The organism is Photobacterium sp. GB-210 (assembly GCF_003026075.1).
GTDB lineage: Bacteria > Pseudomonadota > Gammaproteobacteria > Enterobacterales > Vibrionaceae > Photobacterium.
In genome coordinates this window covers 288357-403699 of the sequence record NZ_PYNU01000001.1, presented here as the reverse complement: position 1 = coordinate 403699, position 115343 = coordinate 288357, and the positions used below count along the sequence as shown (strand labels likewise).

The 115343-nt window shown below is 40.7% G+C and carries 106 protein-coding genes, 2 tRNA genes, 2 pseudogenes, 1 riboswitch and 1 other annotated feature (2 of these 112 cut by a window edge); of the genes and pseudogenes, 49 read left to right on the top strand and 61 right to left on the bottom strand.

Going from position 1 to position 115343, the window contains the following annotated elements; all coding sequences use genetic code 11:
• The 3 genes in view from C9J38_RS02020 to C9J38_RS02010 are tightly spaced (at most 10 nt apart) and all read left to right on the top strand, a layout consistent with a single transcriptional unit that may run on beyond the window.
• Positions 1 to 756 carry the 3' portion of a TolC family outer membrane protein gene (locus C9J38_RS02020; RefSeq protein ID WP_107205642.1) on the top strand. Its footprint begins 555 nt before the window's first position, so only the last 756 of its 1311 coding nucleotides appear in the window; its start codon lies beyond the left edge, outside the window; the stop codon is at positions 754 to 756.
• 2 nt (positions 757 to 758) lie between these two features.
• Complete coding sequence (locus C9J38_RS02015) at positions 759 to 1367, top strand: OmpA family protein (RefSeq protein WP_107205641.1); 609 nt, start codon at positions 759 to 761, stop codon at positions 1365 to 1367.
• A gap of 10 nt (positions 1368 to 1377) precedes the next feature.
• A complete protein-coding gene (locus tag C9J38_RS02010; RefSeq protein ID WP_107205640.1) occupies positions 1378 to 2304 on the top strand; it encodes a PstS family phosphate ABC transporter substrate-binding protein in 927 nt (308 codons plus the stop codon).
• Positions 2305 to 2415: 111 nt separating this feature from the next.
• On the opposite strand, the gene C9J38_RS02005 is transcribed toward C9J38_RS02010, so the two are convergent.
• A complete protein-coding gene (locus C9J38_RS02005) occupies positions 2416 to 2859 on the bottom strand; it encodes an L-alanine exporter AlaE (RefSeq protein WP_107205639.1) in 444 nt (147 codons plus the stop codon).
• A gap of 331 nt (positions 2860 to 3190) precedes the next feature.
• Positions 3191 to 3456, bottom strand: a pseudogene (locus C9J38_RS02000) (oxalate/formate antiport family MFS transporter); the annotation flags it as partial.
• Between the two features lie 493 nt (positions 3457 to 3949).
• Here C9J38_RS02000 and C9J38_RS01990 point away from each other — a divergent pair.
• From C9J38_RS01990 to C9J38_RS01980, 3 genes are read left to right on the top strand one after another with little or no spacing between them, the layout of a single operon-like run.
• Entirely contained in the window at positions 3950 to 5599 is a 1650-nt protein-coding gene (locus C9J38_RS01990) for an ABC transporter permease (RefSeq protein WP_107205638.1), read from the top strand.
• 18 nt (positions 5600 to 5617) lie between these two features.
• Positions 5618 to 6268, top strand: coding sequence for an ATP-binding cassette domain-containing protein (locus C9J38_RS01985; RefSeq protein WP_107205637.1), 651 nt, complete (start codon positions 5618 to 5620; stop codon positions 6266 to 6268).
• Positions 6258 to 6863, top strand: coding sequence for a CDP-alcohol phosphatidyltransferase family protein (locus C9J38_RS01980; protein WP_107205636.1), 606 nt, complete (start codon positions 6258 to 6260; stop codon positions 6861 to 6863). Before C9J38_RS01985 ends, C9J38_RS01980 begins: the two co-directional genes overlap by 11 nt.
• Here the strand turns inward: C9J38_RS01980 and C9J38_RS01975 are convergent.
• The 4 genes from C9J38_RS01975 to C9J38_RS01960 form a co-directional block, all read right to left on the bottom strand.
• Complete coding sequence (locus C9J38_RS01975) at positions 6855 to 7919, bottom strand: MalM family protein (RefSeq protein WP_107205635.1); 1065 nt, start codon at positions 7917 to 7919, stop codon at positions 6855 to 6857. The two genes, C9J38_RS01980 and C9J38_RS01975, sit on opposite strands and share 9 nt — an antisense overlap.
• A 174-nt stretch (positions 7920 to 8093) precedes the next feature.
• A complete protein-coding gene (locus C9J38_RS01970) occupies positions 8094 to 9194 on the bottom strand; it encodes a trypsin-like serine protease (RefSeq protein WP_233217599.1) in 1101 nt (366 codons plus the stop codon).
• Between the two features lie 448 nt (positions 9195 to 9642).
• Positions 9643 to 9733 (bottom strand) — tRNA-Ser (locus C9J38_RS01965).
• Positions 9734 to 9762: 29 nt separating this feature from the next.
• A tRNA-Ser gene (locus C9J38_RS01960) sits at positions 9763 to 9850 on the bottom strand.
• 261 nt (positions 9851 to 10111) lie between these two features.
• Between C9J38_RS01960 and C9J38_RS01955 the strand changes: the two genes are divergently transcribed.
• Positions 10112 to 10684 (top strand): UPF0149 family protein, encoded by a 573-nt coding sequence (locus C9J38_RS01955; RefSeq protein ID WP_107205633.1) that lies wholly within the window; start codon positions 10112 to 10114, stop codon positions 10682 to 10684.
• A gap of 99 nt (positions 10685 to 10783) precedes the next feature.
• Here C9J38_RS01955 and nadA read toward each other — a convergent pair whose 3' ends face one another.
• From nadA to aspS, 18 genes are all read right to left on the bottom strand, one after another.
• A complete protein-coding gene (gene nadA, locus C9J38_RS01950) occupies positions 10784 to 11845 on the bottom strand; it encodes a quinolinate synthase NadA (RefSeq protein WP_107205632.1) in 1062 nt (353 codons plus the stop codon).
• Positions 11846 to 12008: 163 nt separating this feature from the next.
• The gene (gene ybgF / locus C9J38_RS01945) at positions 12009 to 12731 is read right to left on the bottom strand and encodes a tol-pal system protein YbgF (RefSeq protein ID WP_107205631.1); all 723 of its coding nucleotides are present in this window, start codon (positions 12729 to 12731) and stop codon (positions 12009 to 12011) included.
• Between the two features lie 21 nt (positions 12732 to 12752).
• Positions 12753 to 13295, bottom strand: a complete 543-nt coding sequence (gene pal / locus C9J38_RS01940) for a peptidoglycan-associated lipoprotein Pal (protein WP_107205630.1) — start codon at positions 13293 to 13295, stop codon at positions 12753 to 12755.
• 58 nt (positions 13296 to 13353) lie between these two features.
• Positions 13354 to 14682 (bottom strand): Tol-Pal system beta propeller repeat protein TolB, encoded by a 1329-nt coding sequence (gene tolB, locus C9J38_RS01935; protein ID WP_107205629.1) that lies wholly within the window; start codon positions 14680 to 14682, stop codon positions 13354 to 13356.
• Between the two features lie 35 nt (positions 14683 to 14717).
• Positions 14718 to 15806, bottom strand: a complete 1089-nt coding sequence (gene tolA / locus C9J38_RS01930) for a cell envelope integrity protein TolA (RefSeq protein WP_107205628.1) — start codon at positions 15804 to 15806, stop codon at positions 14718 to 14720.
• 9 nt (positions 15807 to 15815) lie between these two features.
• Entirely contained in the window at positions 15816 to 16259 is a 444-nt protein-coding gene (gene tolR, locus C9J38_RS01925) for a protein TolR (RefSeq protein WP_105060582.1), read from the bottom strand.
• A 3-nt stretch (positions 16260 to 16262) separates the two neighbouring features.
• Positions 16263 to 16952 carry a protein TolQ gene (gene tolQ / locus C9J38_RS01920; protein ID WP_105060583.1) on the bottom strand — a complete coding sequence of 230 codons (690 nt, stop codon included), beginning with the start codon at positions 16950 to 16952 and terminating at the stop codon, positions 16263 to 16265.
• Entirely contained in the window at positions 16953 to 17357 is a 405-nt protein-coding gene (ybgC, locus tag C9J38_RS01915; protein ID WP_107205627.1) for a tol-pal system-associated acyl-CoA thioesterase, read from the bottom strand.
• A gap of 278 nt (positions 17358 to 17635) precedes the next feature.
• A complete protein-coding gene (gene ybgE / locus C9J38_RS01910; RefSeq protein WP_107205626.1) occupies positions 17636 to 17929 on the bottom strand; it encodes a cyd operon protein YbgE in 294 nt (97 codons plus the stop codon).
• A 1-nt stretch (position 17930) separates the two neighbouring features.
• Entirely contained in the window at positions 17931 to 18038 is a 108-nt protein-coding gene (gene cydX, locus C9J38_RS01905) for a cytochrome bd-I oxidase subunit CydX (protein ID WP_005370675.1), read from the bottom strand.
• 14 nt (positions 18039 to 18052) lie between these two features.
• Positions 18053 to 19189, bottom strand: coding sequence for a cytochrome d ubiquinol oxidase subunit II (cydB, locus tag C9J38_RS01900; protein ID WP_107205625.1), 1137 nt, complete (start codon positions 19187 to 19189; stop codon positions 18053 to 18055).
• Positions 19190 to 19206: 17 nt separating this feature from the next.
• Positions 19207 to 20793 (bottom strand): cytochrome ubiquinol oxidase subunit I, encoded by a 1587-nt coding sequence (cydA, locus tag C9J38_RS01895; RefSeq protein WP_107205624.1) that lies wholly within the window; start codon positions 20791 to 20793, stop codon positions 19207 to 19209.
• A gap of 942 nt (positions 20794 to 21735) precedes the next feature.
• Complete coding sequence (ruvB, locus tag C9J38_RS01890; RefSeq protein ID WP_107205623.1) at positions 21736 to 22755, bottom strand: Holliday junction branch migration DNA helicase RuvB; 1020 nt, start codon at positions 22753 to 22755, stop codon at positions 21736 to 21738.
• A 29-nt stretch (positions 22756 to 22784) separates the two neighbouring features.
• A complete protein-coding gene (gene ruvA / locus C9J38_RS01885; RefSeq protein ID WP_107205622.1) occupies positions 22785 to 23408 on the bottom strand; it encodes a Holliday junction branch migration protein RuvA in 624 nt (207 codons plus the stop codon).
• Between the two features lie 77 nt (positions 23409 to 23485).
• Positions 23486 to 24940 carry a methyl-accepting chemotaxis protein gene (locus tag C9J38_RS01880; protein WP_107205621.1) on the bottom strand — a complete coding sequence of 485 codons (1455 nt, stop codon included), beginning with the start codon at positions 24938 to 24940 and terminating at the stop codon, positions 23486 to 23488.
• Positions 24941 to 25060: 120 nt separating this feature from the next.
• A complete protein-coding gene (gene ruvC, locus C9J38_RS01875) occupies positions 25061 to 25582 on the bottom strand; it encodes a crossover junction endodeoxyribonuclease RuvC (protein WP_005370662.1) in 522 nt (173 codons plus the stop codon).
• A gap of 22 nt (positions 25583 to 25604) precedes the next feature.
• Complete coding sequence (locus tag C9J38_RS01870; RefSeq protein WP_107205620.1) at positions 25605 to 26351, bottom strand: YebC/PmpR family DNA-binding transcriptional regulator; 747 nt, start codon at positions 26349 to 26351, stop codon at positions 25605 to 25607.
• A 204-nt stretch (positions 26352 to 26555) separates the two neighbouring features.
• Positions 26556 to 28346 carry an aspartate--tRNA ligase gene (gene aspS / locus C9J38_RS01865; RefSeq protein ID WP_107205619.1) on the bottom strand — a complete coding sequence of 597 codons (1791 nt, stop codon included), beginning with the start codon at positions 28344 to 28346 and terminating at the stop codon, positions 26556 to 26558.
• A 320-nt stretch (positions 28347 to 28666) separates the two neighbouring features.
• On the opposite strand from aspS, the gene C9J38_RS01860 reads away from it, so the two are divergent.
• From C9J38_RS01860 to C9J38_RS01825, 8 genes are all read left to right on the top strand, one after another.
• Positions 28667 to 29578, top strand: coding sequence for a DUF72 domain-containing protein (locus tag C9J38_RS01860; RefSeq protein WP_107205618.1), 912 nt, complete (start codon positions 28667 to 28669; stop codon positions 29576 to 29578).
• A 172-nt stretch (positions 29579 to 29750) separates the two neighbouring features.
• On the top strand, positions 29751 to 30479 hold the full coding sequence (cmoA, locus tag C9J38_RS01855) for a carboxy-S-adenosyl-L-methionine synthase CmoA (protein WP_005370656.1): 729 nt from the start codon (positions 29751 to 29753) through the stop codon (positions 30477 to 30479).
• Between the two features lie 15 nt (positions 30480 to 30494).
• Entirely contained in the window at positions 30495 to 31469 is a 975-nt protein-coding gene (gene cmoB, locus C9J38_RS01850) for a tRNA 5-methoxyuridine(34)/uridine 5-oxyacetic acid(34) synthase CmoB (protein ID WP_107205617.1), read from the top strand.
• 86 nt (positions 31470 to 31555) lie between these two features.
• The gene (locus C9J38_RS01845; RefSeq protein ID WP_107205616.1) at positions 31556 to 32365 is read left to right on the top strand and encodes an ATP-dependent zinc protease; all 810 of its coding nucleotides are present in this window, start codon (positions 31556 to 31558) and stop codon (positions 32363 to 32365) included.
• Between the two features lie 14 nt (positions 32366 to 32379).
• Positions 32380 to 33888 (top strand): inactive transglutaminase family protein, encoded by a 1509-nt coding sequence (locus C9J38_RS01840; RefSeq protein ID WP_107205615.1) that lies wholly within the window; start codon positions 32380 to 32382, stop codon positions 33886 to 33888.
• A 3-nt stretch (positions 33889 to 33891) separates the two neighbouring features.
• Positions 33892 to 34866: an alpha-L-glutamate ligase-like protein gene (locus C9J38_RS01835; protein WP_105060595.1), complete on the top strand. Its 975-nt coding sequence runs from the start codon at positions 33892 to 33894 to the stop codon at positions 34864 to 34866.
• Positions 34867 to 35008: 142 nt separating this feature from the next.
• Positions 35009 to 35515, top strand: a complete 507-nt coding sequence (locus tag C9J38_RS01830; protein ID WP_107205614.1) for a VC2046/SO_2500 family protein — start codon at positions 35009 to 35011, stop codon at positions 35513 to 35515.
• Between the two features lie 180 nt (positions 35516 to 35695).
• Complete coding sequence (locus C9J38_RS01825) at positions 35696 to 36373, top strand: SDR family NAD(P)-dependent oxidoreductase (RefSeq protein WP_107205613.1); 678 nt, start codon at positions 35696 to 35698, stop codon at positions 36371 to 36373.
• A 63-nt stretch (positions 36374 to 36436) separates the two neighbouring features.
• Here C9J38_RS01825 and adhE read toward each other — a convergent pair whose 3' ends face one another.
• Positions 36437 to 39118, bottom strand: a complete 2682-nt coding sequence (gene adhE / locus C9J38_RS01820) for a bifunctional acetaldehyde-CoA/alcohol dehydrogenase (protein ID WP_107205612.1) — start codon at positions 39116 to 39118, stop codon at positions 36437 to 36439.
• A 695-nt stretch (positions 39119 to 39813) separates the two neighbouring features.
• Between adhE and C9J38_RS01815 the strand changes: the two genes are divergently transcribed.
• From C9J38_RS01815 to C9J38_RS01800, 4 genes are all read left to right on the top strand, one after another.
• Complete coding sequence (locus C9J38_RS01815) at positions 39814 to 40452, top strand: YchE family NAAT transporter (RefSeq protein WP_045127240.1); 639 nt, start codon at positions 39814 to 39816, stop codon at positions 40450 to 40452.
• Between the two features lie 207 nt (positions 40453 to 40659).
• Positions 40660 to 41478 carry an ion transporter gene (locus tag C9J38_RS01810; RefSeq protein WP_005370644.1) on the top strand — a complete coding sequence of 273 codons (819 nt, stop codon included), beginning with the start codon at positions 40660 to 40662 and terminating at the stop codon, positions 41476 to 41478.
• Between the two features lie 145 nt (positions 41479 to 41623).
• Positions 41624 to 43981: an AAA family ATPase gene (locus tag C9J38_RS01805; RefSeq protein WP_107205611.1), complete on the top strand. Its 2358-nt coding sequence runs from the start codon at positions 41624 to 41626 to the stop codon at positions 43979 to 43981.
• Positions 43982 to 44869, top strand: coding sequence for a mechanosensitive ion channel family protein (locus tag C9J38_RS01800; protein WP_107205610.1), 888 nt, complete (start codon positions 43982 to 43984; stop codon positions 44867 to 44869). It begins immediately after the preceding gene.
• Positions 44870 to 44936: 67 nt separating this feature from the next.
• On the opposite strand, the gene cysS is transcribed toward C9J38_RS01800, so the two are convergent.
• Positions 44937 to 46319: a cysteine--tRNA ligase gene (cysS, locus tag C9J38_RS01795; RefSeq protein ID WP_107205609.1), complete on the bottom strand. Its 1383-nt coding sequence runs from the start codon at positions 46317 to 46319 to the stop codon at positions 44937 to 44939.
• Between the two features lie 202 nt (positions 46320 to 46521).
• Between cysS and C9J38_RS01790 the strand changes: the two genes are divergently transcribed.
• Together C9J38_RS01790 and lpxH are read left to right on the top strand one after the other, a co-directional pair.
• Entirely contained in the window at positions 46522 to 47016 is a 495-nt protein-coding gene (locus C9J38_RS01790) for a peptidylprolyl isomerase (protein WP_005370640.1), read from the top strand.
• Between the two features lie 45 nt (positions 47017 to 47061).
• Positions 47062 to 47802, top strand: coding sequence for a UDP-2,3-diacylglucosamine diphosphatase (gene lpxH, locus C9J38_RS01785; RefSeq protein WP_107205608.1), 741 nt, complete (start codon positions 47062 to 47064; stop codon positions 47800 to 47802).
• Between the two features lie 28 nt (positions 47803 to 47830).
• Here the strand turns inward: lpxH and C9J38_RS01780 are convergent, their stop codons facing one another.
• Positions 47831 to 48733 (bottom strand): sulfite exporter TauE/SafE family protein, encoded by a 903-nt coding sequence (locus C9J38_RS01780; RefSeq protein ID WP_107205607.1) that lies wholly within the window; start codon positions 48731 to 48733, stop codon positions 47831 to 47833.
• A gap of 322 nt (positions 48734 to 49055) precedes the next feature.
• Between C9J38_RS01780 and C9J38_RS01775 the strand changes: the two genes are divergently transcribed.
• From C9J38_RS01775 to hisIE, 10 genes are all read left to right on the top strand, one after another.
• Entirely contained in the window at positions 49056 to 50282 is a 1227-nt protein-coding gene (locus C9J38_RS01775; RefSeq protein WP_107205606.1) for an EAL and HDOD domain-containing protein, read from the top strand.
• 2 nt (positions 50283 to 50284) lie between these two features.
• Positions 50285 to 50809, top strand: coding sequence for a YchJ family metal-binding protein (locus tag C9J38_RS01770; RefSeq protein ID WP_107205605.1), 525 nt, complete (start codon positions 50285 to 50287; stop codon positions 50807 to 50809).
• Between the two features lie 334 nt (positions 50810 to 51143).
• Positions 51144 to 51279 (top strand) — a sequence feature (His leader region).
• A 41-nt stretch (positions 51280 to 51320) separates the two neighbouring features.
• Positions 51321 to 52217 (top strand): ATP phosphoribosyltransferase, encoded by an 897-nt coding sequence (gene hisG, locus C9J38_RS01765; protein ID WP_107205604.1) that lies wholly within the window; start codon positions 51321 to 51323, stop codon positions 52215 to 52217.
• 3 nt (positions 52218 to 52220) lie between these two features.
• Positions 52221 to 53522 carry a histidinol dehydrogenase gene (hisD, locus tag C9J38_RS01760; protein WP_107205603.1) on the top strand — a complete coding sequence of 434 codons (1302 nt, stop codon included), beginning with the start codon at positions 52221 to 52223 and terminating at the stop codon, positions 53520 to 53522.
• 9 nt (positions 53523 to 53531) lie between these two features.
• Entirely contained in the window at positions 53532 to 54578 is a 1047-nt protein-coding gene (hisC, locus tag C9J38_RS01755) for a histidinol-phosphate transaminase (protein WP_107205924.1), read from the top strand.
• An 11-nt stretch (positions 54579 to 54589) separates the two neighbouring features.
• On the top strand, positions 54590 to 55660 hold the full coding sequence (gene hisB / locus C9J38_RS01750; RefSeq protein ID WP_370444637.1) for a bifunctional histidinol-phosphatase/imidazoleglycerol-phosphate dehydratase HisB: 1071 nt from the start codon (positions 54590 to 54592) through the stop codon (positions 55658 to 55660).
• Positions 55660 to 56307, top strand: coding sequence for an imidazole glycerol phosphate synthase subunit HisH (gene hisH, locus C9J38_RS01745; protein ID WP_107205602.1), 648 nt, complete (start codon positions 55660 to 55662; stop codon positions 56305 to 56307). Before hisB ends, hisH begins: the two co-directional genes overlap by 1 nt.
• Before the next feature lie 20 nt (positions 56308 to 56327).
• Positions 56328 to 57062, top strand: coding sequence for a 1-(5-phosphoribosyl)-5-[(5-phosphoribosylamino)methylideneamino]imidazole-4-carboxamide isomerase (gene hisA, locus C9J38_RS01740; RefSeq protein WP_005370613.1), 735 nt, complete (start codon positions 56328 to 56330; stop codon positions 57060 to 57062).
• 10 nt (positions 57063 to 57072) lie between these two features.
• Positions 57073 to 57846, top strand: a complete 774-nt coding sequence (gene hisF, locus C9J38_RS01735; RefSeq protein ID WP_005370612.1) for an imidazole glycerol phosphate synthase subunit HisF — start codon at positions 57073 to 57075, stop codon at positions 57844 to 57846.
• Complete coding sequence (gene hisIE, locus C9J38_RS01730; protein ID WP_107205601.1) at positions 57843 to 58466, top strand: bifunctional phosphoribosyl-AMP cyclohydrolase/phosphoribosyl-ATP diphosphatase HisIE; 624 nt, start codon at positions 57843 to 57845, stop codon at positions 58464 to 58466. Before hisF ends, hisIE begins: the two co-directional genes overlap by 4 nt.
• 113 nt (positions 58467 to 58579) lie before the next feature.
• Here hisIE and C9J38_RS01725 read toward each other — a convergent pair whose 3' ends face one another.
• Together C9J38_RS01725 and C9J38_RS01720 are read right to left on the bottom strand one after the other, a co-directional pair.
• Entirely contained in the window at positions 58580 to 59158 is a 579-nt protein-coding gene (locus C9J38_RS01725; RefSeq protein ID WP_107205600.1) for a thymidine kinase, read from the bottom strand.
• A 162-nt stretch (positions 59159 to 59320) separates the two neighbouring features.
• Positions 59321 to 60919: a Na+/H+ antiporter NhaC family protein gene (locus tag C9J38_RS01720; protein WP_107205599.1), complete on the bottom strand. Its 1599-nt coding sequence runs from the start codon at positions 60917 to 60919 to the stop codon at positions 59321 to 59323.
• An 86-nt stretch (positions 60920 to 61005) separates the two neighbouring features.
• Positions 61006 to 61186, bottom strand: a riboswitch (Lysine riboswitch).
• A 361-nt stretch (positions 61187 to 61547) separates the two neighbouring features.
• On the opposite strand from C9J38_RS01720, the gene C9J38_RS01715 reads away from it, so the two are divergent.
• Positions 61548 to 61943, top strand: coding sequence for an H-NS family nucleoid-associated regulatory protein (locus C9J38_RS01715; protein WP_045183993.1), 396 nt, complete (start codon positions 61548 to 61550; stop codon positions 61941 to 61943).
• Between the two features lie 234 nt (positions 61944 to 62177).
• Here C9J38_RS01715 and C9J38_RS01710 read toward each other — a convergent pair whose 3' ends face one another.
• Both C9J38_RS01710 and C9J38_RS01705 read right to left on the bottom strand, forming a co-directional pair.
• Positions 62178 to 63146, bottom strand: a complete 969-nt coding sequence (locus tag C9J38_RS01710; protein ID WP_045082690.1) for a lytic transglycosylase domain-containing protein — start codon at positions 63144 to 63146, stop codon at positions 62178 to 62180.
• Between the two features lie 7 nt (positions 63147 to 63153).
• A complete protein-coding gene (locus C9J38_RS01705; protein WP_005370601.1) occupies positions 63154 to 63432 on the bottom strand; it encodes a YcgL domain-containing protein in 279 nt (92 codons plus the stop codon).
• Between the two features lie 220 nt (positions 63433 to 63652).
• On the opposite strand from C9J38_RS01705, the gene minC reads away from it, so the two are divergent.
• The 3 genes from minC to minE are packed head-to-tail and all read left to right on the top strand — an operon-like array spanning position 63653 to position 65464.
• Positions 63653 to 64357: a septum site-determining protein MinC gene (gene minC / locus C9J38_RS01700; protein ID WP_107205598.1), complete on the top strand. Its 705-nt coding sequence runs from the start codon at positions 63653 to 63655 to the stop codon at positions 64355 to 64357.
• 24 nt (positions 64358 to 64381) lie between these two features.
• Complete coding sequence (gene minD, locus C9J38_RS01695; RefSeq protein WP_107205597.1) at positions 64382 to 65194, top strand: septum site-determining protein MinD; 813 nt, start codon at positions 64382 to 64384, stop codon at positions 65192 to 65194.
• Positions 65195 to 65200: 6 nt separating this feature from the next.
• Positions 65201 to 65464 (top strand): cell division topological specificity factor MinE, encoded by a 264-nt coding sequence (gene minE, locus C9J38_RS01690; protein ID WP_005370595.1) that lies wholly within the window; start codon positions 65201 to 65203, stop codon positions 65462 to 65464.
• Positions 65465 to 65516: 52 nt separating this feature from the next.
• Here minE and rnd read toward each other — a convergent pair whose 3' ends face one another.
• The 7 genes from rnd to C9J38_RS01655 all read right to left on the bottom strand — a co-directional run bounded on the left by rnd (position 65517) and on the right by C9J38_RS01655 (position 73257).
• A complete protein-coding gene (rnd, locus tag C9J38_RS01685) occupies positions 65517 to 66644 on the bottom strand; it encodes a ribonuclease D (RefSeq protein ID WP_107205596.1) in 1128 nt (375 codons plus the stop codon).
• Positions 66645 to 66807: 163 nt separating this feature from the next.
• A complete protein-coding gene (gene fadD / locus C9J38_RS01680; RefSeq protein ID WP_105060617.1) occupies positions 66808 to 68490 on the bottom strand; it encodes a long-chain-fatty-acid--CoA ligase FadD in 1683 nt (560 codons plus the stop codon).
• A gap of 174 nt (positions 68491 to 68664) precedes the next feature.
• Positions 68665 to 69543: an alpha/beta fold hydrolase gene (locus tag C9J38_RS01675; RefSeq protein ID WP_107205595.1), complete on the bottom strand. Its 879-nt coding sequence runs from the start codon at positions 69541 to 69543 to the stop codon at positions 68665 to 68667.
• Positions 69544 to 69546: 3 nt separating this feature from the next.
• Positions 69547 to 70113: a Slp family lipoprotein gene (locus C9J38_RS01670; RefSeq protein WP_107205594.1), complete on the bottom strand. Its 567-nt coding sequence runs from the start codon at positions 70111 to 70113 to the stop codon at positions 69547 to 69549.
• A gap of 117 nt (positions 70114 to 70230) precedes the next feature.
• Positions 70231 to 70524, bottom strand: coding sequence for a hypothetical protein (locus tag C9J38_RS01665; protein WP_107205593.1), 294 nt, complete (start codon positions 70522 to 70524; stop codon positions 70231 to 70233).
• A gap of 75 nt (positions 70525 to 70599) precedes the next feature.
• Entirely contained in the window at positions 70600 to 71301 is a 702-nt protein-coding gene (gene tsaB, locus C9J38_RS01660) for a tRNA (adenosine(37)-N6)-threonylcarbamoyltransferase complex dimerization subunit type 1 TsaB (protein WP_107205592.1), read from the bottom strand.
• Complete coding sequence (locus C9J38_RS01655; protein WP_107205591.1) at positions 71302 to 73257, bottom strand: ATP-dependent DNA helicase; 1956 nt, start codon at positions 73255 to 73257, stop codon at positions 71302 to 71304.
• A gap of 227 nt (positions 73258 to 73484) precedes the next feature.
• Here C9J38_RS01655 and purU point away from each other — a divergent pair, with 227 nt between their 5' ends.
• Complete coding sequence (gene purU / locus C9J38_RS01650) at positions 73485 to 74318, top strand: formyltetrahydrofolate deformylase (protein WP_105060623.1); 834 nt, start codon at positions 73485 to 73487, stop codon at positions 74316 to 74318.
• 81 nt (positions 74319 to 74399) lie between these two features.
• Here purU and C9J38_RS01645 read toward each other — a convergent pair whose 3' ends face one another.
• A complete protein-coding gene (locus tag C9J38_RS01645) occupies positions 74400 to 74984 on the bottom strand; it encodes a VOC family protein (protein ID WP_107205590.1) in 585 nt (194 codons plus the stop codon).
• A 417-nt stretch (positions 74985 to 75401) separates the two neighbouring features.
• On the opposite strand from C9J38_RS01645, the gene argS reads away from it, so the two are divergent.
• Positions 75402 to 77132 (top strand): arginine--tRNA ligase, encoded by a 1731-nt coding sequence (gene argS / locus C9J38_RS01640; protein WP_105060625.1) that lies wholly within the window; start codon positions 75402 to 75404, stop codon positions 77130 to 77132.
• Between the two features lie 135 nt (positions 77133 to 77267).
• Here argS and C9J38_RS01635 read toward each other — a convergent pair whose 3' ends face one another.
• A complete protein-coding gene (locus C9J38_RS01635; protein WP_107205589.1) occupies positions 77268 to 77873 on the bottom strand; it encodes a DUF924 family protein in 606 nt (201 codons plus the stop codon).
• Between the two features lie 141 nt (positions 77874 to 78014).
• On the opposite strand from C9J38_RS01635, the gene C9J38_RS01630 reads away from it, so the two are divergent.
• Positions 78015 to 78449 (top strand): HIT domain-containing protein, encoded by a 435-nt coding sequence (locus C9J38_RS01630; RefSeq protein ID WP_107205588.1) that lies wholly within the window; start codon positions 78015 to 78017, stop codon positions 78447 to 78449.
• A 48-nt stretch (positions 78450 to 78497) separates the two neighbouring features.
• Here the strand turns inward: C9J38_RS01630 and C9J38_RS01625 are convergent, their stop codons facing one another.
• From C9J38_RS01625 to C9J38_RS01605, 5 genes are all read right to left on the bottom strand, one after another.
• Positions 78498 to 78740, bottom strand: a complete 243-nt coding sequence (locus tag C9J38_RS01625; protein WP_107205587.1) for a FeoC-like transcriptional regulator — start codon at positions 78738 to 78740, stop codon at positions 78498 to 78500.
• Positions 78737 to 81022, bottom strand: a complete 2286-nt coding sequence (gene feoB, locus C9J38_RS01620; protein ID WP_107205586.1) for a Fe(2+) transporter permease subunit FeoB — start codon at positions 81020 to 81022, stop codon at positions 78737 to 78739. Before feoB ends, C9J38_RS01625 begins: the two co-directional genes overlap by 4 nt.
• Positions 81022 to 81249, bottom strand: a complete 228-nt coding sequence (locus tag C9J38_RS01615; protein WP_105060630.1) for a FeoA family protein — start codon at positions 81247 to 81249, stop codon at positions 81022 to 81024. Before C9J38_RS01615 ends, feoB begins: the two co-directional genes overlap by 1 nt.
• 290 nt (positions 81250 to 81539) lie before the next feature.
• Entirely contained in the window at positions 81540 to 82901 is a 1362-nt protein-coding gene (gene mepM, locus C9J38_RS01610; RefSeq protein WP_107205585.1) for a murein DD-endopeptidase MepM, read from the bottom strand.
• A 3-nt stretch (positions 82902 to 82904) separates the two neighbouring features.
• Entirely contained in the window at positions 82905 to 83972 is a 1068-nt protein-coding gene (locus tag C9J38_RS01605; protein WP_107205584.1) for a zinc ABC transporter substrate-binding protein, read from the bottom strand.
• Positions 83973 to 84140: 168 nt separating this feature from the next.
• Between C9J38_RS01605 and znuC the strand changes: the two genes are divergently transcribed.
• The 3 genes from znuC to C9J38_RS01590 all read left to right on the top strand — a co-directional run bounded on the left by znuC (position 84141) and on the right by C9J38_RS01590 (position 87885).
• On the top strand, positions 84141 to 84905 hold the full coding sequence (znuC, locus tag C9J38_RS01600; protein WP_107205583.1) for a zinc ABC transporter ATP-binding protein ZnuC: 765 nt from the start codon (positions 84141 to 84143) through the stop codon (positions 84903 to 84905).
• Entirely contained in the window at positions 84902 to 85687 is a 786-nt protein-coding gene (znuB, locus tag C9J38_RS01595) for a zinc ABC transporter permease subunit ZnuB (protein ID WP_105060634.1), read from the top strand. The genes znuC and znuB overlap by 4 nt, the downstream gene beginning before the upstream one ends.
• A 140-nt stretch (positions 85688 to 85827) precedes the next feature.
• Entirely contained in the window at positions 85828 to 87885 is a 2058-nt protein-coding gene (locus C9J38_RS01590) for a PhoX family phosphatase (protein ID WP_107205582.1), read from the top strand.
• A gap of 71 nt (positions 87886 to 87956) precedes the next feature.
• On the opposite strand, the gene sucD is transcribed toward C9J38_RS01590, so the two are convergent.
• From sucD to sdhC, 8 genes are all read right to left on the bottom strand, one after another.
• On the bottom strand, positions 87957 to 88829 hold the full coding sequence (gene sucD / locus C9J38_RS01585) for a succinate--CoA ligase subunit alpha (RefSeq protein ID WP_005370551.1): 873 nt from the start codon (positions 88827 to 88829) through the stop codon (positions 87957 to 87959).
• On the bottom strand, positions 88829 to 89995 hold the full coding sequence (gene sucC, locus C9J38_RS01580) for an ADP-forming succinate--CoA ligase subunit beta (RefSeq protein ID WP_005370549.1): 1167 nt from the start codon (positions 89993 to 89995) through the stop codon (positions 88829 to 88831). The genes sucD and sucC overlap by 1 nt, the downstream gene beginning before the upstream one ends.
• Positions 89996 to 90142: 147 nt before the next feature.
• Positions 90143 to 91348, bottom strand: a complete 1206-nt coding sequence (odhB, locus tag C9J38_RS01575; protein WP_107205581.1) for a 2-oxoglutarate dehydrogenase complex dihydrolipoyllysine-residue succinyltransferase — start codon at positions 91346 to 91348, stop codon at positions 90143 to 90145.
• A 27-nt stretch (positions 91349 to 91375) separates the two neighbouring features.
• Positions 91376 to 94207, bottom strand: a complete 2832-nt coding sequence (gene sucA / locus C9J38_RS01570) for a 2-oxoglutarate dehydrogenase E1 component (protein WP_107205580.1) — start codon at positions 94205 to 94207, stop codon at positions 91376 to 91378.
• A gap of 117 nt (positions 94208 to 94324) precedes the next feature.
• Positions 94325 to 95038 (bottom strand): succinate dehydrogenase iron-sulfur subunit, encoded by a 714-nt coding sequence (locus C9J38_RS01565; RefSeq protein WP_005370542.1) that lies wholly within the window; start codon positions 95036 to 95038, stop codon positions 94325 to 94327.
• Between the two features lie 15 nt (positions 95039 to 95053).
• On the bottom strand, positions 95054 to 96820 hold the full coding sequence (gene sdhA, locus C9J38_RS01560; protein WP_107205579.1) for a succinate dehydrogenase flavoprotein subunit: 1767 nt from the start codon (positions 96818 to 96820) through the stop codon (positions 95054 to 95056).
• Positions 96821 to 97168 carry a succinate dehydrogenase, hydrophobic membrane anchor protein gene (gene sdhD, locus C9J38_RS01555; protein WP_045148138.1) on the bottom strand — a complete coding sequence of 116 codons (348 nt, stop codon included), beginning with the start codon at positions 97166 to 97168 and terminating at the stop codon, positions 96821 to 96823.
• A complete protein-coding gene (gene sdhC, locus C9J38_RS01550; RefSeq protein ID WP_107205578.1) occupies positions 97162 to 97563 on the bottom strand; it encodes a succinate dehydrogenase cytochrome b556 subunit in 402 nt (133 codons plus the stop codon). The genes sdhD and sdhC overlap by 7 nt, the downstream gene beginning before the upstream one ends.
• Positions 97564 to 97953: 390 nt before the next feature.
• Between sdhC and C9J38_RS01545 the strand changes: the two genes are divergently transcribed.
• Positions 97954 to 99243 carry a citrate synthase gene (locus C9J38_RS01545; RefSeq protein ID WP_107205577.1) on the top strand — a complete coding sequence of 430 codons (1290 nt, stop codon included), beginning with the start codon at positions 97954 to 97956 and terminating at the stop codon, positions 99241 to 99243.
• An 84-nt stretch (positions 99244 to 99327) separates the two neighbouring features.
• Here C9J38_RS01545 and C9J38_RS01540 read toward each other — a convergent pair whose 3' ends face one another.
• Together C9J38_RS01540 and C9J38_RS01535 are read right to left on the bottom strand one after the other, a co-directional pair.
• Positions 99328 to 100086: a Nif3-like dinuclear metal center hexameric protein gene (locus C9J38_RS01540; protein WP_107205576.1), complete on the bottom strand. Its 759-nt coding sequence runs from the start codon at positions 100084 to 100086 to the stop codon at positions 99328 to 99330.
• A gap of 155 nt (positions 100087 to 100241) precedes the next feature.
• Positions 100242 to 100439, bottom strand: a complete 198-nt coding sequence (locus C9J38_RS01535) for a DUF2517 family protein (RefSeq protein WP_107205575.1) — start codon at positions 100437 to 100439, stop codon at positions 100242 to 100244.
• Positions 100440 to 100566: 127 nt separating this feature from the next.
• On the opposite strand from C9J38_RS01535, the gene C9J38_RS01530 reads away from it, so the two are divergent.
• A complete protein-coding gene (locus C9J38_RS01530; RefSeq protein ID WP_107205574.1) occupies positions 100567 to 101355 on the top strand; it encodes a DUF1853 family protein in 789 nt (262 codons plus the stop codon).
• Between the two features lie 55 nt (positions 101356 to 101410).
• Here C9J38_RS01530 and pgm read toward each other — a convergent pair whose 3' ends face one another.
• Both pgm and seqA read right to left on the bottom strand, forming a co-directional pair.
• Positions 101411 to 103057, bottom strand: a complete 1647-nt coding sequence (gene pgm / locus C9J38_RS01525) for a phosphoglucomutase (alpha-D-glucose-1,6-bisphosphate-dependent) (protein WP_107205573.1) — start codon at positions 103055 to 103057, stop codon at positions 101411 to 101413.
• A 37-nt stretch (positions 103058 to 103094) separates the two neighbouring features.
• Entirely contained in the window at positions 103095 to 103640 is a 546-nt protein-coding gene (gene seqA, locus C9J38_RS01520) for a replication initiation negative regulator SeqA (RefSeq protein WP_005370523.1), read from the bottom strand.
• A 104-nt stretch (positions 103641 to 103744) separates the two neighbouring features.
• Here seqA and C9J38_RS01515 point away from each other — a divergent pair, with 104 nt between their 5' ends.
• The 3 genes and pseudogenes from C9J38_RS01515 (at position 103745) to fldA (ending at position 105617) form a co-directional block, all read left to right on the top strand.
• On the top strand, positions 103745 to 104509 hold the full coding sequence (locus tag C9J38_RS01515) for an alpha/beta fold hydrolase (RefSeq protein ID WP_107205572.1): 765 nt from the start codon (positions 103745 to 103747) through the stop codon (positions 104507 to 104509).
• A 170-nt stretch (positions 104510 to 104679) separates the two neighbouring features.
• Positions 104680 to 104896, top strand: a pseudogene (locus C9J38_RS21860) (DUF2788 domain-containing protein).
• A gap of 193 nt (positions 104897 to 105089) precedes the next feature.
• Positions 105090 to 105617 carry a flavodoxin FldA gene (gene fldA / locus C9J38_RS01505; protein WP_107205571.1) on the top strand — a complete coding sequence of 176 codons (528 nt, stop codon included), beginning with the start codon at positions 105090 to 105092 and terminating at the stop codon, positions 105615 to 105617.
• Positions 105618 to 105690: 73 nt separating this feature from the next.
• Here fldA and C9J38_RS01500 read toward each other — a convergent pair whose 3' ends face one another.
• Positions 105691 to 106176, bottom strand: a complete 486-nt coding sequence (locus C9J38_RS01500; RefSeq protein WP_107205570.1) for a DUF4442 domain-containing protein — start codon at positions 106174 to 106176, stop codon at positions 105691 to 105693.
• Between the two features lie 192 nt (positions 106177 to 106368).
• On the opposite strand from C9J38_RS01500, the gene fur reads away from it, so the two are divergent.
• Both fur and C9J38_RS01490 read left to right on the top strand, forming a co-directional pair.
• Entirely contained in the window at positions 106369 to 106815 is a 447-nt protein-coding gene (fur, locus tag C9J38_RS01495) for a ferric iron uptake transcriptional regulator (protein ID WP_107205569.1), read from the top strand.
• A gap of 143 nt (positions 106816 to 106958) precedes the next feature.
• On the top strand, positions 106959 to 107999 hold the full coding sequence (locus C9J38_RS01490) for a linear amide C-N hydrolase (protein ID WP_107205568.1): 1041 nt from the start codon (positions 106959 to 106961) through the stop codon (positions 107997 to 107999).
• 93 nt (positions 108000 to 108092) lie between these two features.
• On the opposite strand, the gene glnS is transcribed toward C9J38_RS01490, so the two are convergent.
• From glnS to nagE, 3 genes are all read right to left on the bottom strand, one after another.
• The gene (gene glnS / locus C9J38_RS01485) at positions 108093 to 109757 is read right to left on the bottom strand and encodes a glutamine--tRNA ligase (RefSeq protein ID WP_107205567.1); all 1665 of its coding nucleotides are present in this window, start codon (positions 109755 to 109757) and stop codon (positions 108093 to 108095) included.
• Positions 109758 to 110041: 284 nt separating this feature from the next.
• Positions 110042 to 112705, bottom strand: a complete 2664-nt coding sequence (locus C9J38_RS01480; protein WP_107205566.1) for a beta-N-acetylhexosaminidase — start codon at positions 112703 to 112705, stop codon at positions 110042 to 110044.
• Positions 112706 to 112876: 171 nt separating this feature from the next.
• Positions 112877 to 114367: an N-acetylglucosamine-specific PTS transporter subunit IIBC gene (nagE, locus tag C9J38_RS01475; protein WP_107205565.1), complete on the bottom strand. Its 1491-nt coding sequence runs from the start codon at positions 114365 to 114367 to the stop codon at positions 112877 to 112879.
• A gap of 257 nt (positions 114368 to 114624) precedes the next feature.
• On the opposite strand from nagE, the gene nagB reads away from it, so the two are divergent.
• Positions 114625 to 115343, top strand: the 5' portion of a protein-coding gene (gene nagB, locus C9J38_RS01470; protein WP_107205564.1) for a glucosamine-6-phosphate deaminase. The gene runs 82 nt beyond the window's last position; only the first 719 of its 801 coding nucleotides appear in the window; its start codon is at positions 114625 to 114627; the stop codon falls past the right edge of the window.

Genomic DNA, 115343 nt, shown 5'->3' with positions numbered 1-115343 from the left:
CGTGTTGCGACGGCGCGCTCATCACTCATTGCCGCCGAAAATAACCTCTACGATCTCGATGCCCAATTTATGCGTTTAGTTGGAAAACCGGCAACGGGTTTAGTCGATCCTGTGGTCGATACTGCCCTGCTGCCTAGCAGCAAAGAAATTGCTATTAAACAAGGTATTAAGCAGCATCCTGAAATTCAAGCCGCCATGGCTGATATTCAAGCGGCACGTGAAGAAATTCGCCGTGAAAAAGGCAATTACTTCCCTGAATTTAAGCTAGAAGTACACGCAAATGCCAACGACAACGTGGGGAACACACTGGGTCCGGATCAAGATGCCCGTGTCATGCTAACCATGAATTACGACATCTATAACGGCGGAAAAACCAATGCTGATACAGAAGCCTCTGCATGGCGTCATGAAGAAGCACGTACTATCCGTTTGCGTGCAGAACGTGAAGTGGTTGAAGGAACAACCCTAGCGTGGAATGCCTACAACATGTTAGAGCAACAGAAGAAATTGTTAAAACAGAACGTTGATGCAGCAAAAGCCGCTGAAATGGGTTATGAAGAACAATTTCGTTTAGGCCGTCGTAGCTTACTTGACGTACTTGATGCAAAAGTAGAAGTGTTCCTTGCCCGCAAGAACTACATTAATACCGAATATGACCACACCTTAGCGGCATATCGCATTCTTAATGCTATGGGTAAATTGACCTATGCGTTACGTGTTGAATACCCAGAACAATGGCAGGCGAAGGAGCAATAATCATGAAAAAATCACTACTTTCTCTCATTTTATTGCCTTTGCTTTTAACTGGCTGTGCAGATATGCCTGATACTCAAGTCACTCGCCATCAGATTGATGATCTTCGCGATCATGATAAAGATGGCGTGATCAATCAACGGGATATGTGTGCCGATACGCCTGCTGGTACGCAAGTTGATATTACTGGCTGTGCACCTTGGGAAGTGAAGCCAAAATACGACATCCAGACAGTTTACTTTAACTTTGATGACGACCATATTCGCTTAGATCAAAATGAAACCTTCACTCAACTTTTTGATTTATTAAAGCAAAAGCCACAGGCAAAGGTCATCCTTGTGGGTGATACTAGCCCTGAAGGTACAAACGAATACAACAAAGCATTAGCGCAACGTCGTACAGGTGTGATTAAAGATGCATTGATTGAAAATGGTATTGCACCTGAGCGCATCTCAGAGCAAGAGTTTACGCAGGTGACCGAATTAACCAAGCACCTAAAGAAACGTGAGCGACGCACCATTGCTGTTATAACCAGCAACCAAATGGAGCCTGTAAAAAAATGGACAATTTACAGCTCTGAGCAATCAGCGCAACATGCATCAACAGCACAGTGAGGGAATACTCGTGAATAAATCAACTTTAACTTACATGTTACCACTGGCGCTGTTTGCTTCTTCTGCTTATGCCGATAGCAGTAAAACCATTGCGGTTGAAAATGAACTCAATACCGTTGTCAACGAGCTAATTTCAACAGCTACGTTGAACAATCATTTACTCACCGAACAAAGCAATGATATTCAAAAAGTCATGATTGAAGATGGGGTAAAAATTGGTATTAGCTCTCGTCGTTGGTTAGATAGCGAAGTCGCCGTTTTTAAAGATAAATACGGTTATAAACCAACCGAGCTGTACTTTACATCCGATGCCATCGCCATTTTGGTTAATGAAGATAATCCAATTAAGTCTATTTCAATCAATGCACTGGCTGATATTTTTGGCTGCCAATCATCATTAAAATCAATTCAATGGCAGACAGTAAGTCCTGTACTTGCCAACAATACTGAACTGGCACAAGTACACGCTTATTCAGTCAATGGTGATTTATCAGCACACCGTAATTTCACCAAGATGATCACCTGCTACGATGGCCAAAAAACGGCAACTAAATCGTTAAACAGCCGTAAAGATTTAATCGATACTATTGAATCAAAAGAAAACGCCATTGGTTACACCGTATATCAAAGCCAAGATAAAGATATTAAACGTATTGATATTATTGATAAAAATGGTGAGCGTTTTGGTCTAGATCATGAAACAATTTTATCAGGCCGCTATCCACTTGCTAACGTTTATTACATGTATCTGAATTTAGAGCCAACAAATAGCTCTCTATCGCCGCAGCAAGCAGCCTTTGTCAATTACGTAATGACACCAGAAGCGCAACAGACACTGACTGACAACGGCTTTATCAATTTACCAGCAGCGGCAATTACGCGTAACAAAGTCGTATTAAAGCAGCAGCAACCTGAAATTCAGGGCGGTTATAAATAATTTAACAATTGTTTTAAAACAGCCATGAATTGGTATCTATCGCTATCAAAGCAACAGGGGCGTAAAGTTAAACTTTACGCCCCTGTTTTTTATACTATCGCGTATTTTTAATCATACCGCATTCGGTACACGGAACATGCGGCGACACATTTCTAAAAACTGACCATAAACAATCCCCAACGCACCAGAAACCACGATATTACTGGTTACAGCAGTGACAATTTGATCAAAGTTCGCCCCTACAACTAATAATATGCAAGCATAGATCGGTGATTGAAATAACACATAAGCCACCATATCAGAGAAGCCCTTCATCCAACGTTTTGTTGAAAAGCGCATACCTGTTCGGATCATGTAATCTCTAAACATGCCATAAGGCCAAGCAATCGCAATATTAACAGGGATAGATAATGTTCGTGATGCTAACGACTGCTCAAACGACATACCTGAAATAAAGATCTCAATCATCATGCCAGCGGCAAAGCTAAACACAACCATCGCAAAAGTATCTGCTGCGGCATTTCTATACTTTAAAGGAAACTTAATCACAGACATGGCTATCTCTTACCAAACAATAAACTAATTAAAACACTGCTTAGAGTGACCTTCACTGCCTTTAAATTTATAAGCAGTTTATTTGCGTATTAAAACAGAGTTTAACTAAAATAAGACACCATATTTTAATGTTATTTTCATTCTGGTAACTAACTTTCAATATAAAAATAGTGTTTTAAACTGCCTTTATTCAAACTAGCCAGTGTAATCATTTATTTATATAGAGATTAACTATGCTGCGCCCTTTCTCACCTTCATACAGATAATAAAAAATCCGAACACTCATAATAAGTGCTCGGATTTATAGATATTCTTTTCTCAAATTATCCAGTTAGTGATTGACGACTAACTGTGCTTCATTTTCACCGTTAGGTAATTGGATGGTTAATGCAATCACAAAAGAGACAATCAATAATGCGAACATCAAGTAGAACGTTGCAATAAAGCCACCAAAAACGGATGCGACAATTGAACCAATCAAGCTACCAACACCGAAGCCTAGGTAAATAACAATGCACATACAGCCACTAAACAGATCGTCAACGCAATCGCTATTACCTTAGTACGTGCGATTTTATCTGTCAGAATACCAAGTACAAACGTCCACAGATGTTGGACAATAAATATTAATCAAATAACGGTGAATACCAGCAATCATCCATCAACTTTCACTCCCATATAGGTATTTAACACTGCAAAAAGGAGCAGTAAAAGAGACATAATGATAGTTTAAAAGGTCGACAATGTTGTTTTTTAACAATCGACTGAAAGTGCGGGGTTTGTGTTAATCAAAAAAGTGCCATTAATAGTAAAGCAGCACGTTCAAATACTGCTACCAACATCATTAATTGGTCGTTATACACAAGTAACCGACTAATAAGGATATAAACGCAATTATACGAAATATAATTTTAGTCATTGGTTATGAAACAAAAGTTTGCAAAAACGGGTCATAGTTATCGTCACGGGTAATTTATTGATTAAATAATTAAAATCGCATTGCTTATTGCATAATTATAATTACTATCAGCATCGTCTTACGTCTCTTATACCTTAAGACGGCAACCTTTTTTAACCATGAGAACACGGTATGTTACCTGCGTTTTACTTTCTTTTAATTGCCGTGTGTATTTTACCGACATTGCCAGGGCTACTCGGTGTAGTGATCACTGCATTAGGGTATATGCCACCATTAGGGCTAACTCAATTCTCATTCAACGGCTTTAGCCAAGTATTACAATGGCAAGGTGTCGAACACTCCATTGCCTTAACATTTTATACAACGGCAGCTAGCTGTTTTCTTGCTGGTTTATTTACTTTTGCAATCATCCAAACCTGTTGGGGCACCCGCCTGTGGCAGCGAATTGAATCAGCATTAAGCCCTCTTCTCGCTATTCCCCATGTTGCTTTCGCGATTGGCTTTGCCTTTTTATTTGCGCCAACAGGAATGGGCGTTCGTTTATTGTATTCAGTACTTCCAGCCAATCTCAGTACTCATGCTGTCAGTGAAACCGCGTTACTGATCAATGATCCATATGGCTTAGGGCTTATCGTTATGCTCGCCTTAAAAGAGACGCCTTTTTTAGTGCTAATGAGTATTCCGGTTCTCCAACAATTAAATATTGAGCAAACCCAAAAAGTATCAACATCTCTGGGCTATAACCGTGCTCAAACATGGTTAAAGTGTATTTTTCCTCAATGGTTACCTAAGATGCGTTTTCCACTATTTGCTATCGTGGCTTATGGTGTCTCTGTCGTCGATGTTGCACAAATTATAGGGCCAACCAATCCTCCCACCTTTGCTGTTTTAGTCTGGCAATGGTTTATAGATCCAAACCTACAACTCATGCCGCGAGCTGCCGCTGGGGCAATCATGCTATTTGTTATCGGCACAATATTGTTAGGTATTACGGTGGCGATAGAATGGCTACTCACCCAATTATTTAAACAGTGGCAATGGTCGGGCAGATATGGTTTTGCATTACCAGGAAAATCACTTTTTACCCTATTGCTGACATTAACAGCGTTGATTATCCCAATATTAAGTCTATGGTCAGTCGCACTGCGTTGGCGCTTTCCTGATGTACTTCCAAGTCGTTATAGCTTGCGCTTTTGGCAACTAGAATGGAGTCATATTCTTAGTACAATCAACATCAGTGTGGTGATCGCACTGATCAGTGCATTGCTTGGATTATGTTTTGCCATTGTCGCGCACGAATATCGTATAAAACATAAATGGCATATTCCTAACTACATTATTGCTATTCCGATGCTGATCCCACAGCTATCGTTGCTTTTCGGTTTGCAAGTACTAACTTTATTTTCCTCACTGAATACTTATCTACTATGGGTCTGTTGGGCACATCTCTTTTTTGTTTTCCCTTATGTCTATCTCGCACTTGATGGCCCTTATCGCAGTTATGATCAACGTTTAACTCAAATTGGATTAAGTTTAGGGAAAACACCTTTTCAGGTATGGCTTAAAATAAAGCTGCCGCAATTATCATCGGCATTTATTTTTGCATGGGTTATTGGCATTAGCGTCAGTTTGGCACAATACCTCCCAACATTAATGCTGGGTGCCGGCCGAATAAGTACGTTAACGACAGAAGCCGTAACCCTTGCCAGTGGATCGGACAGGCGAGTTACCGCTATTTACGCCTTATGCCAAGCGCTGCTCCCGTTCGGCTTTTTTATTTTAGCTCGACGAATAAACCGACAAAAAACAATAAACGTTTAAAAATAGAGTCAACTAATCATGAGTCTACATATCAACAACGTCACAATATCAATGCCTAATGGTGATGCTTTACTGACTTCTTTTTGCTTACAAATCGCAAAAGGAGAAATCGTGACCTTAATGGGAGCGAGTGGCTGTGGAAAATCCACCTTATTAAATTACATTGCAGGCCATTTAAGTGATGCATTTCAGGCACAAGGTAACCTTATATTAAATAATAACGATATCACCGAAGTACCTGCTCACTTACGTCAGATAGGCATGCTATTTCAAGATGATTTGCTCTTTCCTCATCTATTAGTATGGGAAAACCTTGCGTTTGCACTACCCAATCGTATTAAAGGTAAAGATCGCCACAAGCTGGCTCTTAATGCCCTTGAAGAGTTGCAGCTATCAGCGTTAGCAAATGCTTACCCTCATCAAATTTCAGGTGGGCAACGTGCGCGAATTAGCCTTACTCGACTGTTATTAGCCCAGCCTCAATTAATCTTATTGGATGAGCCATTCAGTAAATTAGACAGTGGCCGCCGTGCACAATTTAGAGATTGGGTTTTTAACCAAATTCAGCAAGCACAAATACCCACTTTAATGGTGACGCATGATAAACAAGACATCCCAAACAATAGCCGTGTGATCAATTGGCAAACGGAGAGCCATTATGCTCGATAATGTAAGTATTAAGCTTATTAAAGCCCCGCTGAATATTATTGCAGCCCGTCTACATCCCTATGGTATTACTGCAAATCAAGTCACCTTTACAGGCTTTCTTATCGGTTGCTTAGCGTTTCCAGCTTTAATGACAGAGCACTATTTCATTGCCCTGCTTTTTATCTTGCTCAATCGTATTTGTGATGGTGTTGACGGGGCACTTGCACGTATTCAAGGTCTTACTGATGCGGGTGGCTTTCTGGATATTAGTTTGGATTTTTTATTCTATTCCTTAATACCTTTCGGCTTTGTACTCGCCAATCCAGAGCAAAATGCCATTGCTGGCGCATTTTTAATCTATGCCTTTATTGGAACGGGCAGTAGTTTTCTTGCTTTTGCTGTTATGGCCAGTAAGCGAGGTATTGAAAACCCCGTATATCGTAATAAATCATTGTATTACATGAGTGGATTGACAGAAGGCACAGAAACAATTGCTTGTTTCATCCTCTTTTGTTTGTTCCCTCAACACTTCGCAGTCATTGCCTATATTTTTGCGTCAGCATGCTGGTTTACCACTTTTACGCGGATATATAGTGGATTTAACACTTTAAAATAAGGAGTTAGAATTATTTTTACCTTCAAACTTCTTTTTAACCTGCTCTAAAAAAACGGTTTCGGCTGTTGGCGATCCTACACGATTCGCCTCTAATAATAATTTTAGTGCTTTAGCAAAATCCCCTTTATTTAAAGACTGAGTGATTAATTGATTATAAATTCTTTCCGTTTCTACAAGCATACGTTCACTTTTCGTTGAAGTTTCTTGTTCAATTAATTTAACAGGCAACTCATCGGTTGAATTGTTTGACCATGAATTTTTATTATTATCAACTGTTTGAAATTTAGATGGATATTCTGCTTTTTTTGCTATCTCTTGATATGCTTTATAAGTTTGAGAATCATCAATAATATTTATATTTTCTTTTAAAGGTGTTGAAGGCACTTTTTTCAAAGGTACAACCAAAGGAGCTGCAGCAACTACTGGTGATGGCGATGGTATTACATTTTTCTTGATATTTAATGGTATTAGCTCAACATCTACCATTTCTGTTATTCTCTTTGTTATAGACACATCATCAAAAGATAAACTCCCCTTGGTATACAAATTGACAAGCTCTTGTCCACTAGGGGTATCGAATATAATCTTAGTACCTTCATGACTTTGAGGTGTGAATATAATCATATAAGGTATTTTTCTACTTAACCTTATATTTTTAATACTATAGCTTTCGTCTTTTCCATTATTTTCAAAATCAAAAAAATTAACTGATTTAAAAAGTGAAAGTTTATCATCGAAGATCATAACATTAGGTGAAAATACATTATTACTTGTAATTTTGCTTTCAATAGAGAATGTAATATCCTCAATACCATCAGCTAATTTATAAGCTTTATATAAACTTTTTTCACCAGAAAAGTAGCCAATATTTGATTTTTCATTGATATAAAGTTTCTTTTCTTCACCATTTATCACTTGCCAATTTATATATTCAAACGATCGACAACATACAAAAGACTTTGATGTTGGATCATTATCAGACAAACTGAATAAGTGCGATGAGCAACCACTTAATAAAAGCCCTCCTAAAATAATAACATACCAATATTTTATCATAGTTATACCTAACTCAATATGTTTAACTTATTTAAGGTTTATATGAACATATAAGTACTATAGTAAATATAAAAAATTAATCTCTCTGCTATTCGTATTATTTTTAAGAATTAAAACGAGCAACTTGTCTGGTAAGACATAAACTTAAGCTGTATAGGGGTTTATTTCTCGCTATTAATTTTTAAGTAATATCAACTTATCGATCCAAGTAACAACCAAAATAATCAAAATGAAATACCAAGAAACTAAACCACCGCTGCTATCCGTCGTGACGATTTCTTTCTCAGGTTCAGGTTCTGGTGAAGTTCTTTCTTGAGGGTAATCTGGTATTGATACAAATGGGTCAATATCTATAGTTGGTTTTAAGTTATTATCGTTGAGTGTAAAATCCTGATAACCATGGTGTTTCGTTACACAATCTTCTATCCAGAGTTTGTAAGATGAAACCTGCGTATATTGACCAGTAAGTTGGTTATATTGATTTTCAGGAAAGTTATTTCGATTTATACATATCGCCCCATTACTAGCCAGTCCAATTAGCCTTACTCCCTTATCACTATCTGACATAGTCTGTTCATTCTGCCAAATAAGAGGATTACCCGAGTCACCATTACAAACATCTTTAATGAGTCCGTTAATATTTGAATCAGCGCATACAATATAATCATGATTATCAGTTAAACCTATGCATTGTTCGTCAGGAACCCCAGCTAAGGTGACTACCTGCAAGATTGATGGATAGCCTTTGCTAACAGTATCTCCCCAACCTGACGCAATTGTCGTTGATGATGAATCAATATTTGTTGCCCAAGAATTTCTAAATTGCTCATCTACAATATATTGCTCATTAACTGTAGCGATCTTAATCGCTTGAGACACCTCAAAAAGTGAGCGGTCTACCCTTAATAAAGCGATATCATTTAAGAATGTTAGCGGGTCATAATCTGGATGTGATATTTTATCGACAATATTAAACTTATATCTATCATGTAAAAGAACAAGATTGTCCACATCAACACTATGAGCACCAACAATAGCTACATTACCTAAATTATCATTATTACAGTGAGCAACAGTTAGCAACCAATGCTCTGCGATGACAACCGCACCACAAATAATGGAATCGTTATTTTTACTTATAAGAGCGGCATTCCATGGTAGTAGAAAAGAATCAAAAAGATCGACGTCAGAGCCATTAAGCACTTTTTTAACAGGCTGGGAAAAAGATTGCGCAGATAAAAATAAAAGTACAATATAAAAGACCATTTTTTGCATGATTTTTACCATCGAAATTCAATATTTATATTCACTCTTAATAATAAACACCTTTGATAATAATTTAAAAATGATTCCATATATTCTTAAAAGTTAAACTATATTATTTATTTTAAACTTAATAGATAACATATATTAAATTGAAATAGTGATTAATAGACATACAGCCTATAACTAAAAGTTAATAATGACTCTTACAGTAATAAAGATATACGAATAAAGTAACGTCTAGATCATAATAGAAAATACTTATATATTAGGTATATATAATAAAAATACAAAAAAGCCGCTAACTTTCGCTAGCGGCTTTCTTTAATATGACGGAGCAGCTCTGGGTATTAGAGGATTTGAACCCTTCTAATATAAATATCAGATTAATTTTAAAATATAATCATTCTTCCAGATGCAAAAAAGCCGCTAAGGGTTAACTTAGCGGCTTTCTTTAATATGGCGGAGAGATAGGGATTTGAACCCTAGATACGCTATAAACGTATGCCGGTTTTCAAGACCGGTGCTTTCAACCACTCAGCCATCTCTCCTAAATTGTTATCTCTTAAAAAATAAGAGATGGCGGTGAGGGAGGGATTCGAACCCTCGATACGTTGCCGTATACACACTTTCCAGGCGTGCTCCTTCAGCCACTCGGACACCTCACCACATTGCGTTAATAGGCACTGCTTCTTAACGGACGGCTACTATATTGTGCTAAAGGTATTAGGTCAAGATAAAACTGAAAGCATCGCATTAAGTGTCTACTTTTAAAACAAATCTGATACTTATACGAAAATATCTCATCGTGTCTCTATTTTGACCTAACGAGGCTGTTACAATAAGTAACTAATACTTGATTACTCTTTCGTTGATCGTTTAATAGGTCAAGGAATATCCTAACAATGATTAAATAGAGACTCTTTTATATGTCTTCAAAACTTAGCGTCATTTTGCAAGATCAACAGCTTGCCGAACTACTGCTCAACGAAGCGCAAACACGTGGCTTTGTCACTGCAATGGCTGCAGCACCTAATATTATTGCCCCAACAGAATGGCTAGCTTTTTTATGGGGTGGAGAAGAAACCTCTCCTTTTAGTACCCATGAAGAATTAGAAAACTATGCCAATGCAATCATTGATATTTTAAATGATGCACGTACAACTCTCTATGACAACACATGGCAATGGCCTGAAGGCTGTGCACTAGACGATAGCCAAATTGTCACCGAAGCAACCAGTAACTTCTGTGAAGGTATGCTTCAGGGTTGGCAACTTGCGCGTGATGATTGGGAAACCATTATGCCACCTGAAAGTGAAGATAATGCCCTACTGGGTGGCGTATTGCTTTCTTTCAGCCTACTGTTTGATCCTGAAACAGCACTTGAAGCATTAAAAGAACAAGATGCTGATGCCTTAGCGCAATTTGAAGAGATCTTTAATGCCATTCCTGTAATGCTCTGTGGCTTAACGCAACGTGGCGCAATGTTAGTTCAAGACTAATAATCCACACATTTCCCTAAAACAAAGAAGGCGAACATCTCTGTTCGCCTTCTTTTTTATGCTCGTTTGTTATTCATTGCCGCTGATTCAACAAAAAGCTTAAGCATTACCTTTTACTTTTAACTGCAATTCAGCCGCAAAATCTAGCATTCGGTTTAACGGGATCAGTGATTTTTCACGTAGCGATTCATCAACAAAAATTTCATGCTGCTCACCACCATCATTTAATGCGGTGTAAATCGCTTTCAAACCATTCATTGCCATCCACGGACAATGTGCGCAGCTACGACATGTTGCCCCAGCCCCCGCTGTTGGAGCCTCTACTAATTCTTTCTCTGGCACCATTTGCTGCATCTTAAAGAAAATGCCTTTATCAGTTGCTACAATAAGCTTCTGATTCGGTAGCTCTTTCGCGGCTTTAATAAGCTGGCTTGTTGAACCTACAGCATCAGCTAATGCGACTACACTCGCGGGTGATTCAGGGTGAACAAGAATAGCAGCGTCAGGATATAGGTGCTTCATGTCGCGTAGGGCTTTAGCAGAAAACTCGTCGTGAACAATACATTCACCCTGCCACAACAGCATCTCTGCACCTGTTTTCTTCTGAATATAAGAACCTAAGTGACGATCCGGTCCCCAAATGATTTTCTTGTCTTCGCTATCTAAATGCTCAACAATCTCCAGTGCAATACTTGATGTTACAACCCAATCAGCACGTGCTTTTACTGCAGCAGAGGTATTGGCATAGACAACAACAGTATGATCAGGGTGAGCATCGCAAAACTCGCTAAATGCATCAATAGGACAACCTAAATCAAGCGAACATTCAGCCTCTAAGGTTGGCATCAATACATGCTTTTCTGGTGTAAGAATCTTGGCAGATTCACCCATAAAGCGTACACCACAAATAATTAAGGTGGTGGCTGGATGTTGATTACCAAAACGAGCCATTTCTAGTGAATCACCAACAAAACCGCCAGTTTCTTCAGCCAATGCCTGTATTTCAGGATCGGTATAATAATGCGCCACTAATACTGCATCTTTATCCTTTAGCAATTGTTTGATTTGCTGAATATATTGTTGTTTTTCCGTATCAGTTAGTCGGGCAGGTTTTGGTGGAAACGGATATACCATCTCTGATGGATCAAATGTAATACTCATTTTTCACTTGCTCATTAGCATTCCTTTAGTGTCCGAACATTATACGCTGGATTTTCCAAATTTCACCTTTAACCAACACTGCTTCGACTTCGTAGTAACAAAAAAGCCCACAACAGAAATAACCATTTCTTTGTGGGCTTTTAAAATCAAACCGTAACTGCGTTTATTTTAACTTCGTAAGCGCTGTTTTAGCTTGATTAGCAGACGTTGAATTCGGGTATGCTTTGATCACTTCTTGATAATATGTTTTTGCCGTCGCAATATCATTACCACGTTCTGCAATCACACCAAGTTTCAGCAACGCATCAGCGCGCTTACTTGAGTCTTTGGTATCTGCAACCACTTTAAAATTCGTTGTAGCATCTGCTAGCTGATTCTGAGCAAAGAATAATTGCCCCAACCAATAACTAGCATTCGGCTTATAAACCGAATTAGGGTAAGTCGTTAAGAAGCTTTGGAACGCTTTGGTTGCGCCTTTATAATCTTTCTCTTTTAAGATCAGATTAACCGCTTTTTCATAGGCCGTATTTTCATCGGTATTACTTGAAAAAGCTTCACTTGATGCCGCTTCTTTTTTAGCGTCCGTAGGCTCGGCTTTCGCTGGTTGGCGGCTCAAGTTATCAACTTCTCGATAGATGTCGCGTTGACGATCTACCACTTTTTTAATTTCATAACTATTACGTTCAACGTTGCCACGAAGCTCATCAATATCTGATGACATCTGCTCTAAGCGGCGCTGCATTTGTAACTGCACCTGACCTTGCGCTTCAAGCATACGCTCTAAGCTATCTAAATTCGCTGCCGATACAGGCGCGGCGACCACTTGGGTCGCCGCGCTCATCAGCAACACTAATGCAAGTTTTCGCATTACTTTGTTACTGCTCATATTGGGTTTACCTACATTAGATTAGTAAACTAAAACCGCGCGACGGTTTTTCGCATAATCAGCATCAGTGTGACCTAATACTAATGGTTTTTCTTCACCGTAGCTCACAATAGAAAGTTGAGATGCAGGTACACCTAATGCTTGCAGGTACTGTGCTACTGCATTGGCACGACGCTCACCTAACGCAATGTTGTATTCTGGCGTACCACGCTCATCAGCATGACCTTCAACGATGACTTTAATACTTGGGTGGTCACGTAAGTACGCAGCATGTGCTTCTAAAATTGCTTGGTACTCAGGTTGAATCTCTGCGTTATCAAACTTAAAGAAAACGGTTTGTTCTTGACGTAACTGCTGCAATTGTTGCTCAAGCAATTGTTCTTCACTCATGCTTCCTGATGGATCAACCGGAGTCACAATTGTTTGATCAGGCGAAGTGCTGCCGCCATTAGTACCGTTTTGGTTCGCAGCAGAGCTGTCTGCACTATCTGTTGAACTACATGCTGCCAATGTCATCATTGGTAGCGCAATGGCTAAACTTTTCAAAACTTTGTTCAGTTGCATCTAGATTTCCTTTTTAAACTCAATCGTGCCTCAAAAGGCAAATGAGAATTAACTCAAATTATAAAAATGGGCCCCAAGATGGTGCTCGTACACGTTTACTTGTTGATGGTAAGCGTGCTTGGAAACGACCATCGATGGATACCAAAGAAAGTTCGTAAGTACCATTATTTTGCGCTGAGCTATAAATAATCATACTTCCATTAGGAGCAATACTTGGTGACTCGGCAAGGCGTGCTTTTGTTAAAATTTGCATTGCACCTGTTTTAAGATCTTGTTTAGCAATGTTGTAACCACTATCTGAACGGTTTACGACGACAAGATAACGCCCATCAGGTGTAATTTGTGGTCCCATGTTCTGAGAACCTTGCCAAGTTACACGTTGCGTATCACCGGTTGCTAAATCTAAATGGTAAACCTGTGGACGACCGCCACGATCAGAGGTGAAGTAAAGAGATTGACCATCAGGTGCCCATACCGCTTCCGTATTATTAGCACGGCCGTGAGTAATTTGGCGTAATTGATTGGTTTTCAGATCTTTAATATAGATCTGCAAGCTACCTGTTTTAGAAAGTACCATCGCTAATTTAGTACCATCAGGTGAAAACTGTGGTGAACCATTATGGCGAGGGTAATCCGCCACTACTTCACGCTTACCTGTGTAGATATCTAACACGAAGATCTGTGCTTTACCGCTTTCAAAGCTTACATACGCCAGTTTGCTACCATCTGGCGACCATGCAGGAGACATTAGCGGTTGTTTGGACTTCAATACCACACGTTCGTTGTAACCATCGTAATCAGCAACACGTAATTGATATGGAAACTTCGATGAACGATTATTATCAACGTATGCAATACGCGTTAAGAATGCACCACGTTCACCCGTTAGCTTCTGGTAAATTAAATCAGAAATACGGTGAGCATATTGACGCATGCGGTTGGGCTTTACTGACGCTTGATTATTCAATAGTAAATAATCGCCTTTTGCAGCCCCTTCAGTGCCTGCTGCTAGTTTACCTTTAACAATGTCGACTAACTGATAATTAACGGTGTAATTGCCATCTTGATTCTTAACAATTGTACCTGTTACAACCGCATCAACGCCCATCTTACTCCATGCAGAGTAATCAATTTGGCTTTCATTATGAGGTAACTGTGGCAATTTATTTGTCGGCACTGGGCTGAACTTACCACTTCGTTGTAAATCTGATGCAATTACTGCAGAAATATCAGTGGGTAGTTTACCTTCACCTTCCCATTTGAAAGGAACAACACCAATTGGGCGTGCAGAATCCACACCATCAGTGATCACTAATTCAAGTTCAGCATGTGCAAATTGGCTAACGCTTAATAGAGCTAAACATAAGCCCATTATCCAACGTTTCATCCATCGCTCCTATTTTATGTTGCACCACAAATCATTTACTGTGGCGTGACTGTAAGTTTGATATCTCTTAATTTTTTCGCAATTTCTGGATCATCAGGCATTGGGAATTGGCTAACTTTGACTACCGCAGATTTTGCCGCGCGACATAATGCACCATCACCACCAGCTTGAGTGACATCCAGTACTAAACCATCAGCAGACAAACGCATAGTCAAATTACATTCTTGGCCTTTAAAACTTTGATCAACCAATAAATTTTGTTGAATCATTTGTTTATATATTGCGCCATAACGTGCCACTTCATCAGCAATATGTTGCCCTTTCGCACCACCGCGCTGCTCACTTTCCGCTTCAAGACCTGCAAACATATCATTCAATGCTGCTTCTTTTTGCTGCTGGAGTTTCTTCGCTTCAGCTGCTTTGCGTTTCGCTTCTGCTTCGGCTTTTTTCTTAGCTTCTGCTGCCTTACGCTCAGCCTCAATACGTTTTGCTTCAGCTTCTTTACGTTTCGCTTCCGCTTGAGCTGCTTCTTCTTGTGCTTTTTTCTTTGCTGCTACTTGCTTTTGACGCTCAAGTTCAGCTTGTCGACTTGCTTCTTCCGCTTTACGTTGTTCTTCAAGTTTTTGTTGACGAACTTGTTCCGCTTTTTCTGCTGCCTCTTGTTTCGCTTTACGCTCAGCTTCTGCTTTTGCTGCTTGTGCTTTCGCTACTTTTGCCGCTTCATCAGCTTTACGTTTTTCTTCAGCCGCTTGCTTTTGTTGCTCTGCGACTAACTTGCGTTGTTTCTCTGCTTCTCGTGCTTCTTTCTCAGCTTTTAGCTTGTCGGCTTTTAACTGTCTAACACGTTCAGCTTCATCTTTTCTCTGCTTTTCAAGCGCTTCCGTCTGCTCTTCCAGCCTTTTTTTACGCTCTTGTTCAGCACGTTTAGCCGCTTCCCGTTGCTCTCGAATTTGCGTCGCTTGTTGATGAATCATTGCAGGATCGACAACCACAGCTTGAATGGTATTGCCGCCCACATCTGATTTTTTCATCGTAAAATCAGCGCCCCAGAACAATAATCCAATCAACAGCGCATGAATAAATAACGATATAACGGTGGAACCTGTGTAATTGTTATTTTTCATTCTTTAACCTTATTGCTCAAGAGGCTCAGTCATTAAGCCAACAGAGCCGACACCGGCTTGGTTTAAGGCGTCCAATGTTTCGATAATATGTGCATAAGGTGTACGACCATCACCACCTACCATCACTAACGTTTTAGGCTGCGCTGCCATTTGCGCTTTTACACGTGCAAGCACTTCTTGCAACGATAAGCCCCGTTGCATGTCAGCATTGTCGATACTGACACCAAGGTGGCCATCTTTATCGACTTCCACAATAATTGGCGGAATATCGCTATCTTTATTCATCTCTGCAACCGTTTCTGCCGTGGTGGTCTGTGGCAGATCCACATCCACACCTTGGCTAACGAACGGCGCTGTTACCATAAAGATAATAAGCAATACCAACATAACGTCGATATAGGGAACAACGTTAATTTCCGCTGTCATTTTGCGCTTTTTCGGTTGATAAGCCATTGCTTACTTCTCCTGATTAGCGGCAAATGCTTGACGGTGTAAAATACTTGAAAATTCTTCCATAAACGTTGCGTACGTATGTTCTAGCTTTGATACTTTATTGGTTAAACGGTTGTAGAACATTACAGCAGGAATCGCAGCAAATAAGCCCATCGCTGTTGCAATCAATGCTCCTGCGATACCAGGTGCAACGGTTGCTAATGTTGGCTGTTTCATCGCACCAAGAGCAATAAATGCAGTCATGATACCCAGTACCGTACCAAATAAGCCGATATACGGACTAATTGAACCCACCGTCGCTAAAAACGGTAGATTGGTTTCCAATTCATCAACTTCTTTTGACAGTGATACGCGCATAGCTCGACTTGTACCTTCCATCACCGCTTCTGGCACTTTATCGTTACTGCGGTGTAAACGTGCAAACTCTTTGAAACCTGAATAGAAAATTTGCTCAGATCCCGTTAGGTCATCTTTACGTGCTTGTACTTCTTTATACAACTGAGATAAATCAATACCTGACCAAAAACGATCTTCAAACTGTGCGGCTTTACGGCTAGCCTCTGACAATACTTGAGAACGCTTGATGATCATTGTCCATGATGCAATCGACATGCCTAATAAAATAAGCATAACCATAATTTCAAGCGCACCTGAATTTAGAATAATGTCTAAAACCGTCAACTCTGAGTTCACTTAATTTATCTCCAGCTTTAATTGTTCAGGAAGTGCAATAGGCTTCATCTGTGTCGGATCGACACAAGCAATTTTCACCAATACCTTACACAGCACTTCGTTGTTATTGTTTACTAATTCTTGGCTAAATTCGATTGAAACTCGTCGTATATTTTGCACCACTGTATGGACCATTAACTGATCATCAAGTTTTGCACCACGAAGAAAATCAATCGTTAGGCTGCGCACAACAAAACTCATATTTAACGAAAATAACTGTTGCTGATTTAGCCCAATTTTTCTCAAGTATTCTGTTCGTGCTCGCTCAAAAAACTTCAAATAGTTAGCGTGGTATACCACCCCACCAACATCGGTATCTTCATAGTAAATGGTTACTGGCCACTTAAAAACATTAAGTTGTGTCATTTTATTACCATTGAGTCGTGGCTATCATTCATATATGCAAAAATACATTGCTGCTACTATACATCAACTTAATATAACGTTGTTACTGAGTGATGCTTTCAAGTCGTTATTTTATATAAAATTAACGCTTACGTATCCATTCTGACAATCAAATCACATTTCTGTTCACATACCATGCGTAACAAGCGAAATGAATGCAATTCCTACCTAATATTTATAAAAAAACGGCTTACTACCACAGTAGTAAGCCGTTTGATTATTCTACAAATCGCCTTCTATTAAAAAAAGTACAATTTAAGAACATAAATTAATATCGGAAGTGCGATGATTGGCGAGAAAAATAACTGCCAATACCAGCGATGAGGCACAAAACTCATACCAAAAACCATGGCACTGCATGTTGCCCAAATCATCAACGGCGCAATTACAGGACCAAAGCCACCAATTGCATCAGCAAACTGGTGTGGTTCCCACATCACTAACCCTGCAACAGTCACTGCCATTGCAATCGCTAATAATTTTAGTGGCAACATCATCAATGGTGCATGTATTGCTTTTATCGCACGATCCATATTACTCACTGTCGTTATCCATGTTTTCGGTCGTTTCAAGCCATAACGCATTGACGATACCAAAAGAACAAGCCAGTAGAACACCTAAAATCCAAGCAAAATACCACATTGTTCGTCTACTCCTTAGTACAGTGAAGTTTTGTTGTCTTCGATATATTTAGTATCTAGACGACCAAACATTTTGTAGTAACACCATGAGGTGTAAGCCAAGATCACTGGAACCATAATAAAGGCAACTACAGTCATGATCTTCAATGTTAACTCAGAGGATGTTGCATCCCAAATAGTCAAGCTGATGTGTGGATCTAGGCTTGAAGGCATAATGAATGGGAATGTTGCAAAACCAAACGTTAATACCACACCTACCATAGTTAGGCTTGAGAATAAGAAAGCAAAACCTGCACGGTTAGCACGTGAACACAGCGCTGTCAGTAACGGCATCACTACCGCAAGGATTGGTGCAATCCATAGTGCTGGGTAGTTCGCATAGTTAATGAACAATGCACCTGTCTGACGCATTACTTCTTTCGTAGTTGGATCTGAAGGTGCATTTTTAATGATTTCAGATGTAATTACGTAACCATTGATGCTTTGAGATACAAAACCTGCAATAACAAACACAACAGCCATTAGGATTGCAGAGCCTGCAGCAACCTTACGAGAACGCTCATGAATAGCATCTGTTGTTTTCATTTGTAGGAATGTTGCACCTTGAGTCACGATCATCAGTAAGCTCACCACACCACACAATAGTGCGAATGGATTTAGCAGACCGAAGAATGAACCCTTGTAGGTTGGGATCATGAACTCATTCAGCTCAAATGGTACACCCTGCATTAAGTTACCGAATGCCACACCGAAGATCACTGGTGGTACAAAACTACCGACGAAGATAGCTTTATCCCAAAGGCTACGCCATTTTGGATCTGTCAGCTTTGAACGGTAATCGAAACCAAGAGGACGAAGCCAAAGTGCAGCTAACGTCAAAATCATTGCAACGTAAAAACCAGAGAATACTGTTGCGTAAACTAGCGGCCATGCTGCAAACAATGCACCACCAGCGGTGATCAACCATACTTGGTTACCATCCCAGTGAGGTGCAATTGAGTTGATCATTACACGGCGTTCGTTATCCGTTTTACCAATGATATGAGATAGGATACCTACCCCCATATCGAAACCATCCGTGATTGCAAAACCGATGCATAGCACACCAATTAGTAACCACCAAATTAGTCGCAAGCTTTCATAATCAAACATTATTTGTTTCTCCCTGCTTACGCTTCAACCTGACGTGAAACCACATCTTGTTTTGTGTCATTTTGTTCGAAATGGTAGCGACCTGTTTTCAAGCTACTTGGACCAAGACGAGCGAATTTAACCATTAGGTAAACTTCAGCAACTAAGAATGCTGTGTATAGCGCTAGAATTGCCGCTAACGAGAACCATAGTTGTGACGGTTCAAGGTTAGATGCTGCCATATGAACAGGTAATATTTCACCTACTGCCCATGGTTGACGGCCGTATTCTGCAACGAACCAACCTGCTTCAATCGCAATCCAAGGTAGTGGAATACCAAATAGTGCAGCTTTAAGAACAAGCTTGTTACCAGTGATCTTATGACGACAAGACTGGATAAATGCAGCACCAATAATGGCGAACATTAAGAAACCAGCACCCACCATGATACGGAAGCTAAAGAATAGCGGCCATACTTGAGGGATTGAGTCATCTACTGCTTTTTGAATTTGTTCAGGTGTCGCATCAACAACTTTGTCGGTGTAAGGCTTAAGTAGTAAACCGTAACCTAAGTCTTTCTTCACTTCGTCGAAAGCTGCAATATTTTCAGGTGTCTTATCACCCGCGCGTAATTTCTCTAGAAGGCCGTATGCAACCATACCGTTACGAATACGTACTTCGTGCTCTTTCTTAAGATCACGGATACCCGTTACTTGTGTATCAAAAGAACGTGTTGCAATGATACCCATTAGGTACGGGATCTTAATTGCATAATCGGTTTCCATGGTTTCTTGATTAGGGAAACCAAACACAGTAAATGCCGCAGGTGCTGGCTCTGTGTGCCATTCCGCTTCAATTGCTGCTAATTTAGTTTTCTGAACGTCGCCTAGCTCGTAACCTGACTCATCACCAAGGATCATTACAGAAACGATAGATGCCATACCGAACGCTGCTGCGATTGCAAATGAACGACGCGCAAACGCAATATCACGACCTTTCAGCATGTAGTATGCACTAACACCTAGAATGAACATTGCACCACATACGTAGCCAGATGCTACAGTGTGAACAAACTTCACCTGTGCTACTGGGTTAAGTACTACGTCTGCAAAGCTCACCATTTCCATACGCATTGTTTCAAAGTTGAAATCAGCGCCGACTGGGTTTTGCATCCAACCGTTAGCAATAAGAATCCATAGTGCGGAGAAGTTTGAACCAAGAGCGACTAGCCAAGTGACAGCAAGGTGCTGGCGCTTAGATAGGCGATCCCAACCAAAGAAGAACATGCCGACTAGCGTTGATTCTAAGAAGAATGCCATTAGTGCTTCGATTGCCAATGGCGCACCGAAGATATCACCAACGTAGTGAGAGTAGTATGCCCAGTTTGTACCAAACTGGAACTCCATAGATAGGCCGGTAGCCACACCAAGAGCAAAGTTAATCGCGAAAAGCTTACCCCAGAACTTAGTCATGTCCTTGTAGATTTGCTTTCCAGTCATTACATAAACTGACTCCATAATGGCTAGTAAAAAAGCCATACCTAGAGTCAATGGAACGAACAAAAAGTGATACATCGCTGTTAGAGCGAACTGTAACCGCGATAGTTCGACGACATCAGTTAACATTGATAACTCCTTTATTCACCAGCTGACTGGTGACAGTACTAATATGTACCGATTATTGGGTTTAGCTTTGTATAGAGAACTTATTGCAATTTTGCCGACCTTCCTGATCACTTGCTTATAGTTGCAAGCATCCATGTTGTGTTGCAATATTGTTTAAATAAATTTAAATATACGTAATTCTATAGCTAATTTAGTCGTCGGTAATATTACAGATATTAAATGCAATCTTCAAAGAGTTTATTACGCGTTTTGCTTTGACAAATATCAAGAAAAAATGAGCTTGATAGCCTGTACGCAGATATTTTTGATTTAGATCAATTTACAGAAGATTTTGATAGGAAGAATGAATTTGGAAGGAGTAAACAATGAATTATATTTGATCGTATTCTGAAATAATATTCCTTTTCCTATTCTTATTTAATCATGATAGTTAAATGAAGTGAATCATTTTTTGCTTTACTTTTGTTATAACTTAATAAAATTTATGAATAATCTAGAAAGATCATCAAACCACCTTCTAGACTGTCATTCGTTGTCTTGTAAGGTATCGTAAACACCGCTCAAATATCTAAACTTACGATTTATAGATATCTAAGTTAAACATAACGTTTTTTATTTTTTACTAAATATCAGCCCATTAATGTATAAAATTAAACCATCGATACAATAAAAATAAAACGTTCTGCTTTTGTGATATTGTCTTGTTTTATATTTCTCATTAGCTTTCACCTAATAAAAATGAAAACCATAATCATATTTTTGATAATAAAAAACAGATAAATATTACTTGAATCATGAGTAAATAGTAAAATTGATTTTTAAATAACTAACGTGATAAATAAACATCAAATCAAAATAACAATAAATTCACAATATAATAAAATTATTAAACAACAAAGCGTGACTTTAATCGCCACGCTTAATTTTTCTGATTTTTTTATTTTACTTCGTATTTTTAGGAAGATCTAAACCAAAATGGAGATATGCACGATGTGTCGCAATTCGGCCTCTTGGTGTCCGTTGTAAATAACCTTGCTGAATCAAATACGGTTCAAGTACATCTTCAATTGTATCTTTCTCTTCACCAATAGCTGCTGCTAAGTTATCTAAACCGACAGGGCCACCCATAAACTTTTCAATAATAGCTAATAGAAGTTTACGGTCCATATAATCAAAACCGCTGCTATCAACATCGAGCATGTCTAATGCTTTATTAGCGATATCAGGACAAATATGTCCGTTACCTTTTACTTCAGCGTAATCTCGCACACGCCGTAACAAACGATTAGCGATACGTGGCGTGCCACGAGCACGCATGGCCATTTCCATCGCGCCGCCTTCTTCCATTGATAGTCCTAAACATTTAGCACTTCGGCCTACAATGTCTTTGAGATCTTCTACTTTGTAATACTCAAGGCGTTGTGTAATACCAAAACGATCACGTAGAGGTGACGTTAATGAGCCCGCTCGTGTCGTTGCACCTATTAAAGTAAAGGGTGGCAAATCAATTTTAATTGAGCGTGCGGCTGGGCCTTCACCTATCATAATATCTAATTGGTAATCTTCCATTGCAGGATAAAGTACTTCTTCAACCTGAGGACTTAGACGATGTATTTCATCAATAAACAACACATCGTTTTCTTCAAGGTTTGTAAGTAGCGCAGCCAAATCACCGGCTTTTTCAAGTACAGGGCCTGAGGTTGTACGAATACTTACCCCCATTTCATTCGCTACTATATTTGCAAGCGTTGTTTTACCCAATCCTGGAGGACCAAAGATCAATAAATGATCTAAGGCTTCATCACGCATCTTTGCCGCTTTAATAAATATTTCCATTTGATCACGAACATGATCCTGTCCTTGATAATCATCAAGTAATTTAGGTCGTATTGCGCGATCAATTATATCGTCTTCACGGGTTGTTTCGAAATTACCAGAAACCAGTCGATCAGCTTCAATCATATTTTAATGCCTATACCCAACTTACAGGGTTATACCATTGAGCGGAGTGCATCACGAATAATCGCTTCACTACTCATCTCTGGTTGTGTGACTTGAGAAACCACTTTCGCGGCAATTTGTGGTTTATAACCCAGTGCAACCAATGCACTCACCGCTTCATCTTCAGCGCGAGCTTGATTCGATGGATCTTGGATCGGAGCATTGGATGCCGCTGTATCAAGTGCTGGCGTAAATAAGTCACCTTCACCCCACCCTTTTAAGCGATCTTTCATTTCAACAACTAAACGTTCTGCTGTTTTCTTGCCGACTCCGGGGATTTTAACTAGCGTAGTCACATCTTCTAATTCAACGCTACGAACAAATTGACTTGCAGTCATAGCTGATAAAATTGCTAAGCCTAATTTAGGCCCAACACCGTTCGCTTTAATTACTTCACGGAATAACTCACGTTCATTTTTATTATTAAAGCCATACAGTAGTTGCGCATCTTCTCGTACCACAAAGTGAGTAAAGATAATGGCTTCTTGGCCGATCTGTGGTAACTCATAAAAACAGCTCATTGGCATCTGCACTTCATAACCAATCCCACCAACTTCAAGTAATACTTCAGGTGGCTGCTTTTCAATTACAATTCCGCGTAGTCGACCAATCAAAACATCATCTCTATAGTGAATTTAAACTGGCACTAGAATAGTAAAGAACTGGATAGACATCCAGTTCTTTATCGATTTTACGAAGAGTGAGAAACAACTTGATCAAGTTGTTGTGTTAAATGACGAACAGCAACCACTTGCTGATTTAATTCTGTACCATGTTGTGCAACTATTGCAGCCACACTTTGTGTATTTACCACACTATTAGCAACTTCACTGCTCGCTTCATCCAGCTCTTTTAATGCGGTTGATTGAGCTGCCATCAAACCCGATAACCCTTGTACATCTTGCGAAATCGTTGTGACTTGCTGAATGATATTATTCATCCGTTCAGTACTGGCGTTAATCACACCTTGACCGTGCCGTACTTCCTGCTCACTACGATCCAATAGATGGCGGATCTCAACGGCAGATTGACTACTTTTCGCCGAAAGCTCCCGTACTTGATCTGCTACAACCGCAAATCCCCTTCCCTGATCTCCAGCACGAGCCGCTTCTATCGAAGCATTTAGCGCAAGCAAATTGGTTTGTTCAGCAACAGAGGTGATTAAGTCCGCCACTTTCATAATCTCATCATGACTATTAATAATTTGGCTGATCGCTTGCGTTGAATCTTCTAAGTGCGCCGAACTTTTTTGCGCCAGCTCATAAACCACGTCGCTTTTTTCACGTAATTCCTCAACAAACTGACTTGAGCTCTCAACTCCAAGGACCATTTGGTGTACTTGATGGCTCATTTGTTCAGCAGCGCTGGCTTGTGATTCACTATTAATATTCAGTTCATTGACTTGGCTATCTAGCTGAGACGATTGATTCGCTAAGCTATAAGATACTTGCTTTAATTGTTCAGAATTATTATTCGCTTGAAGTAATACATCAGATAGACGTAATTCTCCTTCAGTTGCTTTACTGGCCTCTGATTCACTTTTTAGCTTAGCTTTCTCGGCACGATTAATTGCTATATCACGTTGTTTCGCCGTAAAAGCTAATGCAATACCAATGACAATCAATGGCAATACGGTTCCAGACCAAACCTCAATTTGCTGTGCTGTATGAGATAAAGAAAGCTGTGGAAATGAAACACCCTGCATATATTGGTATGTCATGTAAGCCGAAACACAAATGATCAAGCTACTCCAAAGAATAGCCATCGCGCGCGTTGCCGATAGGAAGAAAGAGACAACTAACAAAGGCACCCAATAAGTCTGCGTTGAATCAACCACACCACCACTTTGATAAATAATATTCAGCGCGTGGATTGCCATACCAATAAAACCTAAATTTAAAGATATTAAAGGCTGCTGAAGCCAACGCAGGCTCGAAATAGCAAGGAGTTCTAATACAATCAATATGACAGAAGTAAAAACAAGATTATCATGACCATGGTTTGACCATTTAATCAAACTATAGATACCAACGAGAAAAGCGATAAAAGTAAATAAGGAAAGGATATCGGCTTGGCGTTGTTGTGCTGTTGTCCATTGAGGTTGGCGCGGCATAAATATACTGCGCCATAAAGTGGCAGGGTTCATGATCACTTCCTTACTTATTATCGTTAGACCTCTGACCACTATAGATTGTTAACATTTCTATAACAAATATCTTAATAAATATATGCCTTAAGTGTCTCATCTTTAATAATAGTAAGCTTATTAACGATAACGCCCCTTTCGTGCTCCCGTCGCTTTCCCTGCCATTGCCACTAAGGTTTTATAGGTATGCGCGTGACAAATCGCAACAGCTAAAGCATCAGCAGCATCAGCTTGAGGCTTACCTGCTAGCTTTAATACGGAACAAACCATATGTTGTACTTGCGCTTTATCTGCCCCACCGTTTCCGACTACCGCCTGTTTGATCAATCGCGCGGCATATTCACTGACCGGCAAATCTGCATTTACCGCTGCAACAATTGCACTGCCTCGCGCCTGACCTAATTTAATCGCAGAGCTGGCATTTTTGCCCATGAACACTTCTTCAATGGCAAAAAAATCAGGCTGAAATTGCGTGATCACTTCAGACACGCCTGCATAGATTTGCTTTAATCGTCCAGGAATACCAGGCTCTGAGGTGCGAATACAGCCGCTTCCTAAATACTCTAAATTACGTCCAACCTGACGAATTACCCCGTACCCCGTAATACGAGAGCCGGGGTCTATACCTAAAATTATCGACATTTTTCACTACTATTAGTAGCAATTATTCAAGCGTAGCTGCTACTTCATCTGACATGTCACCGTTATGGTAGACTTCTTGAATGTCATCCAAATCTTCTAATGCATCAATTAAGCGTAATAGTTTAGGTGCTGTTGTTGCATCTAACTCAGCCTTCGTTGATGGCACTAAGGTTACTTCTGCATTTTCTGCTGTAAAACCTGCGGCATCTAATGCATCTTTCACGCTACCGAAATCTGCAGGTGTCGTATAAACATCGATTGAACCATCGTCATTAGTTTCAATATCGTCAGCGCCAGACTCTAACGCGACTTCCATAACAGCATCTTCATCTAACCCCGCCGCATAAGAAATCACGCCTTTTTTATCAAAAAGGTAACCTACGCTGCCATCCGTGCCAAGATTCCCCCCCGCTTTAGAGAAAGCATGACGTACGCCAGATACTGTTCGATTACGGTTATCCGTTAAACACTCAACCATTACCGCCGTACCCGCAGGACCGTAACCTTCATAAATGACAGTTTCTACGCCTTCGTCATCTTCACCACCAGCACCACGTGTTACTGCACGGTTGATAGTATCTCGAGTCATGTTATTTGATAGTGCTTTATCAATGGCAGCACGTAATCGAGGGTTATTTTCTGGCTCACTGCCACCTTCTTTAGCGGCTACAGTAATCTCACGAATTAACTTAGTAAAAATTTTACCGCGTTTAGCATCTTGAGCTGCTTTACGATGTTTTATATTGGCAAATTTACTGTGTCCAGCCATGTTATCTCCAATCAGGCAATGTTAATTTTTTTGCTTGCATGAAAACATAAACCAAATAAGAGGTTAAAGCGAACAAAACACTTTTACCAAATAAGATGGACAGCAGAAAGGAATCAACAAAAGACAAAAAAGCCGATGTCTTATAGGCGTTCACTAAAAAGTGGCAAATAAGTCATCGGCTTTTATTACAGCAAATTAATCAGATCACTCTGCGTCTTTTGCTTCTTCGTCTTTCTTAGCAATTTTAACGGCAATAGATAATTCTTCTAGTGCTGCTGGGTTTGCTAGGCTTGGCGCGTCAGTTAATAGACATGCTGCTGCCGTTGTTTTAGGGAACGCGATAACATCACGGATATTATCTGTACCACAAAGAAGCATTACAAGACGGTCAAGACCAAACGCAAGACCTGCGTGTGGTGGCGTACCGAATTTCAGAGCGTCAAGTAGGAAACCAAACTTCAAACGTTGCTCATAAGCAGAGATACCTAAGATATCAAATACTGTTGATTGCATAGCAGAGTTATGGATACGTACTGAACCACCGCCCACTTCATAACCATTGATTACCATATCGTACGCATTTGATAGCGCTGCTGCAGGGTTAGCCGCTAGCTCTTCTGGTGTTAGGTTTAATGGTGATGTGAATGGGTGGTGCATTGCAGATAGTGAACCATCTTCGTTCTCTTCGAACATTGGGAAATCAACAACCCAAAGTGGTTTCCATGCTGACTTGTCTGTTAGACCTAGATCTTCACCTAGTTTCAGACGAAGTGCGCCCATCGCTTCTGTTACAACACGTTTGCTGTCTGCACCGAATAGAATGATGTCGCCAGATTCTGCTTGAGTGCGCTCAAGAAGATTAGCAACCACTTCTTCGTTAAGGAACTTAGCAACAGGAGATTGAACACCTTCAAAACCTGCAGCGCGATCGTTAACTTTCATCCATGCTAGGCCTTTCGCGCCATAGATACCCACGAACTTAGTGTATTCGTCGATTTGCTTACGGCTTAGCTCAGCACCACCAGGTACACGGATAACCGCTACACGACCTTTTTCATCGTTAGCAGGGCCTGAGAATACTTTGAAATCAACATCTTTAACGATGTCTGCAACATCAACTAGCTCAAGTGGGTTACGTAGATCTGGCTTATCAGAACCGAAACGACGCGCTGCTTCTTCGAAAGACATGATTGGGAATGTGCCTAGATCTACGTTTAGTAGTTCTTTCCACATTTCAGTGATCATCTTTTCAGTTACAGCACGCACTTCTTCAGCTGTCATGAAAGATGTTTCGATATCGATCTGAGTAAATTCAGGTTGACGGTCAGCACGTAAGTCTTCATCACGGAAACACTTAACGATTTGGTAGTAACGATCAAAACCAGACATCATTAGCAGCTGCTTAAATAGCTGTGGTGATTGTGGTAATGCGTAGAAGTTACCTTTGTGAACACGACTTGGTACTAAGTAATCACGCGCGCCTTCTGGCGTTGCTTTTGTTAGTACTGGTGTTTCAATATCAAGGAATGCATTGTCATCTAAGAAACGACGAACGAAGCTTGATGCTTTTGCACGTAGCTTAATACGATCGCTCATTTCTGGGCGACGAAGATCTAAGTAACGGTACTTTAGACGCTGCTCTTCAGAGTTCTTTTGGTTGAAATCAAGCGGTAACGCGTCAGAACGGTTAATGATTTCAAGGCCAGTTGCATAAACCTCAACTTCACCTGTTGCCATGTCTTTATTACATTGGCTTTCAGGACGCTCACGCACTTCACCCGTTAGACGAATACAAAACTCGTTACGTAATTGGTTTGCTAGTGTGAAGATCTCAGTCATATCAGGATCAATAACAACCTGAACCACACCTTCGCGATCACGCATATCAATAAAGATAAGGCCGCCTAAATCACGACGACGGTTTACCCAGCCGCATAAATCGACTGTTTGTCCTGCAAGGGACTTGTTCAGGTGTCCACAATAATGGGTGCGCATAAGAAATTCCCAATCTATATACTTTACATTCCTGCGTTTAGTGTCGATAACGCTAAACGTCAGGCGAATTCAATCCCGACCGCTTGCTGTCTAATTTATCGTCTAAATTGGATAGCAAGAAGGCCAAGAGGCAAAAATAACGAGGCATTATACCCAAACAGCCTCAATAAGCGAAGTGATCCGACGGTAATTCATCACCAATTCGTTATGACGACTTTAAAGTCTTATTATGACCAAATATCTACGGCGATTTAGACTTTTACAAACAAAATCACGTAAGATAAACCATCACTCTCAACTTAATAAACCCAAGTATTATTATGTCTTCACCTTCTGATTTATCTTTACCGTTATATCTTGGGTTATCTCAATGGTCACACAATCATTGGCAGCAAAGCATATACGGTAAAGGCTGTAAAAATGGTGACCGTTTAGCTCGCTATGCAGAGGTATTTCATACTGTCGAGGGAAATACCACCTTTTACGCTATTCCGAGCATGACGACGGTAAAAAATTGGAACGGTGCGACACCTGACAGTGGATTTAAATTTACCTTTAAAATTCCCCAAACCATCACCCATCAGCAGCAGCTTCGTCATAGTAATCAAAGCTTGGTGGATTTTCTCAATACCATGTCGCCGGTTGAAGAAAAAACGGGCGTATGGATGATTCAGCTACCTGCGAGGTTTAGTCCTCACGATTTACCCTTACTCGATGCCTTTTTAGATCAGTTTCCACGCCACTTTACTACCGGTGTCGAAGTTCGCCATCCTGTGTTCTTTGCCAAAGGCGAAGAGGAAAAAGCACTTAATCGAATGCTGTTAGAAAAAGGCAGTAACCGCATTATTATGGATAGCCGTCCTGTCTTTTCAGCCATAGCGAATACAGAAGCGGTGATTGATGCACAAAAGAAGAAACCTCGCGTGCCAGTTCATGCAATCGCAACCGCTGATAACCCTGTGATCCGCTTTATTGGTCATCCTGATGATGCGTGTAACGATCCTTTTTTTAAAAACTGGCTACAACGACTGCCTTTATGGATCAAAGAAGGTAAAACGCCCTATCTCTTTATTCATACCCCAGACAATAATGCTGCGCCTGAATCAGCCCGTCGGCTTTATAATGTGTTACGCGATAACCTTATCAGCGAAAACCACACTCTTTCGCCACTCCCCGAACTTGCTATGCCCAGTGCTGCTGAAATAAGTACGCCACAAATCTCTTTGCTATAAACGCAAATAATCAATCAAAGAACAAATCAGAAATCATTAAAGACAAATGCTGCTATTTTCTCTACAATACGCGACCTTTCAAAGGTGATGGATCGCCTGAGTATCAGCAAAGTTTGATGCTCAATACGTACAATGGATCCCTGTTCTTTATATATTATGAGGTTCGTGAGAAATGGCAGGCCACGACAATATTTTTGCTGCGCCAATTGAAAAACTCGGTGATTTTACGTTCGATGAGCGTGTTGCTGAAGTCTTCCCTGATATGATCCAACGCTCTGTGCCGGGTTACAGTAATATCATCTCAGCAATTGGCATGTTAGCTGAGCGCTTTGCCAAGCCTCATTCTAAAGTCTTTGATCTTGGTTGCTCTTTAGGGGCAGCCACTCTTTCTATGCGTCGCCATATTCAGCAAGAAGGTTGCGAAATATTAGCAATTGATAATTCTGCTGCTATGGTTGAACGATGCCGATTATTAGTGGACGCATATCGCTCTGACACACCAGTGCAAGTACTTGAAGCTGATATCCGTGATGTTGATATTCATGACGCTTCAGTTGTGGTTTTAAATTTCACTCTCCAATTCCTTGTACCTGAAGATCGCCAAGCATTATTAGAAAAAATCTATGCTGGCTTACGCCCTGGCGGTATTTTAATTTTGTCGGAGAAATATATTTTCGATGACGAACGTGCCAATGAATTATTGATTGATTTACACCACGATTTTAAACGAGCAAATGGTTATAGCGAGCTAGAGATCAGCCAAAAACGGAGCGCAATAGAAAATGTGATGCGCCCTGACAGTATTGAAACCCACAAAACACGTTTCAAGAAAATAGGCTTTTCTAGTTCTGAAGTATGGTTCCAGTGCTTCAATTTCGGCTCAATGTTTGCGATTAAATAAGGTTTTTTGTTCCATATGTTTAGTTTTTCTGATTTTTATCAGCTTCTTGCCCAGCATGAAACATTACGTCCATGGCTAAATACTCTACCTAAACAATTAAGTGATTGGGAAAATAGAGAGCACGGGGATATGGCTCGTTGGGTTCGCGCATTGCAAAAGTTCCCAACCGATAAACCCGATATTATTGATTTAAAAAATGAAGTCAGTGTTCGTAATGAAGTTCCGATTGCCGATGGTGAGAAAAAACGTTTAGAAAGTCTATTACGTTTGCTTCACCCTTGGCGTAAAGGCCCATTCACCATGCATGATATTCATATCGATACGGAATGGCGCTCAGATTGGAAATGGGATCGTGTACTGCCTCACATTACACCACTAAAAGGCCGTAGCGTATTAGATGTAGGCTGTGGTAATGGCTATCATATGTGGCGCATGCTGGGTGAAGGTGCAAAGCTTACCGTCGGTATCGACCCATCAAGCTTATTTTTAATTCAATTTGAAGCCATTAAGCGATTAATGGGCAACGATGATCGCGCATTCTTATTACCATTAGGTATTGAAGATCTGCCCGAATTAAAAGCATTTGATACGGTATTTAGTATGGGAGTCCTGTACCACCGTCGTTCACCGCTCGATCACATTATTCAGTTAAAGAATCAACTGCGTAAAGGCGGTGAAGTCATTCTAGAAACATTGGTGATTGATGGTGATGAAAATGCGGTATTGGTTCCAACTCACCGCTACGCCCAAATGCACAATGTTTATTTCTTCCCATCAGCAAAAGCATTAAAAGTGTGGATGGAAAAATGTGGCTTTGTTGATGTCCGTATTGTTGATGAGAATATAACAACAACAGATGAGCAAAGAACGACAGATTGGATGACAAATAATTCCCTTCCGGAATACTTAGATTCAAAAAATCCGTCAAAAACTATCGAAGGATATCCAGCACCAAAACGTGCGGTTTTAATAGCCCGCAATCCTGACTAGTAACTGACACTGGGATGCTGTTCGCATCCCTTTTTGTAAGGTAAACTACGGTCGACATTAGAAAATAGACGCACATAGGAGATATGATGCTTCGCTTCAGCGTACCATTAATAACAATTGCAATACTGACAGGGTGTTCAACCACGCAGCCTCAAGATCATCAAGAAACCTTGGCAGCGATCAGCAACGTAGAACAGAATATTAATTCTCAATTCGATACTGTTTCTACCCGAATGGATTCACAACAGCAATATATTACCGAACTCGAAAGTAAATTAGCGTCTATATCTAAAGATCTAAAGTTTATTAAGCAAAAAAGCCTAGAAAAGCCTAAAGTTATTGTTGAAAAACAAATTGTTCGAGTGCCTGTTGAGCCTAAAATTGAAGATAATCCAACCCAAGCCAATGGTAAAGCTATCCTTGGTCAGGAAGAGTGGGTTTGGCTTGATTCGGTTAAATCATTCTTTAAAGCACGTGTCGATACAGGTGCAACCACCTCTTCTTTAAATGCTGTTGATGTACAAACTTTTGAACGAGATGGAAAAGAATGGGTACGTTTTAACCTGAGTCATGATTCAGCAGAAGATACACCAGAAGAAAAAGCACAAAACGATAAAGCAACGCCTGAAACTATCGAAGCACCTATTCTGCGTTGGGTTCGTATCCGTCAATCAACTTCAGAAGATGCGGTACGTCGTCCTGTAATTGAAGCTTGGATCACGCTTGGCAATTTACATGAAAAAGCGCAATTCACGCTTGCAGATCGAACTAAGATGGATTTCCCTGTTTTATTAGGTCGTGAGTTCTTTAAAGACATTGCACTCGTTGATGTGGGTAAAGAATTTGTTCAAGGAAAAACTGAGCCAAAACCAGAGCCAGTTAGTGCTAATAAATAAATGATGAGGATGTCATGACGTCTAGAGTACCTTTTTATATCCTTATTTCACTGCTAATTATTGCAGGTTTAGGGTTGAGCATGTATCGCCACGATGTCTACGGTGTGCCGTGGACACCAGGCGAAGAGCGTGCAGTATGGGAAGTTGAAGCACGTGTTCAATTCGATGCTGTTGGTGATCCTGTACAAGTTAAAATGGCCACGCCTGAAACACAGGAAGGCTTTACCTTAATTGATGAAAGTACGTCGTCTCCTCCTGGCTACTCTGTACTTATTCATGATACGAAAGAAGGTCACCAAGCTGACTGGGCTACGCGTACCGCAATGGGTAAGCAAGTGCTTTACTACAAAACTCAGCTTCTTGTTGATGATCAAGCGCAGTACAAAGAGATCCCACCTAAAGGTGAACCTGCAGCGGTTAGTTTAAGTAACCCACAACAAACAGCAGCAACAGCACTGTTAACACAGGCGCGTAATTTATCTGCGAACAACACCACGTTTGCCCGTGAGCTTATTCGCCAATTACAAGATAAACAAAACCAAAACGCATCTGTGTTACTTGATTCTATGAGTCCGCAAGAAGCCATTACGAATTTACTTTCACTTGAAGGTATCCATTCGCGTATTGTTAGCGGTTTAAAACTTGAAGATGGTCGTCGTCGCCAAACAGTGATGCCGATGGTTGAAGTGTGGGATAACAATAGTTGGAAGCTCTTTAATCTGACTACTGGCGAAGAAGGCAAACCTTCGGATGTAATGATTTGGAACCAACAAGGCAGTGCGATGCTAGATGTTGTTGGTGGTCGAAATTCTAATATTAGTTTTTCTATCATTGCTCAAGACATCACACCACAGCGTGCTACGCAAGAGAAGATTAAAGCCGAAGACTTATTAAACTTCTCAATCCACTCATTACCACTCGAAGAACAAGCAATGTTTAAAACCATTATGCTTGTTCCTATTGGTGCCCTGATTGTGGTATTCCTTCGCGTGATTATTGGCTTGAAAACCTCTGGTACTTTCATGCCAGTGTTAATCGCGGTTGCGTTTGTCCAAACACAATTATTAACGGGTATTGTTGGTTTCTTATTGATTGTTGGTACAGGTTTAATTATTCGAAGTTATTTATCGAAATTGAACTTGCTCTTAGTCTCACGAATATCCGCGGTAATTATTACCGTAATATTGATCATTTCAATATTCACGGTTGTTGCCTTTAAGATTGGTCTTATTGAAGGTCTAACAATTACCTTCTTCCCAATGATCATCTTGTCATGGACTATCGAACGTATGTCGATTCTATGGGAAGAAGAAGGGGCGAAAGAAGTCTTCGTACAAGGTGGTGGTTCACTACTCACTGCGATCCTTGTGTACCTTGCAATGACGAACCCTATGATCCGTCACCTAACATTTAACTTCATTGGTGTGCAGTTCATCATTCTAGCTGCCATCCTAATGCTAGGTAACTACACAGGTTATCGTTTAAGTGAACTTCGTCGTTTTAAGCCGCTAACTGAGGATTAATCGATGAATTTACTTGCACGTTTTACTTCACCAAACAAGCTGAAAGAACGTGGCATCATGGGGATGAACAAGCGTAATCATAGCTACATTGGTCGCTATAATGATCGCAGCCTTTATCCTCTTGTTGATGATAAATTAAAAACAAAATTTATCGCCCAACAAGCCGGTGCAACCGTTCCTGATTTGATCGGTGTTATCGATAGCCAAGGCTCAGTAAAAAAAATCCACGATATGGTAAAAGATTGGCCTGGATTTGTGATTAAGCCCGCACAAGGCTCGGGCGGTAAAGGCATTTTAGTTATTGTTAAGCACAAAGACGGTATTTATGTAAAACCGTCTGGTGCAGAAATCAATAAACAAGATGTTGAACGTCATATTACCAATACCCTCGCGGGACTATTCTCGTTGGGTGGTAAAAATGATGTCGCCATGGTCGAAAACTTGATCCAATTTGATAATGTTTTTGATGGCTTTAGTTTTGAAGGTGTACCTGATGTTCGTGTCATCGTATTTAAAGGCTATCCTGTGATGGCGATGATGCGTTGTTCGACCTCTGCGTCCGATGGCAAAGCAAACTTGCACCAAGGTGCTGTCGGTGTCGGGATTGATATCGCGTCAGGTAAAGCGGTACGAGCAGTTCAATTTAATCAGCCAATTGAACACCACCCAGATACTGATCGTTTACTCAGCGAGCTTCAAGTACCTAATTGGAACAAGCTACTAACGCTTGCTGCGAGTGCTTGGGAAATGACAGGCTTAGGCTACATGGGTACAGATATGGTGTTAGACAAAGTGAAAGGCCCTATGGTGCTAGAGCTCAATGCTCGACCAGGATTGGCCATTCAAATTGCAAATGGTTGTGGTTTACTCCCTCGCCTTCGCCATATTGAAAATATCGGTACTTCTGCACATACGCCAACACCTGAAGAGCGTGTCGCCTATGCTGCTCACCAGTTCGGTGTCAAACCTAAGTTTTAATCTTCTCGGTTAATACCTTTTGAAAGCCCTGTCGTGTTATCACGACAGGGCTTTTTTATTTTTATTAATAATATAAAAAATTAAAGCTCTTGGCATTGATGTCGATATAAAGACTATCACTATGATTAAGGCTTACTTTTCCATGCAACACATTTCTTTAGATAATATGCTGATCAATGAGATCCAGCTCGGTACAGGACTCAACCAAGCGGTTGAATCTGGTCGTCGTGCTGATTTCTCATTAATGCTTGCATTGCTATCTTCTGAATTAATGGAAAACACACCGCAAGATAACGAGCCTGAGCAGATTCAAACAGAGCAACAACTACGTGCTTATTTTGAGCTACCTTTTCCTCAACCGCTGACCACATCAAAACATTGTTACCAACGCTCTGCGGATCAGGCAAAAGCTTTCCATGAATCAGGTATTGCGAGTACCCGTTTACTACACGGCCTGCAACCCACAGCGTTAACGTTCCCAGCAGAGAACACTAAAGGATTACCTGAAGATATCTTTCACAACCTTTCAGTACACGAACGTCGCAAGCTTCCACCAGAAGAGCCTCGTCCTATCTCGGCATCACCAAAAAACTTATATGCTTCGCTTATTCATGCAAAGCGAACTTCTGAGCTTTATCACGCCGCTTAATATTCATATAACTATCTGCCAACCCAGCAATGATACCCAACAGGTATCTTTGTGAGCGCAATCAAACATTGTCACATCCAATTATTCTATTGTGAAAGCGCTAACTAATATGGTTCTTAACTACTTTTGGTCTGATCAGTTAATGCCATATTAACATGATAATTTTGGGATGATACTACTATGCTTATTGATCAATCTGTAATAGTCATCACTGCTGCAGGTACTCTCATCGGTAAAGCCATAGCTCTTCATTTTGCATCATTAGGGGCAAAACTTGCGCTCGTTGATAATGACATCCAAAATTTAGAGGCAACACAGAATGCTTGTTCTCAATTCTCTCGTCATATCAACATCTTTCATTTAAAAAACACCCAACCGCATTCAATTAAACAAGTCTTTACCAATATTCAGCGCCAACTAGGTACATTTAATGTCTTACTCAATACATGGCCAAAATGTACGAATACACCAAGTATTCTTGAGCCCAATGCAATTAATAAATTCAATGATGTAATGTGTAACAACGCAACCACTTTTTTTAGCGTTGGACAAATAGCAGCAACAATGATGCAAGACAACAAACAACCTGCTGTTATTATTAATTTAGCCTTACAACCATCTCACCATCACGCTCACCTTTCCGATACTAGTAAATCAGTAATACAAGGCTTAACTTTTGGCTGGTCTAAAGAATTATCTTCTTTGAATATCCGAGTGGGTGCCATTATTCCAATTACTTCAGATAATCAGACAATGCTCCATACACGATTACAAGTAGAAATAGTCAGTTGCACGGAATACATTATTACTAATGATTCCTTCAATGGCAGGATACTTGAAGCAGAGTGTTTGATATAACCATCTATAAGATATAAAAAAGCCCGCTAAGTTAGCGGGCTTTTTTTCAATCAACGCTAGGTATTAAGCTTTTGCTTTTTTACCTTTAGTGGTTTTCACTGGCTCTGATTTTTTAATCACTGTTGTGCCTTCAAACGCTTCACCTTCAATGAAAGGCTTACCGTAGTAAGATGCCATTAGTACATCTTTAAGCTCAGAGATTAGAGGATAACGAGGGTTTGCACCAGTACACTGGTCATCAAACGCTTCTACCGCTAACTCATCAACTTTCGCAAGGAAATCAGCTTCTGAAACGCCTGCTTCTTGGATTGACATTGGAATCTGAAGATTCACTTTCAATTCGTCTAACCAAGTTAGTAGACGCTCAATTTTCTGTGCAGTACGGTCACCCGCATGTGATAGACCTAAGTGATCAGCAACTTCAGCATAACGACGACGCGCTTGTGGGCTTGCGTACTGTGAGAATGCTGTTTGCTTTGTTGGATTATCATTCGCGTTGTAACGAACAACGTTAGAAATCAACAATGCATTAGCAAGACCGTGTGGTACGTGGAACTCGGCACCTAGTTTGTGCGCCATTGAGTGACATACACCTAGGAATGCGTTCGCAAATGCGATACCCGCGATAGTTGCCGCATTGTGTACTTTCTCACGTGCGATTGGGTCATTAGCACCATTTGCATAGCTTGATGGTAAGTACTCTTTTAGCATTCTTAGTGCTTGAAGTGCTTGACCATCAGAGTATTCGTTAGCAAGAACTGATACGTAAGCTTCTAGTGCGTGAGTGACGGCATCGTAACCACCAAACGCTGTTAGAGACTTAGGCATGTTCATTACAAGGTTAGCATCAACGATTGCCATGTTAGGCGTTAGTTCGTAGTCAGCTAGTGGGTACTTAGCACCTGTTTTATCGTCAGTTACAACCGCAAATGGTGTTACTTCAGAACCTGTACCAGATGTAGTAGTGATACATACTAGTTCAGCTTTCTTACCCATTTTAGGGAACTTGTAAATACGTTTACGGATGTCCATGAAGCGCATTGCTAGTTCTTCGAAGTGCGTTTCTGGGTGCTCATACATTACCCACATGATCTTCGCAGCATCCATTGGCGAACCACCACCGAGTGCAATAATCACATCAGGTTGGAAGCTCTTCATTGCTTCAGCGCCTTTCTCAACAACAGACAGTGTTGGATCCGCTTCTACATCAAAGAATGTTTGAACTTCGATACCTTGTGCTTTAAGCAAAGATACGATTTCATCTGCGTAACCGTTATTAAATAGGAAACGGTCTGTTACTAAGAACGCACGCTTCTTACCTTCTAAATCGCTAAGTGCAATTGGAAGGCTACCACGACGGAAGTAAATTGATTTAGGTAGTTTATGCCACAACATATTTTCAGCTCGCTTCGCTACTGTCTTCTTGTTGATAAGGTGCTTAGGACCTACGTTCTCAGAGATAGAGTTACCACCCCATGAACCACAACCTAGAGTTAACGAAGGCGCAACGTTAAAGTTGTAAAGATCACCGATACCACCATGAGTTGTTGGGATATTCACAAGAATACGTGCTGTTTTCATTTTGTCGCCGAAGTACTTAATACGGTCAGCGTTAGTGTCTTGATTCGTGTATAAGCCAGATGTATGACCGATACCACCAATCTCTACCATTGTTACTGCTTGATCTACTGCATTTTCAAATGAAGACGCGCGGAACATACCTAATGTAGGAGATAGTTTCTCGTGTGCGAACTCATCGTCGAAAGAAACTTGCTCACCTTCACCAATAAGGATCTTAGTATTAGCAGGAACAGTAACACCCGCCATTTCTGCGATCTTCGTTGCTGGCTGACCTACGATATCTGCATTAAGGTTACCGTTGATAAGCAGAACTTTACGTACTTTCTCTGCCTCATCTTTTGATAAAACGTAGCCATTGTGAGAAGCAAAACGCTCTTTCACTTCATCATAGACTTCGTCCATAACGATTACAGCTTGCTCTGAGGCACAAACAACACCGTTATCAAACGTTTTTGACATAAGTACTGATGCAACAGCACGCTTAATATCAGCTGTTTCATCGATAACAACAGGCACGTTACCCGCACCAACACCGATAGCAGGTTTACCTGAAGAGTAAGCTGCTTTAACCATGCCTGGACCACCAGTCGCAAGGATAAGGTTGATATCATCGTGCTTCATTAGTGCGTTAGATAGTTCAACTGATGGTTGATCAATCCAGCCAATAATATCTTTAGGTGCACCTGCGGCAACAGCGGCATCTAATACTAATTTAGCAGCAGCGTTAGTTGAGTTTTTAGCACGCGGGTGTGGCGAGAAAATAATTGCGTTACGTGTTTTAAGAGAGATTAACGATTTGAAGATAGCTGTAGATGTCGGGTTAGTCGTTGGAACAATACCACAAATAATACCTACAGGCTCAGCAATAGTCATGGTGCCGAACTCATCGTTCTCTTCCAAGATACCGCATGTCTTTTCGTCTTTGTATTTGTTGTAGATAAATTCAGAAGCGAAGTGGTTTTTAATAACCTTGTCTTCGATGATACCCATGCCAGATTCAGCAACAGCTTGCTGAGCGAGAGGAATACGTGCGTTGTTTGCAGCAAGAGAAGCAGCGCGGAAAATTTTATCCACTTGCTCTTGAGAGAAAGTTGCAAATTCTTTTTGTGCCGCTTTAACGCGAGCAACCATTGCATCTAGTTCAGTGATATTTGTAACAGGCATAGTAGACTCCTACCTTAAGATTGAAAACTTTTTAGTAAGGATACGGCTTCATTCTTAATTCTCGAACTAAGAAAATCACACACTTAGTAAATTACTTTCAAAATTGATTATATTTATTCACATTCTAAAAAGATTTGATTTAGATCAGTGTTAGCTCTGATGATTAATTTATACCTAAAAACCATAAAAATGAGTAAAAAACAAACACATACTCTATAGAATCAATCTTTTTACTAATATTTCACATCTTAGCGACAATAACCACTTATTTCACAAGGAGAAATATTACGTAATAAAAATACATTTACTAGCCCTACATTTGTCTACTTGTGACAATTATCACCTTTTCATATACCAATTGGTCAATGTTGAGTCATTACTATTAATAAGCATTTCGTTTCACCATAGTAGTTCATGTTTTCAACAATAAAAGTTTATTTAAAAATAATGGAGAAATCTTTCACTAGAATTTTAAAAGCAGGCTTTTTTTTGTGGTTAGGCTAATAATTTAAGATTAAAATATCATCGAGTGATTAATTAACATTGGTTTTACCTGTCAAAAAATTAGCGTGCATAACCTAATTGTTAAGTTAATAACTACGCCTTATATACGAGGCTTTTTTACTCTGAGATCAACTGTATTGATTAATACTATTCTCATGACTTACACCTAGTGAAATCTAACTGAGAAAATCATGCAAGCCATTGAAATAGGAATATTTTTACACTTTTTTGTCGGGCTTTTTGCAACGGTAAACCCTGTTGGTATTATGCCTGTTTTCGTGTCATTAACTGGTTCAATGACACCTGAAGAGCGTAATAAAACTGCGTTAACAACCAATACAGCTGTTGTTATCATACTGGTAGTGGCTCTTGTTGCTGGCCAACACTTACTGGATCTCTTTAGTATCTCTATTGATTCATTCCGAGTCGCCGGCGGCTTACTGTTGCTGAGTATCGCTTTTTCAATGATGAGCGGTAAGATTGGCGAGGTGAAACAAAATAAAGAAGAGAAATCAGAGTCAGCCATACGTGAACAAGTCGGTGTGGTGCCACTTGCAATGCCTTTAATGGCAGGACCAGGTGCTATCAGTTCAACCATTGTTTATGGTTCCAAGTATCCAACAATGACATCAACGATTGGCATTGCCATTACCATCGTTGTATTTGCTTTTGGCTGTTGGTTACTGTTTCGCTCTGCACCATTAATTGTACGCTTCCTAGGTCAAACAGGAATTAACGTTATTACTCGTATCATGGGTTTGATCCTTGCCGCACTTGGTATCGAATTTATTATTAATGGATTAAAAGTAATGCTACCAGGCCTAGTTTAAGCGTCACAACATAAACACCTCGCTAATAAAAGATAATAATTAAATATAAAGTCTCGATTTTTTCGGGACTTTTTATTATCAATTATCTACGCTCATCATTTACGCACTTACCTAATACTATTTTTGGTATACTAGTCTGCTGATTGATATGCCATACAAAATAATAACCTACTTCTGCGTAAGCTTACGGCTAACTAACACTTAATTATGATTAAACTGACTCTAAGACAACGTCTTTACCAAATTATTTTTGGTACCTCTACACGCGCTGGACAGCTATTCGATATTGGCTTAATAATCGCTATTGTTAGCTCTGAACTGATCCTAATCATTTCATCTGTTGCCAGTATTGAATCAAAATTCTCTACAGCGCTGTTAGGTGCTGAGTGGCTATTCACGATCTTATTTACCATAGAGTATATTCTGCGCTTGTATTGTTCGCCGCGCCCTCTCGCTTACGCGCGAAGTTTTTATGGCATCATTGATTTAATTGCCATTGTGCCTGCTTACATTTCTTTCTTTGTGCCAGGTTCAAACTATTTACTGATCGTACGTTTAATCCGTGTTTTACGTATTTTCCGTGTTCTAAAACTGGCTAGATTCTTACAAGACTCCAATATTCTTTTACGATCACTTCGCCATGCCCAACGTAAAATTTTTGTTTTCTTTAGTTCTGTATTAATTCTAGTTACCGTATTTGGCTCATTAATGTTCTTGATTGAAGGCCCTGAAAATGGCTTTACCAGTATCCCTAAAAGTATTTACTGGGCAGTCGTGACTATTACAACTGTTGGTTATGGCGATATTGTGCCGCAAACCGTAATGGGTAAGGCGTTAGCTTCATTGACCATGTTACTCGGTTACTCAATTCTTGCCGTTCCGACTGGTATTTTGACCGCAGAACTCAATCAAGAAATGAAAACACACCGAAACCTAAGACGATGCCCTAATTGTGCAACCAGTGGTCATGAAGTGGATGCTGATTACTGCAAAAAGTGTGGAACACAACTCCCTGAAAATATCTAATTATCATTAAAGAAAACCATTAATTTTAATGATTAACCACTTGATCTTTAAGACGTGATCTAATTCTTACTTTTACAAGATAACAATTATTCTCGTCTTATTTGGTCTACCTTTGTCTTCATCATTCAGGAAATATGAAAAATTAATGCGATTAACGATATACTCATTACTCTGTAGTTTCATTCTGATATTCAGTACTTCAGCATCTGCTACGCTAACCCTTTTTGAATCAGAGCAGCCTGAATTAACCCAAGCAGCAACGAGCATAAATACTGCCATTAATCAGCTACCTGATCAGCATTTGTTCACTCATAACGATGTTAAAGAAGTTAATTCCTTACTGTCTAAGACCCTCTCACAACAAAAGAAGCATCAAAAGTTACTGGCAACCACACTGAATAAATACCATAAAAGTGATGATAAAGAACAAGCGTGGGAAAAACTGTCGTCGGTTTACAATTCACTACTGAGTATTAGCCAAGATAAAGAGCGCCTTCTCAATTTAAGTTCATCAGCTATCCAAGATAAGGTGACAGGATTTGGACCTTTTGGCGTTCAACAATTTAAGTTAGAGCTATCAATCACAGCACTTAACTTACAGTACATGGTCTTATATCAATTACGAAGTTTCCATGATTTGCTAAAAGATATGCTGATTTCGCCAGTCCCCATTCTTGTGGTTGCCTTAAAAGTTTTCGCTATTTTATTTTTACTTTCTTGGTGGCAGCGTAATAGCGCACGTTTGATCGAACATTTTAGAGAAACACAACTCGAACATAACCCGCATCCCAATCTTTTGTTTCGTGCGATTTGGTATATTAGTCGAGCGCACCGTCCAATTGGTTGGTTAATTGCAATCACGCTTTCACTCCGTATTGTTTCTCAATTACCAAGCTTGCACCACTTGATCTACTTGGAAATCTTCACATGGTGGATCCTTGGTGGCTCAATTGCAGTGCGATTTATACTTGAGTTTGCGCGTCGTAATAGCATCAATAATAGCGATGCTGAAGTTGTCGCATTACGTCTTTCAACTATTCGCCAATACGTATGGGGATTTATTGCCGCAGGCGTAATTCTACAAATTTCAGCGCGCACACTGGGGCAAGGCACCATCTATGCGTGGATTTGGTCAATTATCTTCTTTGGTTTTATCTTATTAACCTTAATTACGCTTCGTCGTTGGCGACATATCGTCTTTAAGCGTTTAGAAGGCGCGACACATCTGCCCCTTTCTATAAAATGGGCGCTCAATCATAAAGATAAATTATTACTTTCAATTCCAGCAACAGCACTAGGTGCAGCATGGCTTACCTTACGTCGCTTTCAACATACACTGGTTGCTAACTTATCAAAGTACATTTTCTTTCGTCATGCACTCGCCTATCTATTCCGTATTGAAGTTGCTAAACAAACAGAAACCTCTCGCGAACAACTCAATATGGTTCGTATCAAAGGTGCCGCTACTTATGAATATGTAAAGCCAGGTAGTGAGGATAGCCCAATCATTGAAGACTATGCGTTAGAAGAAATTAAACAGCTTTCAGGCTACTTATTAACTGATAAACCCGCAGTTTGTGTTGTTTCTGGTGAGCGTGGCATTGGGACAACGACACTTCTTCGACGCTTGTTACACAAAGTTAAAAATGCAACACCGATATACATTAACTGTCCTTATGATGGCTACGCAGAATTGCTACAACAGTTCTCTACCGCTCTTGGGCTTGCTAGTGACAGCTCTGAAGATGATATTCTTGAATACTTACGCAATAGTGAAACAACCTATTTAATTGCCATCGATAACGCTCAACGATTGGTGACACCTAAAGTCGGTGGACTAAAAGATCTAATGAGTATCACTAATTTATTGCGTAAAACACGGAAAAGTCATCGTGCGATTATTGCGGTTGAAAAATCATGTTGGCGTTTTGTTGATCGTGCTCGTGGTGAGCGTTTACTGTTTGATTTAGTCACCTTTATGCCACGTTGGAGCGAACAACAGATTGGCGACTTATTAAAAACTCGTACCTCTTCCGAAGGAGAATTTGCCATCAGCTTTGAAGGCCTAGTGCTGCCTCGCCAGTGGGATGAAGATGACATAACAGAAGAAGAAAGAGCTCAACGAGGCTTTTATCGTATTTTGTGGGATTACTCTGATGGTAACCCTACGGTTGCTGTACGTTTCTTCCGTTTCTCTCTGCAGCGAGATAAAGACACAGATAAAGTACTGGTACGTTTATTTAAAGCACCACAATCTGAAGATTTAGAACAAATGCCAAAGCCGATGTTAGCAGTGCTACGCTCTATTGTGCAGTTAGAGGTCGCATCTCCGCAAGAGCTCTCTGAATGTACTCAGCTCAGCCTTGATGAAGTTATTGGTACGTTACGTTACTTCCAAAGTCGTGGTTTTATTGAATGGTCAGATGATAAAGCGAAAATCTCCGATCACTGGTTCCGCCATATAACTAATGTTCTCCACCGTCAGCACTTATTGGTGAAATAAATGAAGCGTTTATTCTGTCTCTTTAGCCTAATACTTCTTAGTTTTTCACCAGCCGTTTTTGCTGATGACATGCCAAACATTGAGGACTTCCAGCAATTTGCTAACCTTATTCGTTGGAGTGGCGTGCTCTTTTCTGCATTAACGGTTTGTGCCGCTTGGATATTACTGCGATTCATTCAATCGATTGTTGATGGTATCAGTAGCCAATTTGCTCAACGTCGAATGTTGCTGCAAAAGCTGCAATCTTTCTTCCAATTCTTCATTTATATGTCGACGGGTATTGCCGTCTTTATGATGAGTTTCCGTGTTGATGATCGTATCTTAGCTTTGATTGGCGGTACTATTGCAGTATCTGTTGGTTTTGCCCTTAAAGACTTGGCAGCCTCGTTCATTGCAGGCTTAACCGTGATGATTGATAGACCTTTCCAAGTTGGCGATCGTGTAACATTTGAAGGCAATTATGGTGACATTATTACTATCGGTTTGCGCTCTGTACGTATGCGCACCTTAAATGACGATATTATCACCATACCAAACAACAAATTCTTAAGTGAAGTCACCGTCAGTGGTAACTATGGTGCGCTGGATATGCAAGTGGTGATCCCCTTCTATATTAGTATGGATCAAGATATCCGCTTAGCCCGAGATTTAATCCAAGAAGCTGCGTCATCAAGCCGTTATATTCACCTACCAAAACCTGTAACGGTTTTAGTAAAGCAAACGATCACCGATAACTACCTAGCTATCATGTTGACTTGTAAAGCTTATGTGGTTGATACCAAATATGAAAAGTTATTTGAAACTGATATTACACTACGTGTAATGGAAGAATTTGCACGTAACGGCATTAGGCCACCAGCGATCGCACTCAAAAGTACCGATGCTTAATTCATCTTTTTATTACTGATATAAAAAAACCGAGCACTTAGCTCGGTTTTTTCTTATGGGGATGTAATTACTTACGACGCCATGTTGTGCCTTGTGCACCATCTTCTAAGATAATGCCCATCGCTAATAACTTATCACGAGCGTCATCTGCTGCAGCCCAATCTTTTGCTGCACGTGCATCGAGACGTTGTTGAATAAATGCTTCAATTTCAGCCACATTATCATCTTCACCAGCACCACCTTGTAGGAAAGCTTCAGGCTCTTGAGATAGAAGACCAAGTACATCAGCAAGCTCACGCATACGTGCACCTAATGCAGAAGCTGTAGCAACATCATCTGTTTTCAAACGGTTAATTTCACGCGCCATATCAAACAATACTGAATAAGCTTCAGGTGTATTAAAGTCATCGTCCATCGCTTCTTTAAAACGAGTAACGAACTCTTCACCGCCAGCCGCTTCAACAGATGTGTCTAAACCACGAAGCGATGTGTATAGACGCTCAAGTGCAGAACGCGCTTGTTTCAAGTTCTCTTCGCTGTAGTTTAGCTGGCTACGGTAGTGACCAGACATTAGGAAGTAACGTACCGTTTCAGGATCGTAGTGGTTTAATACATCACGAATCGTGAAGAAGTTACCTAATGACTTAGACATCTTCTCGCGGTCAACCATTACCATGCCACTGTGCATCCAAGTGTTTACATACTGGGTGTCGTGCGCACAGCAAGATTGTGCGATTTCGTTTTCATGGTGTGGGAACTGAAGATCTGAACCACCACCGTGAATATCAAAGTGATCGCCTAAGATTGCAGAGTTCATTGCTGAACATTCAATGTGCCAACCTGGACGACCTGGGCCCCATGGCGATTCCCACGTAGGTTCACCTGGTTTAGACATTTTCCATAAAACGAAATCTAGCGGGCTACGTTTTGCCATATCGATATCAACACGCGCACCTGCTTGAAGTTGGTCAAGATCTTGCTTAGATAAACGACCGTAATCTTCATACTTGCTCACTTCAAACATGACATCGCCATTAGAAGCAACATAAGCAAAACCACGTTCAATTAATCGCTCACAAAGCGCGATAATTTCTGCGATAAACTGTGTCGCACGTGGTTCAACGTCTGGACGTTTCATACCTAACGCATCAAAATCCGCATGCATTTCACCGATCAAACGCTCAGTTAATGAATCACAACTTTCGCCATTTTCAGCGGCACGCTTAATGATTTTATCGTCGATATCAGTGATATTACGAACAAATGTTAAATCATAACCAGAATAGCGCAGGTAACGAGAAACCACGTCAAAAGATACAAACGTACGACCGTGTCCGATGTGACACAAATCGTAGATCGTTACTCCACAGACGTACATGCCTACTTTACCAGGCTGGATTGGGGTGAATGCCTCTTTCTGTCGTGTGAGCGAGTTATAGATCTTTAACATGTCTCTTCATTACTCATAGTAGTAGGATTACAAATTCGAAGGGTAATTACACCTTTTATGCCTTTTGTTGGCAAGGAAAATCCTTTAATGAATGCTATTTTAACCATTAGCCACCGATTAATCGGGTAATGTTTGTCTGAGCAGGCTATGGTAAGTTAATATTCAAGACTTAAAGAAAAATACTCCATTAAAGGAAAAGATCATGATTACCCTTCACACAAATTTTGGTGACATCAAAATTAACCTATTCGAAGACAAAGCACCTCAAACGTGTGCAAACTTCCTTCAATACTGCCGTGATGGTTTCTACAACGGTACTATTTTCCACCGTGTTATTGATGGTTTCATGGTTCAAGGTGGCGGCATGCTTCCTGGTATGGAAGAGAAAGAAACTCGCGCTCCAATTCAAAACGAAGCAAACAATGGCCTAAGCAACAAGACAGGCACACTTGCAATGGCGCGTACTAACGCTCCTCACTCTGCTAGCTCTCAGTTCTTCATTAACGTAAAAGACAACAACTTCCTTGATTTTACTGGTGAAAACATGAGCGGTTGGGGCTACTGTGTATTTGCTGCAGTGGTTGAAGGTATGGATGTAGTTAACAAGATTAAGGCTGTGAAAACAGGCCGTCACGGTTACCACTCTGATGTACCCGTTGAAGATGTTGTTATCGAAAGCGTAACTATCGAAGAATAAGTCTTCATTGATATTAAGGGTGGCATTAGCCGCCCTTTTTCTATTATGACAACACTATTTATTTCAGATCTGCACTTAAGTGCTGAGCGTCCCGATATGACAGCATGTTTTTTGCGATTTATGGCAGAAGACACAAAAGATATTGACGCCTTATACGTGCTCGGGGATTTGTTTGAAATGTGGATTGGTGATGATGAAGACTCGCCTTTTTTACAACAAATCAAACAGGCCTTTAAAGCCCTCACTGACTCGGGGATTCCTTGCTATTTTATCCATGGTAATCGCGACTTTTTAATTGGTAAACGTTTTAGCCAACAAACGGGGGTTCAGTTACTTCCTGAACATTGCATTGTTGAGCTGTACGGAAAACCAACCTTAATCCTCCATGGTGACACTTTATGCATAGAAGACGAAGCGTATCAACGTTACCGTAAAAAAGTGCATAACAAGTTTATTCAATGGTTATTCTTCCGCATTCCTCTTTCTCGTCGTATTAAAATTGGTGAGAAGTTTAGAAGTAATAGTAGTAAAAATAATCAGATGAAGAGCCAATCCATCATGGACGTCACACAAAGTGAAGTGGTGCGATTGATGCAAGCTTTCCATGTTGATCAAATGATCCATGGTCACACCCATCGACCAAATATTCATTCACTCACTGTTGATAATAAGCCAGCCTCACGCATTGTCCTCGGTGATTGGTATGAACATGGCTCGATATTAGTCGTTACACCTGATGGTTATCAGCTAGAAACCCGTAATTTTGATACTAATCAGCAGCAATAAAAAAGGTACGCACTGCGTACCTTTCTTTTTATGCGATCTTTTCTTCAACATTGACTTGCTTGAGCTGTTTTCGATCAGCTGCCCAAGAACGATACATCGTCAAAGAGGTATAGAAGACAACCCCACAAACAAGCCAAGCCAATACCTTCATATCTAGCGATTTCACTAAATAGGCTGCAATCACCACACCGATAGGCCCTGTTATTGCAACCGCCACTGACGCTCGACTATTAATTTTGTCTCGACGTAAGAAACCACCTGCAGAAAAGAAGCCTAAAAATCCACATGAGCACATCATCACAGGGAACGCAGCAAGCGGATTCATACCTAGCATGTAGATCATCGTCATACATGGTGCGTATAAACCAATACCTACCGTCATTAATGCGCCAAATAAGAAGTTACCAGCAATACCGACTGCCAACTTCCATCCTGTTAAGCCTAAACTGGTTCCGCCAAGAGGGAATAGCTTTAACTGACCCGCAAGCATTAAGCCCGCCACCACCAACAAAGCACCACTCATCACAATACGTATAAGTTGGCGATCCCAATTAGAAACTAAACGCGCACCGACGGTTGCCCCTAAACACGCTGAAACAACAAGACTTAATAAGGTAACTGCATCCACATTCACCGCAGTAAGAAAAATAAGTGCTTGTACGACCGTGGCTAACACCGCTTGGCAATTCAATGTTCCGGGAAGAACTTGATCATCAATAAGCTTAAATTGTTTATAACCTGCTGTCATAATAGCGAAACTTCCAACACCAAGAGTGTCACAGAAGTTTGCAAAACCACCAATCAAGGCGATGGGAATAATACGTGTATTTGCTTCCTGCTTTCGGTTTCTTCGCCAAGCTCTAATAAGCATCACAATAAAAACACTACCACCAACAAGCAATCCCGCTTGTATCAAGGCAAATATAGACATAACTAGTACAAATACGATTTGATAGAAAATTTAAAAGGTAGATCAAACAATTCACGACAATAGTGAATGTTTAAACACTAATATTATGAACTCAAAACAGATCTTACACCATTTTCATTATTTATAATGGTTTTATGTGCTAATATATTTATAAGGTGTGATTATTTTAACCATCTGTAAACGTGATGTACTTGTCGCTTCAATATTTTATTTGAATAGTGTTAAAAACATCACTTTGTGAAATATATAAATTTGATATGATCTAACTAATAACAACAATACTAAAACGATTTTATTTTTTTGGACTTTTCTGTAGATTTCAATGTTCTCATATATTGCTCGACAACCCATTTTAAACAGAAATAAGCAAACTATTGGCTACGAACTTTTATTTAGGGATGGCCCAGATAACTGCTTTCCAAATATTGGTGATGAGCAAGCTACAAACCGTCTGCTTAACGATAACTTTTTCAGTTCTGCTGGAGAAGCGCAATTAACATCAGGCAAACGCGCATTTGTTAATTTCCCTTATAGTTCAATAATATCAGGTACACCTCTTCTTTTCCCAAAACAAAGTTTCATCATCGAAATTCTTGAAAACTGTGAACCAACTGACGAGCTTTTTGAAGCTATAAAGAAACTTCATCAAAAAGGCTACACACTCGCACTTGATGATTTTATCCCTAATAAACAATGGACTCGCTTTTTTCCCTATATCCATATTATTAAATTCGATATTCGTCTTATCAGTATTGAAAAAGCCGCACGATTTATTCAATTCTATAAAGAAAAAACAAAACTACGTTTCTTAGCCGAAAAAGTAGAAACCCAAGAAGAATACCAACAAGCTTATGATGCGGGCTTTGATCTTTTCCAAGGCTTCTTTTTCAGCAAGCCAGAAATGATCCAACGAAAGTCATTAAAACCCTCATCTTTAACAACATTACGTTTGTTTAAAGAAATTTGTGTTACTGATGTTGATTTTGACAAAATTGAAGAAATTATTGCTACTGATTTAACCTTATCGTACAAATTACTTCGTCACGTCAATGCGCTAACATCAACGCGCTCAAAGCCAGTGACCTCTTTTAAACAAGCGTTAATTTTTCTTGGTGAAGATCAACTACGACGTTTTGTCACATTTGTCGCAACCTCGCATGCGGTTGAAAATAAACCTCAATCTCTTTATAACTTATCACTCCAACGTGCACATTTTTGTGAGCAGTTATATCGGACCCGAGTACCCAAAGATAATGGTAACCAAGCCTTTCTTACTGGGTTATTTTCCTTATTAGACTCTTTGCTTGATCAACCATTAGAAGAGTTGATAGAACTCCTCCCTTTAAGCGAGCAAGTTAAGTTAGCGTTAACTAAACGTGCCGGTCCTTTAGGCGCAATACTAAACTTAACAGATGCTTACGATCAGGCAAATTGGCCACTAGTTAAAAAATACAGCGCGGCATTGAAAATCAATGAATCAAGCATTGCAGACTACTATTTAGAATCAGTAAAATGGTCTACTGAATATGAGCAATCCTCGGCTAAATAAACATGTCTAAACACACATCAATGTGTCCTTGTGGAAGTAATAAGCCCCTTATTGAGTGCTGTAAACCTATCCATCTTGATCATTCAAAAGCAAAACACCCAGAACAACTGATGCGTGCACGTTACAGTGCTCATGTGCTTGGGTTAGTTGATTTTGTCGTTCAAACTTATCACTCTAGTTGTGAAGCAGAACAGCACCGCAATGCCATTGCAGAATCAGTACACTTAACATGGTTAGGGTTAGATGTTCTAAACAGTGAAATCGCTGAAAGTGGCGAAGGTTTTGTTGAATTTAAAGCCATGTACAAAGAAGCAGGCAATGAATATATCCTGCAAGAACGTTCACGTTTTTTACAGCAAGAAAAAGATAACAAGTTATGTTGGTTTTACATTGATGGTGAATACCCAGAACCACCACCAGTAGAGCAAACAGCTCCACCAGCTCCCGTTAAAAGTGAGAAAACTGTCGGTCGTAACGACCCTTGCTTATGCGGAAGCGGTAAGAAATATAAAAAATGTTGTGGTTAATACAGCGTTAACATTCCTCTCACTGAAACCGATCTTAGCGTCGGTTTTCTTATTTAAGTATGCTATTCACACAAAACTATGTACTGAACCAATAACTTACCTTGCTCTTACTTCTTTCGACATAATTAATTTAACCACCTAAAACTCAATAAGTTAGGAAACTTATTCTTACAATTGCGACAACGCCGAAACTATTTTCGAAAAGAAAAATAAATAAGATAAAAGGTTAAAAATAATGTTGCATTATCTAACACTCTTAGTTAGTGTGGGTAACAAGAAAGTAACACTATTATTTATTAACGAGATTTATTATGCGTATCCAAATGACTAACAATCATATTCATCACCATCCTGACTAGTCTTTCGGGAGGATACGCCTCACCCTGGAAGACAACATACTCTTCCAGTGGTCACAAGGAATAATCAAATTCAGACCCTCGGAAGATACAAGCTTCCGAGGGTTTTTTAATACCAGATTTTGAATTAAGTGAATTAGGACAGGGAAATGACTATGCAAACACAACGATTACGCATTGCGATTCAGAAAAAAGGCCGTCTAAGTAAAGAGTGTCAAACACTGCTTAAACGCTGTGGTGTGAAATTTAACATGGTAGGCGAACGTCTTGTTGTTCACGCTGAAAACATGCCTATAGACTTGCTACTTGTTCGTGATGACGACATTCCTGGTCTTATCATGGATGGTGTAGTTGATTTAGGTGTGATTGGTGAAAATGAACTTGAAGAAGTTGGCCTTGAACGTGCTGCTCGCGGTGAACCATCAGATTATATAAAACTACGCCGCCTAGATTTTGGTGGTTGCCGCCTTTCTATCGCAATTGATAAAGATGCTAAGTACAACGGTCCTCAAGATTTAAACGGCAAACGTATTGCAACGACTTATCCGCAATTAGTTAAACGCTATATGGATGAACTGGGCGTTAAATTTAGCACTTGTATGCTAAACGGCTCTGTTGAAGTTGCTCCACGAGCTGGGCTTGCTGACGCCATCTGTGATTTAGTTTCGACTGGTGCGACACTTGAAGCGAATGGTCTTAAAGAAGCAGAAGTGATCCTGCGTTCAAAAGCGGTACTGATCCAATCAACGCAGACACTCGATGCAGAAAAACAAGCATTAATTGAACGCTTACTGACCCGTATGCAAGGTGTGATCCAAGCAAAAGAATCAAAATACATCATGCTACATGCGCCAACTGATCGTCTAGAGCAAATTAAACTCCTACTACCTGGCGCTGAAGATCCAACGGTACTTCCTCTTGCTGAAGACAAATCTCGTGTTGCTATCCATTTAGTGAGTTCTGAAAACCTATTCTGGGAAACAATGGAACAACTAAAAGAATTAGGCGCAAGCTCTATTCTAGTATTGCCAATCGAGAAAATGATGGAGTAATCGATGAAGACAGTTGTATGGCAATCCTTAAGTGAAAGTCAGCGAGAAAATCTTCTTGCTCGACCAGCCGTAAATAATGGCGCTAATATTAGCGCTATTGTTTCTGGCATTATTAGCGATGTCCGTGAACGTGGTGATGAAGCTTTACTTGAACTGACAGAAAAATTTGATGGTATTCGTCCAGCATCCATCAAAGTCAGTGACACAGAAATCGACGATGCATGTGCTCGATTAAGTACAGAGATGAAAGAAGCGCTACAGCAAGCTTTTAACAATATCAGTACCTTCCATAAAGCACAGAAGCAACCGACACTCCGTGTAGAAACACAGCCAGGTATCATCTGTGAGCAAATGACACGCCCTGTTAATTCAGTCGGTTTGTATATTCCAGGAGGCAGTGCACCACTACCATCAACCGTATTAATGCTCGGCGTGCCCGCTAAAATAGCAGGTTGCCAAAAAGTGGTGCTGTGCTCTCCACCGCCTATTGCAGATGAAATCTTATACGTTGCCAAATTATGTGGCATCGATGATGTTTACAACGTCGGTGGTTCACAAGCCGTTGCGGCAATGGCCTACGGCAGCGAAACCGTCACTAAAGTCGATAAGATTTTTGGCCCAGGCAATGCCTTTGTAACAGAAGCTAAACGCCAAGTAAGTAATGATTTTCGCGGTGCTGCTATTGATATGCCAGCAGGCCCTTCTGAAGTATTAGTGATTGCTGATAGCAGCGCAGATCCTGACTTTATCGCTGCTGACTTACTTAGCCAAGCTGAGCATGGCCCTGATTCTCAAGTCATTTTGGTTACGCCTGATCCAGTGATTGCTGATAAAACAGCAGATGCTATTCAACGTCAACTAGCTCAATTATCACGTGCAGATATTGCGAAAGAAGCATTAGGATCAAGCCTATTAATTGTCGCTGAAACATTACCGCAGTGTATTGCAATTTCTAACAACTATGGGCCTGAGCACTTAATTGTTCAAACCCGTACACCACGTGATTTAGTGCCATTACTTGACAATGCTGGCTCTATTTTCTTAGGTAACTGGTCACCTGAATCTGTTGGTGATTATGCATCTGGTACTAACCACGTACTACCAACCTATGGTTATACACGGACTTATTCAAGTTTAGGCTTGGCTGACTTTTCTAAGCGTATGACAGTACAAGAGCTGTCTGCGGATGGCCTACTGGGGTTAGCAAAAACAGTAACCACGATTGCCGATGCTGAAGGTCTTGATGCCCACAAACGTGCAGTAACAATCCGCGTTGAAAAATTAACGGCTAAGCGTGAGGGATAAATCATGACGATGGCAAGACTAGCACGTAAAACAGTACGTGAATTAACCCCTTACCAATCAGCCCGTCGATTAGGCGGCAACGGAGACATTTGGTTAAATGCCAATGAATCGCCGTTTGACAACGAGTACAGCATTAGTCTTGCTCGATTAAACCGTTACAGCGAATGTCAGCCACCAGCATTAATCAATGCCTACGCAGACTATGCCAATGTAAAACCTGATCAGGTGCTAACCTCACGTGGTGCCGATGAAGGCATTGAACTTCTGATCCGCGCTTTTTGTGAGCCAAACCAAGACAGTATTTTATATTGTCCTCCGACATATGGCATGTACGCAATCAGCGCTGAAACTTACGATGTAAATGCGAAAGTTGTTCCGCTTACAAGCAAGTGGCAATTGGATTTAGAGGCCATTTCACAAAATCTTGATGGCGTGAAAATTGTTTTCGTCTGTAGCCCGAATAACCCAACAGGTAACTTGTTAGCACGTAAAGACATTGAAGCCCTGTTAGATATGACAGCAAACTCAGCCCTAGTGGTAGTTGATGAAGCCTATATCGATTTCTGCTTAGAAGAAAGCGCCAGCGACTTACTGTCAAGCTACCCTAATTTAGTCATTCTTCGTACGCTATCAAAAGCGTTTGCACTAGCGGGTTTACGCTGTGGCTTTACGATTGCTAACAGCGATATTATCGATGTTTTGCTTAAAGTGATTGCCCCCTACCCAGTACCTGTACCTGTCACTGAAATTGCAGTACAAGCCCTATCGGAAGCAGGTAGAGCACGAACAAAATTCCAAGTGCTTGATATCAGTGCTAACCGCGCTTACTTACAAGCGGGTTTAAGCATGTTAGATAGCGTAACCGTATTTGATGGCTACGGTAATTACCTACTGGTTAAATTCCCTAATGCAGATCAACTCTTTAGAGCATTATGGGATAACGGCATTATTTTACGCCGCTCTCCGATTGAAAACTGTATTCGAATCAGTGTAGGTAGCCGTGATGAGTGTGAAAAAACTCTCGCCTTTATTCGTAGCCAATTAGAACAACAATAAGGACGTTGATTGTGAGCAAGGAAAAGATTTTATTTATTGACCGTGACGGCACCTTAATTGTTGAGCCGCCAGTAGACTTTCAAGTAGACCGTTTAGATAAACTTAAATTTGAACCGAATGTGATTCCTGCCCTACTTGCTTTGCAAAGCGCAGGCTACAAACTAGTTATGGTGACAAACCAAGATGGTTTAGGTACAGATAGCTACCCACAGGCGGATTTCGACGCGCCACATAATATGATGATGGAAATCTTCGAATCACAAGGTGTAGTATTTAGCGATGTGCTGATTTGTCCTCACTTTGATAACGAAGGTTGTAGTTGTCGTAAGCCTAAGCTTGGACTTGTCAAAGAGTATCTCCAGCAAGGTCGTGTAGATTTTGAAACATCAGCAGTCATTGGCGATCGGATTACTGATCTACAACTGGCTGAAAATATGGCGATTCGTGGTATCCAGTACAACCCTGAAACCATGAATTGGATGCAGATCTTAACTGATTTAACCACCCAACCTCGTATTGCTGAGGTTGTAAGAACCACCAAAGAAACTGATATTCGCGTTAAAGTGAATTTAGATCAAACGGGCGGTAATACGATTTCAACTGGCCTTGGCTTTTTTGATCACATGCTAGATCAAATCGCCACGCACGGCGGTTTTCAAATGACCTTAACCGTTGATGGTGATTTACACATCGATGATCACCACAGTGTTGAAGATGCCGCACTTGCGTTAGGCGAAGCGTTGAAAAAAGCCTTAGGTGATAAACGTGGAATTGGCCGCTTTGGCTTTAGCCTACCGATGGATGAGTGTTTAGCACAATGCGCGTTAGATCTATCTGGTCGTCCATATTTGAAATTTGATGCACAATTTAGTCGTGATCAAGTTGGTGATTTATCAACGGAAATGGTGCCACACTTCTTCCGCTCTTTAACTGATACGCTCGCTTGTACCCTGCACTTATCATCAACAGGTAATAACGATCACCACATCGTTGAAAGCCTATTTAAAGCTTTCGGCCGCACATTGCGCCAAGCGATTAAAGTAGAAGGTAACGAACTACCAAGCAGTAAAGGAGTGTTGTAATGACAGCAACCAATACTCAACAGCGCGTAGTCATTATTGATACTGGTTGTGCCAATGTATCTTCTGTTCGCTTTGCTATTGAACGTCTTGGCTATCAAGTGGAAGTCAGCAAAGATCCAGCAGTTGTACTTGCTGCCGATAAGCTCTTTCTTCCGGGTGTTGGTACCGCCAGTGAAGCAATGCAGAACCTACAACAGCGTGATTTAGTTAGCTTAGTAAAGCAAGTGACTAAACCGTTGTTAGGGATCTGTTTGGGTATGCAGCTACTGGGTAAAGCATCGCAGGAGCACGGGCAAAATGGCAGTGAAATTATTCCCTGCTTAGATTTGTGTGATGCTTCTGTAGAGAAAATCCAAGCCGAGGGGTTACCGCTGCCACATATGGGTTGGAACACCATTACACCGGAAGATAATCACCCGCTATTTAATGGCATCCCTGCGGGAAGCTATTTTTATTTCGTGCATAGTTACGCCATGCCTGTATTTGATCATGCCGCGCAGCAAGGTGGTAAAACCATCGCCAGCGCGCAATATGGTCAAAGCTTTACCGCAGCAGTGCAAAATGGCAATTACTACGGGGTGCAATTTCACCCAGAGCGTTCAAGTAAAGCTGGCGCGAAACTCATTCAAAACTTCCTCGAACTATAACGATAACAAAAGGACTTGTTATGATTATTCCTGCATTAGATCTGATTGAAGGCCAAGTCGTTCGTCTATTCCAAGGCGACTATGGTCAAGTAACAGAATACAAAGTCGATCCCGCAGAGCAATTTAATCTTTACCACCAAGCTGGCGCTAACTGGCTCCACTTGGTTGATTTAACGGGCGCAAAAGATACGCAAGCCCGTCAATTATCCCTTATTGAAAAACTACTCAAAAGCACACCAGCCAATGTACAAATTGGTGGTGGCGTACGCACAGAACAAGACGTCGCAGATCTACTTAACGCAGGTGCTAAACGCGTAGTGATAGGTTCAACGGCCGTTAAACAACCAGAGATGGTTAAAGGCTGGATGGAAAAGTATGGTGCTGAACACATTGTATTGGCACTGGATATCAATATTGATGACAACGGTAACCGCATTGTCGCTGTATCTGGTTGGCAAGAAGATTCAGGCGTTACTATTGAGGCGCTATTAGAAGATTTCCTAAAAGTGGGTTTAAAACACGTGCTATGTACTGACATTTCTCGTGATGGCACATTAGCTGGTTCAAATGTCGAACTGTATGTCGATCTTTGTCGCCAGTACCCGCAAGTACAATTTCAATCATCTGGTGGCATTGGCTCGCTTGATGATATTGCAGCATTAAAAGGCTCAGGTGTGGCTGGCGTTATTGTCGGTCGCGCCCTACTTGATGGTAAGTTTACTGCCGAGCAAGCCTTTACATGCTGGAACAATTAAGGAGACCACAATGTTAGCTAAACGTATTATTCCTTGTTTAGACGTACGTGATGGTCAGGTTGTAAAAGGTGTCCAATTTCGTAACCACGAAATCATTGGCGACATTGTACCACTGGCAAAACGTTACGCTGAAGAAGGCGCAGATGAATTGGTTTTCTACGATATTACCGCATCAAGTGACGGTCGTGTTGTTGATAAAAGCTGGGTATCTCGCGTTGCAGAAGTGATTGATATTCCATTCTGTGTCGCAGGTGGGATTAAATCTGCTGACGATGCGAGCCGTATTCTTCAATTTGGTGCAGATAAAGTCTCTATCAATTCACCAGCGCTGGCAGATCCAACATTAATCACCACATTGGCGGATAAGTTCGGTGTGCAATGTATCGTTGTCGGTATTGATTCCTATTTTGACGCTGAAACAGGTCAATATCAGGTATACCAATTTACTGGTGATGAAAAGCGTACCAAAGCAACCCAATGGCAAACACGTGATTGGGTTGAAGAAGTTCAACGTCGTGGCGCGGGTGAAATCGTACTGAACATGATGAACCAAGATGGCGTACGTAATGGTTACGACTTAGAGCAACTCAACATGGTACGCAGTGTATGTGACGTGCCTTTAATTGCTTCTGGTGGTGCGGGTGAAATGCAGCACTTTAGCGATGCCTTTAAGCTTGCGAATGTAGACGGCGCCTTAGCTGCCTCTGTTTTCCATAAACAAATCATCAACATTGGTGAGTTAAAGCAATTTCTGAAAACGCAAAATGTGGAGATCCGACTATGAGTTTATTAACCAAAATCAATTGGGAAAAAGTAGCCGGACTGATCCCTGCTATTGTTCAAGATAATGCCAGTGGTCAAGTGCTAATGCTTGGCTACATGAACGAAGATGCGCTTCAAAAGACACTTGATACTAAACAAGTCACTTTCTGGTCTCGCACCAAAGAGCGCCTGTGGACGAAAGGTGAAACATCAGGCAATGTACTGCAACTTAAAAGTATTCAGCTTGATTGTGACCAAGACACCTTATTAGTACACGTCGATCCAATTGGTCCAACGTGCCACTTAAACACGACCACCTGTTTTGATTCTGATGAAAGTGATGCTCAGCCACCGTCACTGGTTTTCCTTCATCAACTTGAGCAGCTCTTGGCGAGTCGTAAAGGTGCAGATCCTGAGTCTTCCTACACAGCTAGCCTCTACGCCCGTGGCACCAAGCGTATATCGCAAAAAGTGGGCGAAGAAGGTGTTGAAGTCGCGCTTGCGGCAACGTCGGGTGACAAAGCGGAATTAGTATGTGAATCAGCGGATTTGATCTATCACCTGCTTGTACTACTTCAAGATCAAGGTTTATCACTGTCAGATGTGACGAATAAACTGCAAGAGCGTCATAATAAGAAATAATTCAATCGTCAGTTACGATGAAAAAGCCAGCTAAATAAGCTGGCTTTTTGTTTCGCAAGAATTACGTATTACTGGATAAGATAAAAAGGACTATCCCTATTATCATTAAATAATTAACGACCTAATGCCTCTTTATAATGTAATCGGCATACTGATACGTAACGTGCGTTGCCACCAATTTCAACTTGTTCACCATCAGCAATAGCACGACCGGTTTCATCTTGACGGATCACCATGTTTGCTTTGCGACCACAGTGACAAATTGTTTTTAATTCAACTAACTTATCCGCCCACGATAATAAGTAACGACTCCCTTCAAAAAGTTCACCTAAGAAGTCTGTACGTAAGCCGTAACATAAAACCGGAATATCGAGTTTATCGACCACTTCCGTTAATTGATACACCTGCGCTTTAGATAAGAACTGGCATTCATCAATTAATACGCAATCAATTTTACCTCTATCTGATAACGCTTTTAATCGTTCGAATAAATCATCTTCTGCATTAAATAACTCAGCCTCTTCTTCTAAACCAATACGAGAGCTGACTTTACCCACACCAAAGCGATCATCAATCGCAGCAGTAAAAATAACGGGGGTCATTCCTCTTTCGCGATAATTAAACGAGGATTGCAATAATGTGGTCGATTTCCCTGCATTCATTGCAGAGTAATAGAAATACATTTGGGCCATGAGGATTCCCTAGTAATACGATTGGTTTAAAAAAACTGCGCCGATGCTACAGAAATTCACTCACAATGAAAAGTGATAGACTTAACAAGTACACATTAGTTACAAAAAAGCCCATACTCTTTTTCATGAAAAGTGTATGGGCTTAAAAGAACAGAGATAAAATCAGCTTTTTACTGTTGGGACATAAGTACGTCGTGATAACCAAGCAAACAACACACAAACCATAATAAAAGTAATTATAGCCGCGATGAAGGCTACGGGTAATGAATCAGTCATACCTAGCACAAGGAAGCCAATAGTAGAAACAAAGGCGACAGAAACTGCGTAAGGAAGTTGCGTTGCGACATGATCAATATGATGGCAACGTGCCCCCGTTGAAGACAATATTGTAGTATCTGAAATCGGTGAACAGTGATCACCAAATACAGAGCCTGCTAATACTCCCGCTAGCATTGGTAACATCAAGGTAATATCGGTTGCCCCAGCTAAATCACCAGCTATAGGTAACATAATGCCAAACGTGCCCCACGACGTACCTGTAGAAAATGCCATCACGCCTGATAATAAAAATAAGATCATCGGTAATAACATAGGGTTAATATTCCCTTGTACAAGGGTTGATAAATATTGACCCGTTTTCATATCACCAATAACGCTACCAATACTCCACGCGAATAATAAAATTAAAATCGCACCAAACATGGATTTAGCACCAATCCATAATGTGCGAATAACTTCATTAAATGCAATACGCTGGCGAATGACTGGAATAATCGCAGCAACTAAGCCAAATAAACCACCAAGACAAAGTGACTTACCGACATCAGTATTTTCAAACGCACCTAGCAGAGCAAAAGATTTACCATCTGCTGCTAATGCTTGATAGCCTGTAAAAACCATAAAAAAGAACGTGGCAAATATTAAAATAACAATCGGCCAAATTAAATCGCCAACTTTACCTTTCGTACTTTCAACAATTTCTAATTCGTCAGTTAAATCTTTTGCTTGTTCATCAACATCACCGCCTTCATCAAAACCACGGCCATGCATTGCTGCCATCTCATGTTTTTTCATTGGTCCAATATCCCATTGGAACCAAGACACAACAAAAACCATAGCTAAAGCAAAAATAGCATAGAAGTTCATTGGCGCTAGCGTTAAAAAGGCACTTAAAGGTGTATATTCTGTTACTCCATGCGTAACTAAAATACCGCCAATTAACGTAATTATATACGCACCCCAACTCGATGCCGGCATTAGAACGCACATTGGAGCGGCTGTTGAATCTAATATATAAGCCAATTTAGAACGCGATACGTAATAGCGATCCGTTACGGGACGAGCGATAGAACCCACCGCTAAACTATTAAAGTAATCATCAACAAAAATAAACACACCTAAAAAAGCAGCAAGCAGTTTCGCGCCCCTTTTTGTTTTAATTTTTGTTTGTGCCCATGCAGCGAATGCACGAGTACCACCAGACAATGTTAACAATGCTGTCGTCATGCCTAATATAATGAGGAATAAAACAATACTCATATTCCAGGTATTAATACCACCATCAGATATGAATAAGTTTTGTATAGTGCCTCCTAAATAAGAAGCTGAATGGTTAAATGAAAAGTCATTTAAGTAAAGTGCTCCTAATACGATACCCGCACCAAGAGAAACTAACACACGCCGAGAAAGTATCGCTAACCCTAACGCAACAATAGGAGGAATAATGGATACTAATGAATGGGAGTAATCTACTAAATTCATGATCTCAAAGACAACCGAATTAGGTTGGAGATCTACTGGATAACATGGCGGTTAACCATATTTGAAGAACGTCTTGGCTCTTCTCTTTTCACAGTAGCGCTCCATAGTGAATATGATTATATACTATGGCAGTGTTGCACTTATTCAATACAACCCCAGAAAAAGGATTTGACGTCACTCTTACTTCGGCATTAGCTCCTTTCATTAACCGTCATTGGTTTCACCCTCTTGTTAATTACTATTAGATAACGCGCCTCTACCTTACATCAAGGTTGCGATTATTCTACGTAATGTTTCATTATTTGCAACAACATCACATGAAACATTTAACAACAGAACAAATAACATTGCATTATAAATATAATCTTATCTAAGTATAGCTTCACCCATTAAATATTATGAACCTACGAGCAGATATGTTTCATTTTGTAACCATTTAAACATCTATTAAGCATAAATCCGATATTCGTATTTTTATAAAAATACGAATATCGCTATTATTAACAATTAACAATAAAGAATGTTTAAAGTGTTTTGACATAATGAATAAAAGCATTACTATTGTAATAAATGATTCGACACTGCTATTATTATTTACAGTTAGTTAAAAATAACAGGAAATATAAAAATGTCTGATGCAATGAAAGCACTTTTAAACCTTCGTAGTCTTCGTGCACTTTCTCGTGAATATACTTTAGAGCAACTAGAAGAAGCTTTAGAGAAATTAACTACCGTTGTTCAAGAACGTGCTGAAGCTGAAGAAGAAGAACAAGCAAAAGAAAATGAGCGTAATGAAAAACTAGCTCAATACCGTGAAATGCTATTAGCTGATGGTATCGACCCTGAAGAATTGTTAGCAAGCCTTTCAAAAGCACCAAAAGCAAAACGTGCTGCACGTCCAGCTAAATATAAATTCATCGATGAAAACGGTGAAGAAAAAACGTGGACAGGCCAAGGCCGTACACCAAGCGCGCTTAAGCAAGCACTTGAAAATGGTAAATCTTTAGAAGAATTTGAAATCTAATTTCATTTCCTACCATATATTTAGAAAGCTCAACTTAGTTGGGCTTTTTTTATACTGTCATGAACCAAGAATTATAGACATCAATCTAAACAACGCTGTTTTCGAATTGCTTAAAGATATGTCTAGGCAAATATTTATTCGCTTTTAAATATAGAAAACACAAATCAAAATAAAAAGCCAGGCAGTAGTGCCTGACTTTCAATACAGATAACCTTTTATTATTGGTTATAGCTATTAGATACGATCAGCAAGATGGCTGACAGCTAAAGCAAAATAATGAGAACGATTCCATTTCATTAATGTTTGGTAATTACCATAAACAAGGTAAGCACGCCCATGTTCGTCATCAGGTTGAATTAACCATGCATCAATGTCTTCTTTGGGTAAATTCCCACCACTCATAGTACGAACACCGAGTGTTTGCCATTGTGCTAGTGTTTTGGTTTTTTCTACACCCGTACCTTTTAAATCGGCCGATAATGATGATGGGATCTTAACTTGACGTCCCCAAGTATATTTATCATTCCAACCTGATTTTTTTAGGTAATTCGCTGCAGATGCAAAAACATCCGCTTTAGTATTCCAAATATCAGCTTTACCATCATTATTACCATCAACCGCAAAGGTTAAATAAGATGTTGGCATAAATTGGCATTGACCCATCGCCCCTGCCCATGATCCTTTCATCTCATCAATCGTAATATGTCCTTCTTGAAGGATTTGTAATGCCGCCATCACTTGTTTACGAAATAATGCTTCACGACGACCTTCATAAGCCAACGTGGTTAATGCTTCAACAACATGGTAATTACCTTGTAATTTACCAAAGTTACTTTCAACCCCCCACAACGCAACAATAAAACGTGGCTGTACGCCGTATTCTTTACCTATCCGATCTAATGTTGTTTTATTCTCTTGATATAAACGACGTGCTTGTTTTACTTTCCAGTCAGGTACAGCGCGTGGAATATATTGATCTAATGTTAACTTTTTCTCAGGTTGGTTTTTATCTGCCTTTACTGCACGATGAGTAAATGTAATGCCTTTAAAAGCTGAATCGAGAATAGGCTCAGAAATACCATTACTACGCGCTTCTGCTTTTAATTTATTTATATATGCGTTAAACCCTTCATCAGCAGCAAAAGCTGTTGAGGAAATCCCTAGTCCTAAGGCCACAACGGCCGATATAAAACGCTTATGCATAATAACCTTAATTAGCTCTGCCGGCTTTCTCGGCTTTATATTGATCCAATAAATTTGTTACTGGCGGTGGAACTTGAAGATAGAAACCAACGGTCTTTAATGCTTCTTTTACTTTTTCAACATCGGCCAAGGCTAACTTTCTCCCTTCTAACTTTATCACCATAACAAATTGCGGTTTACCAAATGTATTCATTAATACTTCAGGCACATCGGAGAAATCATCTTTCTTATTTACATATAAATATGTGTTATCTTTTTTTAAGCTTTTATAGATTGCACACAACATTTCAATTCACCTATTTGTTAAAGCTTATTCTTTCAGACAGCTATTTTAACGTATCATTCCCCGTTGGTTTATTTTTCCCCTACAGGATGAGACTTTTGTCTGAATTTCCCATGTCAAAGCAAGGATAACTTGCCCCTAACTGCTCGGGAATATACCATGCTAGTACCTTTGTGATAATCAACAAGAATGGTTAATTTAAACATTAACCATAATAAATACCATGACCAAGACGACTGAACTTAAAGGGAGCTCATTTACGCTCTCTGCGCTTCATTTAATTGATGGTGATATCAAAAAAGCGACCGATCACCTAAAAGAAAAAATTGAACTCGCACCTAATTTCTTTGCATCAGCTCCCGTTGTTATCGATATCTCTAATGCAGGCAAAGATATTAATTTTGAGCAATTAAAACGAGCAATTGTCGACGCGGGCATGATCCCTGTAGGTATCAGCGGTTGTAAAGAACAAGCGTTACAAAATCAAGCAAAATCTGCTGGATTTGCTATTATGAATGCCGCACGCACGGTGAAAGAAAAAACAACAGTAGAATCTACTGAAGCTGAGCCATCTTCTCAGCCAGTTCAAGGCCGAGAGTCTGCACTTATCATTCGCACTCCTGTTCGTTCTGGTCAACAGATTTATGCTAAAAATCGTGACCTTGTCATTCTCAACCATGTGAGTGCGGGCGCTGAAATTATTGCTGATGGTTGCATTCATATTTACGGTACGTTACGTGGTCGAGCATTAGCTGGAGCCAACGGAGACCTAGAAGCGACAATTTTCTGTCAGAACTTGCAATCTGAACTAATTTCAGTTGCAGGAAACTACTGGCTAAGTGATAACATTCAGGATGAGTTCTGGGGCAAGGGTGTTGTAATTTCAATTACTGATAATACGCTTAGCATCGAGCACCTTGCTTTATAAAAGTTTTAATAAGGAATTTAGTAAATGGCACGAATTATCGTTGTTACTTCAGGTAAAGGCGGCGTTGGTAAAACAACCTCAAGCGCAGCCATTGCATCTGGTCTAGCATTATGCGGTAAAAAAACGGCGGTTATCGATTTTGATATTGGTTTACGTAACCTTGATCTCATTATGGGTTGTGAGCGACGTGTCGTTTATGACTTTGTAAACGTTATCAACGGCGAAGCAAATCTGAACCAAGCATTAATTAAAGATAAGCGTGTTGATAACCTTTTTGTTTTACCAGCATCTCAGACTCGTGATAAAGACGCACTCTCTCGTGAAGGTGTTGAGCGTGTTTTAAATGACTTGGATAAAATGAATTTTGATTTCATTATCTGTGATTCTCCAGCAGGTATTGAAACTGGTGCTTTAATGGCACTTTACTTTGCTGATGAAGCGATTGTAACAACGAATCCTGAAGTCTCTTCTGTTCGCGACTCTGATCGTATTTTAGGTATTCTAGATTCTAAGTCTCGCCGAGCAGAAGATGGTAAAGACGCAGTTAAACAACACTTACTACTAACACGCTATAACCCGACACGTGTAACGCAAGGTGAAATGCTAAGCGTTCAAGATGTTGAAGAAATTTTACACATCCCTCTTTTAGGTGTTATTCCTGAAAGCCAAGCTGTGCTAAACGCATCTAACAAGGGTGAGCCCGTTATTTTCGATAAAGAATCTGATGCTGGCATTGCTTATGAAGATACAGTAGCACGCTTATTGGGTGAGGAACGCCCATTTAAATTCTTAGAGGAAGAGAAGAAAGGCTTCCTAAAACGCTTATTTGGAGGCTAACTTTATATGGCACTGCTCGAGTTTTTCCGCCCGAAAAAGACGAAAACAGCGAATGTAGCAAAGGAAAGGTTACAGATTATTGTCGCTGAACGTCGTAGTGCTGGACAACCGGCTCCAGCCTACCTACCCCAGCTAAAACAAGATATTTTAGATGTGATCAGTAAGTACGTTCAAATCGACCCAAATCAAGTGTCTGTGAACCTTGATCATAAAGAGGAAGATTTATCCGTACTCGAACTTAACGTGACGTTACCTGACGAAGAACGTTAATACAGAAAAACCCGCAGATGGCGGGTTTTTTCTTTTAGGACGTAGTAATCAATTAGGCTTTTTCGTCTAATAACTTTAATACACGTTGCTCAAATAAATCACGACGCCAGTTTTTCAACATTTCAGGACGTTTTTCATCTTGACGCTGATACTTCCATGCCCAAGATAATACTTGGTGGATCTGCTTTTTAGAAGCTAAGAACTCAGGCGCTAAACCGGTCTCTTTTTCAACATCTGTTACTACGTCTTTGATGGATTTTACCATCTGCTTATAATGTGGGAAATCAACCAAACGCTCTATTTTCGCGGGATAATCTTGCGCTGCAATACGATCGCAATCATGCACCATTTTCAATAAACGGTTACCGTGACGTTGGATCTCCATTGGCTCAAAATCTGCTTTCTCAAGCTCAGATCGTGATTTAATATTAAAACGCGCTAATTTCCATAAATGTAATTCTTTGACAATGAAGTTTAATGCGATATCCCGTTTCTGCGCTTCACGTACTCGCCAAGCTGCAACTTTTTGCAAAACAGCAAGTTGCTGTGGGTTTAACTGCCATGCGTTTTTAATATCAAGATACGCTTTTTCTGGATCAACGGGCTTAATACGGCGGTGTATTACAGATAGGCATTCTTGCTGTAATGCTTCCATATAGCCCCGTTCTTCAACCTTAGCTAATAAACTTTCAAACAACGGTTTTAAGTAATAAACATCGGCAGCGGCATAATCGAGTTGTTTTGCCGTTAATGGACGTGCAAGCCAATTGGTACGCGCTTCGCCTTTATCAAGCTCAACACCAACGTATTCTTTCACTAATGCACCAAAGCCCGTTGAAATACCTTGTCCAAGGAAAGCTGCCATTAACTGAGTATCAAACATTGGTGTTGGTAAACAACCGGCATGATGCTGAAATACTTCTAGATCTTCACCACAGGCGTGAAGCACTTTCATCACCGATTGATCACGTAACAATGCCCACAATGGCTCCATGTCTTCCACTTCTAATGGATCAATTAACGATAACTGCTCACCATCGAATAATTGAATCAAACCTAAACGCGGGTATAGCGTACGAGTACGGACAAATTCCGTATCAAGCATAACGGCAGTGTGCGTTCTGGCTGAGTCACAACGCTGTTGTAATTGCTCGGTTGTTGTAATTATCTCGAAGTTCACATGATACCTTTTCGGTGCGGGGCTAAATCATTAACCTTTTTGTAAATTATATTAAGAAAAATGCCGACGTAATGTCGGCATCTATAATATCGCGCAATAGTATGTAATAACACTTTTCAGCAAAAACTGATGGGCTTTTTTACATATTTATTATCGCAAACACTTATTGTTGTGCTTTTTTATCAGACTCTTCACGCAATACGCGACGTAGAATCTTACCTACATTGGTTTTTGGCAAGTCATCCATAAATTCAACAATTTTAGGTATCTTATAACCTGTTAAATGTTGACGACAATGCGCTATCAATTCATCTTTTGTGAGGCTCTGATCGCGTTTCACCACACATATCTTAACCACTTCTCCAGACACTTCATGAGCCTGGCCGATCGCTGCGACTTCAAGCACTTTGTCATGTAGCGCTACAACATCTTCGATTTCATTAGGATAAACGTTAAAACCTGACACTAAGATCATATCTTTCTTACGATCGACAATATGCAAAAAGCCTTCATCATCAAATTTAACGATATCACCCGTCGATAGCCAACCATCTTCTGTTAATACTTCTTTAGTGGCTTCAGGACGCTGCCAGTAACCTTTCATGACTTGAGGACCACGAACTTGTAATTCACCGACTTCGTCGATACCCACAATATTACCTTCATCATCAACCATACGCACTTCAGTTGAAGGGACAGGCAGGCCAATTGAACCGTTATATTGCGTCAAATCATAAGGGTATGCTGCAACCAGTGGTGAACACTCGGTTAAACCGTACCCTTCTAATAAGTAATTACCGGTGATTTTCTGCCACTTTTCAGCAACAGCACGTTGCACCGCCATACCGCCGCCAACAGAAAGACGTAGATTACTAAAATCGAGCTCTTGGAAATCTTCATTGTTGATCAGCGCATTAAATAAGGTGTTCACACCTGTAATTGCTGTAAATTGATAACGTTGAAGCTCTTTGACAAAAGTGGGAATATCACGTGGATTCGTGATCAGTAAGTTCTGACCGCCCATTTCCATTAATAATAAGCAGTTTACTGTCAATGCAAATACATGATAAAGCGGTAAAGCGGTAACAATGAGCTCACGCCCCTCTGTTAGCACAGGACCATATGCACCTTTCGCCTGCATGACATTAGACACCATATTATGATGCGTTAATATTGCACCCTTAGCGACGCCTGTTGTACCACCTGTATATTGAAGAAATGCCATGTCATCGCCAGTAATAAATGGCTTAACATACTGCATACGACGGCCTTTACGCAGTGCGATACGCATTGAAGTCGCATGCGGCAAATGGTACTTAGGCACCATTTTCTTAATGTACTTAACAACAAAGTTAACCAAAGTACCTTTTGGACGAGACAATTGGTCGCCAAGGCTGGTTAAAATTACATTTTTAACACCTGTATTTTTAACAACAGCTTCAAGGGTATGAGCAAAGTTAGACACGATAACAATGGCTTTTGCACCAGAGTCATTTAATTGGTGCTCTAACTCACGTGGGGTGTATAACGGGTTGACGTTAACCACAACACAACCTGCACGTAAAATACCGAATAGCGCGATAGGATATTGCAGTAAGTTTGGCATCATTACAGCAACACGGTCACCTTTTTGTAGCTTCAATTCATTTTGAAGGTAAGCTGCAAAGGCACGGCTACGCTCTTCCAATTTACGGAAGGTCATAACTTGTCCCATGTTAATGAAAGCAGTTTGATCAGCATATTTACGTACTGATTGTTCAAACATATCAACTAATGATGAATATGCATCCGGATTAATTTCTGCCGGTACATCATTCGGATAGCGGCTAAGCCAAACCTTATCCACTCGCATTCTCCTTATTATTAGACTGCTTTAATACCTATACAGGAATACAGGTAAATACTGTACGTATAAATCAAACAGGCGTTTACATTCAAGTACAGTATACTTAACTTATAATTAACATCTTGCCAAATTAACTGAGTAGAAACTTTGAAGCTACTCATTGAAAAGCGAAGATTAATCTCTCTCGAGGGAAATAAAAGCCCTAATACAATTCGATACTGTATCTGGCTGTTCTAAATGGCAATGATGCCCCCCGTCAATCACTACCTGTGAAAACTGTTGAAGCTTGTATTTATCCTGCGGATCATCACGCAGTTGAGGAAATCCATGACTTCCGACAATCGAATAAATGGGTGCTTCTATTGACGACATAATTGCTTGTGCTTGTTGTTGTGTCATCCGGTAGAGTGATTCACAACGCAGGCGATGGTCATGTCGCCAGTACCACAGCCCATTACGCTTAACCGTTGCTCGCTTCACAACAGGCTCTAAACATGCCATGGGTAAATCATTAACGTTGGCACGTAATTGTAAAGCTTCAGTAAAAGAGCTCATTGCTCTTGCTTTACGACGTTCACTACTTTTACGGTATTGCTGTCGACTTTTAATCCCACGCTTTAACCGCTCAACCGTTTGTTCGGCCTCTTCCACTAATGGCGACAAGCCTTCAATTAATACCAACTTATCTATTGATTGAGGATAAGCAGCGCTATAACAACTGGCAATAATCGCCCCTAATGAGTGACCAACAAGACACACTCGCGTAGCAGGAAGCTGCATAATAACTTGGTGTAAATCATCAATATAATCGAAAAAGTGATAATAGTTATCCCCACTTCGAGATTGTGATAAACCATGTCCAGGCAAATCAATGGCAACAAGATTAAAATCTTTCTCTAGCCGTTGCCAAAGTGATGAAAACGTCGCAGCATTATCTTGCCAACCATGAATAAATAACAACACGGGTTTGTTATTCTCTAACGGCGACGATAATGAGAAATTGGTCAGTCCCGCTAATTCTAATTCAGCAAGCTTAAATATGATTGCTTCCATGACTTACATTATCACTCTATCAACCACGCGCCCTTGAATGCCAAACGGCGGCATAAAGTAATCATCGCCCCAAAATCCACAGTTAATGCCAATACAACGATTAAATCGCATTGGTGTTTCCATTTGAATTTGTTGCTGTACTTGCCAAATTTGCTCACCAGAAGCATTTACTACAGGAAAAGTATAATCGTACTCTCCAACTTTACCTTTTTGCATTCCAGTATATTGCCCGACAACTGTCAGTAAACGTCCTTTGGCATACTCGATAGGATCAAGAAAGCCAGGTACATTCGCAATAAATCTACCTTGGGGTTTACTGTTCAATATTGGTCTACCGTCAGAGGTTAACGGCAATGCGACTATTTCAACGCGAGTTTGTTTTGCTTCATTTTTAATTGAAGCAATAATGCCACCTAACCTTACTTCCTGATGTTGCATTACAGTAGGATGCTCTGTGATAACGCGTAAATCCGTGATCGGATTTTTCGTTTTAGTCTGCAAGCTGGCTGGAACACTGGCGCAGCCTACCATAAAGATTAATATCAGCCCAAGAAATAGCGTGCGAAACATATAAAACCTCAACATAACTGTTCAATATTACAGCAAAAGTAATTATTTAGGCATAGTCTACGGACACGTTAAATTAACGTGATAACGATGAGAATAATAAGGAAAGTATTCGTTGGTTTAAACAACCATATTGATACCGATCAGATCGGAAAGTTGTTCTTTTCTATCATGCAGCATGACATCCATATACATAGATAATGCTTTCTGATGTTTACCATCAGGGCGATCATACTGTAATTGACGATATTCTTGACTCGCCCACTCTGCGTGTTGTGTTGTCGATAACGATGATAAAACAGACGTTGATGAAACCGTATCACTTGAAGTGCTCGCTTTCGTACTAGAGGTCTGTGAGGTTGAACTAAATGGTTTTGATGGTAATGATATAACACCATGATTGATAGTAACCATAATCTCCTCTCATCATCCATTTAAAAAATTAGGATAAAGAAAAAGTAGCAGCACCCGCCACTACTCTTTATTTAATTATTCGCGACCTGGCAGTTTTTTCCATGTCACAGTATCACGTAAATACACAGGACTAGCCACTTCTGCGCTAACACTTTCACCACGAGCAAAAGCAAACTTCGCTAGGTGAACCATGTCTTGTGAATCAGGATATAACACCGAGCCCTGCTGCATTTCAAAAGGTAACTTAGCTAGAGTATCAGCATACACTTCCCACGCTGTACCCGCTGTTAACCAAATACCCGTTTCGGTCTGAACAGATTCAACTAAAGCATCAGGTACAATCACCTGCTCTGCACCGATAATTTGCCAGTCACCATCTATTTTACGCTGATACTGACCCCAATAGATTTCGCCCATACGAGCATCAATAGCAGATAATACATTGTCAGCTTGATGGACACGGTAAGTACCTTGCGCCATTGCAGCTAATGTTGACACGCCCACCATAGGTAAATCGGCACCAAACGCTAAACCTTGCGCAATACCAATGCCGATACGAACACCAGTAAAGCTACCAGGGCCTTGGCCGTAAGCCAATGCATCGAGTTGGTTTAGCTTGATACCAGCTTCAGCCAGAACTGTATCTACCATAGGCAAAATTTTTGTTGTGTGCTCACGTGGTGCATATTCACAACGAGAGATAACTTCGTCACCCATTAATAGGGCAACAGAACAATTTTCAGTTGCAGTATCAACTGCCAAAATTTTGGTGCTCATTCAAGCCTCTGAATGTTGGTTGTCATCTTCAATAACGTTATTGTTATTAATAGTAGACAAAAAGTCACTAACCCCTTCAACACTACGTGTACGAGGGATCGGTGGTAAACTTCGTAAAAATACAGCGCCATAATGCCTTGTTACTAATCGGTTATCACAAATGATCAATACGCCTTTGTCTTTAGTATCACGGATCAAACGCCCAACACCCTGCTTTAAGGTGATCACCGCATCAGGTACTTGGACATCGGCAAAAGGATCACCACCACGCATACGACAATCTTCAATACGTGCTTTTAATAATGGATCATCTGGTGCTGTAAACGGTAATTTATCAATGATAACACAGCTAAGGGCTTGCCCTCTAACATCAATCCCTTCCCAGAACGCCCCCGTTGCCACTAATAATGCATTACCATGAGCCAAATACTCATTAAGTAGCTTTTGTTTCGTTGTTTCACCTTGCGCTAACACGGGTAAACTCAGCTTCTCACGAAACCCTTCTGCAAGATCGCGTACCATTTGATGAGAAGTACACAAGAAAAAACAACGACCATTATTCGCTTCAATCACAGGCGCTAACATATCAACCAATTTGTTAGCGAGACCATAACTATTAGGCTCAGGTAAATGGCGAGGTACACATAATAACGCCTGCTCGTTGTAATCAAACGGACTTTCAAGCGAGAATTGTTGCTTTGGCTCTAACCCTAAGCGATGACTAAAGTGGGTGAAGTTCTCATCAACGGCTAAGGTTGCTGAAGTGAAGATCCATGCCCCTTTTTGCTCAGCCATTTGCTCTTTAAATTTATCCGCAACAGAGAGCGGCGTGATATTTAAACTAAACTGGCGAGGTGTACATTCATACCAATAGGAATAGCCTGTAATTGCAGTATCTGATACTCGTTTTAGTTTGGCTTTTAGCGTTGCTGCACGTTCAAAGGCAGTATCTAGTAACTGGCTTCGACCTAACGCCAGCTTAAGTACATCGTAGGTAAGATCTAATGCATCTGACAGTCGAGTCAATTCCCGTTGAACAGCAGGGGTTTGTGATGCTTCTCGCCAATTTCCTCGAAACCCGGGATCACCTAAAATAATCCGCATTTCAAACGCAGCTTGCTGTAACCTGTCTGCCGTTTTTTGCAGTTGGCGCATATCACGCGCTTCTGTGCGATAACCAATATCAATATCTTTCGCGAGTTCAATTAATTGGCGACTGGTTAGGCTCTGGCCAAAGTACTGACTGGCAATATCAGGCATTTGGTGGGCTTCATCAAAGATAAATACTTCAGCTTCAGGAATTAATTCACCAAAGCCGGTTTCTTTAATGGCTAAATCTGCCAAGAATAAATGGTGATTAACAACAACTACATCAGCTTCCATTGCTTTGCGACGTGCTTTAACGACAAAACAATCATCATACGAGGGGCATTCACGGCCTAAACAGTTATCATTGGTCGAAGTAATCAATGGAATGACTGGGCTATCTTCTGCAACATCTTCACATTCACCAAAATCGCCGCTTTTCGATGATGAAGACCATTGTCGAATTTTAACCAACTGTGTTAATAACGTAGGATCAGATTCCACATCATGGCTTTCTATCACTTGGCGATTTAGGCGATCAATACATAGATAATTTGAGCGCCCTTTTAATAACGCGACACGCCCCGTAAAGCCAATCGCATCAGCCATTAATGGCAAATCACGGTGAAATAATTGCTCTTGAAGGTTTTTAGAGCCTGTACTGATAATAGTTTTCTTACCACTAAGCAAAGCGGGGATCACATAAGCAAAGGTTTTACCTGTCCCCGTTCCCGCTTCAACCACCAGCTGAGATTCACTCTTGATCGCATCAGCCACAGCATTCGCCATATCAATTTGAGGTTGGCGAGCCTGAAAACCAGGGATGGCTTTATCTAATGCGCCACCAGAGGCAAAAAACTTCGTTATCATTTACTTCGCACTATTGGTTATATATACAGTATTCATTATGCCAATTATCCAACTACTCGACTAGTCTTCTATCCATCGATTACAAAAATTAACGACATCACTTTCTTATTAATAACATCACCTAACAAATAAATACTTTGACCATAAGGTTAAATCTAGGTAATAGTTAATTAAGATCTTTGTAACACGCAATGTATTATATGCGTGAATCGCAGTCAGGAAACGACATGGAAAAGAAAACACTCCTCACGGAATGCCCAGATGAAATGGGACTAATCGCCAAAATAACCAACATTTGTCATAAGCACCAACTAAATATTATCAACAATAAGGAATATGTTGATAACACCCATAATCAATTTTTCATGCGTACTGAGCTTGAAGGCTATTTTAATGATACAACCTTCCTCGCAGATATTGATCATGCTTTACCCAAAGGCAGCAAACGCCGTTTAATCAGTTCTGATCGCAAAAAAATCGTCATCATGGTGACAAAAGAAGCGCACTGTCTAGGTGATATTCTAGTTAAAGCCTTCGATGGATCATTAGATATCGACATTGCTGCGGTTGTCGGTAATTACGACACCCTACAAGGGCTAACGGAAAAATTTGATATTCCATTCCATCATGTTTGCCATGAAGGATTAAGCCGTGAAGAGCACGAGCAAAAACTATTAGAAGCGGTACAACAGTATCAACCAAATTACGTGGTACTGGCGAAATATATGCGTATTTTAACGCCTAATTTTGTTGCACAATTCCCTAATAAAATCATTAATATTCATCACAGTTTCTTACCTGCATTTATTGGCGCTAAGCCTTACCAACAAGCATTTGAACGTGGTGTAAAAATCATTGGTGCAACCGCACACTTTGTAACTAACGATCTTGATGAAGGGCCAATCATAACCCAAAACGTCATCCCTGTTGATCATAGTTTCAGTGCAGTTGAAATGGCAAAGTCTGGTCGTGATGTAGAAAAATCTGTGCTCAGTAAAGCATTAGGCCTTGCGGTAGACGATCGTATTTTTGTCTATGGTAACCGGACGGTTATTTTATAATCAGGAAAAGACAATATTAACCAAGCGAGCGTAGTAATCTTTGGGGATTACTACGCTTTTTATTATTCGTATTTACAGCAACTAGGCTTGTTCACTTTCTAATACTGCTTTTAACGAGTGTCCGTGTAATTTAATACATACCCCATCACGTTTAAACGCAAAAGTAGGATTAGCTAAACGTTCATCTTCACCGGATGGTGAACTGGCTTTTACTTTGATCCCCTTCGCATCTAACCCATCCCAATCTAATTGTGGTAATTGTTCTAGTAAATCTGCTTTTAATTCTTCAATCGTTTGTGCACTAGATGGCACCACAAACTCAATATGTTCCCATCCTTGCTTCAGATAAACTTTATCACTCGGATAAGGCAACTCTAACGCTTCGATTGTCCATCCATCTACGGCTAATGGCTGCTCAAACCCAATGATCACAATGGGACGACCATTGATCATATTGTTAGACCATTCTTGGCCATAACTCAGCCAGGCTTGATGTAACTGTTGCGCCACATCTTGATCATTGACACGTAATGCAATGTGATCGGCTTGGTAATCAGCCAGTGAAATCCCTAAATCATCAATCAATGCATTAATCGCTTTCATAAACTCCGGTAACTGCGCAAGCATCTGCGTTGGATGAAGATTATATTGTTCAAGCTTGTGCATAAATTTATCCTATTATTGACAGCTATTACTATAATGAGACGGAGTGAATAATTATCCATTTTTCGTGATTTAATGAAACATGAATTTAACGCACTCTCTTTTCAATACAATAGCGTGTTACACATTATTTACTCATAACAAAAAAAGTTAAAAAAAAACGTAAACAATAGGTTTTTCCGGTTGCCAAAGTACCTCCATCTGTGGGTATTATTAGGACAATACCTACTGCGTATTCAAGACTTCGGTGCATATTTAGATATTCGCGACCCCGTCAAAAATACTCACGTTAAACACTTGATTTATTTATGTTATCATTTTGTTTTATTTCGTGATTATTTTTGACGGTGATCTTGTAATACGTAGACATTTTTGCCTCTTATTAGTAATTGGCGTTACAAATGATTTAAGGATCAGCGTGTGAACATTCAAGCACTTATTAATGATAAAGTATCTCAGGCTTTAGAAGCCGCTGGCGCACCTGCAGGCAGCCCTGCCGCAGTTCGCCAATCAGCTAAAGCGCAGTTTGGTGATTACCAAGCGAACGGTGTTATGGGCGTAGCAAAGAAGCTAGGTACTAATCCACGCGAATTCGCACAAAAAGTTATCGACTGCCTAGAACTAGATGGTATTGCTGAGAAAGTTGAAATTGCCGGCCCAGGCTTTATTAACATTTTCTTAAACAAAGCGTGGTTAGCTGAGCGTGGTGAAGAAGCACTAAAAGATGAGCGTCTAGCCGTTAATACTGAAACAGCACAAAACATTGTTGTTGACTACTCTGCACCAAACGTTGCAAAAGAAATGCACGTAGGTCACTTACGTTCAACTATCATCGGTGATGCAGTTGTACGTACTCTTGAATTTTTAGGCCACAATGTTATCCGAGCTAACCACCTTGGTGACTGGGGTACACAATTCGGTATGCTTATCGCTAACATGCAGCGTAAAGAGCAAGAAGGTACTGATGTTTCTATGGACATCAGCGATCTTGAAGGTTTCTACCGTGAATCTAAAGTACTTTATGATGAAGACGAAGAATTCGGTAAAACAGCACGTAACTTTGTTGTTCGTCTACAAAGCGGTGATGAGTACTGCCTTGAGAAATGGAAGCAACTTGTTGCCATTACCCTTAAGCAGAACCAACGCAACTACGATCGTCTAAGCGTGTCACTGACTGATGACAACGTAATGGGCGAATCTATGTACAACGACATGCTACCTGGCGTTGTTGCAGATCTTAAAGAAAAAGGTCTAGCTGTAGAAAGTGATGGCGCAATTGTTGTTTACCTAGACGAATACAAAAACAAAGACGGCGAGCCTATGGGTGTGATCATCCAGAAGCGTGATGGCGGTTACCTATACACAACCACTGATATCGCTTGTGCTAAATACCGTTACGAGCAACTTCATGCTGATCGCGTACTTTACTTCATCGACTCACGTCAGCACCAACACCTAATGATGGCTTGGGAAATCGTACGTAAAGCGGGTTATGTGCCAGAGAGTGTATCTCTTGAGCACCACGCATTTGGTATGATGCTAGGGAAAGATGGTCGTCCATTTAAGACTCGTGCTGGCGGTACTGTTCGTCTTGCTGATCTTCTGGATGAAGCTGTTGAGCGTGCTAACAAGCTAATTGAAGAAAAGAACCCAGAACTAAGTGCTGAAGAAAAAGCAAACATTGCACAAACTGTTGCAATGGCTGCGGTTAAGTACTCTGATCTTTCTAAGCACCGTACGACAGATTACATCTTCGACTGGGACAACATGCTAGCATTCGAAGGTAACACTGCACCATACATGCAGTACGCATACACACGTGTAGCATCTATCTTTAAGCGCGCGAATGTTGAGCTTGCAGATCTTACTCACCCAATCGTTATCACTGACGAAAAAGAGCAAGTACTGCTATCTAAACTTCTTCAATTTGAAGAAGCGGTACAATCTGTAGCACGTGAAGGTCAACCACACTTAATGTGTACTTACCTATTCGAACTTGCAGGTATGTTCTCTAGCTTCTACGAAGCATGTCCAATTCTTAATGCTGAAGAAGATGTTAAGCAAAGCCGCTTGAAGCTTGCATTGCTAACATCAAAAACTATCAAGCAAGGTCTAGACCTACTTGGTATCGAAACACTAGAGCGTATGTAATCTACATCCCTCTTAATATTAAAAAGCCTTCCATTTGGAAGGCTTTTTATTTTCTGTTTATCGCACTCTGAAATATGTTTATAAATTAGGCTCTGTAAATAAAAACATAACCAAAGATTCAATAGTTAGATCCCTTTATTGACCAAATCGCTGACCACCTTGGTTCAACCACATCAATTCACCTTGCGTAGAAAGTCGCCCCAGCACCGCATTACGATATGGAAAACGTCCAAATTGCTTAATCACATCATAATGGCTTCTCGCATAATTATAAAAGCCATCAAATAGTTCACGATTATTCAAGGAAGTTGATTCTCTTAAGTGTTGAAAGCGAAACACACTCTCTTCTTGATCTTCCAAATCTTCTGCATGTTCTAAAGGTAAATAGAAAAATACGCGTTCAATTGGCGATAAATCTACATCTTGATTCAATGCTAAACCACGTTTACACAATGCTAAGGCTAATGAGTCATAACGAAATGCCGCACTTAATCCACGGTAGATGTTGCGGCTAAATTGATCGAGTAAAATTATCAGGGCCAAGCGACCTTGGGCCGTTTCACACCAGTGATTTAACTCCCCTTTGCCAGCCTTACTCACCCAAGATTGAAAATGGGTTTTAATGTAAGCATCAATTTCTTCACCACCTAGAAACCAAAGCGCATGTTTATTTTCTTTGGTTACTTCACCCTCTAACTCGCCAAACCAATAATCGAGTATAAACTGATATTCGCTTGCCATAAGTTGCCTCACAATAATTAGAACTCTTAACCAAATGTTAGAGAATACGTTAAGGATAATACCAATCGTTTTAAATTAGGCATACTATGATAAATAATGCTCTGGCTTGTGAGCCATAATGTACTGTGAAGGAATAATTACATGCGTTTCACTCTTCATCCTCGCCTACAATCTGATACCACTGTACTCGGTGATTTTCCGCTTTCTCGTGTTTTATTATCTAAAGAAGCGCTGGGACCATGGATTATCTTAGTCCCTCGTATTGACGAGTTACGTGAGATCCACCACCTACCTGAACAAGACCAATACCAACTAATGCGTGAATCAAGTGCCGTAGCCACATTATTAGAAAACGACTATCAAGCAGAAAAGATTAACGTTGGTGCATTAGGTAACCTTGTACCACAACTTCATTTACACCACATTGCACGCTTTAGTCATGACATAGCATGGCCTGGACCAATTTGGGGGAATACAGATGGTACTCAACGCAGTGAAGCGCTACAAGCAGCACTGGCTGATGAGCTGCGCGAAGAGTTAAGTCAGGTTAAAGGCTTTACAGCTATCTCTCATTAGCATTAAAAAAGGCAGCTTAATTAAGCTGCCTTTTGATTTTACTACCTTCTATCGCATTACCGTTATCGATAATTCGTTAACGGATAAACAACGATACCAAATCTCTTTCGCAGGTTGGCAGCAGTCTGAACTTTCACAGCCAACCAATTCTTTTCCAATCGAACCCTTACGTATCCATACATCAAGCATTGCTTCAACCCCGTCTTCCGACATTCCGAAGTGAGCAGAGAGTTGCTTGCGACTGACACGTCCATGCTGTTCAATATATTGTTTTAACTGCTGTAGGATCATTCTACTAACAAGCCTTCAAGGTTAGTTTGTTTTTTTCCTTCTCGTTTCAATAACAAGAAGATACCGCCATTAATCAATACGAAGAAGCTAATCCAGAATGCACTCGTTACAGGATGATCAACAAAGTGAGCAATTTGGTAGAACCAAGTGGCAAACGAGTAAGCCATTAACATCGTCCAACCTGCAATAAACAGAGCAAACTTCTGACCAAACTCACGTACGTAAGCACCCATTGCAGCCGCACATGGTGTGTACAACAGAATGAAAATCAAGTACGCCATTGCAGCTGCACCACTTACGAAGTGCGCTTGAATGTTACCGTATACAGATTCGTTAACACCCTGCTCTTCAGCAACGGCTTGTTTGTTTTCTAAATCACCCACTTCGATACCCAGTGGATCACTAAAGCTTAATGCTGCTAGGTTATCACCAACTGATTCAACTGCTTCTTTTAAGCTAGCAACAAGGTTGTATTCTTCATTGCTATCATCTGTTGCTGGTGCATATAAGCTGTTTAGCGTACCCACAACGGCTTCTTTTGCGAAAATACCCGTAATGATACCGACGGTTGCAGGCCAGTTATCGGCTTTCACACCAATAGGTTCTAATACTGGCGTTACAACTTGTGCGGCTTTTGAAAGTACAGATTTAGACGTATCTTCGTTACCGAATGAACCATCAGTACCTAATGAGTTAAAGAAGCTTAATACTGCCACAACGACAACGATGGTTTTACCCGCACCAAATACAAAGCGCTTTAGCTTTTGCCATGTTTTTATCACCACATTGCGAATAGTTGGTAATTCGTAGTTTGGCATTTCCATGATAAAGCTATCACTAGAGCCAGGGTAAAGCGTTGAACGTAAAATAAGCCCCGTCATCACAGCTGCCACAATACCTAATAGGTACAGTGCAAATACCACGTTCTGACCATTTTCAGGGAAAAAAGCTGCTGCAAACAGTGCATATACCGGTAAACGCGCGCCACATGACATAAAGGGTGCCATTGCGGCTGCGAGTTTACGCTCACGTTCTTGTTCAAGAGTACGAGTTGCCATGATCGCAGGTACATTACAACCAAAGCCAAGCACTAGAGGAACAAATGCTTTACCCGGTAAACCTACTTTTTGCATCACTTTATCAAGAACAAATGCGGCGCGTGCCATATAGCCCGAGCTTTCTAATACCGCAAGGAACAAGTACAAACACGCAATCACTGGAATAAAGGTTGCAACCGTTTGAATACCACCACCGATGCCGTTCGCAATAATTGTTACTAACCATACTGGCAAGTGATCATCTAAAAGATGATGACCACCATCGACTAATAGTGCGCCAAAGCTAATATCAAAGAAATCGATAAATGCACTACCAATGTTTATCGCAAACATAAACATCACGTACATTACTAAGAAGAAAAATGGGATACCAAAAAAGCGGTTTAGTAATACACGATCTATTTTATCCGTTAGGCTGTTACTTAAACGGCCTTCTTGACGACGGACTTTTTGACACAGCTGATGCAAGAAGGTGTAACGCACATCAGCGACTTGAATATCAGGATCAACCGTACTTAATAAATCTGCACGTAAACCACATGCTGTTGTTTTATCTTCATCAGATAGCGTGTTGATCACTAAAGTATCGTTTTCTAATACACGGATACCTTGTGCACGAGCATTTAGCTTATCGTTATGTTTGAATAACGGTGCTAATTGACTCACTGCTCGCTCGAAATCTTGACCATAATCAAGCTCAAACTCGTTAACGACAACACCTTGTGTTAACATCTTGTGTAACTTGGTTTTAAATTCAGCAATACGCTCCATATTATTAGCAGATAACGCTAATACAGGACACCCTAATGCTTTTTCTAACGCTTTAATATCCAATACCTGACGCTGGCGCTTCAATACATCCATCTTGTTGAGCACAACCACCATCGGGCGGCCTAGCTCACGCAGCTGTAGCGTCATGTATAAACTACGCTCTAAGCTCGATGCATCAACAACGTTGATTATCACGTCAGCAGGCGTTGTTAAAATTGCACGTGACGCGATTGCTTCATCAAGGCTATTCGCATCGTTTGCACTATCAAGGTTATAAATACCAGGTAGATCTGTCAGCGAAAAATCATCACCATTGTGTTGGTAGCGACCTGTTTTTTTCTCAACCGTTACACCAGCCCAGTTACCGACTTGCTGCTTAGCGCCAGTTAAGCCATTAAACAACGTTGTTTTACCACTGTTCGGGTTACCAACAGTAAGAATATTATATTGCATTACAGTGCCTCAACCTCGATGTTTTCTGCAATTTGCTTACGTAAAGCGATATCAACACCACGTACACGAACTTGAAGCGGATCACCTAACGGCGCCACACGAACAACGGTAATTTCTGTACGAGGTAGTAACCCCATAACCATCAACTTTTTTCGCGTCGCTGAGGGTAACGCAGACATATTAATGACGGTCCCACAGTTTCCGCATGACATCTCTGACAACTTCATAGTAAATCGTTACCTTAATAAGAATTATTAGCATTTCTGGTTTGAATTTTACATATTGATACATTTCATGTCTTGTCATAAATCAAAAAAACATTTGTTTTTTTGCCATTACATTGCTTAAAAACGACATGGAATCACCAAAAAGGAACAGAAATACAAATACTTAATTCCTTATAGATATAAATGGCAAGTATTGGGTTAATTTAAAAAACGTCTTTGATTAGTTAAATTCAGTGATAAAAACCATAAAAAAAGCGCACAATATGTGCGCTTTTTTACGATTAAACAACTTAGCTCGATATTACATCGTTAAACTTATCCTTATAAAAGCTAACTTGTTTCATTAAATTTTTGCGTTCTTTACCATAGAGTGGATCGGCTTGTGGCAAAGATACTTTCATTGCGTCAACAGGACGACCATTTTTTATCAACTCAAAATGTAAGTGTGGGCCTGTTGAGCGCCCAGTATTACCACTTTTAGCAATACGTTGTCCCATTTTCACTTTATCGCCCACCTTCACCTCACGTTTACTTAGGTGTAAATAACGTGTCATATATTCTCGGCCATGCTTAACGACAATATAGTTACCTGCTAATGGGTGGTAACGTGATTTTACAACGACGCCATCACCAGCAGCCAAAACAGATGTACCAATCGGAACCGCAAAATCGGTACCATTATGTGGTGATCGGCGTCCAGTGACAGGGTGGAGACGATTTGGATTAAAAGATGAGCTGATACGATAACGTTTCGATGTGGGAATACGTCTAAATGCTCGGTTTAAACTGTGGCCACTACTATCATAGAACTGATCATCATCACCTCTAATAATAAAGGTTGAATCCTTACCATTCGCTGATTTGTAGTAAAAAGCATTAACCTCACCTTTACCCACCGCCTTACCATCAATAAATTCTCGATCAATACCTACAGCAAAACGATCCCCTTTATGCGCTTCGCGTCCAAGGTTAAATTTCCATTGTAAGGCTTTTACTAATGTTTGGATCTGAGTCGGTGTTAGGCCTGCTGCTCGAGCTGAATTATAAAAACTGCCATTTACACGTCCGATGATAGTAACGGGTTTCATCTCACCTTTTTTAACTATCTTTTTATATACATAACCTTTTTTCGATAGTGTAAAGGCATCCGTCTCTTTTTTACTGCGGATAATTTTAAGTTCTGTTAATTTCCCATCATCATTGACTTCCCACTCAAGTGTTTGTCCAACACGCAAATTCTGTACTGACTTATTTGCATCAATTAAGCGGTACATATCTGAAATAGGCAAACCATACTGTGAAAAGATAATCCCTAACGTTTCACCCGATGCCACTCGATGTTTATGCTCAACTTCAACTTTAGCATCATCAAGTTGTTGCTCTATTTCATCTTTTGGTGCTTGGAATTCAGGATCATTTTGATCAAGAGACACACCTAATGGCTCACTATCTTGTTCAGATAATAAATCTAATTTAGATGGCAATGTGACATCAATACGCTTATTTACGCTTGATGATGGAAAAGTTACTTGTGGTTTTGATGGCTGCCACATTATGGCAGCCATCATAAGCACAGAGGTGGAAACTAACGCAATTTTGTGCTGACGCGGCAGCTCTTTAATAGAAGTTGCTGCCGCTTGATATAATTTCATTTTCTATTTTAAACACTTGGTAAAGCTCTGTCCGAGTTCCTTAATAAAACGGACGTATCCTCCCTTGCCCACTTCGACATTTGTCGCCATTGGATCAAGGGTTCCTATGTTTACCCCTGTGCCTTTAGTTACACTATCAACAACTGCTGGTGAAAACTGCGGCTCACTGAATACACAATAAGCTTGCTTATCTTTTAATGCTTCACGAATTGCGATTAGAGTTTTAGCACCAGGCTTACGATCAGGCTCAACAGTAAAGTGCCCTAAGTTATTCAGACCAAACTGATGTTCGAAATACCCATAGCCATCATGAAAAACAAAATAGCCATTATTTGAAAGAGGTTTTAATTCCGCATTAAGTTCACTTACAGCTTGATTAACTTCAGTGGTAAACGTTGAAAGATTATCGAGATAAACAGTTTTATGCAATGGATCATGTTTAATCAATGCTTCCGTGATCACATTTGCGGCTTCAATTGTCTGTTTTGGTCCCATCCAGAAATGCGGATTAAGCCCAGAGTGGTGATGACCTGCATGATCACCATGGTCATCATGAGCATCGTGACCTTCATGATCGCCATGGTCATTGTGATCATCGTGGCCGGCATGATCGCCATGGTCATTGTGATCATCGTGGCCGGCATGATCGCCATGGTCATTGTGATCATCGTGGCCGGCATGATCGCCATGGTCATCGTGATCGTCGTGACCGGCATGGTCATCACTCGGTTTAGCACCATAATTTAGAAAATCGATACCAGCTTGTTTTGTCAAAGCGAAGCTATTTGGGTTTGTAGCCATAAGTTTTGTTAAAAAAGTTTCTAGTTGAGGCCCAACCCAAATTACCAGATCTGCATCATTCAATTTTTTTACATCTGATGGACGTAATGCATAATCATGTGGAGAAGCTCCTGGTGGTAAGATTGCATCTGACGTTGCTGCACCTTGAACTAACTCACTAACAATCAGGTTTAATGGTTTAATGGTTGTAACAACTTTAAAGTCATCTGCCATTGCTGAACCTGATAAAGCCAGAGCTGCTGCACAAAACAATGATGATATACGTTGCATTATTTTATTATCCTAAAAAATAAGTGTTGCACTTTTATACTGCTAATTATTTATATGATGAGCAATATATTCCCTAACGAACATGATAATGTTACAATATAACACATCAGTAATGTTATATTATAACATTACCTTTTATTTCTAAAGCCTATTAAGACAACTTCCTTTATGTCAACCCTAATCGAACTACAATCAGTCACTGTCTCATTTGGTGAACGTGATGTTTTGGATAATATTACGCTTAAGCTTGAACGCGGTGAAATTACCACCTTAATCGGTCCTAATGGTGCAGGTAAATCAACCTTAGTAAAAGTCATAACAGGACTGAGTAAAGCCACAAAAGGAAAAGTGGTTCGTAAAAAAGGAATTCGTATAGGCTATGTGCCTCAAAAGCTACGCCTAAATAATACCCTGCCTCTTTCTGTCGATCGTTTTATGCGTCTTGCTGGGCGTTATAATCAAGAACAACGTATCGAAGCTTTAAACATGGTTAATGGTCGTCACCTACTTAACAGTGATATGCATGGGCTCTCTGGTGGTGAAATGCAACGTGTCTTACTTGCACGTGCCTTATTGCAAAAACCGGATCTACTGGTACTTGATGAGCCAGTACAGGGGGTTGATGTAAATGGCCAATTAGAGCTTTATCGCCTGATCCAACAGTTACGTGATTTACTTAACTGTGCCATCTTGATGGTTTCTCACGACTTACACCTTGTCATGGCGAAAACTGATAATGTGATTTGTTTGCAACATCACATCTGTTGCTCTGGTAGTCCACTGACTGTGACGAGCCACCCTAAATATATTGCATTATTCGGTCAAACATCGACAGAGCAGCTTGCTGTCTATGAACATAAACATAACCACCAGCATGACGATTCAAATAAAACTCATAAATGCTGTAATAACCATGAGGAATCAAAAGCATGATTGAGTTTCTTCTGCCGGCCTTGATCGCTGGTATTGGTATTGCAATACTCGCCGGTCCACTGGGCTCATTTGTTGTTTGGCGAAAAATGGCTTATTTCGGCGATACATTATCTCATGCCTCTCTACTCGGTATTGCGCTAGGTTTTCTTTTTAATATCAACTTAAATCTGGCGTTAGTTATCTGTTGTTTAGTGCTTGCAGTTGTACTGGTTACGCTACAAAAACAACGTTATGTAGCCACAGATACTTTACTGGGTATCTTAGCCCATAGCGCTTTATCGCTAGGTCTAGTTGCAGTGAGCTTCCTCGACAATGTTCGTATCGATTTAATGTCCTACTTATTTGGTGATTTATTGGCTGTAACCACTAACGATCTATTATGGATATATTGCGGTGGTGCTGTCGTTTTAGCTTTATTGATTTATCTATGGCGACCACTACTTTCGATGACTATTAGTGAAGAAATGGCTCAAGTAGAAGGCGTGAATGTCGATTTAATGCGCCTATTACTGATGTTAATGGTGGGTATGGTAATCGCTGTTGCGATGAAATTTGTTGGGGCATTGATCATTACATCATTACTTATCATTCCTGCCGCGACCGCTCGACGTTTTTCACACAGTCCAGAATCAATGGCAGTATTTGCGTCAATTATTGGCGCGATAGCTGTGGTTCTTGGTCTTGCAATGTCATGGCATTACGACACGCCAGCAGGCCCTTCTGTTGTTGTATCTGCCGCTGCAATGTTTATGCTTAGCCAACTAAAACGCACTGCGCGTTAACCTTATCTTCATTAATTGGGTAGCTGATAATATTATTAAATATAAATGTCACAATAATAGACAAATTCTGTCACTACCCATTCTTACTATCTTTCCTGTTCAACTTATTAAATAAATAATAAACACAGGAAAGCAAAGCAATGAGTAAGGAAACGTTCGATCCTACCCGCTATAACACCAGTAATAACAAAGCATTTGAAGATGTACTTCAAGCTAACTTGCAACGCCGAAGCATCCTCAAGGGTGGCTTAGGTATGAGTGCAATGTCAGCTCTTGGTGCATTAGGTCTTGCTGGTTGTAACTCTTCAGGTTCAACTGAAGCAACGGCTAAGGTAGCAGATCGTTCTCAAGCTGTTTTAAATTTCGATTCTATCCCTGGTTCGTTAACTGATGCCGTTTCTATTCCTTCAGGCTACACCGCACAAGTATTAGTCCCTTGGGGTACACCATTAAATGCGACTGCAAATGCATGGAAAAATGATGGTACAAATAACAGTACTGATCAGTTAAATGCATTAGGTATGCACCATGACGGTATGCACTTTTTTCCATTAAACGAACAATCTACTGATGGATTACTTTGTATTAACCACGAGTACATTGATCAGCAAGCACTGCACTCAAACTGGGACAAAAATGCCGAAAGAGCAAAAGAAGTACGTACTGATATAGACGAAATCCGCAAAGAGATAAACGCTCATGGTATTTCTGTTGTTCGTATCCAACTTGAAAATAACCAATGGAAGTTAATCGACAGCGACCCACTTAACCGTCGCTACACCGGTGCAACTGTAATGGATTTATCCGGCCCTCTCGCACATTCAGAGTTAACCGTCACTCGCTTTTCACCTGACGGTAGTCAAGCACGTGGAACGCTTAACAACTGTGGTAACGGTTATACACCGTGGGGAACTTATCTCACCTGTGAAGAAAACTGGCCGGGCTATTTTACTAACACTGGCACACGCACCAAAGAGCAAGATCGTATTGGTATTTCGGGCACAGGTAAGTATTTACAAGGTCGCTATAAGTGGGAAACGTTAGCTGGCCATAATGAAGAACGTCTTGATGAATTTGCTCGCTTTAATTTAGCACCAACAGGTACTTCATCACTTGACGATTACCGAAATGAAGCCAATGGTCATGGCTACATTGTTGAAATTGATCCATATACAAAAAACTCTCGAGCTAAAAAACGTACCGCGTTAGGGCGTTTCCGCCACGAAGGCTGTACCTTTGGCAAACTAGAAGAAGGTAAGCCTGTTGTGTTTTATTCAGGCCATGACTCACGCTTTGAGTACCTATACAAATTTGAGTCAGCAGCATTATGGGATCCCGCTGATGCTTCACCTTCAAACCGCTTATTAACCGGTGATAAGTATATGGATGAAGGCACACTATATGTTGCTCGATTTAATGAAGACAGTACCGGAACTTGGCTGCCGTTAACCCTTGATAGCCTCACAACTTCAGGTGATACACTGGCTTCACACTTTAACTCATTGGCTGAGATCATCATTAATACTGCAGGTGCCGCTGATTTAGTTGGAGCAACACCAATGGATCGTCCTGAATGGGCAGCAGTGGATCCATTTACGGGTTCTGTTTACCTCACCCTAACCAATAACACTAAACGTAAAGACAGCACTAACCCTGCCAACCCTCGCCTAAATAATAAATTTGGTCATATCATTCGCTGGGATGAAGGTGAAAATCCAACAGAGTTTAACTGGGATATTTTCGTTTTTGGCTCACCAAGTAATGGTGATGAAGAGACAAACCGCTCAGGTTTAACAGATCTAAATCAGTTTGCTAGCCCTGATGGATTAGCGTTTGATCAACGAGGTATTATGTGGATTCAAACCGATAATGGTGCTGATGAAGTTGAAGAGTACACCAATGATCAAATGCTTGCGGTAGTGCCATCTCAGTTACTGAATGAAGATGATAGTCAAACAGTTATTGCTAGCTCAAATCAGGCAGAGCTAAAACGCTTCTTTGTTGGTCCAAATGGTTGTGAGGTCACAGGTTTCACCATTAGCCCTGACTACAAATCTCTGTTTGTTAATATTCAACATCCGGGCAATTGGCCATATAGTGATAATGCCGCCGAAGCAGCACCTAGCGGTACAGAAGTTCGACCACGTTCATCAACGGTCGTTATTCGACGTGAAGATGGTGGTGAGATTGGTGTTTAACGCTCTGTATTACTAATCAATAAAAAAGCCCTGCAAATGCAGGGCTTTCATTTTCAATGGGTAGGTAGAGATTACCAGTTAGTTACTTCACGTAACGCTTTACCGATATCTGCTAAACTTTTTACTGTCTTAACGCCAGCTTCTTCAAGTGCAGCAAATTTATCTTCAGCCGTACCTTTACCGCCAGAAATAATAGCACCTGCGTGACCCATACGCTTACCAGGAGGTGCGGTAACACCCGCAATGTAAGAAACAACAGGTTTTGTCACGTTCTCTTTAATGTAAGCTGCTGCTTCTTCTTCAGCAGTACCACCGATTTCACCAATCATTACAATCGCTTCTGTCGCTGGATCTTTTTCAAACATTTCAAGGATATCAATGAAATTTGAACCTGGGATTGGATCACCACCGATACCTACACATGTAGATTGACCAAAGCCTTCATCTGTTGTTTGCTTAACCGCTTCGTAAGTCAATGTACCTGAACGCGATACGATACCTACTTTACCAGCCTTATGGATATGACCCGGCATGATACCAATCTTACACTCATCTGGTGTAATAACACCCGGACAGTTAGGACCAATCATACGAACGCCAGCTTCATCAAGGCGAACTTTAACATCTAGCATATCCAGTGTTGGAATGCCTTCTGTAATCGTTACGATAAGCTCGATGCCAGCATCAATTGCTTCTAAGATTGCGTCTTTACAAAACGGCGCGGGTACATAGATAACTGTCGCTGTTGCACCAGTCACTTCAACTGCTTCGCGTACCGTATTAAATACAGGTAGACCTAGGTGTGTTGTTCCGCCTTTACCTGGAGAAACACCACCCACCATTTGTGTTCCGTACTCAATCGCTTGCTCTGAGTGGAATGTACCTTGTCCGCCAGTAAAGCCCTGACAAATTACTTTGGTATCTTTATTAATTAAAACTGACATTATTTACCCTCCGCTGCAGCAACAACTTTTTCCGCCGCTTCTGTTAACGAAGTCGCAGCAATAATATTAAGACCACTATCTGCAAGTTTCGCTGCACCTACTTCTGCGTTGTTACCTTCAAGGCGAACAACAACTGGTACTTTAACGCCAACTTCTGCAATAGCGCCGATGATGCCATCAGCAATCAAATCACAACGTACAATACCACCGAAGATATTAACCAATACGGCTTTTACGTTGCTATCAGAGAGGATAATTTTAAATGCTTCAGTAACACGCTCTTTGGTTGCACCGCCACCTACATCAAGGAAGTTAGCCGGCTGTCCACCGTGCAGGTTAACGATATCCATCGTACCCATTGCAAGGCCTGCACCATTAACCATACAGCCAATGTTTCCGTCGAGTGCAACGTAATTTAATTCCCACTGTGCAGCATGTGCTTCACGCTCATCTTCTTGCGATGGATCATGCATTTCACGGAGTTTAGGCTGGCGATACATTGCGTTAGAATCGATATTAATCTTACCGTCTAGGCACAATAGGTTATTATCACCCGTGATAACTAGTGGGTTAATTTCAAGCAGTGCAAGATCATATTCAGCGAACATATTTGCTAAGCCCATAAAGATCTTAGTAAATTGTTTAATCTGATCGCCTTTAAGACCCAGTTTGAATGCAAGCTCACGTCCTTGGTATGGCTGAGGCCCAACCAATGGATCAATTGCTGCTTTATGAATAAGTTCAGGTGTCTCTTCTGCTACTTTTTCAATTTCCACACCACCTTCAGTTGATGCCATGAAAACGATACGGCGAGAGCCACGATCAACCACTGCACCTAAGTACAACTCATTGGCAATATTAGATGCTTCTTCAACTAATATTTTGGTTACTGGCTGACCATTAGCATCTGTTTGGTAAGTTACTAGATTTTTACCTAGCCAGTTTTGAGCAAACTGTTTAATACCATCTTTGGTTTCATGTAATTCCACACCGCCCGCTTTACCGCGACCACCAGCGTGAACCTGACATTTAACTACCCACTTACTACCACCAATTTTACCTGCCGCTTCTGCCGCCTGTTGTGGCGTATCGCAAGCGTAACCTTCTGGTACAGGTAAACCATATTCAGCGAATAGCTGTTTTGCCTGATATTCGTGCAAATTCATGATGTTCTATCCGTTTTCTTATCCCTTTGGGACTTGTTATATCCATACGAGGTACTCTTGGGAACCTCTTCGTGATTAGATTTGGCAATTTGACTAACTGTCATTAATAGGCTGAATAATGAGCATTTATCCAGCCTATTTACCAAATTATACGTCTAGTAGTAGACGTGTTGGATCTTCAAGTAACTCTTTAATCGTTACTAAGTAACCCACTGATTCACGACCATCAACTAAACGGTGATCGTAAGATAACGCAAGGTACATCATAGGCAAGATTTCAACTTGTCCATTCACCGCCATAGGGCGATCTTGGATTTTATGCATACCTAAAATCGCAGCTTGTGGTGGATTAATGATCGGCGTCGACATCAATGAGCCAAACACACCACCATTAGTGATCGTAAAGTTACCACCTGTTAAATCTTCAACGGTTAACTTGCCGTCACGACCTTTAATTGCAAGTTCACGAATACCCTTCTCAATTTCAGCAAGGCTTAGCTTATCGCAATCACGTAGAACAGGAGTTACCAGACCACGAGGTGTTGATACTGCAATGCTTACATCAAAGAAGTTGTGATAAACAATATCATCACCATCAATAGATGCATTTACTTCTGGGTAACGCTTTAGTGCTTCAACCACAGCTTTTACATAGAAAGACATAAAGCCAAGACGAATACCATGACGCTCTTCGAAGATATCTTTGTATTGCTTACGAAGATCCATGATTGGTTTCATGTTCACTTCGTTAAACGTTGTTAACATCGCCGTACTATTTTTAGCTTCAAGCAGGCGCTCAGCTACACGCTTACGTAAACGTGTCATAGGCACACGTTTTTCGCTGCGGTGCGCTAGTGGCGTATCAACAACAGGTGCTTTTGTCACAGCTGATGCTGATTGATTCTTTAAGTATGCTTCTACATCTTCTCGAGTAATGCGACCACCAACACCAGAGCCTTTAACAGCACCTGCATCAATACCATGCTCACTTAACAAACGACGAACGGCTGGGCTTAATGCTTCACTTGTTTCTTCTGTTAAAGAGGCGGTGTTACGCTTATTCGGTGACGCTTCAGCTTCTGTTGGTACATCTTTTGTTGGTTCACCAGCAACTGCGCCAACTTTGATTTTACCAATCAACTGTTTAGTAAGAACAGTCGTACCTTCACCTTCAAAAATAGCTTCTAACACGCCATCTTCAGGAGCTGGAACTTCAAGTACTACTTTATCTGTTTCAATATCAACCAATACCTCATCACGAGATACGGCATCGCCAGGTTGTTTGTGCCAAGTGGCAACGGTTGCGTCAGCCACAGATTCCGGGAGGTCGGGAACCAGAATTTCGATTGTCATATCGGTTTTGTCCTTTTTGTTCCAGTTCTAATTATTATTTTGCTCTTGAGGAGCAATTGTTAAAGCGTCTTCTATAAGTGCTTTTTGTTGTTTCAAATGCACCGACATGTAACCTACCGCCGGTGAGGCTGATGCTGGACGTCCGGCATAACTTAAACGCGCACCTGCTGGTAACGCAGAATAGAAGTTATGTTGACTTGAATACCACGCGCCTTGGTTTTGCGGCTCTTCTTGACACCAAACAAAATCAGTTACGTGCTTATATTCAGCAATTGCAGCTTCAACGTCTTCTTTCGGGAATGGGTACAGTTGCTCGATACGAACAATCGCCACATCCTCTTGTTCATTCTTGCGGCGTTGCTCCAGTAAATCGTAATAAACTTTACCTGAACAGAAAACCACACGTTTCACTTTATTTGGTGCTAAATCATCAACTTCAGCAATCGCAGGTAAGAAAGTACCGTTAGCTAAATCGTCTAACGTAGATGTACATAACGGATGGCGCAGCAATGATTTTGGCGACATTACAATTAATGGTCGACGCATTGGACGAACCACTTGACGACGGATCATGTGGTAAACCTGTGCAGGTGTTGATGGAACAACAACTTGCATATTTTGCTCTGCACACAATTGTAAGTAACGCTCTAAACGTGCCGATGAGTGCTCTGGGCCTTGACCTTCATAACCATGTGGTAGCAGCATGGTTAAACCACACATACGCCCCCATTTTTGCTCACCAGAACTGATGAATTGGTCAATCACAACTTGAGCACCATTCGCAAAATCACCAAATTGCGCTTCCCATACCGTCAAACCACTAGGCTCAGCCGTTGCGTAACCATATTCAAAGGCTAATACCGCTTCTTCAGATAACACTGAGTCGATCACTTCAAACGGACCTTGTCCATTGTGAAGATTAGCTAACGGCACATAAGTACTAGCATCTTCTTGGTTATGCAGTACAGCATGACGATGGAAGAAGGTACCACGACCAGAATCTTGGCCTGTAATACGAATACGATTACCTTCGTCAACTAATGTGGCATAAGCCAATGTTTCAGCCATACCCCAATCAAACGCTTTTTCACCCGCAATCATAGCGACGCGATCGTTATATAGCTTTTGAACACGGCTCTGTAAAACATGACTATCTGGATATTGGCAAAGGCGAGCACCTAACTCTTTTAAACGCTCAACAGGCACTTTGTTATTCCAATCAACTGTCCAGTCATGGCCTAAGTATGGTGACCAATCAACTGTATGAAGATGCATTGGACGCCATTCTTTTACCACACACTCGCCACGATCTAACGCATCACGATATTCATTGACTAAGCTTGTTGCCGTATCTAAACCAAACACGCCAGTGTCGGTTAGATAATCGGCATAAATCTTACGAGGCGTAGGATGCTTTTTGATCTTTTGGTACATAAGAGGCTGAGTTGCATTCGGCTCATCCGCTTCATTGTGACCATGACGACGGTAACAAACCAAATCAATAACAACATCACGCTTAAACTCATTACGGAAATCAAACGCAAGTCGAGTTACAAAAGCAACCGCTTCAGGATCATCAGCATTAACGTGGAAAATAGGTGACTGCACCATCTTAGCGATATCAGTACAGTATTCTGTCGAGCGGGTATCATTTGGATTAGAAGTCGTAAAACCAACTTGGTTATTGACGACAATACGAATAGTACCGCCAACACCATAACCACGCGCTTGGGACATATTGAACGTCTCAGCAACGACACCCTGTCCAGCAATCGCTGAATCACCATGGAGTGTAATAGGTAATACTTTAGAACCCGTATCATCACCTAAGCGATCTTGACGAGCGCGGACAGAACCCACAACAACTGGGTTTACAATTTCAAGGTGAGATGGGTTAAAGGCAAGAGCAAGGTGAACATCGCCACCTGGTGTAGCAAAATCTGCAGAAAATCCTTGGTGATATTTTACATCACCCGTACCCCAGCTTTCGCCGTGCTTACCTGCAAACTCATCAAATAAGTCTTGTGGCTTTTTACCTAATACATTAACTAACATGTTTAGGCGACCGCGGTGGGCCATGCCAATAACAACTTCGCGTACACCTTGAGAACCAGCGTGACGGATCAGCTCTTTCATCATTGGAATAAGCGCATCACCGCCTTCTAATGAGAATCGCTTAGCACCAGGGAATTTCGCGCCTAAATAACGCTCAAGACCTTCAGCTGCGGTCAATTCATCAAGAAATGAAAGTTGCTCTTCTTGTGAGAAGGAACCGTGCCCCATTACCGATTCAAGACGTTGTTGGATCCAACGCTTTTCCTCAGTATCTGTAATGTGCATGTATTCTGCACCAATAGAGCCACAGTATGTTTTCTTTAACGCAGCATAAATTTCAGAAAGCTTCATGGTCTCTTGACCAACAGCAAACGAGCCTACGTTAAATGTTTCATTAAAATCTTCATCAGTAAGATTATGGAATGCCGGATCAAGATCTGGAACTAAATCACGCTGCCATAATCCTAATGGATCAAGTTTTGCATTTTGATGCCCACGGAAGCGGTATGCATTAATCAGCTGCAATACCTTTACTTGTTTCGCATCTACATCTGGATCACTGACGGTAGCACTTAAAAAGTTGGTTTCTTTCGCTAAACGTCGGAAATAATCACGAACACGTGAGTGAGGTTGTTCTACAGCAGTCTCATTGACTACCGGTAATTCAACAAAAATATCACGCCATTGCTCGTCAACTAATTCTGGGTCGCTAAGATACAACTCGTAGAGATCTTCTACGTAAGTCGCATTGGCGCCAGCTAAATGTGAAGACTCAAGCCATGCCTTCATAACGCCGTTCTGCATTATTTTCCCTTAACCACTAGTTATCGCCGTTTACACCGATTGTTTAATCAGAGCATTAAGGCCGGATCAATTACTCATTCATTGAATTAACGTCACCGGCATATCGATATTATTTTTTTATACTGCTCGTTTAAGCAGCATTGATTTAATGTGACCAATCGCTTTTGTTGGATTTAGTCCTTTAGGACAAACATTTACACAGTTCATTATGCCATGGCAACGAAAAACACTAAATGCATCATCAAGATTTGATAATCGTTCATCTGTTGCTGTATCACGGCTATCAATTAACCATCGATATGCTGCCAATAAGCCTGCAGGTCCAATAAATTTATCAGGATTCCACCAAAATGATGGGCATGATGTCGAGCAACATGCACACATAATACATTCGTACAAACCATCTAACTGCGCGCGATCTTCAGGCGCTTGTAGGTTTTCACGTGCCGGTGGAACTGCTCCATCATCAATTAAGAAAGGTTTTACTTTTGCATAATTGGTGTAGAACTGTTCCATGTCGATAATCAGATCACGAACAACTGGTAATCCCGGTAAAGGGCGGATAACAATCGTGCTCTTATCCATTAAAGCTGATAATGGTGTAATACACGCTAAACCATTTTTACCGTTCATATTAATGCCATCAGAACCACACACACCCTCACGACATGAACGACGGAAAGACAGCGTAGAATCTTGCTCTTTTAACAGAATAAGTGCATCAAGCACCATCATATCTGAGCCTTCTGGCACTTCTAAGGTATACCCTTTCATGTGTGGCGCATTATCCACATCAGGGTTATAGCGATATATTGAGAAGTTGAGTTTCATCTTATCTATCCTCCCTTAGTAAGTACGTGCTTTCGGCGGGAAAGCTTCACGATGAACTGGCGACATGTTTACATCACGCTTAGACATAGCTTCTGTCTCAGGGTTGTAAATAGAGTGGCATAACCAATTAGCATCATCACGTTCAGGGAAGTCGAAACGAGCATGAGCACCACGACTTTCAGTACGGTAGTTAGCCGCGACTGCCGTTGCCATTGCTGTTTCCATTAAGTTTTCAAGCTCTAAGCATTCAATACGTTGTGTATTAAACTCAGAAGAAGTGTCATCTAAACGCGCATGCTTTAAACGTTCACGAATTTCTTTTAGCTCTGTAAGACCCGTTGCCATCGCATCACCTTCACGGAAAACCGAGAAGTTGTTTTGCATACAACTTTGAAGATCTTTACGAATTTGAACAGGATCTTCACCTTTTTGCGTAGTGTTCCAACGGTTAACACGGGCTAAAGAGGCTTCTATATCAGAATCTGTGGCAGGACGAGCTTCTGTTTGTGCAGCCAACGTTTCACCTAGATGTAAACCCGTTGCACGACCGAAGACGACCAGATCAAGTAATGAGTTGCCACCTAAACGGTTAGCACCATGCACAGATACAGATGCGATCTCACCACAAGCGAAAAGACCTTGTACTTCTTGATCAACACCAGATGCTGTTTGTTTAAGGGCTTGGCCTGATACCTGAGTCGGTACCCCACCCATCATGTAATGACAAGTAGGAATAACTGGAATCGGCTCTTTAACAGGATCAATATGGGCAAAGGTACGCGATAATTCACAAATACCCGGTAGACGCGATTCAAGAACATCTTTACCTAAATGATCAAGTTTCAATTTAATGTGAGGTCCCCATGGGCCATCGCAACCACGACCTTCACGGATCTCAACCATCATTGAACGTGCAACCACATCACGACCAGCCAAATCTTTAGCATTAGGTGCATAACGCTCCATGAAGCGTTCACCATCTTTATTTAAAAGATAACCACCTTCACCACGACAACCTTCAGTTACCAGTACACCCGCGCCAGCAATACCCGTTGGGTGGAATTGCCACATTTCCATATCTTGCATTGGCACGCCAGCACGAAGCGCCATACCAACACCGTCACCAGTGTTAATGTGCGCATTTGTTGTCGAAGCGTAAATACGGCCAGCGCCGCCTGTTGCAAGGATAGTAGCTTTAGATTTGAAGTAACAAATCTCGCCAGTTTCCATACACAAAGCAGTACAACCTAAAATTGCACCATCTTGGTTTTTTACTAAATCTAACGCATACCACTCAGAAAAAATCGTCGTTTGATGCTTAATATTTTGCTGATAAAGCGTATGAAGTAACGCGTGACCAGTACGGTCAGCAGCAGCGGCTGTACGCGCAGCTTGCTCACCACCAAACTCTTTAGACTGACCACCAAATGGGCGTTGATAGATAGTACCGTTGTCAAAACGCGAAAACGGTAGCCCCATTTTTTCTAATTCAATAACTGACTTAGGGCCATTTTGACACATGTATTCAATAGCATTCTGATCACCAATGTAATCAGAGCCTTTTACTGTGTCATACATATGCCATTGCCAATTATCTGGGTGTGAATTACCCAGCGCAACAGTAATACCGCCCTGCGCAGATACAGTATGAGAGCGCGTAGGGAACACTTTTGATAGCAAGGCACATTTTAGTCCTTGCTCTGAAATTTGTAATGCGGCACGCATACCCGCACCACCAGCACCGATAACAACGGCATCAAACTCACGAACTGCAATGCTCACTTACACACCCCACACAATAAAGAAACCCGCAAATAGGTAAACAAAAAGAATTGCTACAACAACAAACTGCAATCCCACTCTTAAAACGGCAGGTTTAATGTAGTCTGTTAACACTTGCCACAAACCAATCCAAGCATGTACAAGAATGGAAACCAAAGCCAACATAGTAAAAACTTTGGTACTGATTTGATTGAAGAATGCACTCCAAGTTTCAAACGTTAGCTCAGGGCCAAACGCAAAGAAACCAACCATATATACGGTGTAAAGGGTCAAAATGATCGCTGTAGCGCGGATCAGAATAAAATCGTGTATACCATTACGGCCGACGGAAGATACGTTATTTACCATACTAAGCCTCCTGCAAATACTGCTAGTACAGCGACAATTGCAAAACTAACTTTGGTACTTGCAATGCCTGTGTCCATTTCTTCGAAATAACCTAAATCCATCAACAAATGACGGACACCTAAAACAATGTGATAAAACAATGCGGTCAATACTCCCCACAGGATAAATTTCACAAAAAAGCTATCAGTAACACTAACAGCGGATGTAAAACCTTCAGGAGAAGATAAAGATAGGTTTAGCAGCCACAGCAAGATGGCAAGGGATACGAATGTAATCACACCTGAAACGCGGTGTAGGATTGACGCTATCGCAGTAAGCGGAAAGCGAATCGTTTGTAGGTCGAGATTGACAGGTCTTGGCTTTTTTACTTTCACGGTTTGCCCACTCAGCTCCATTGAAGCAATTTATTTTTTTATTAAATTCTCTGAGATATACGTACAAGCCAACAAACAAGTGCAACAAAAATTCAATATTAGGTTATTATTATGTTGAGCAGACGTTGTAAACGTCATTACCTAACTCTTAAAAATAAATGACACATGTTTGTAAAATCCTGGCGGGTAGTATAACCAGAGACCTTGCCTCACTATACGCCCCGTAACATTCAAAAACAATTCCAGTTACATGATGTCAAACACGATTCTCATAAATTAATACTTTTTGATTTAAAGTTATTAACAAGCGCACACAAAGAAGCACAATAATTGACAAAAGTTGCGCCTGACGGTACAACAAATGCACATCCGCATCGGATTAGGATTATAAAAATAGCAAAGGAGATTGTTATGGCAGATAAGAAAGCTACTCTTCATGTTGAAGGGAAAGCACCTATCGAACTGCCGATTATCGGGGGCTCTGAGGGCCAAGATGTAATTGATGTGCGTAAACTTGGTGCAAACGGCTTTTTTACATTTGACCCAGGTTTTCTAGCAACAGCCTCGTGTGAATCTCAAATTACATACATTGATGGCGAAGAAGGAATCTTGCTTCACAGAGGTTTCCCGATTGATCAATTAGCCAATAACGCAGACTATTTAGAAGTTTGTTTTGTCTTGTTATACGGTGAGGTCCCTACCCGAGCTGAATACGAGCAGTTTAGAACAACAGTTACACGCCATACCATGGTGCATGAACAAATCGCGAGCTTTTTCCATGGCTTCCGTCGTGATGCACACCCAATGGCTATAATGTGTGGTGTTGTTGGTGCTTTATCTGCGTTTTATCATGACTCTCTTGATATTAACAACGATACACACCGTGAGATTGCAGCATTTAGATTGTTATCTAAGATGCCGACATTAGCGGCAATGTGTCATAAGTACACCATCGGACAACCATTTATTTATCCTCGTAATGATCTTGATTACGCGGAAAATTTCCTTCACATGATGTTTGCAACACCTTGTGAAGAATATGAAGTAAGCCCTGTCGTTGCGCGTGCTATGGATAAGATCTTTACCCTACACGCAGATCACGAGCAGAATGCTTCAACGTCAACGGTTCGTCTTGCGGGCTCTTCTGGTGCTAACCCATTTGCTTGTATTGCGGCAGGTATTGCATCTCTTTGGGGGCCTGCGCATGGTGGTGCTAATGAAGCTTGTCTTAAGATGCTTGAAGAAATCGGAACTGTAGAAAACATTCCTGAGTTCATTGAGCGTGCAAAAGATAAAGATGACCCATTCCGCCTAATGGGCTTTGGTCACCGTGTTTACAAAAACTACGACCCTCGTGCAACCGTGATGCGTGAAGCTTGTCATGAAGTGCTTGAAGAGCTGAAGATTGAAGATCCATTACTAGATGTTGCAATGGAACTTGAGCGTATTGCGCTTTCTGATGAGTACTTTGTCAGTAAGAAATTATACCCTAACGTAGATTTCTACTCTGGTATTATTTTAAAAGCGATTGGTATTCCAGTATCAATGTTTACGGTGATCTTTGCGATGTCTCGTACCATTGGTTGGATTGCTCACTGGAACGAAATGCACAGTGATCCAACAAATCGTATTGGTCGACCTCGTCAGCTTTATACTGGTGAATCATTTAGAGAATTTAAGCCTCTTCATGAGCGCGAATAAATTTTCTTGAAAGTGACGATAAATAAAAAGGTTGAGTTTAAATACTCAACCTTTTTTATTTCATCTATCAAAAGACTAGCTAGCCTATACTGGGTTATCGATGTCGATAAACGCCACATCAAAGTTATATTCTTGTGCTAACCATTCACCTAATGCTTTTACACCATAACGCTCTGTGGCGTGATGACCCGCAGCAAAATAATGAATACCTAATTCGCGTGCAATATGCGTGGTTCTTTCAGATACTTCACCCGAAATAAAGGCGTCACAGCCTTGCTGAACGGCTAATTCAATATAATCTTGCCCGCCACCAGTACACCACCCCACTTTTTTTATTAAATGAGATGAACTCGGTGCGATATGTAATGGTTCGCGTTGAAGTGCCATCGCAATTCTTGCCGCAAAATCCTCACCACAGATCGCTTGATCTAACTCACCATAAATCGCAACTGAACGAGGATTGCCTAACTCTAAACCACCAGTGATGTCTAAATCTAAACGTTGGGCTAACTGTACATTATTGCCAACTTGCGTATGTACATCTAATGGCAAATGATAAGCATATAAATTAATCCCATTTTCAATCAACGCTTTAATACGTCGATATTTCATACCACGAATTTCAGCAGGCTCACCTTTCCAAAAAAAGCCATGGTGGACAACAATTGCATCGGCTTTCTCTTCAATAGCTCTATCAATCAGAGCCTGACAAGCCGTTACGCCAGTAATAATTTTTTTAACGTCGGGTTTGCCTTCAACTTGTAACCCATTAGGACAATAATCTTTGATCAAGTGAGGAGAAAGAAACTCATTAAGTACGGTTTCTAAAGCAAAATTATTCATCTAATGTTGTCCTTAATCTTATAACTAAAATCTTTTTTAATACTACGATATTAGTTTACTAAAGCTATCTTTATATTAAGAGTTTTCTCTGTATTAACAGTAAATAAATGGTATAAAAAAAGCTGCCAATGGCAGCTTTTCATATTACATGGAAATTATTTTAAGCCTTGCTCAATTTTTTTAAGCCATACAGGCTGAGCGCTAGTTTGCACCCAGTAGCGATGTAAGAAACTACCCATACGCGTACGTTTATTGACAGGTAATAAAAGTAAAACAGGTAATGAAAGCAATCCTGCTAGTACAACAAAAACGCGACGAAAAGTAATATTGAACTTTGAATACTGAGTGTACATAACAGAATCTCTTTATGACTAAATCTGTCACCACTTTAATCGAGTTTATGAAATATTACTACAGATTTTCGTGTAACTTTTCGTCAATATTGTGTCATAAGCCTATATACAAGCGAGTTATGTAAGAATGTTACAAAAAGAAATAGATAAACAATTAACGAAGGATTATCTCGCTGCACTCAATATGCCAAATTTAATCTCATCATACGACTATGTCTGTGACGACACTTGGTTTGAGGTATTTAATCGCGACGCACAACTTCCCTGCATAGCGCCCTATACTGGAAATCGCCGCTTAGGGTTTTACTATCAATGGCTATGGCAGCAATTAATTATTTCTCACCCTCATTACGAATTGATGGAAGAAGAAGTCCAACTTCATTGGCATAAACAGACTGTTGGCTCTATTGATTTTCTGGTTAAAAACTTACGGACTGATGAAATTGAACATTGGGAAGTCGCCATCAAATTTTATCTCGCCTATAACAATAGCTGGCCAGGACCAAATGCTAAAGACAATCTCGATAAGAAAACCAATCGAATGATTGAACATCAACTCAGACTGAGTGAGCATGATGCATTTAAAACTACCTTTGATGAACAGCCAACCAAACGTCGACTCATCATGCAGGGGCGATTATTTCACGCTTGGCCTGAACCACAGCAAGGCTCAACTATTATTATCAACCCAAAGGCTAACACAGGATTATGGTGTTATCAGTCTGATGCTGCACATCTAGTTTTGAAAGTATTGACGAAAAAGCAGTGGATCGCGCCACCTGCTTTCGCTGAACTTGATAAATATCTCGACCTAAATCAAATTACCGTACCAACACAGGCTGTTGATAAAAAAGATAGAGTATGGTTTATCGTTCCGAATCACTGGCCAAAGCATAATAGTGAATTGAGAACATAAGCTTCATATATAAAAAAACGCCCATTGTGGGCGTTTTCTTTATCCATATAACAGGTTATAAACCTGCGTCGGCAAAGACTTTACTGACAATTTCCTGTGCTTCTTGCTCAATAAGCGCTAGATGTTCTTTGCCCTTAAAGCTTTCACAATAGATTTTGTAAATATCTTCTGTACCCGATGGACGAGCAGCAAACCAACCATTTTCAGTCGTCACTTTTAAACCACCAATCGCAGCACCATTACCTGGCGCATGAGTTAGACGTGCGGTGATTGGTTCACCAGCTAGTGTTTCAGCTGAAACCATTTCGGGAGAAAGCTTACTTAATACCGCTTTCTGCTCTTTATTCGCGACAGCTTGCAAACGAGAATATTCTGAACGTCCAAACTTATCTGCTAACTCTTCGTAATATTCTTGCGGTGTTTTACCGGTTACAGCAGTGATCTCTGCAGCTAACAAACACAGTAAAATACCGTCTTTATCTGTTGACCAAGGCGTGCCGTCTTTACGTAAGAAAGATGCGCCCGCACTTTCTTCACCGCCAAAACCTAACTTACCGCTAAATAAGCAATCAACAAACCATTTAAAACCGACTGGAACTTCAACAAGTTCACGGCCTAATGCTGCAACAACACGATCAATCAACGCACTAGATACTAGTGTTTTACCCACTGCAACTTGCTTAGCCCAATCGTTACGATGACGGAATAAGTAATCAATACATACGGCAAGATAATGGTTAGGATTCATTAAACCTGCAGGTGTTACGATGCCATGACGGTCGTAATCAGGATCGTTACCAAACGCTAGATCGTAATTATCTTTGTACGCCAGTAACCCAGCCATTGCATATGGTGATGAACAGTCCATACGCACTACGCCATCTTTATCTAATGACATAAAACGAAATGATGGGTCAATAGATTCATTAACAAGTGTTAGATCTAGCGCATAATATGCGGCAATTTGACGCCAGTATTCAATACCAGAACCACCAAGAGGATCTACACCCAACTTCAGCTCTGATTTTTGAATCGCGTCCATATTTATAACATTTACAAGATCTGCGACATACGGTGCAACTAAATCTTGCTCAACAACAAGTTGTGAAGCTAAAGCGTCGACAATAGATACACGCTTAACATCTACCAAACCGTTTGCAATGATTTCATTAGCACGGCGTTCAATAGCTGTTGTTAATTCACTTTCAGCGGGTCCACCATGGACAGGATTATATTTAATACCGCCATCTTGAGGTGGATTATGCGATGGCGTGATAACAATACCATCAGCTTTATCATCATGTGCTTTGTTGTAACAAAGGATAGAGTGAGAAATGCCAGGTGTCGGGGTATATCCCTTACCTTGTTGAATAACAACTTGAACATTATTAGCAACAAGTACTTCTAATGTTGAAGTAAAAGCAGGCTCTGATAATGCATGGGTATCTTTTCCTAAAAAAAGTGGCCCCATCACTCCATTTTCAGCACGCACTTCAGCAATGGCTTGTGCAATGGCCCAAATATGATGCTGATTAAATGTGCCTTTATCTGCTGTTCCTCGATGACCTGAAGTACCAAACTCTACTTGCTGCGATACATCTTGAGCACTTGGCTCTATAAGAAAATAATTAGCGATAAGTGCTGGAATGTTATGCATATCTTCTTGCTGAGCTCGTTGCCCAGCACGAGGATGAATAGCCATAGTTTTATCCTTGTTATTTGACCTCAATATCTGACAATTAGATTTCGCCACATACCTTATCAATAATGTCTGAACCAAATCCCATCTTAGTCATCAGCTGGTCAATCATTTGACGCTTACGCTCAGTATTTGTATTTGTAATCACCCAGAATGGTGTTGATGGAATCGACTTAGGTTTCGTCGTTTTACCACTTGCTAGTAACGTTTCTTCATCATGAGCAAAGTAAACGCGGGTACGACCTTTAATTGCAGCAGCTTCAGCAAAGCCTTCTGCATCAATGCTATACAAAGAAGACAAGATCATCATAAAACGACCAATTGCTTTTTCTTGTGCGGCAAATTCATCAGAGATCAATACTGTTCGCATTTCTTTAACACGATCCATCGTTGGTACATTGCCAGCATCTTTACTAACAACGATCCCTTTCGGACGAACAGGCATTACCACAGCAGGCTGCTGTTGTAGTTGCTCTTCAGGCACCATAAGCAAGCGACGCAAAATATCAGAAGCACTTTCACCAATATGTTGAGTTTGGCTAGCAATATAACGATATAGTTCTTCGTCTACTTCAATAGTCTTCATCGTATTATTCATTATCGTTCCGTTAAAAAATCTGGCTACGATTATAGCTTGATCCGAGGTTATACTCTACGGTAAATACCACAACTAATTAGAGAAAATAGTCAGTGAATCTTCATTATCAAGTTGAAGGCGATGGAAAAACGATCATTTTGATCCATGGCTTATTCGGCAGTGCTGCTAATCTAGGGCTTTTAGCCAGATATTTGAAAAATAACTATAAAGTAATTAGCGTTGATCTTCGTAACCATGGATTGTCCCCACACAGTGATCATTTTACCTATCAGGATATGGCACAAGATGTGCTGAATGTGATCAACCACTTAGATATTGATCAATTTTCGGTAATTGGTCATTCAATGGGTGGAAAAGTAGCCATGGCATTGGCTGCATTAGCACCAAATCACTTAGAACATTTGGTTGTATTGGATATGGCTCCGGTTAGCTATCAAACACATCGGCATCAAAATGTGTTTAATGGTTTACAAGAAGTGAATAAACATACCATTACCAAGCGTAGTGAGGCCGAACAGTTTCTTGCTCAATATGTTGAAGACGCCAGTGTTAGACAATTTTTACTTAAATCTCTCGCCAAACAGGGTGAACATTACCAATGGCGATTTAATGTTGATGGGATTATTGCCAACTACAGCACCATTATGGGCTGGCAGCCTGCTGTAGAGCCATTCAAAGGCAAAACATTATTTATTAAAGGTCAAGAGTCTGACTATATTGAGCCTAAATATCGCGATGAAATTATGCGCCAATTCCCTCACGCCAAAGCACATATGGTGGCAAATACTGGACATTGGCTCCATGCCGAAAAACCTGAAACGGTGACCCGTATCATCACAAACTTCCTTGATAAATAAATAACATGCTTATCTCGTTGTTAGCATGCTCATTAACAACGAGATATTGCATAACCACAATGTTAAATACTTTTTTAACTATGCTATAGTCTCATCAAATGGATATACCTGAATGACTTTAAATACCAAGTATTTTGAGGTTACTTGGGTATATATCAAAAGGATTTGTTATGCTTTATGGATACATAGACTTAATTAAATCTATTGGGCTGGATCTTGTTTTTACCACTATTTTTTCTTTCTCGGTATGGCAATAAAAGATGTCTTAAAACAAGGTAATGTCCCTCCTTTTAGACAAAAAGTTGTTCGGCTAGTCTAATTTCTGGCTGTGCTGGATTTATAACCAAAGGCATTATTCAGCTAAGATGGGAAGGTACTGGGATTTAATTATTAGCGTTAATTGTGTAACTTATGATGATTATATCAACACCTAAACACTTAGTTCTTGCGGGTAATGCTACCGTTTAGACGAAAAAATATACAAAACGTCAGTAAACAGTAATTATCATTGCACCGTTTCTACTGATTTCTGTAAACTGCGATGCAGCAGTTAACTATTTATATACGGGTAATCTCTACTATGGCAAGCGTTGGACTCTTCTTTGGTAGCGACACAGGTAATACCGAAGCTGTCGCTAAAATGATTCAAAAACAACTTGGTGACAAGCTAGTTGAAGTAAAAGATATCGCAAAAAGCAGCAAAGAAGATATCGACAACTTTGATCTATTGCTACTTGGTATTCCTACTTGGTACTACGGTGAACCACAGTGTGATTGGGATGACTTTTTCCCAGAGCTTGAGCAAGTTGATTTTTCAACTAAACTTGTGGCTATCTTCGGTTGTGGTGACCAAGAAGATTACGCAGAATATTTCTGTGATGCGATGGGTACTGTGCGTGACATCGTTGAAGGTCGCGGTGCAACTGTTGTGGGTAACTTCTCAACAGAAGGCTTTGAGTTTGAAGCTTCAAAAGCACTTGTTGATGACAACCACTTCGTAGGTTTATGTATTGATGAAGATCGCCAACCAGAGCTTACAGCACAGCGTGTTAAGCAATGGGTTGAGCAAATTTATGATGAAATGTGCTTAGCAGAACTTGCTGATTAATCGCATTGAGATCATCAAAAAAACGCGCTTATCAAGCGCGTTTTTTTATACATCTTTTTAGCGATATTTTCACTCAAGATATCGCATTCGATTCCGTTCGATATTCTGGTTTTTTCCTTACATATAAGGTTCGCTCAACTTGAGAAACTAACTCCCCTCGACTATTTAATACATTGACCGTAAAAGAGGGAAAATACTTATCACCAGATTTTGTTACTTGCTTTATCTCTTCAATACACTGTTCAGAAATCACAAAATCAGCGGTTAAATCACTATCGCCCGGTTGAATAAAGTTGATATTTGCTTGTTTATCCCAGACAAAATACTCACGTCCAAGTATGCCCATTAACATCAAAGAATAAACAGGATCTGTAAGTGAAAAAATACTTCCACCATACTGTGTACGGTTTGCATTCTTATTCCACCAGCGCAGCTTCAATTTTATACGAACATATCGAAAATCATCACTGATCGTCATAATCTTAATACCCGCCCCCCAAAAGGGTGGCCATAAATTCAGCGCACATTTCACAACACTTGGCTTATAAACGTTAAACAATATGAAAGCCCCCATCTGGTACGATGAGTTTATATTTACATAAATTTTACATACATTCAAACACTAGAAATTATACATATCTCCTAGTTTCCTCTGCTTTTAAGGTTTATTGTTATCGTTGCGTCACTTATAATAGTTAGAAATGAAAAAGACTACTGCAACACCTTTGCGGATAGCCAATAGGAAATTTTGATGTCAGATAATAATCATGCGCTAAAACAAGCAGGCTTAAAAGTTACTCTTCCACGCCTTAAAATTTTGGAAGTACTGCAAGAACCTGATTGCCAACACATCAGTGCTGAAGACTTGTACAAAAAACTTATCGATATTGGCGAAGAAATTGGCCTAGCTACAGTCTATCGCGTACTCAACCAGTTTGATGATGCAGGCATTGTCACACGACATCATTTTGAAGGTGGTAAATCTGTTTTCGAACTATCAACTCAACACCACCATGATCATCTAGTTTGTTTAGATTGTGGTAAAGTTATCGAGTTTTCAGATGACATCATCGAAGATCGTCAAAAACAAATTGCAGAAAGCTTCAATGTTCGCTTAACAAATCATAGCCTATATCTATATGGTCATTGCATGAAAGGCAATTGCGCCGAAGATGAAACTCTTCACGACCCAAAGTAATACTTTAAAAGAGCCAGTGTATCTCCACTGGCTTTTTTATTTGATACTTAGTTCACCTTTCAAACATTGTTACAAATAACCACATTACAAAATGGTGTTTTTTACTATATATCTATGCCAACTATTTTATATGGATGTTATAGATGAAAGTAAAACCATTAGTACTCGCATTAATCACCACCCTATCTCTTTCAAGCCTAATATCTAACGCAAATGCTTGTACTCGTATCCTTTGGCAAACAGAAGATCATGGTGTCTTTGTTTCTCGTACTATGGATTGGTCTGAATCCACAAACCCTTACTTAGCAAACTTTCCTCAAGGTTCAGAATACACAACGCACCTGAGTAATAAGAACCTTGTTACATCCAAATTTGCTGTCACGGGGATCACTGCTTACGGCATTCTAATGGATGGTATTAACTCACAAGGGCTCAGTGGTAATATTCTTTATGATGGTGGAATGGATCTCGGCAAAGGGAATAATAAACAAACCGATGGCGCAATTACCTACCTTCGCCATATGTTGTCGCAACATAAAACAGTGAATGATGTTGTAAAAGCAGCCAGCGCACTTGCCCCTAACGAAGAATTTATTGAAGGAATTCCTGTTCGCATTGCTCTGCATTTATCTTTCCAAGATCCAACGGGCGATAGCGCTATTATTGAATGGCGTGAGGGCAAACCTCAAATTTGGCATGGAAAACAATATACCGTCATGACAAATCAGCCTGATTATGCCCAACACCTTGCGAATATTAAACGTTCTGCACGTGGATGGGGCGAACAAGCTCAACAATGGAATCAAACAAATTTAGGCACTGGCGGTAATACTAATCCTGAAGATCGTTTCGTTCATGCCACCTATTTTTCAGAGCACTTAAAAGAACCAACGAGCATCATCAATGGCATTTTAAAGCTCGAGTCAACGATGTTTCGTATTCCTCATGATGCGCCAAACCGCCCTATTAACGGTAAAATGACAGGTTACGCAACAGAGTATTCGGTAAATAGGCATTTACAATCAGGTGAGACTTTCGTTCGCTATCAATGGGGAGATATATTTAGTCAATTTAAATACAACACCCAAGATATTCAAAAATCAGGCAAAATGATTTTCTTCAAATTAAGCAATGCTGAGCTTGCGGGGAATATTACAGAGCAAGTCATTAACTCTGGACATTAATAGCCATGTTATATCATCGATTTAGATAGCTATTAATAAAAAACCGCATCACAAGAGCGATGCGGTTTTTATTAGCTGAAATCAGAGACTGAATTAGTCGCCAATTTTCGCCCAAGTATCACGAAGGCCGACTGTGCGGTTGAAGACTAAATGCTCAGGGCTTGAGTCTTTGTTATCTGCACAGAAGTAACCCATACGCTCAAATTGGTAAGCTTTTTCAGCTTCAGCAGCAACCAATGATGGTTCAACGAAACCGTTAACTACTGTTAGAGAGTCAGGGTTGATCACTGATACAAAATCATCTGCCGCACCAGGGTTTGGTACTGTAAATAGGCGATCGTATAAACGAATTTCTGCTGGAATACCCGCTTCTGCTGATACCCAGTGAATAACACCTTTTACTTTACGACCATCTGCTGGGTTCTTACCTAATGTATCTTTATCGTAAGAACAGAAAATTGTGGTGATATTACCTTCCGCATCCTTTTCGATGCGATCCGCTTGAATCACATATGCGCCACGTAAGCGAACTTCTTTACCTAATACTAAACGCTTGTATTTCTTATTCGCTTCTTCGCGGAAATCTTCACGCTCAATGTATAGCTCGCGGCTAAATGGCACTTCACGCGAACCCATTTCAGGTTGATTCGGATGATTAGCGACAGTAAGCATTTCTGTCTCACCATCAAAGTTTTCAATCACAACTTTAACAGGATCAAGAACCGCCATTGCACGTGGTGCGTTTTCGTTTAGATCGTCACGAATACAAGATTCTAGTGAGCTGATCTCGATAGTGTTGTCTTGCTTAGTCACACCGATACGCTTACAGAACTCACGCATAGATGCAGGTGTGAAACCACGACGACGCAGACCAGAGATAGTTGGCATACGTGGATCATCCCAACCATTAACCAATTTATCAGTCACAAGTTGGTTCAGCTTACGCTTAGACATCACAGTGTATTCAAGGTTTAGACGGCTAAACTCATACTGATGCGGTGTACAATCGATAGTGATGTTTTCGAGAACCCAATCGTATAGACGACGGTTGTCCATGAACTCAAGGGTACAAATAGAGTGCGTAATGCCCTCTAGCGCATCAGAAATACAGTGTGTGAAGTCGTACATTGGGTAAATGCACCACTTATCACCCGTTTGATGGTGAGTCGCAAAACGTACACGGTAGATCACTGGATCGCGCATAACCATAAATGGTGATGCCATGTCGATCTTCGCACGAAGACACATTTTGCCTTCTTCAACCTCACCGTTCTTCATTTTGTCGAATAGAGCTAAGTTTTCTTCAACGCTACGATCGCGGTATGGGCTATGCTTACCTGGCTCAGTTAATGTGCCACGGTACTCACGCATCTGCTCTGGACTTAGCTCATCAACGTACGCTAAGCCTTTATTAATTAATTCAATTGCGAACCCGTATAGCTTATCGAAGTAGTTTGATGAATAACAAATATCACCGCTCCACTCAAAGCCCAACCAGTTAACATCGTTCTTAATAGACTCAACGTATTCGATGTCTTCTTTCTCAGGGTTAGTATCATCAAAACGAAGATTACATTGACCCTGATAGTCCTGAGCAATACCGAAGTTCAAACAAATAGATTTAGCATGGCCGATATGCAGGTAACCATTCGGCTCCGGCGGGAATCGGGTATGTACGCTTGTATGTTTGCCACTTGCTAAATCCGCATCAATAATTTGGCGGATAAAGTTAGTTGGACGAGCTTCAGATTCACTCATCAATTACACCTCGTGTGCTTACAGGATTGAGAACTGTATATGATCCATAAATATGGCTCATGACTCAACAAATAGTATGCATTGTTTGTCGATATGGATAAAAAAGCCCCGTAATAACGGAGTTTGTATCCTACCACTATACATTAATGCCCTAATTAGGCGCATTAAAAACATGACCATTAATTTGATAGCCATGATTTTTACCTAACTTAATAAAAAAAGCCGATGAAGGTTTCCCTTCACCGGCTGATATTTTAACAGTTAAAGCGTGTTTACATCGTAACTTATAGTGATGTTACACGGCTGAAACGTTTACCGTCTGCGCTTACTGCACGGATTTCAACTTTACCCGTTACACTTGGTTGTGCTTTCGCATTGTAAGTGTTCCACGTTTTGCCTTCGTCCGTTGAGTATTGTAGTGCTAAGCCAGGCATACTTACGTTCATTGCAAGTTTACCATTTTCAATTTTTGCACCAGGTACTGGTACACGGTACTGAATACCTGCCGCATCAAGTTTAGCTAGTTCACGTTGACCAAGAACGTTAGCAAAACGCTCCCACTCGTTGTGAAGGGCTTTCTTGTCCACAAGGTTTGAGTCTTGTGAGTATTCAACACCTGCTTGATACTCATTTTCCCACTCACCTTTGTGCCATGCACGCTCAGCTGCTGCTAGTACGCGAGGGAATACCATGTACTCGTATTGATCATCGTTACCTACAGTTTCACTCCAAAGCTGAGCAGACAGACCGTGGAAGCCTTTCGATTCAACCGTACCTTTACTTGCAAAGCCATTGCCATCACGATCGAGTGATGTTTCTGCGTTCTGAGGTAAGTTTGCAGGTGCAAAACCAAACATCTTACGTGTATCTGTTGCACGTGTTGCCCAGTAGTAACCGCGCTCTGATGGATCTACTTCATATGGCATATCCATGTATACGTAATCTGGGTTTGATACTACAACATCATAGCCTTTGTTAGCCCACTCGTATGCAGATGCACCACCGCCCCAGTATAGAACATCCCAGAAGTTCACACGTACGTTATCTGTGTCAAATGCTTTCGCATCTTTCGAGTACTTCAAGCCATCTTGCCATGCTTGGAAATTCTCAATACCCTTGCTATTAACCACAGCACTTACACGCTCAGCAAAGTAGCTTGGTAGACGATCGTAATCACTTACCACACCTTCTGCGATCAATTTCTGACACATTGGTGATTTTTGGTATGGCTTATCTTGCTTAGATTGATCAATTGAACCCGTCCAAGCTGTTTGCTCTGCAGCGTTAATATCTTGGAAGCCTGCATTTAACTTGATGTTCTTCGCTTCATCACCACCGAAATGCCATGTATTTAGCGGCATACCCGCGTCTTTATGCATTGCTTGAATTTCAGTAATGACTTTATCAACAAACTTTGCTGACGAATCCATACATGGGTTAATAAAACTACGCTTATCGTAGAACTGTACTGTCGTTACGTTTGACGTATCTTGTGGATCCATCAAGCGATATTCATTCGCTTCATCCATCTTGCCTTCAGCAGCTAGACGCTTGTAACGCGCTTCCATTGCTACCACCGCTGCACGCGCGTGAGCTGGCATATCAATTTCAGGGATCACTTCGATACCACGTGCTTTCGCATATTTTAGAATATCTAAGTAATCTTGCTTGCTGTAGAAACCTGAACCATCGTTCTCAGATGTTGGGCCTGAGCCTAGTTGAGGAAGAAGACAGCTTGTTTCTGATAAATCATGACAACGCTTACCACCGATTTCTGTCAATTCTGGAAGACCCGGAATTTCGATACGCCAACCTTCATCATCAGATAGGTGGAAGTGGAATTTGTTCATCTTGTACGCTGCCATTTGATCTAGCGTACGTAGGATCGCTTCTTTAGAGTGGAAGTTACGACCCACATCAACCATTACACCACGATAATCAAAACGTGGTGCGTCCAATACATTTAATGTTGGAATGCTGTTATCTGCACCGGTAGACATCAGTGAGATCAGAGACTGCATACCGTAGAACGCACCTTGGTTATCAAAACCAGTAACGGTGGCGCCCTTCTTAGTTACGTCTAGCTTATAAGCACCAACAATTTGCTGATCCTTCTTAAACGAACCCGGTAAAATTGTTACTTTTACTGGGTATTCACCCTGCGCGTTCACACCAAGCTGTGCTAAACGAGCCTCTACTGCAGCCATCATGTCAGCAGGTAGCGTTAGGTTGTCGATCTTAATACCGTTAGCTAGAGAAACAGTATCGCCAGTTAATTTAGTACTTAGCGGTGTAGGTAAAATAGTGCCAGCTACTTCTTCAGAAGCCACTAAGTTTACATCGCTGTTTTTCTCAAAACGTGTTTCTGGTGTCGCTAATACGTTGTTATCCGCTTTAACACGCTTAAATTGATCGCCTTTTAATGGCGTTAAGTAATCTGCAGGGTTAGCTGTATCTGTGCTAACAATTGTTTTTGGTTCTGCATTACCTGCTGTTACATATGCACGAGGCATGTAATCATTTTCAAATAAAGTCCAATATTCACCGATGTAAGGGATAACAACCTTTTCACCTTCAGCAAAACCATCGAACTTATCTGTTGGCTCTAGTGTGTGTAGATCACCTGTTACATGAGTAACTTTGAATTGATCATTCTGCACTTCTAGGATTTGACGAATACTGCTGAAGTAAATTTTCCAATCTTTATTCGTCACCGCTGGACCTTTATTTTCCAGCGTTAAATTAATCAAATCACATGATGCCCATTCCGCACCCAGTGTTTTACATGGCAAGCCTTCTTCTGCACCGTGCTGAATAGCGACTTCGTAGTTAAGATCTAGGTTTGACGCTAGGTTATTTACTACAGTTTGATCATTGTTTCCTTTACTTGCACAACCCGTTACCGCTAATGCAATAAAAGATGCTAACGCCGTAAGTTTAATAGTCATGATATATTCCTTTCTCCCGATATCTCTTCTAAAAAAGTGAAGAGAAAATCAATACGAGCCCAAACGTTGGGTACTCAAAATGCCGGCCCTATCATTCCATGTTTGAAAATAATAAGGCCGGTTTTATTAAAGGTCTTGCGGTATTACTTAATTACTGAAGAATTCAGGTAATTATGGCAGTTTTACAGAAGATAGATCTTCTGACGCTGGGATTTTCTTCATTTCGCCAGCAACAATTTCAGCTAGAGGGCCAAGGATAACCTGAAGGTTATTTGAACCTAGTTTAACTACACCCATCGCACCTAGTGCTTTTAACGTTTTCTCGTTAGCAAGACTGCTGTCTTTTAGCGTTAGGCGTAGACGTGTAATACAAGCATCAATGTTCTCTAGGTTACCGTGACCACCCAGTGCTTTTAAGTACTGCTTCGCTAGCTCGCTAGTTTCTGCAGAACCTGCAACTGATGAAGTCTCTTCTTCGTCGTCTTCACGGCCAGGCGTTTTAAGGTTGAACTTAACAATCGCGAAGCGGAATACAAAGTAGTAGATGAAGAAGAATGCAATACCTTGAACAATCAGCATATACCACTGAACAGCTAGTGGGTTGCGTGATGACAAGAACATATCAACTAGACCTGCAGAGAAACCGAAACCTGCAATCCACTGCATAGATGCTGCGATGTATACAGATAGACCCGCTAGTGCTGCGTGAATTACGTACAGTACTGGTGCTAGGAACATGAATGCAAATTCTAGCGGCTCAGTAACACCGGTGAAGAATGATGCAAAACCAGCAGCTAGTAGTAGAGATGCTACGCGCTCTTTATTCTTCGCTTTCGCAGTGTGGTACATCGCAAGTGCCGCACCAGGTAGACCAAACATCATGATAGGGAAGAAACCAGCTTGGTACATACCAGTGACACCTGGAGTTGCTGTACCTTCAGCGATTGATTTCGCGCCGCCAAGGAAGTTAGGAATATCGTTAATACCTGCTACGTCAAACCAGAATACTGAGTTTAGTGCGTGGTGAAGACCTACAGGAATCAATAGACGGTTGAAGAATGCGTATAGACCCGCACCTACAGAACCCATACCTTGGATGCTTTCACCAAAATGTACTAGACCGCCGTAAATTGATGGCCAAACAACCATCAAGATACCTGCAATAACGATACCAGCAACAGATGTTAGAATTGGTACTAAACGCTTACCACTAAAGAACGCTAGTGCTTTGTGTAGTTCTACGTTTGAGAAACGGTTGTACAACTCAGCTGATACGATACCGACTAAGATACCTACGAATTGGTTATTGATTTTACCAAATGCAGCTGGAACTGCGCTTGGGTCAATACCTTGGATTTGCGCGACTGCACCCGGTGCAAGAAGCGTTGTTACCACAAGGAAACCTACAAAACCAGAAAGTGCTGCTGCACCATCCTTATCTTTAGACATGCCGTATGCAACACCCACTGCAAACAGTACAGACATGTTATCAATAATTGCCGCACCAGCCTTGATCAAGAAAGCAGCTAATGCAGAGTTTGCACCCCAGCCGTTCGGATCAATCCAGTAACCGATACCCATTAAGATTGCCGCTGCAGGAAGTACTGCAACTGGCACCATTAATGCCTTACCTACTTTTTGAAAATATCCAAGAATATTCACCCTTAGTTCCCCCTATGGTTTTCTTAGATGTAATTAAATAACTGTTTATAAGCTATCCGTATTAAGTTATTCGCAGTTTAAGAAATTAATTTCGCCCCGCAAATTAAAAGCTCATCATTTGTGATCTCAATCACCGACGGAGGTTAGAACTGAGTGATTTTGCTAGCTCGATCATAAAACTTATTTTATCATTCGAAACAAAGGCGCTATGTCGCTAAGATTTTTCCTGTTTTAACTTTCTTCAACGAGGTATCAACGTGAGACTAATCCCGCTAAATAACGCTAAAGATGTTGGTTTATGGTCAGCTCGCTACATCGCAGATCGTATCAATAAATTCGAACCATCAGCTGAGCGTCCATTTGTATTGGGTCTACCAACTGGTGGTACACCACTTGCAACTTACAAACGTCTTATCGAGCTATACCAAGCTGGTGAAGTAAGCTTTAAACATGTTGTTACTTTCAACATGGATGAGTACGTAGGCATGCCTGCAGATCACCCAGAATCATACCGTAACTTCATGTACAACAACTTCTTCAACCACGTTGACATCCAAGAAGAGAACATTAACCTTCTTGACGGTAACGCAGAAGATCACGTTGCTGAGTGCCAACGTTACGAAGATAAGATCAAATCTTACGGTAAAATCAACCTATTCATGGGTGGTGTAGGCAACGACGGCCACATTGCTTTCAATGAGCCAGCATCATCATTAGCATCTCGTACACGAATCAAAACACTAACGCACGAAACGCGTATTGCTAACTCTCGCTTCTTCGATGGCGATATCAACCAAGTACCTAAGTACTCGCTAACTATCGGTGTTGGTACTCTGCTTGATTCTGAAGAAGTCATGATCCTTATCACTGGCCACAACAAAGCACAGGCACTACAAGCTGCGGTTGAAGGCAGTGTCAATCACCTATGGACAGTATCTGCACTGCAGCTACATCCTAAATCAATGATTGTTTGTGA

Coding starts and splice junctions, on each gene's coding strand:
- C9J38_RS01715 (WP_045183993.1), top strand. CDS start 61,548: ATGTCTGATGCAATGAAAGCACTTTTAAACCTTCGTAGTCTTCGTGCA.
- cydA (WP_107205624.1), bottom strand. CDS start 20,793: ATGTTAACTGATGTCGTCGAACTATCGCGGTTACAGTTCGCTCTAACA.
- pal (WP_107205630.1), bottom strand. CDS start 13,295: ATGCAACTGAACAAAGTTTTGAAAAGTTTAGCCATTGCGCTACCAATG.
- C9J38_RS01860 (WP_107205618.1), top strand. CDS start 28,667: ATGTCTTCACCTTCTGATTTATCTTTACCGTTATATCTTGGGTTATCT.
- C9J38_RS01840 (WP_107205615.1), top strand. CDS start 32,380: ATGACGTCTAGAGTACCTTTTTATATCCTTATTTCACTGCTAATTATT.
- C9J38_RS01605 (WP_107205584.1), bottom strand. CDS start 83,972: ATGCAACGTATATCATCATTGTTTTGTGCAGCAGCTCTGGCTTTATCA.
- hisIE (WP_107205601.1), top strand. CDS start 57,843: ATGAGTTTATTAACCAAAATCAATTGGGAAAAAGTAGCCGGACTGATC.
- sdhC (WP_107205578.1), bottom strand. CDS start 97,563: ATGGAGCTGAGTGGGCAAACCGTGAAAGTAAAAAAGCCAAGACCTGTC.
- minD (WP_107205597.1), top strand. CDS start 64,382: ATGGCACGAATTATCGTTGTTACTTCAGGTAAAGGCGGCGTTGGTAAA.
- C9J38_RS01625 (WP_107205587.1), bottom strand. CDS start 78,740: ATGATCCTACAGCAGTTAAAACAATATATTGAACAGCATGGACGTGTC.
- sucA (WP_107205580.1), bottom strand. CDS start 94,207: ATGCAGAACGGCGTTATGAAGGCATGGCTTGAGTCTTCACATTTAGCT.
- hisD (WP_107205603.1), top strand. CDS start 52,221: ATGAAGACAGTTGTATGGCAATCCTTAAGTGAAAGTCAGCGAGAAAAT.
- tsaB (WP_107205592.1), bottom strand. CDS start 71,301: ATGAGCACCAAAATTTTGGCAGTTGATACTGCAACTGAAAATTGTTCT.
- adhE (WP_107205612.1), bottom strand. CDS start 39,118: ATGCCTGTTACAAATATCACTGAACTAGATGCAATGGTTGCTCGCGTT.
- C9J38_RS01880 (WP_107205621.1), bottom strand. CDS start 24,940: ATGAACCCTGCCACTTTATGGCGCAGTATATTTATGCCGCGCCAACCT.
- fur (WP_107205569.1), top strand. CDS start 106,369: ATGTCAGATAATAATCATGCGCTAAAACAAGCAGGCTTAAAAGTTACT.
- C9J38_RS01710 (WP_045082690.1), bottom strand. CDS start 63,146: ATGCATAAGCGTTTTATATCGGCCGTTGTGGCCTTAGGACTAGGGATT.
- sdhD (WP_045148138.1), bottom strand. CDS start 97,168: ATGGTAAATAACGTATCTTCCGTCGGCCGTAATGGTATACACGATTTT.
- ybgF (WP_107205631.1), bottom strand. CDS start 12,731: ATGAGCAGTAACAAAGTAATGCGAAAACTTGCATTAGTGTTGCTGATG.
- C9J38_RS01670 (WP_107205594.1), bottom strand. CDS start 70,113: ATGTTTCGCACGCTATTTCTTGGGCTGATATTAATCTTTATGGTAGGC.
- ybgC (WP_107205627.1), bottom strand. CDS start 17,357: ATGACACAACTTAATGTTTTTAAGTGGCCAGTAACCATTTACTATGAA.
- C9J38_RS01815 (WP_045127240.1), top strand. CDS start 39,814: ATGCAAGCCATTGAAATAGGAATATTTTTACACTTTTTTGTCGGGCTT.
- tolB (WP_107205629.1), bottom strand. CDS start 14,682: ATGAAACGTTGGATAATGGGCTTATGTTTAGCTCTATTAAGCGTTAGC.
- C9J38_RS01780 (WP_107205607.1), bottom strand. CDS start 48,733: ATGTCTATATTTGCCTTGATACAAGCGGGATTGCTTGTTGGTGGTAGT.
- hisG (WP_107205604.1), top strand. CDS start 51,321: ATGCAAACACAACGATTACGCATTGCGATTCAGAAAAAAGGCCGTCTA.
- C9J38_RS01725 (WP_107205600.1), bottom strand. CDS start 59,158: ATGGCCCAAATGTATTTCTATTACTCTGCAATGAATGCAGGGAAATCG.
- ruvB (WP_107205623.1), bottom strand. CDS start 22,755: ATGATTGAAGCTGATCGACTGGTTTCTGGTAATTTCGAAACAACCCGT.
- purU (WP_105060623.1), top strand. CDS start 73,485: ATGGAAAAGAAAACACTCCTCACGGAATGCCCAGATGAAATGGGACTA.
- nadA (WP_107205632.1), bottom strand. CDS start 11,845: ATGAGTATTACATTTGATCCATCAGAGATGGTATATCCGTTTCCACCA.
- C9J38_RS02015 (WP_107205641.1), top strand. CDS start 759: ATGAAAAAATCACTACTTTCTCTCATTTTATTGCCTTTGCTTTTAACT.
- ybgE (WP_107205626.1), bottom strand. CDS start 17,929: ATGGATCGTGCGATAAAAGCAATACATGCACCATTGATGATGTTGCCA.
- C9J38_RS01825 (WP_107205613.1), top strand. CDS start 35,696: ATGCTTATTGATCAATCTGTAATAGTCATCACTGCTGCAGGTACTCTC.
- tolR (WP_105060582.1), bottom strand. CDS start 16,259: ATGGCTTATCAACCGAAAAAGCGCAAAATGACAGCGGAAATTAACGTT.
- znuB (WP_105060634.1), top strand. CDS start 84,902: ATGATTGAGTTTCTTCTGCCGGCCTTGATCGCTGGTATTGGTATTGCA.
- C9J38_RS01975 (WP_107205635.1), bottom strand. CDS start 7,919: ATGATAAAATATTGGTATGTTATTATTTTAGGAGGGCTTTTATTAAGT.
- C9J38_RS02005 (WP_107205639.1), bottom strand. CDS start 2,859: ATGTCTGTGATTAAGTTTCCTTTAAAGTATAGAAATGCCGCAGCAGAT.
- C9J38_RS01635 (WP_107205589.1), bottom strand. CDS start 77,873: ATGGCAAGCGAATATCAGTTTATACTCGATTATTGGTTTGGCGAGTTA.
- C9J38_RS01775 (WP_107205606.1), top strand. CDS start 49,056: ATGTTCTCATATATTGCTCGACAACCCATTTTAAACAGAAATAAGCAA.
- C9J38_RS01590 (WP_107205582.1), top strand. CDS start 85,828: ATGAGTAAGGAAACGTTCGATCCTACCCGCTATAACACCAGTAATAAC.
- pgm (WP_107205573.1), bottom strand. CDS start 103,057: ATGGCTATTCATCCTCGTGCTGGGCAACGAGCTCAGCAAGAAGATATG.
- cydX (WP_005370675.1), bottom strand. CDS start 18,038: ATGTGGTATTTTGCTTGGATTTTAGGTGTTCTACTGGCTTGTTCTTTT.
- C9J38_RS01645 (WP_107205590.1), bottom strand. CDS start 74,984: ATGCACAAGCTTGAACAATATAATCTTCATCCAACGCAGATGCTTGCG.
- C9J38_RS01985 (WP_107205637.1), top strand. CDS start 5,618: ATGAGTCTACATATCAACAACGTCACAATATCAATGCCTAATGGTGAT.
- C9J38_RS01870 (WP_107205620.1), bottom strand. CDS start 26,351: ATGGCTGGACACAGTAAATTTGCCAATATAAAACATCGTAAAGCAGCT.
- odhB (WP_107205581.1), bottom strand. CDS start 91,348: ATGACAATCGAAATTCTGGTTCCCGACCTCCCGGAATCTGTGGCTGAC.
- C9J38_RS01540 (WP_107205576.1), bottom strand. CDS start 100,086: ATGAATAATTTTGCTTTAGAAACCGTACTTAATGAGTTTCTTTCTCCT.
- glnS (WP_107205567.1), bottom strand. CDS start 109,757: ATGAGTGAATCTGAAGCTCGTCCAACTAACTTTATCCGCCAAATTATT.
- C9J38_RS01490 (WP_107205568.1), top strand. CDS start 106,959: ATGAAAGTAAAACCATTAGTACTCGCATTAATCACCACCCTATCTCTT.
- hisA (WP_005370613.1), top strand. CDS start 56,328: ATGATTATTCCTGCATTAGATCTGATTGAAGGCCAAGTCGTTCGTCTA.
- feoB (WP_107205586.1), bottom strand. CDS start 81,022: ATGCAATATAATATTCTTACTGTTGGTAACCCGAACAGTGGTAAAACA.
- C9J38_RS01955 (WP_107205633.1), top strand. CDS start 10,112: ATGTCTTCAAAACTTAGCGTCATTTTGCAAGATCAACAGCTTGCCGAA.
- tolA (WP_107205628.1), bottom strand. CDS start 15,806: ATGAAAAATAACAATTACACAGGTTCCACCGTTATATCGTTATTTATT.
- C9J38_RS01480 (WP_107205566.1), bottom strand. CDS start 112,705: ATGACTATTAAACTTACGGCGTTAGCATCTTTTATTGCATTAGCGGTA.
- ruvC (WP_005370662.1), bottom strand. CDS start 25,582: ATGTCGATAATTTTAGGTATAGACCCCGGCTCTCGTATTACGGGGTAC.
- C9J38_RS01530 (WP_107205574.1), top strand. CDS start 100,567: ATGTTACAAAAAGAAATAGATAAACAATTAACGAAGGATTATCTCGCT.
- C9J38_RS01790 (WP_005370640.1), top strand. CDS start 46,522: ATGATTACCCTTCACACAAATTTTGGTGACATCAAAATTAACCTATTC.
- cmoA (WP_005370656.1), top strand. CDS start 29,751: ATGGCAGGCCACGACAATATTTTTGCTGCGCCAATTGAAAAACTCGGT.
- C9J38_RS01705 (WP_005370601.1), bottom strand. CDS start 63,432: ATGTTGTGTGCAATCTATAAAAGCTTAAAAAAAGATAACACATATTTA.
- sucD (WP_005370551.1), bottom strand. CDS start 88,829: ATGTCAGTTTTAATTAATAAAGATACCAAAGTAATTTGTCAGGGCTTT.
- C9J38_RS01980 (WP_107205636.1), top strand. CDS start 6,258: ATGCTCGATAATGTAAGTATTAAGCTTATTAAAGCCCCGCTGAATATT.
- cysS (WP_107205609.1), bottom strand. CDS start 46,319: ATGTTAAAGATCTATAACTCGCTCACACGACAGAAAGAGGCATTCACC.
- C9J38_RS01805 (WP_107205611.1), top strand. CDS start 41,624: ATGCGATTAACGATATACTCATTACTCTGTAGTTTCATTCTGATATTC.
- cydB (WP_107205625.1), bottom strand. CDS start 19,189: ATGTTTGATTATGAAAGCTTGCGACTAATTTGGTGGTTACTAATTGGT.
- minE (WP_005370595.1), top strand. CDS start 65,201: ATGGCACTGCTCGAGTTTTTCCGCCCGAAAAAGACGAAAACAGCGAAT.
- C9J38_RS01770 (WP_107205605.1), top strand. CDS start 50,285: ATGTCTAAACACACATCAATGTGTCCTTGTGGAAGTAATAAGCCCCTT.
- C9J38_RS01720 (WP_107205599.1), bottom strand. CDS start 60,919: ATGAATTTAGTAGATTACTCCCATTCATTAGTATCCATTATTCCTCCT.
- C9J38_RS01970 (WP_233217599.1), bottom strand. CDS start 9,194: ATGCAAAAAATGGTCTTTTATATTGTACTTTTATTTTTATCTGCGCAA.
- C9J38_RS01535 (WP_107205575.1), bottom strand. CDS start 100,439: ATGTACACTCAGTATTCAAAGTTCAATATTACTTTTCGTCGCGTTTTT.
- minC (WP_107205598.1), top strand. CDS start 63,653: ATGACCAAGACGACTGAACTTAAAGGGAGCTCATTTACGCTCTCTGCG.
- lpxH (WP_107205608.1), top strand. CDS start 47,062: ATGACAACACTATTTATTTCAGATCTGCACTTAAGTGCTGAGCGTCCC.
- C9J38_RS01655 (WP_107205591.1), bottom strand. CDS start 73,257: ATGATAACGAAGTTTTTTGCCTCTGGTGGCGCATTAGATAAAGCCATC.
- C9J38_RS01830 (WP_107205614.1), top strand. CDS start 35,009: ATGCAACACATTTCTTTAGATAATATGCTGATCAATGAGATCCAGCTC.
- znuC (WP_107205583.1), top strand. CDS start 84,141: ATGTCAACCCTAATCGAACTACAATCAGTCACTGTCTCATTTGGTGAA.
- seqA (WP_005370523.1), bottom strand. CDS start 103,640: ATGAAGACTATTGAAGTAGACGAAGAACTATATCGTTATATTGCTAGC.
- C9J38_RS01675 (WP_107205595.1), bottom strand. CDS start 69,543: ATGGAAGCAATCATATTTAAGCTTGCTGAATTAGAATTAGCGGGACTG.
- C9J38_RS01990 (WP_107205638.1), top strand. CDS start 3,950: ATGTTACCTGCGTTTTACTTTCTTTTAATTGCCGTGTGTATTTTACCG.
- aspS (WP_107205619.1), bottom strand. CDS start 28,346: ATGCGCACCCATTATTGTGGACACCTGAACAAGTCCCTTGCAGGACAA.
- cmoB (WP_107205617.1), top strand. CDS start 30,495: ATGTTTAGTTTTTCTGATTTTTATCAGCTTCTTGCCCAGCATGAAACA.
- C9J38_RS01810 (WP_005370644.1), top strand. CDS start 40,660: ATGATTAAACTGACTCTAAGACAACGTCTTTACCAAATTATTTTTGGT.
- C9J38_RS01835 (WP_105060595.1), top strand. CDS start 33,892: ATGAATTTACTTGCACGTTTTACTTCACCAAACAAGCTGAAAGAACGT.
- C9J38_RS01545 (WP_107205577.1), top strand. CDS start 97,954: ATGGCAGATAAGAAAGCTACTCTTCATGTTGAAGGGAAAGCACCTATC.
- C9J38_RS01845 (WP_107205616.1), top strand. CDS start 31,556: ATGCTTCGCTTCAGCGTACCATTAATAACAATTGCAATACTGACAGGG.
- hisH (WP_107205602.1), top strand. CDS start 55,660: ATGACAGCAACCAATACTCAACAGCGCGTAGTCATTATTGATACTGGT.
- C9J38_RS01665 (WP_107205593.1), bottom strand. CDS start 70,524: ATGGTTACTATCAATCATGGTGTTATATCATTACCATCAAAACCATTT.
- fldA (WP_107205571.1), top strand. CDS start 105,090: ATGGCAAGCGTTGGACTCTTCTTTGGTAGCGACACAGGTAATACCGAA.
- mepM (WP_107205585.1), bottom strand. CDS start 82,901: ATGAAATTATATCAAGCGGCAGCAACTTCTATTAAAGAGCTGCCGCGT.
- C9J38_RS01615 (WP_105060630.1), bottom strand. CDS start 81,249: ATGAAGTTGTCAGAGATGTCATGCGGAAACTGTGGGACCGTCATTAAT.
- sucC (WP_005370549.1), bottom strand. CDS start 89,995: ATGAATTTGCACGAATATCAGGCAAAACAGCTATTCGCTGAATATGGT.
- C9J38_RS01800 (WP_107205610.1), top strand. CDS start 43,982: ATGAAGCGTTTATTCTGTCTCTTTAGCCTAATACTTCTTAGTTTTTCA.
- C9J38_RS01565 (WP_005370542.1), bottom strand. CDS start 95,038: ATGAAACTCAACTTCTCAATATATCGCTATAACCCTGATGTGGATAAT.
- C9J38_RS01630 (WP_107205588.1), top strand. CDS start 78,015: ATGCGTTTCACTCTTCATCCTCGCCTACAATCTGATACCACTGTACTC.
- hisC (WP_107205924.1), top strand. CDS start 53,532: ATGGCAAGACTAGCACGTAAAACAGTACGTGAATTAACCCCTTACCAA.
- hisF (WP_005370612.1), top strand. CDS start 57,073: ATGTTAGCTAAACGTATTATTCCTTGTTTAGACGTACGTGATGGTCAG.